Annotated in this window: 107 protein-coding genes and 1 tRNA gene (1 of these 108 running past the window's edge); 45 read left to right on the top strand and 63 right to left on the bottom strand. The window is 66.0% G+C overall.

From position 1 onward, the window contains the following. The 8 genes from ACERLL_RS10055 to ACERLL_RS10020 form a co-directional block, all read right to left on the bottom strand. Window positions 1–2473, bottom strand: the 5' portion of a protein-coding gene (locus tag ACERLL_RS10055; protein WP_373655954.1) for an efflux RND transporter permease subunit. Its footprint begins 611 nt before the window's first position; only the first 2473 of its 3084 coding nucleotides appear in the window; the start codon lies at window positions 2471–2473; its stop codon lies beyond the left edge, outside the window. Next, a complete protein-coding gene (locus ACERLL_RS10050) occupies window positions 2473–3570 on the bottom strand; it encodes an efflux RND transporter periplasmic adaptor subunit (protein ID WP_373655953.1) in 1098 nt (365 codons plus the stop codon). Before ACERLL_RS10050 ends, ACERLL_RS10055 begins: the two co-directional genes overlap by 1 nt. Further along, window positions 3546–4862, bottom strand: coding sequence for a TolC family protein (locus ACERLL_RS10045; protein WP_373655952.1), 1317 nt, complete (start codon window positions 4860–4862; stop codon window positions 3546–3548). Before ACERLL_RS10045 ends, ACERLL_RS10050 begins: the two co-directional genes overlap by 25 nt. 71 nt (window positions 4863–4933) lie before the next feature. Then, window positions 4934–6256 carry an ATP-binding protein gene (locus ACERLL_RS10040; protein ID WP_373655951.1) on the bottom strand — a complete coding sequence of 441 codons (1323 nt, stop codon included), beginning with the start codon at window positions 6254–6256 and terminating at the stop codon, window positions 4934–4936. Further along, entirely contained in the window at window positions 6253–6921 is a 669-nt protein-coding gene (locus ACERLL_RS10035) for a response regulator transcription factor (protein ID WP_373655950.1), read from the bottom strand. The genes ACERLL_RS10040 and ACERLL_RS10035 overlap by 4 nt, the downstream gene beginning before the upstream one ends. Beyond that, complete coding sequence (locus ACERLL_RS10030; RefSeq protein WP_373655949.1) at window positions 6922–7242, bottom strand: PepSY domain-containing protein; 321 nt, start codon at window positions 7240–7242, stop codon at window positions 6922–6924. An 11-nt stretch (window positions 7243–7253) separates the two neighbouring features. After that, the gene (locus ACERLL_RS10025) at window positions 7254–7901 is read right to left on the bottom strand and encodes a cytochrome b/b6 domain-containing protein (RefSeq protein WP_373655948.1); all 648 of its coding nucleotides are present in this window, start codon (window positions 7899–7901) and stop codon (window positions 7254–7256) included. A gap of 102 nt (window positions 7902–8003) precedes the next feature. Continuing rightward, entirely contained in the window at window positions 8004–9224 is a 1221-nt protein-coding gene (locus tag ACERLL_RS10020) for a D-alanyl-D-alanine carboxypeptidase family protein (RefSeq protein ID WP_373655947.1), read from the bottom strand. 325 nt (window positions 9225–9549) lie between these two features. On the opposite strand from ACERLL_RS10020, the gene ACERLL_RS10015 reads away from it, so the two are divergent. Then, window positions 9550–10140, top strand: a complete 591-nt coding sequence (locus ACERLL_RS10015) for a DUF502 domain-containing protein (protein WP_373655946.1) — start codon at window positions 9550–9552, stop codon at window positions 10138–10140. Window positions 10141–10152: 12 nt separating this feature from the next. Here the strand turns inward: ACERLL_RS10015 and ACERLL_RS10010 are convergent, their stop codons facing one another. From ACERLL_RS10010 to ACERLL_RS09985, 6 genes are all read right to left on the bottom strand, one after another. Next, on the bottom strand, window positions 10153–11349 hold the full coding sequence (locus tag ACERLL_RS10010; protein WP_373655945.1) for a diguanylate cyclase: 1197 nt from the start codon (window positions 11347–11349) through the stop codon (window positions 10153–10155). A gap of 10 nt (window positions 11350–11359) precedes the next feature. Further along, a complete protein-coding gene (locus tag ACERLL_RS10005; protein ID WP_373655944.1) occupies window positions 11360–12226 on the bottom strand; it encodes an HDOD domain-containing protein in 867 nt (288 codons plus the stop codon). A 287-nt stretch (window positions 12227–12513) separates the two neighbouring features. Continuing rightward, complete coding sequence (locus ACERLL_RS10000) at window positions 12514–13467, bottom strand: 2-hydroxyacid dehydrogenase (RefSeq protein WP_373655943.1); 954 nt, start codon at window positions 13465–13467, stop codon at window positions 12514–12516. A gap of 100 nt (window positions 13468–13567) precedes the next feature. Beyond that, window positions 13568–14317, bottom strand: a complete 750-nt coding sequence (locus ACERLL_RS09995) for a DNA-binding transcriptional response regulator (protein ID WP_373655942.1) — start codon at window positions 14315–14317, stop codon at window positions 13568–13570. Window positions 14318–14430: 113 nt separating this feature from the next. Continuing rightward, on the bottom strand, window positions 14431–15093 hold the full coding sequence (locus tag ACERLL_RS09990; RefSeq protein WP_373655941.1) for a DUF1614 domain-containing protein: 663 nt from the start codon (window positions 15091–15093) through the stop codon (window positions 14431–14433). A 5-nt stretch (window positions 15094–15098) separates the two neighbouring features. Continuing rightward, window positions 15099–15749: a 7-cyano-7-deazaguanine synthase gene (locus ACERLL_RS09985; RefSeq protein WP_373655940.1), complete on the bottom strand. Its 651-nt coding sequence runs from the start codon at window positions 15747–15749 to the stop codon at window positions 15099–15101. Window positions 15750–15936: 187 nt separating this feature from the next. On the opposite strand from ACERLL_RS09985, the gene ACERLL_RS09980 reads away from it, so the two are divergent. Next, a complete protein-coding gene (locus ACERLL_RS09980) occupies window positions 15937–16323 on the top strand; it encodes a hypothetical protein (RefSeq protein WP_373655939.1) in 387 nt (128 codons plus the stop codon). An 11-nt stretch (window positions 16324–16334) separates the two neighbouring features. Here the strand turns inward: ACERLL_RS09980 and ACERLL_RS09975 are convergent, their stop codons facing one another. From ACERLL_RS09975 to amrB, 4 genes are all read right to left on the bottom strand, one after another. Further along, complete coding sequence (locus ACERLL_RS09975) at window positions 16335–17693, bottom strand: nicotinate phosphoribosyltransferase (protein ID WP_373655938.1); 1359 nt, start codon at window positions 17691–17693, stop codon at window positions 16335–16337. Continuing rightward, window positions 17690–18274 carry a nicotinamidase gene (locus ACERLL_RS09970; protein WP_373655937.1) on the bottom strand — a complete coding sequence of 195 codons (585 nt, stop codon included), beginning with the start codon at window positions 18272–18274 and terminating at the stop codon, window positions 17690–17692. The genes ACERLL_RS09975 and ACERLL_RS09970 overlap by 4 nt, the downstream gene beginning before the upstream one ends. A gap of 157 nt (window positions 18275–18431) precedes the next feature. Continuing rightward, window positions 18432–19022 carry an AmmeMemoRadiSam system protein A gene (gene amrA, locus ACERLL_RS09965; RefSeq protein ID WP_373655936.1) on the bottom strand — a complete coding sequence of 197 codons (591 nt, stop codon included), beginning with the start codon at window positions 19020–19022 and terminating at the stop codon, window positions 18432–18434. Then, complete coding sequence (gene amrB, locus ACERLL_RS09960) at window positions 19019–19825, bottom strand: AmmeMemoRadiSam system protein B (protein ID WP_373655935.1); 807 nt, start codon at window positions 19823–19825, stop codon at window positions 19019–19021. The genes amrA and amrB overlap by 4 nt, the downstream gene beginning before the upstream one ends. A 203-nt stretch (window positions 19826–20028) precedes the next feature. Between amrB and amrS the strand changes: the two genes are divergently transcribed. The 4 genes from amrS (at window position 20029) to ACERLL_RS09940 (ending at window position 22918) form a co-directional block, all read left to right on the top strand. Further along, window positions 20029–21144 (top strand): AmmeMemoRadiSam system radical SAM enzyme, encoded by a 1116-nt coding sequence (gene amrS / locus ACERLL_RS09955; protein ID WP_373655934.1) that lies wholly within the window; start codon window positions 20029–20031, stop codon window positions 21142–21144. Between the two features lie 40 nt (window positions 21145–21184). Further along, a complete protein-coding gene (locus ACERLL_RS09950) occupies window positions 21185–21559 on the top strand; it encodes a YbhB/YbcL family Raf kinase inhibitor-like protein (protein ID WP_373655933.1) in 375 nt (124 codons plus the stop codon). Window positions 21560–21599: 40 nt separating this feature from the next. After that, window positions 21600–22070: a YbhB/YbcL family Raf kinase inhibitor-like protein gene (locus ACERLL_RS09945; protein ID WP_373655932.1), complete on the top strand. Its 471-nt coding sequence runs from the start codon at window positions 21600–21602 to the stop codon at window positions 22068–22070. 335 nt (window positions 22071–22405) lie between these two features. Next, entirely contained in the window at window positions 22406–22918 is a 513-nt protein-coding gene (locus ACERLL_RS09940) for a C40 family peptidase (RefSeq protein WP_373655931.1), read from the top strand. Window positions 22919–22942: 24 nt separating this feature from the next. On the opposite strand, the gene ACERLL_RS09935 is transcribed toward ACERLL_RS09940, so the two are convergent. The 4 genes from ACERLL_RS09935 to ACERLL_RS09920 all read right to left on the bottom strand — a co-directional run bounded on the left by ACERLL_RS09935 (window position 22943) and on the right by ACERLL_RS09920 (window position 25968). Further along, the gene (locus tag ACERLL_RS09935; protein WP_373655930.1) at window positions 22943–24025 is read right to left on the bottom strand and encodes a PA0069 family radical SAM protein; all 1083 of its coding nucleotides are present in this window, start codon (window positions 24023–24025) and stop codon (window positions 22943–22945) included. Between the two features lie 50 nt (window positions 24026–24075). After that, window positions 24076–24399, bottom strand: coding sequence for a chaperone modulator CbpM (locus ACERLL_RS09930; protein WP_373655929.1), 324 nt, complete (start codon window positions 24397–24399; stop codon window positions 24076–24078). 3 nt (window positions 24400–24402) lie between these two features. Next, the gene (locus tag ACERLL_RS09925) at window positions 24403–25380 is read right to left on the bottom strand and encodes a DnaJ C-terminal domain-containing protein (RefSeq protein ID WP_373655928.1); all 978 of its coding nucleotides are present in this window, start codon (window positions 25378–25380) and stop codon (window positions 24403–24405) included. 141 nt (window positions 25381–25521) lie between these two features. After that, window positions 25522–25968, bottom strand: coding sequence for an Hsp20/alpha crystallin family protein (locus ACERLL_RS09920; RefSeq protein ID WP_373655927.1), 447 nt, complete (start codon window positions 25966–25968; stop codon window positions 25522–25524). A 193-nt stretch (window positions 25969–26161) separates the two neighbouring features. On the opposite strand from ACERLL_RS09920, the gene mltF reads away from it, so the two are divergent. Beyond that, window positions 26162–27607 (top strand): membrane-bound lytic murein transglycosylase MltF, encoded by a 1446-nt coding sequence (mltF, locus tag ACERLL_RS09915; protein WP_373655926.1) that lies wholly within the window; start codon window positions 26162–26164, stop codon window positions 27605–27607. 17 nt (window positions 27608–27624) lie between these two features. Here the strand turns inward: mltF and ACERLL_RS09910 are convergent, their stop codons facing one another. Then, a complete protein-coding gene (locus tag ACERLL_RS09910; protein WP_373655925.1) occupies window positions 27625–28956 on the bottom strand; it encodes a TolC family outer membrane protein in 1332 nt (443 codons plus the stop codon). Between the two features lie 455 nt (window positions 28957–29411). On the opposite strand from ACERLL_RS09910, the gene ACERLL_RS09905 reads away from it, so the two are divergent. Both ACERLL_RS09905 and ACERLL_RS09900 read left to right on the top strand, forming a co-directional pair. After that, window positions 29412–30026 (top strand): TetR/AcrR family transcriptional regulator, encoded by a 615-nt coding sequence (locus ACERLL_RS09905; RefSeq protein WP_373655924.1) that lies wholly within the window; start codon window positions 29412–29414, stop codon window positions 30024–30026. A gap of 234 nt (window positions 30027–30260) precedes the next feature. Beyond that, entirely contained in the window at window positions 30261–30680 is a 420-nt protein-coding gene (locus tag ACERLL_RS09900) for a VanZ family protein (RefSeq protein WP_373655923.1), read from the top strand. Window position 30681: 1 nt separating this feature from the next. Here ACERLL_RS09900 and ACERLL_RS09895 read toward each other — a convergent pair whose 3' ends face one another. Continuing rightward, window positions 30682–31092 (bottom strand): hypothetical protein, encoded by a 411-nt coding sequence (locus ACERLL_RS09895; RefSeq protein ID WP_373655922.1) that lies wholly within the window; start codon window positions 31090–31092, stop codon window positions 30682–30684. Window positions 31093–31306: 214 nt separating this feature from the next. Here ACERLL_RS09895 and lgt point away from each other — a divergent pair, with 214 nt between their 5' ends. Continuing rightward, complete coding sequence (lgt, locus tag ACERLL_RS09890) at window positions 31307–32107, top strand: prolipoprotein diacylglyceryl transferase (RefSeq protein WP_373655921.1); 801 nt, start codon at window positions 31307–31309, stop codon at window positions 32105–32107. A gap of 61 nt (window positions 32108–32168) precedes the next feature. Here lgt and ACERLL_RS09885 read toward each other — a convergent pair whose 3' ends face one another. From ACERLL_RS09885 to ACERLL_RS09870, 4 genes are all read right to left on the bottom strand, one after another. Continuing rightward, on the bottom strand, window positions 32169–33038 hold the full coding sequence (locus ACERLL_RS09885) for a lysylphosphatidylglycerol synthase transmembrane domain-containing protein (protein ID WP_373655920.1): 870 nt from the start codon (window positions 33036–33038) through the stop codon (window positions 32169–32171). After that, window positions 33022–33957 carry a glycosyltransferase family 2 protein gene (locus tag ACERLL_RS09880; RefSeq protein WP_373655919.1) on the bottom strand — a complete coding sequence of 312 codons (936 nt, stop codon included), beginning with the start codon at window positions 33955–33957 and terminating at the stop codon, window positions 33022–33024. Before ACERLL_RS09880 ends, ACERLL_RS09885 begins: the two co-directional genes overlap by 17 nt. Further along, entirely contained in the window at window positions 33957–35477 is a 1521-nt protein-coding gene (locus ACERLL_RS09875; RefSeq protein WP_373655918.1) for a glycosyltransferase family 39 protein, read from the bottom strand. Before ACERLL_RS09875 ends, ACERLL_RS09880 begins: the two co-directional genes overlap by 1 nt. A gap of 414 nt (window positions 35478–35891) precedes the next feature. Beyond that, window positions 35892–37277, bottom strand: a complete 1386-nt coding sequence (locus ACERLL_RS09870; RefSeq protein ID WP_373655917.1) for a PHP domain-containing protein — start codon at window positions 37275–37277, stop codon at window positions 35892–35894. Between the two features lie 258 nt (window positions 37278–37535). On the opposite strand from ACERLL_RS09870, the gene ACERLL_RS09865 reads away from it, so the two are divergent. From ACERLL_RS09865 to mdoH, 6 genes are all read left to right on the top strand, one after another. Next, window positions 37536–38900, top strand: a complete 1365-nt coding sequence (locus ACERLL_RS09865) for an arylsulfotransferase family protein (RefSeq protein WP_373655916.1) — start codon at window positions 37536–37538, stop codon at window positions 38898–38900. After that, window positions 38897–39205: a hypothetical protein gene (locus ACERLL_RS09860; RefSeq protein WP_373655915.1), complete on the top strand. Its 309-nt coding sequence runs from the start codon at window positions 38897–38899 to the stop codon at window positions 39203–39205. Before ACERLL_RS09865 ends, ACERLL_RS09860 begins: the two co-directional genes overlap by 4 nt. Window positions 39206–39262: 57 nt before the next feature. Then, window positions 39263–40003, top strand: a complete 741-nt coding sequence (locus ACERLL_RS09855) for a hypothetical protein (RefSeq protein ID WP_373655914.1) — start codon at window positions 39263–39265, stop codon at window positions 40001–40003. Between the two features lie 14 nt (window positions 40004–40017). After that, window positions 40018–41154 carry a sulfotransferase family protein gene (locus ACERLL_RS09850; RefSeq protein WP_373655913.1) on the top strand — a complete coding sequence of 379 codons (1137 nt, stop codon included), beginning with the start codon at window positions 40018–40020 and terminating at the stop codon, window positions 41152–41154. A gap of 211 nt (window positions 41155–41365) precedes the next feature. Beyond that, complete coding sequence (locus ACERLL_RS09845; RefSeq protein WP_373655912.1) at window positions 41366–41854, top strand: hypothetical protein; 489 nt, start codon at window positions 41366–41368, stop codon at window positions 41852–41854. 7 nt (window positions 41855–41861) lie between these two features. Continuing rightward, window positions 41862–43937, top strand: a complete 2076-nt coding sequence (gene mdoH / locus ACERLL_RS09840; RefSeq protein ID WP_373655911.1) for a glucans biosynthesis glucosyltransferase MdoH — start codon at window positions 41862–41864, stop codon at window positions 43935–43937. An 87-nt stretch (window positions 43938–44024) separates the two neighbouring features. Here the strand turns inward: mdoH and ACERLL_RS09835 are convergent, their stop codons facing one another. Further along, the gene (locus ACERLL_RS09835; RefSeq protein ID WP_373655910.1) at window positions 44025–45593 is read right to left on the bottom strand and encodes an OpgD/OpgG family glucan biosynthesis protein; all 1569 of its coding nucleotides are present in this window, start codon (window positions 45591–45593) and stop codon (window positions 44025–44027) included. Between the two features lie 302 nt (window positions 45594–45895). Beyond that, window positions 45896–47293, bottom strand: a complete 1398-nt coding sequence (locus tag ACERLL_RS09830) for an aspartate ammonia-lyase (RefSeq protein ID WP_373655909.1) — start codon at window positions 47291–47293, stop codon at window positions 45896–45898. Window positions 47294–47471: 178 nt separating this feature from the next. On the opposite strand from ACERLL_RS09830, the gene ACERLL_RS09825 reads away from it, so the two are divergent. The 4 genes from ACERLL_RS09825 (at window position 47472) to ACERLL_RS09810 (ending at window position 50433) form a co-directional block, all read left to right on the top strand. Then, complete coding sequence (locus tag ACERLL_RS09825; RefSeq protein ID WP_373655908.1) at window positions 47472–47756, top strand: c-type cytochrome; 285 nt, start codon at window positions 47472–47474, stop codon at window positions 47754–47756. Further along, window positions 47746–48261, top strand: coding sequence for a TlpA family protein disulfide reductase (locus tag ACERLL_RS09820; RefSeq protein WP_373655907.1), 516 nt, complete (start codon window positions 47746–47748; stop codon window positions 48259–48261). Before ACERLL_RS09825 ends, ACERLL_RS09820 begins: the two co-directional genes overlap by 11 nt. A gap of 64 nt (window positions 48262–48325) precedes the next feature. Beyond that, the gene (locus tag ACERLL_RS09815; RefSeq protein ID WP_373655906.1) at window positions 48326–49642 is read left to right on the top strand and encodes a TolC family protein; all 1317 of its coding nucleotides are present in this window, start codon (window positions 48326–48328) and stop codon (window positions 49640–49642) included. Further along, window positions 49639–50433: an efflux RND transporter periplasmic adaptor subunit gene (locus ACERLL_RS09810; RefSeq protein WP_373655905.1), complete on the top strand. Its 795-nt coding sequence runs from the start codon at window positions 49639–49641 to the stop codon at window positions 50431–50433. The genes ACERLL_RS09815 and ACERLL_RS09810 overlap by 4 nt, the downstream gene beginning before the upstream one ends. A gap of 56 nt (window positions 50434–50489) precedes the next feature. Here ACERLL_RS09810 and ACERLL_RS09805 read toward each other — a convergent pair whose 3' ends face one another. The 3 genes from ACERLL_RS09805 to ACERLL_RS09795 are packed head-to-tail and all read right to left on the bottom strand — an operon-like array spanning window position 50490 to window position 52895. Further along, window positions 50490–51644: an NAD(P)/FAD-dependent oxidoreductase gene (locus ACERLL_RS09805; protein WP_373655904.1), complete on the bottom strand. Its 1155-nt coding sequence runs from the start codon at window positions 51642–51644 to the stop codon at window positions 50490–50492. Continuing rightward, entirely contained in the window at window positions 51637–52527 is an 891-nt protein-coding gene (locus ACERLL_RS09800) for a class I SAM-dependent methyltransferase (protein ID WP_373655903.1), read from the bottom strand. The genes ACERLL_RS09805 and ACERLL_RS09800 overlap by 8 nt, the downstream gene beginning before the upstream one ends. A gap of 5 nt (window positions 52528–52532) precedes the next feature. Further along, window positions 52533–52895, bottom strand: a complete 363-nt coding sequence (locus ACERLL_RS09795) for a hypothetical protein (protein WP_373655902.1) — start codon at window positions 52893–52895, stop codon at window positions 52533–52535. A gap of 103 nt (window positions 52896–52998) precedes the next feature. Between ACERLL_RS09795 and ACERLL_RS09790 the strand changes: the two genes are divergently transcribed. After that, window positions 52999–53265, top strand: coding sequence for an acylphosphatase (locus ACERLL_RS09790; protein WP_373655901.1), 267 nt, complete (start codon window positions 52999–53001; stop codon window positions 53263–53265). A gap of 42 nt (window positions 53266–53307) precedes the next feature. Here ACERLL_RS09790 and ACERLL_RS09785 read toward each other — a convergent pair whose 3' ends face one another. The 14 genes from ACERLL_RS09785 to shc all read right to left on the bottom strand — a co-directional run bounded on the left by ACERLL_RS09785 (window position 53308) and on the right by shc (window position 68244). Further along, on the bottom strand, window positions 53308–54303 hold the full coding sequence (locus ACERLL_RS09785) for a hypothetical protein (protein ID WP_373655900.1): 996 nt from the start codon (window positions 54301–54303) through the stop codon (window positions 53308–53310). Between the two features lie 69 nt (window positions 54304–54372). Further along, window positions 54373–54939, bottom strand: coding sequence for a lytic transglycosylase domain-containing protein (locus ACERLL_RS09780; protein ID WP_373655899.1), 567 nt, complete (start codon window positions 54937–54939; stop codon window positions 54373–54375). Window positions 54940–54943: 4 nt separating this feature from the next. Then, a complete protein-coding gene (locus ACERLL_RS09775) occupies window positions 54944–55429 on the bottom strand; it encodes a universal stress protein (protein ID WP_373655898.1) in 486 nt (161 codons plus the stop codon). Between the two features lie 101 nt (window positions 55430–55530). Continuing rightward, entirely contained in the window at window positions 55531–57249 is a 1719-nt protein-coding gene (locus ACERLL_RS09770) for a proline--tRNA ligase (RefSeq protein ID WP_373655897.1), read from the bottom strand. Between the two features lie 155 nt (window positions 57250–57404). Beyond that, window positions 57405–58256: a GTP cyclohydrolase FolE2 gene (folE2, locus tag ACERLL_RS09765; RefSeq protein ID WP_373655896.1), complete on the bottom strand. Its 852-nt coding sequence runs from the start codon at window positions 58254–58256 to the stop codon at window positions 57405–57407. 74 nt (window positions 58257–58330) lie between these two features. After that, the gene (dxs, locus tag ACERLL_RS09760; RefSeq protein WP_373655895.1) at window positions 58331–60211 is read right to left on the bottom strand and encodes a 1-deoxy-D-xylulose-5-phosphate synthase; all 1881 of its coding nucleotides are present in this window, start codon (window positions 60209–60211) and stop codon (window positions 58331–58333) included. A gap of 3 nt (window positions 60212–60214) precedes the next feature. After that, window positions 60215–61105, bottom strand: a complete 891-nt coding sequence (locus ACERLL_RS09755) for a polyprenyl synthetase family protein (RefSeq protein ID WP_373655894.1) — start codon at window positions 61103–61105, stop codon at window positions 60215–60217. A gap of 6 nt (window positions 61106–61111) precedes the next feature. Continuing rightward, entirely contained in the window at window positions 61112–61399 is a 288-nt protein-coding gene (gene xseB / locus ACERLL_RS09750) for an exodeoxyribonuclease VII small subunit (protein ID WP_373655893.1), read from the bottom strand. A gap of 87 nt (window positions 61400–61486) precedes the next feature. Continuing rightward, a complete protein-coding gene (locus tag ACERLL_RS09745; RefSeq protein ID WP_373655892.1) occupies window positions 61487–62287 on the bottom strand; it encodes a TlyA family RNA methyltransferase in 801 nt (266 codons plus the stop codon). Next, on the bottom strand, window positions 62280–63341 hold the full coding sequence (gene hpnA, locus ACERLL_RS09740) for a hopanoid-associated sugar epimerase (RefSeq protein ID WP_373655891.1): 1062 nt from the start codon (window positions 63339–63341) through the stop codon (window positions 62280–62282). The genes ACERLL_RS09745 and hpnA overlap by 8 nt, the downstream gene beginning before the upstream one ends. A 67-nt stretch (window positions 63342–63408) precedes the next feature. After that, window positions 63409–64530, bottom strand: a complete 1122-nt coding sequence (gene hpnH, locus ACERLL_RS09735; protein ID WP_373655890.1) for an adenosyl-hopene transferase HpnH — start codon at window positions 64528–64530, stop codon at window positions 63409–63411. 11 nt (window positions 64531–64541) lie between these two features. Continuing rightward, on the bottom strand, window positions 64542–65489 hold the full coding sequence (ispH, locus tag ACERLL_RS09730; RefSeq protein WP_373655889.1) for a 4-hydroxy-3-methylbut-2-enyl diphosphate reductase: 948 nt from the start codon (window positions 65487–65489) through the stop codon (window positions 64542–64544). Between the two features lie 41 nt (window positions 65490–65530). Beyond that, window positions 65531–66277: a phosphorylase family protein gene (locus ACERLL_RS09725; RefSeq protein WP_373655888.1), complete on the bottom strand. Its 747-nt coding sequence runs from the start codon at window positions 66275–66277 to the stop codon at window positions 65531–65533. Then, complete coding sequence (gene shc / locus ACERLL_RS09720; RefSeq protein ID WP_373655887.1) at window positions 66277–68244, bottom strand: squalene--hopene cyclase; 1968 nt, start codon at window positions 68242–68244, stop codon at window positions 66277–66279. The genes ACERLL_RS09725 and shc overlap by 1 nt, the downstream gene beginning before the upstream one ends. A gap of 638 nt (window positions 68245–68882) precedes the next feature. On the opposite strand from shc, the gene ACERLL_RS09715 reads away from it, so the two are divergent. Continuing rightward, window positions 68883–70145 carry a hypothetical protein gene (locus ACERLL_RS09715; protein ID WP_373655886.1) on the top strand — a complete coding sequence of 421 codons (1263 nt, stop codon included), beginning with the start codon at window positions 68883–68885 and terminating at the stop codon, window positions 70143–70145. Further along, window positions 70121–71119: a lysylphosphatidylglycerol synthase domain-containing protein gene (locus ACERLL_RS09710; protein ID WP_373655885.1), complete on the top strand. Its 999-nt coding sequence runs from the start codon at window positions 70121–70123 to the stop codon at window positions 71117–71119. The genes ACERLL_RS09715 and ACERLL_RS09710 overlap by 25 nt, the downstream gene beginning before the upstream one ends. On the opposite strand, the gene ACERLL_RS09705 is transcribed toward ACERLL_RS09710, so the two are convergent. Together ACERLL_RS09705 and ACERLL_RS09700 are read right to left on the bottom strand one after the other, a co-directional pair. Continuing rightward, on the bottom strand, window positions 71084–72166 hold the full coding sequence (locus ACERLL_RS09705) for a glycosyltransferase (RefSeq protein WP_373655884.1): 1083 nt from the start codon (window positions 72164–72166) through the stop codon (window positions 71084–71086). The genes ACERLL_RS09710 and ACERLL_RS09705 overlap by 36 nt on opposite strands. A gap of 233 nt (window positions 72167–72399) precedes the next feature. After that, window positions 72400–73002, bottom strand: coding sequence for a peroxiredoxin (locus ACERLL_RS09700; protein WP_373655883.1), 603 nt, complete (start codon window positions 73000–73002; stop codon window positions 72400–72402). 138 nt (window positions 73003–73140) lie between these two features. On the opposite strand from ACERLL_RS09700, the gene aroC reads away from it, so the two are divergent. Together aroC and ACERLL_RS09690 are read left to right on the top strand one after the other, a co-directional pair. Further along, a complete protein-coding gene (gene aroC, locus ACERLL_RS09695) occupies window positions 73141–74217 on the top strand; it encodes a chorismate synthase (protein WP_373655882.1) in 1077 nt (358 codons plus the stop codon). A gap of 137 nt (window positions 74218–74354) precedes the next feature. Then, the gene (locus ACERLL_RS09690) at window positions 74355–75548 is read left to right on the top strand and encodes an MFS transporter (RefSeq protein WP_373655881.1); all 1194 of its coding nucleotides are present in this window, start codon (window positions 74355–74357) and stop codon (window positions 75546–75548) included. A gap of 7 nt (window positions 75549–75555) precedes the next feature. Here the strand turns inward: ACERLL_RS09690 and ACERLL_RS09685 are convergent, their stop codons facing one another. Beyond that, window positions 75556–76080, bottom strand: coding sequence for a DUF2452 domain-containing protein (locus ACERLL_RS09685; protein ID WP_373655880.1), 525 nt, complete (start codon window positions 76078–76080; stop codon window positions 75556–75558). A 129-nt stretch (window positions 76081–76209) separates the two neighbouring features. Between ACERLL_RS09685 and ACERLL_RS09680 the strand changes: the two genes are divergently transcribed. Further along, window positions 76210–76623 (top strand): c-type cytochrome, encoded by a 414-nt coding sequence (locus tag ACERLL_RS09680; RefSeq protein ID WP_373655879.1) that lies wholly within the window; start codon window positions 76210–76212, stop codon window positions 76621–76623. 17 nt (window positions 76624–76640) lie between these two features. On the opposite strand, the gene asd is transcribed toward ACERLL_RS09680, so the two are convergent. Continuing rightward, window positions 76641–77525: an archaetidylserine decarboxylase gene (asd, locus tag ACERLL_RS09675; RefSeq protein WP_373655878.1), complete on the bottom strand. Its 885-nt coding sequence runs from the start codon at window positions 77523–77525 to the stop codon at window positions 76641–76643. A 124-nt stretch (window positions 77526–77649) separates the two neighbouring features. On the opposite strand from asd, the gene ACERLL_RS09670 reads away from it, so the two are divergent. The 3 genes from ACERLL_RS09670 (at window position 77650) to ACERLL_RS09660 (ending at window position 79341) form a co-directional block, all read left to right on the top strand. Further along, window positions 77650–77725 (top strand) — tRNA-Glu (locus tag ACERLL_RS09670). A gap of 500 nt (window positions 77726–78225) precedes the next feature. Continuing rightward, window positions 78226–79026 (top strand): pentapeptide repeat-containing protein, encoded by an 801-nt coding sequence (locus ACERLL_RS09665; RefSeq protein ID WP_373655877.1) that lies wholly within the window; start codon window positions 78226–78228, stop codon window positions 79024–79026. Between the two features lie 33 nt (window positions 79027–79059). Continuing rightward, window positions 79060–79341 (top strand): hypothetical protein, encoded by a 282-nt coding sequence (locus ACERLL_RS09660; RefSeq protein ID WP_373655876.1) that lies wholly within the window; start codon window positions 79060–79062, stop codon window positions 79339–79341. Here the strand turns inward: ACERLL_RS09660 and ACERLL_RS09655 are convergent. Beyond that, complete coding sequence (locus ACERLL_RS09655) at window positions 79338–81239, bottom strand: S9 family peptidase (RefSeq protein WP_373655875.1); 1902 nt, start codon at window positions 81237–81239, stop codon at window positions 79338–79340. The two genes, ACERLL_RS09660 and ACERLL_RS09655, sit on opposite strands and share 4 nt — an antisense overlap. Before the next feature lie 221 nt (window positions 81240–81460). Between ACERLL_RS09655 and ACERLL_RS09650 the strand changes: the two genes are divergently transcribed. The 7 genes from ACERLL_RS09650 to ACERLL_RS09620 all read left to right on the top strand — a co-directional run bounded on the left by ACERLL_RS09650 (window position 81461) and on the right by ACERLL_RS09620 (window position 93851). Further along, window positions 81461–82918, top strand: a complete 1458-nt coding sequence (locus ACERLL_RS09650; RefSeq protein WP_373655874.1) for a sensor histidine kinase — start codon at window positions 81461–81463, stop codon at window positions 82916–82918. Between the two features lie 21 nt (window positions 82919–82939). Continuing rightward, window positions 82940–84358, top strand: coding sequence for a sigma-54-dependent transcriptional regulator (locus ACERLL_RS09645; protein ID WP_373655873.1), 1419 nt, complete (start codon window positions 82940–82942; stop codon window positions 84356–84358). Window positions 84359–85033: 675 nt separating this feature from the next. Next, entirely contained in the window at window positions 85034–86434 is a 1401-nt protein-coding gene (locus ACERLL_RS09640; RefSeq protein ID WP_373655872.1) for a methyl-accepting chemotaxis protein, read from the top strand. Window positions 86435–87123: 689 nt separating this feature from the next. Further along, window positions 87124–87636 (top strand): formaldehyde-activating enzyme, encoded by a 513-nt coding sequence (gene fae / locus ACERLL_RS09635; RefSeq protein WP_373655871.1) that lies wholly within the window; start codon window positions 87124–87126, stop codon window positions 87634–87636. A gap of 330 nt (window positions 87637–87966) precedes the next feature. Continuing rightward, window positions 87967–88482: an amino acid kinase family protein gene (locus ACERLL_RS09630; RefSeq protein ID WP_373655870.1), complete on the top strand. Its 516-nt coding sequence runs from the start codon at window positions 87967–87969 to the stop codon at window positions 88480–88482. 270 nt (window positions 88483–88752) lie between these two features. Continuing rightward, a complete protein-coding gene (locus tag ACERLL_RS09625; RefSeq protein WP_373655869.1) occupies window positions 88753–90624 on the top strand; it encodes a sigma-54-dependent Fis family transcriptional regulator in 1872 nt (623 codons plus the stop codon). 971 nt (window positions 90625–91595) lie between these two features. Further along, window positions 91596–93851 (top strand): TonB-dependent receptor, encoded by a 2256-nt coding sequence (locus tag ACERLL_RS09620; RefSeq protein ID WP_373655868.1) that lies wholly within the window; start codon window positions 91596–91598, stop codon window positions 93849–93851. A gap of 112 nt (window positions 93852–93963) precedes the next feature. On the opposite strand, the gene ACERLL_RS09615 is transcribed toward ACERLL_RS09620, so the two are convergent. The 8 genes from ACERLL_RS09615 to pqqA (ACERLL_RS09580) all read right to left on the bottom strand — a co-directional run bounded on the left by ACERLL_RS09615 (window position 93964) and on the right by pqqA (ACERLL_RS09580) (window position 99718). Continuing rightward, entirely contained in the window at window positions 93964–94497 is a 534-nt protein-coding gene (locus ACERLL_RS09615; protein ID WP_373655867.1) for a DUF3280 domain-containing protein, read from the bottom strand. A 46-nt stretch (window positions 94498–94543) separates the two neighbouring features. Then, window positions 94544–95353, bottom strand: coding sequence for an ABC transporter permease (locus tag ACERLL_RS09610; protein WP_373655866.1), 810 nt, complete (start codon window positions 95351–95353; stop codon window positions 94544–94546). Further along, window positions 95350–96339, bottom strand: a complete 990-nt coding sequence (locus ACERLL_RS09605) for an ABC transporter ATP-binding protein (RefSeq protein WP_373655865.1) — start codon at window positions 96337–96339, stop codon at window positions 95350–95352. Before ACERLL_RS09605 ends, ACERLL_RS09610 begins: the two co-directional genes overlap by 4 nt. Further along, window positions 96327–97469: a pyrroloquinoline quinone biosynthesis protein PqqE gene (pqqE, locus tag ACERLL_RS09600; RefSeq protein ID WP_373655864.1), complete on the bottom strand. Its 1143-nt coding sequence runs from the start codon at window positions 97467–97469 to the stop codon at window positions 96327–96329. Before pqqE ends, ACERLL_RS09605 begins: the two co-directional genes overlap by 13 nt. After that, window positions 97432–97725 carry a pyrroloquinoline quinone biosynthesis peptide chaperone PqqD gene (gene pqqD, locus ACERLL_RS09595; protein ID WP_373655863.1) on the bottom strand — a complete coding sequence of 98 codons (294 nt, stop codon included), beginning with the start codon at window positions 97723–97725 and terminating at the stop codon, window positions 97432–97434. The genes pqqE and pqqD overlap by 38 nt, the downstream gene beginning before the upstream one ends. Then, the gene (gene pqqC, locus ACERLL_RS09590; protein WP_373655862.1) at window positions 97718–98470 is read right to left on the bottom strand and encodes a pyrroloquinoline-quinone synthase PqqC; all 753 of its coding nucleotides are present in this window, start codon (window positions 98468–98470) and stop codon (window positions 97718–97720) included. The genes pqqD and pqqC overlap by 8 nt, the downstream gene beginning before the upstream one ends. An 11-nt stretch (window positions 98471–98481) precedes the next feature. Next, window positions 98482–99396 carry a pyrroloquinoline quinone biosynthesis protein PqqB gene (gene pqqB / locus ACERLL_RS09585; RefSeq protein WP_373655861.1) on the bottom strand — a complete coding sequence of 305 codons (915 nt, stop codon included), beginning with the start codon at window positions 99394–99396 and terminating at the stop codon, window positions 98482–98484. A 250-nt stretch (window positions 99397–99646) separates the two neighbouring features. Next, window positions 99647–99718 carry a pyrroloquinoline quinone precursor peptide PqqA gene (gene pqqA / locus ACERLL_RS09580; protein WP_373656067.1) on the bottom strand — a complete coding sequence of 24 codons (72 nt, stop codon included), beginning with the start codon at window positions 99716–99718 and terminating at the stop codon, window positions 99647–99649. 640 nt (window positions 99719–100358) lie between these two features. On the opposite strand from pqqA (ACERLL_RS09580), the gene ACERLL_RS09575 reads away from it, so the two are divergent. From ACERLL_RS09575 to ACERLL_RS09560, 4 genes are read left to right on the top strand one after another with little or no spacing between them, the layout of a single operon-like run. After that, window positions 100359–100814: a DUF302 domain-containing protein gene (locus tag ACERLL_RS09575; protein WP_373655860.1), complete on the top strand. Its 456-nt coding sequence runs from the start codon at window positions 100359–100361 to the stop codon at window positions 100812–100814. After that, the gene (locus ACERLL_RS09570; RefSeq protein WP_373655859.1) at window positions 100811–101752 is read left to right on the top strand and encodes a quinoprotein relay system zinc metallohydrolase 2; all 942 of its coding nucleotides are present in this window, start codon (window positions 100811–100813) and stop codon (window positions 101750–101752) included. Before ACERLL_RS09575 ends, ACERLL_RS09570 begins: the two co-directional genes overlap by 4 nt. Further along, window positions 101749–102597, top strand: coding sequence for a quinoprotein dehydrogenase-associated SoxYZ-like carrier (locus ACERLL_RS09565; RefSeq protein WP_373655858.1), 849 nt, complete (start codon window positions 101749–101751; stop codon window positions 102595–102597). The genes ACERLL_RS09570 and ACERLL_RS09565 overlap by 4 nt, the downstream gene beginning before the upstream one ends. Beyond that, window positions 102594–103274 carry a thiol:disulfide interchange protein DsbA/DsbL gene (locus ACERLL_RS09560; protein ID WP_373655857.1) on the top strand — a complete coding sequence of 227 codons (681 nt, stop codon included), beginning with the start codon at window positions 102594–102596 and terminating at the stop codon, window positions 103272–103274. The genes ACERLL_RS09565 and ACERLL_RS09560 overlap by 4 nt, the downstream gene beginning before the upstream one ends. Before the next feature lie 292 nt (window positions 103275–103566). On the opposite strand, the gene pqqA (ACERLL_RS09555) is transcribed toward ACERLL_RS09560, so the two are convergent. Continuing rightward, window positions 103567–103638 (bottom strand): pyrroloquinoline quinone precursor peptide PqqA, encoded by a 72-nt coding sequence (gene pqqA / locus ACERLL_RS09555; protein WP_373656066.1) that lies wholly within the window; start codon window positions 103636–103638, stop codon window positions 103567–103569. A 1085-nt stretch (window positions 103639–104723) separates the two neighbouring features. Here pqqA (ACERLL_RS09555) and ACERLL_RS09550 point away from each other — a divergent pair. The 5 genes from ACERLL_RS09550 (at window position 104724) to ACERLL_RS09530 (ending at window position 109299) form a co-directional block, all read left to right on the top strand. After that, the gene (locus tag ACERLL_RS09550) at window positions 104724–106550 is read left to right on the top strand and encodes a methanol/ethanol family PQQ-dependent dehydrogenase (RefSeq protein ID WP_373655856.1); all 1827 of its coding nucleotides are present in this window, start codon (window positions 104724–104726) and stop codon (window positions 106548–106550) included. A 205-nt stretch (window positions 106551–106755) separates the two neighbouring features. Further along, window positions 106756–107103 (top strand): c-type cytochrome, encoded by a 348-nt coding sequence (locus tag ACERLL_RS09545; protein WP_373655855.1) that lies wholly within the window; start codon window positions 106756–106758, stop codon window positions 107101–107103. Window positions 107104–107147: 44 nt separating this feature from the next. After that, the gene (locus tag ACERLL_RS09540) at window positions 107148–108074 is read left to right on the top strand and encodes a quinoprotein dehydrogenase-associated putative ABC transporter substrate-binding protein (protein ID WP_373655854.1); all 927 of its coding nucleotides are present in this window, start codon (window positions 107148–107150) and stop codon (window positions 108072–108074) included. Between the two features lie 49 nt (window positions 108075–108123). Beyond that, on the top strand, window positions 108124–108810 hold the full coding sequence (locus ACERLL_RS09535) for a hypothetical protein (RefSeq protein WP_373655853.1): 687 nt from the start codon (window positions 108124–108126) through the stop codon (window positions 108808–108810). 99 nt (window positions 108811–108909) lie between these two features. Further along, window positions 108910–109299: a hypothetical protein gene (locus tag ACERLL_RS09530; RefSeq protein ID WP_373655852.1), complete on the top strand. Its 390-nt coding sequence runs from the start codon at window positions 108910–108912 to the stop codon at window positions 109297–109299. Between the two features lie 599 nt (window positions 109300–109898). Here the strand turns inward: ACERLL_RS09530 and ACERLL_RS09525 are convergent. Continuing rightward, window positions 109899–110429 (bottom strand): cytochrome b, encoded by a 531-nt coding sequence (locus ACERLL_RS09525; RefSeq protein ID WP_373655851.1) that lies wholly within the window; start codon window positions 110427–110429, stop codon window positions 109899–109901. 129 nt (window positions 110430–110558) lie between these two features. After that, entirely contained in the window at window positions 110559–111131 is a 573-nt protein-coding gene (locus tag ACERLL_RS09520; RefSeq protein WP_373655850.1) for a hypothetical protein, read from the bottom strand. Window positions 111132–111360 lie beyond the last annotated feature (229 nt).

Here is a 111360-nt window from a genome sequence, read left to right as displayed (position 1 = left end):
CCAGGTCGCGGCCAGAGACGTTGGAGCGAACCACCGACAGGCGCGAGCCGGATTCCCGGTTCACCTTCACCGGCCCCTCGGAATTGCGCACCTCGGCCACGGCGGACAGGGGCACCAGCTCGCCGTCCGGCAGGGCGATGCGCAGGTTGGCGAAGTCGGCCGGAGACTTGCGGGTCTCCGGGCCGCCCCGGATCACCAGGGGGATGCGGCGCCGGCCCTGGTAGACCGTGCCCACCTCGGCGCCCTCCAGCTGCGCCTTGAGCAGGTCGGAGAGCGCCGCCACCGACAGGCCGAAGCGCCCGGCGGCCATGCGGTCCACGTCCACTTCCATGTACTGCAGGCCACTGTTGTCGGTGTAGTAGACGTCCTGGCTGCCGCGGATGCCCTTGAGCACGTCGGCGATGGCCGCCGATTTCTTATTCAGCACCTCCAGATCCGGGCCGAACAGCTTCACCGCCACGTCGCCGCGCACCCCGGTGAGCATCTCGGAGACCCGCATCTCGATGGGCTGGCTGAAGGAGAAGGCCACCCCGGGGAAGCCGCTCAGGACCTGGCGGAGGTGGTCGATGAGCGCGCCCTTGGTCTCCACGGTCCATTCCGAGCGCGGCTTGGTCTGCAGGAACATGTCCGTCTCGTTGAGCCCCATGGGGTCCATGCGCAGCTCGTCGGAGCCGGTGCGGGCCACCGCGCCGGTGACCTCGGGGACCTCCCGGATGAGGGCCTGCTCCACCCGCTGGTCAATGGCCAGGGAGTCCTCCAGGGAGATGGAGGGCAGCTTGGCCAGCTGTACCACCACCGTGCCCTCGTCCATGGTGGGCATGAAGGTCTTGCCCACCTGGGTGAAGGCCCCCAGGGTGGCCACCAGCAGCACCACCGCGCCGCCGGCCACCCAGCCGCCCCGGCGCAGGCTCCAGCGCAGGGCCGGGGCATAGCCGCGGTTGAGCTGGCGCACCAGCCATGGGTCTTGGTGGCTCACCTTGCCGATCAGGTAGCTGGCCAGCACCGGGATCACCGTCAGCGACAGCAGCAGAGAGCTGAGCAGGGCGAAGACGATGGTTGCCGCCACCGGGATGAACAGCTTGCCCTCCAGGCCCTGCAGGGTGAGCAGGGGCAGAAAGACGATGACGATTATGAGGATGCCGGAGGTCACCGGTACGGCCACCTCCTTCACCGCCCGGTACACCAGGTGCAGGCGCGGCAGTCGGCGGCGCCCGGAGCCGGCGCGCTCCAGATGGGCCACCACGTTCTCCACCACCACCACGGCGGCGTCCACCAGCATGCCGATGGCGATGGCCAGCCCGCCCAGGCTCATGAGGTTGGCGGAGAGGCCGAACCAGCCCATGAGGAGGAAAGTGGACAGGGCCGCCAGGGGCAGGATGAGGGCCACGGTCAGGGCTGCCCGGAGGTTGCCGAGCATGAGCACGAGCAGCACCAGCACCAGGATCACCGCCTCCTTCAGGGCGTCGGAGACCGTCTCCACCGCCCGGTCCACCAGGTGGCTGCGGTCATAGAATACATCCACCTGGACGCCTTCGGGGAGCTGGGGCTGGATCTCGGCCAGCTTCTCCTTCACCCCCGCCACCACCTTGCGGGCGTTGGCGCCGCGCAGGCCCAGCACCAGACCCTCCACGGCCTCGCCGGTGCCGTCGGCGGTGACCGCGCCGTAGCGGGTGAGGTTGCCGATGCGCACATCGGCCACGTCCTTGACCCGCACGGTTACGCCGTCTTTCCGGGTCACCACGATGTTGGCGAGGTCGGGCAGGTCGGCCACCTGGCCCTGGGTGCGCACCAGCAGGGTCTCCTCGCCGGCCACTAGGCGCCCGGCGCCGTCGTTGCGGTTGTTGGCCCGCAGGGCGGTGCGTAGCTGGGCCAGGGAGATGCCGCGGGCATTCATGCGGGCGTTGTCGGGGGTCACCTGGTAGGTGGCCGCCTTGCCGCCCAGGGCATTGACGTCGGCCACGCCGTCCACTGCGCGCAGGGCCGGGCGGATGGTCCAGTCCAGCAGGGTGCGCCGTTCGGTGAGCGACAGGTCGCCGCCGTGCACGGTGAACATGAACATCTCGCCGAGCGGCGTGGTGGCGGGGGCCATGCCGCCGCTGGCGTCGGGCGGCAGCCGGTCCCAGACCCCGGAAAGCCGCTCGGAGACCTGCTGGCGGGCCCAGTAGAGGTCGGTGCCCCCGGTGAAGTCCACGGTGATGACGGTGACCCCGTACTTGGCCACCGAGCGCAGCGTGTCCTGGTGGGGGATGCCGCGCATCTCCACGCTCACCGGCGCGGTGATGCGCTGGTCCACCTCCTCCGGGGTCATGCCCGGGGCCTTGATGATCACCTTCACCTGGGTGGTGGAGACGTCGGGGAAGGCGTCGATGGGCAGCGCCCGGAAGGCGGAAACGCCGGCCCCGGCGAGGACCACCACCGCCAGCAGGAGGAAGATGCGCTGGGTGAGGGCGAACTGGATCAGGCGGCCGAGCATTATTCACCCCCGCCGTAGCCGGACCAGGCGCCCTTGATGGCCGCCAGGCCGCTCACCGCGATCTCCTGACCCGCCCGGAGCGGCCCGCCCACCACCGCGTCGGCGCCGCGCTGGCCGTGCACAGTCACCGCCACGGGCAGGAAGCCCTGCGCGGCGCGCACGAACACCCACTGCTTACCCTGGTTGCGCACCACCGCGACCGTGGGCACGCGGAAGCGGGCCGTGCCGGCCCCCACCTCCAGGCGGGTCTCCACGAACTGCCCGGGCCGCAGGCAGTCCTCGCCGCCGGAGATGCGGGCGCGCACCGTCACCGTCTGGTTCTCCGCGGCGGCGGTGCGCCCCACCAGGGCCACGTGCGCCTTGCCGCTCGCGCAGGGCACGCTCACCGGCGCGCCTTTTTTCACGCCCTGGAGCCGGTCCACGGGCATGCGGATCTCCAGCCACAAAGGGTCGAGGCGCGCCACGCGGTAGAGGGGCTCGGCCTGCTTGAGGCGCTGGCCCACGCTGGCGGGCTTGTCCACCACCACGCCGTCCATGGGGGCGCGCACCTGCAGGTGGCCGGAGAGCTGCTGGGTCTGCTCCAGGCGTGCGATATCCGCCTGGGCCATGCCCGCGATCTGCAGGGCCTGGCGCTGGGCCTCCAGGTTGGCCTGGGCCTGCTGGAAGCGGCTGCTGGCCTCCTGGTAGCGGCGCTCGGGGATGATCCCCTCCTCGAAGAGCTGCTTGTCGCGGTCCCGCGCCGCCCATGCCAGCTCGCGGGCGGAATAAGCCTGGAGGAAGTCGCGCTGCATGCGCACCAGCTCGGGGCTGTGGATCTCCGCCAGCAGATCGCCGGCGGCCACCGCCTCCTCCTTGGCGGCGTGCAGGCCGGATACCAGGCCGCCCTGCGGGGCGCTCACCACCCGTTCCTGGCCGGGGGGGATGACCACGCGGGCGGGCAGGGAATCGGTCTGCACCTGGCTGCCCGCCACCACCTTGCCGGTGGCGATGCCGAGGCGCTGCATCTGTGCCTCGGTGAAGGCGATCTCGTGGGAGGCCTGGGCGGAGACCGACCAGGCTGCGATCAGGGCGATCAGGATTGGGCGGAACGGGGCCACGGGATTACTCCGGCTGCTTGGTTGAAACGGGCGATGGCGCGGTGCAGCTCCAGCTCGCGCCGGGCACGGTCACGGCGGGCGGCGGCGAACTTGTCCTGGACCTTGATGAGGTCGATGAGGTCGTACTCGCCGGCGTCGAAGGCCTTGCGGGCCAGCTTCAGGTTGTGGCGGGCCAGCCGCTCCCGCTTGCGGGCCTGGCGCAAGGTGCGCCGGGCGGTGACGATTCCCTGGCGGGCCTCCTCCCGGGTGCCGGTCACCTCGCGGCGCAGGCGGTCCAGCCGGCTCTGGGCCCGGGCCAGCTCCATGCGCACCGGGGCCTGCTTGGCCTCGCGCTGGGTGGACAAGCCGATGGGGATGTGCACCGCGGCCACCACGCCGTTGATGGCGGTGCCGTCGGCGGCCCGTTCCCGGCGCGCCCCCAGGGTCAGCGAGGGGTTGGCGGTGGCTTCCTTGCCGGCCCACCGCACCTTGGCACGCAGGCGGGCCACCTCCTGCTCGGCCCGGGCGAGGGTGGGATGCTCGGCGGGGAAGGGGGGCTCGTCGACGGGGGATTCCCGCCAGGTCTCGGGCACCCGGTCGAGCCCCGAGACGCGGCGATAATCCGCCCGTAGCACCCGCAGCCGGCCCTGCTGCTCTTCCAGCACGGTCTCTTTTTCCAGGACCCGCTCGCGGGCCAGCAGCAGGTCGGTACGGGCCAGGTCGCCGAGCTCCATTCGGCGGCGGACCTTCTCCGCGAGGGCCTTGGCCGTCTTCAGCTCGCGCCGGGCCAGTGCCACGCGGTTGCGCTGCAGTCCCAGGGCCCAAAGTCGGCTGCGCACGGCCCCGGCGGCCCGCAGACGGATGGAGCCCTGCGTGGCGTTGGCCAGTGCGCTGGTCCGCCGGGCGTATTCCCCCCGCGCCTCCCGTTGGCCAGGACGCCAGATGGGGATCTCCATTCCGGCCTCCCATTCCCGGTTGCCGTTGCCCGTCAGGAGCGTGTCGTTGTAGTGGGTCACGCCAATGGCCGGGTTGGCGGGCAGGAAGGCCGAGGAACGGCTCTTCAGGGCCTGGGCCTGGCTCTGCCGGGCCTGCGGCTGGTTGCCCTCCGGAAAGCGCTCCGTAGCGCGCTGTACCACCTCGCCCAGGCCCAGGCCGGGGTCGGTGGGCAGGGGCACGTAGGGGCCCTGACCGGGTGTGGATCCGTCACCGGAGGGGGCAGTGCCCCAAGCGGACCCCACGCCGAGCAGGAGAAGGGTAATGAAGGCGGTTCCGTTCCGTCGGACCGAGGGGGGTGACCAATGCGGTTTGGGCATGTGCTGCTCCGTCAGTCGGTTGCTGCGAAGCAGTCTAGGGGGTGCGGCTGAATCCTTCCTGAACGGACCGTTCAGGAAAGGGGCGGCAGGGTGACGCGGATGGCGAGGCCGCCGAGCTCCTCGGAGGCGGTAAAGGCCAGGGTGCCGTCGTAGGCGGTGACGATGTCCTGCACGATGGCGAGGCCGAGCCCGTGGCCGGTGGTGGACTCGTCGAGGCGGACTCCCCGCTCGGTGAGGCGGGGGCGGGCCTCCTCGGGGATACCGGGGCCGTCGTCCGCCACGGTGAAGTGCAGCCCCGGCTCCTCCTTGACCTGGAGCACGACCCGGCTTTGGGCCCACTTGCAGGCGTTGTCCAGCAGATTGCCGAACAGCTCCAGGAGATCCTCCCGGTCGCCGTGGTAGGACTTGCCCGGCGGGATTCGGGCCTCTATGGTCACCCCGCGCTCGGCGTGGATGCCCTCCAGGGCGCGGATTAAGCGGGGAATCTCGCGGTCGGCGACAAAGCGCTGGCCCGGGGAGCCTCCCGCCAGCCGGGCGCGCTTGAGCTCGCGGTCGATGAGCTCGCCGATAGTGCGGCTGGGCTCGAGGAGGTGCTCGTGCAAATCCGGGTCGGAGCGCACTTTGGGGTCATCTCCGAGCTGCGTCAGCCGGGTCAGGGGAGTCTTCAGGGCATGGGCGAGATTGCCCACCGCGTTCCGGGAGCGTTCCAGCCGGTTCCGCATGACCTCCACCAGTCGGTTGATCTCGGTTGCCAGGGGCCGGACCTCGGCGGGTACCTGCCTGCTCAACCTCTGCCGTTCGCCGGCCTCCATGGCCCGCAGCTCCCCTTGCAGGCGCCGTAGGGGCCGCATCCCCAGGGCGACGAGCACCCATTGGAGGGCCAGAAGGGCGGCGGCTATGCCCACGGAAACCAGGGTGTACCGCCATTGGAAGGCACGCAGGTCGGCGTTGAGGGAGGAAAGGTCTTCCGCCACCGTGAGCGTCAGGGACCGTCCCCCTTTGCGGAAGCCGGCGGAATAGACCAGCAGGGGCTGCCCGGCGGGGCCTTCCTTGTGCAGAAGGCGGCTTTCCCCGGGTGCTACCGGCTCGACGGGTAAGTCCGTATCCCACAGGGAACGAGAGGGCAGCCGCGCCCGGGAGGTCTGGATAGAGAAGTAATGGCCCGAAAAGGGCCGCAGGTAGACGGGGTCCAGGGTGCGCTCGGGAAGCTGGGGCCCTTGCTCCGTCCAGGTCAGATCGGCAAGCAGGGTCTCGGCATCGTGCTCCAGGCGCGAAGCCACGTAATCCTCGGCCGTGCTTCGGATGGCGCTGGTCACCAAGTAGTACTGCAGGCCGAGCAAAATGACCAGCGCCAGACTCAGGGAGAGGGTCAGCCGCGTCTTCAGGGAGATCATGGCTCGTTGGCCTGGAGCACATAGCCCTGGCCACGACGGGTCTGGATGCGCTCCTTGCCGATCTTGCCCCGCAAACGGCGCACATAGACCTCCAGCACGTTGCTGTCCTTGTCGGCGTCGTACTCGTAAGCGTGCTCGCTGAGGGTGCTTTTAGAGAGCACACGGCCCGGATTGAGCATGAAGTAGCGCAGCAGCCTGAATTCGGTGGCCGTAAGGCCGTGCACCGTGCCGTCGGGGGTACGCACGTTCTGTGCGTGCTCATCCAGAGTCAGGCCCGCTGCCCGGATCGGCCCCCCGGCCTGTCCGTGCCCGCGCCGTAGCAAAGCGCCGAGCCGGGCGAGCAGCTCCTCCATGTGGAAGGGCTTACCGAGGTAGTCGTCAGCACCGGCCTCGAAGCCTTCCACCCGTTCGAACCAGGCATTGCGCGCGGTGAGGATGAGCACCGGAACCCGGTTGGCCTGTGAGCGCCAGTTTTCGAGCACAGCCAGCCCGGAGCGCTCCGGTAGCCCCAGGTCCAGGATTACGGCATCGTAAGGCTCCTCACGACCCAGGTATTCCGCCTCTCCGCCATCGGAGGCGATGTCGGCGGCGTATCCGGATTTGCGCAAGGCGGTCTGAATCCGCTCCGCAAGCTCCGTATCATCCTCTACCACCAGGATCCGCATCTAATCCTCGGTCTCCGAAGAGCGCAGGGCTCCGGTTTCGGCGTTGAAGTAGAGCTCGCGAAAGGTCCCTCCGGAATCGATGAGCTCCACCTCGTACAGATGAAGTCCCTCCCGTTTTTGCAGCTCCACCTCCACCATCCGGGAATCGGGGAAGTGCTTCCTGGCCCTTGCCAGGATTTGCTCAAGCGGAAGAATCTTGCCCGCCTTCCGGAGCTCGCGGACGTGCCCGGTTTCCTCTCCCCCCGGCTCGGCCAGGGCTGCGGTGAGCAGCGCGCCACCCGTCAGCACGGCCAGCAGCAGATATATGGGAAATCTGGACACCGGTGCTCCTCCTATGGGACTCGTTTGCGGCCGCTGAACATGGCGCGCACCAAATTCTCCTTATGACGCCGGCTCGTGAATAAGACCCCGGCCACGTGCAGACCCACCAGGAACAGCGTCAGATCGGCGGCGAGATCGTGCCAAATCTCCAGCTGTTCGGCTTCCCCGCCGGGATGCTCGCTCTCGTGGCGCTCCCCGGCCTCGGTGGCCGCATAAGCGGGGGGCTGCGGAGCAACGGTTTGCTGCGCATACCAGCTACCCAGGGGGCCGCGATGGTCTTCGGCACCGTATAGCATTATCCCGGTAAGCGTGGTGAGGGCCAGGGCCGCCAGAAGCAGAACAACCATAATACCGCCCAGGGGGTTGTGCCCCAGGAATCGGGGCTCGTCGCCGCGGAATAGCCCCTGGATATAGCCCTTGAGAACGGCTGGAGCGGGGAGGAAGTCGGTGAATCGGGCGTGCCGGGTTCCGAAAAAGCCCCAGGCTATGCGGATCAGGACCAGGATCCCTACCAGGTAGCCGAGCCAGACATGAAGCTGCAAGGCTTCCTCGGCCAGAAAGTAGGCAAGCAGGAAAGCCGCGGCCACCATCCAATGGGACAGCCGGACCAAGGGGTCCCAGACGCGGACCGTTTCCTTCGGAAGTGCGTGGGTGCTCATGAACGGAGCCCTCCATGTTGGGTGTAGGAACATGGTAGGGCTCCGGACTGAAACGAAGCTGAATGAGGGAGGTTCGGGCGGGCCCGGCCGAACCGGAGGACCTCAGCCCGGCTGGGCGGAACCGGCCGCCGCGGCGCCGGAGGGCTCGCCCTCGTCCTGGGCCAGGAACCGCTGCTTCTGGCCCTGCCAGAACGCCCGCCACTGCAGACGAGCGGCATCCAGCAGATAGCGTACCCAGCCCGCCGAGGCCACCGTATCCTGGGCGAGGAGCGGGCGCCGGCTCAGCGATCGGCCTGCCAGGTCCACATGCAGCCATCCCACTTGCTCCTCCGCCTTCACCGGCGCGGTGAGCGGCGCGCGCAGCTCCGCCTTGAGCTGCACTTCCGAGGCGCTGTTGCGGGGTACGGTGACGTACAGGGAGTCGGCCAGGGTCAGGGCGAGGTTCTGCTTGGCGCCTTGCCAGATACGCGCCTGTTCAACGACTTCCCCCCGCGCGTACAGCTTCTTGGTCTCGTAGAACCGGAAGCCGTAGTTGATCAGCCCCTGCATGGCGTCGAAGCGCCGGTTGTCGGAGCGGGCGCCGAGGACCACCCCGATGAGCCGCATGCCGTCCCGCTTGGCGGTGCCGATCAGGTTGTAGCCGGCCTCTTTCGTGTGGCCCGTCTTGAGCCCGTCGGCGCCTTCCAAGCGCCAGAGGAGCCGGTTCCGGTTGCTCTGCTTGATGCCGTTGTGCGTGAGGGCGCGCTGACTGAACATCTTCAGGTACTGCGGAAAATCGTTCAGTACGGCCTGGGCGAGCAGGGCCAGATCCTGAGCGGTGGCATGCATTTCCGGGTCGGGCATGCCCGCCGGTCCGGTATAGTGGGTATTCTCCATGCCCAGCTCCCGGGCCTTCCGGTTCATCATGCGCACAAAGGTGTCCTTGCCCCCGCCGACGAATTCGGCAAGGGCCAGGGCGGCGTCATTGCCGCTCTGGACCACCAGGCCGTGCAGCAGCTTCTCCACCGCCACCCGCTCGCCCACCTTGAGGAACATCTGCGAGCCCTTTACCTCCCAGACCTCCTTGCTGATTCGGACCTTCTCGTCCAGGCGCACCTGGCCGTCTTTCACCGCCTGAAAGGTGAGATAGGCCGTCATGAGCTTGGCCAGGCTGGCGGGAGGGTGCTTCCTGTCGGGGTTCTGGCTGGCCAGGATCCGGCCCGATTGGGCGTCCATGAGAAAAGCCGCCTTGGCTCCCACGTTCGGGGGGGCGGGAACGGAAGCCGCGTGGCTCCAGGCGGAAAGCAAGAAGAACAAGAGCAGCGCGATGGAAAGTCGGCTCATGGGTGTATCGGATAGGAAATTTGATGCCGGATCCTGCATGGTTCCCCCCATTTGGCGGTCCGTTTGCAACAAAAGGTTGCCCCATGGGAAGGCGAAGGGCAAGGCCGATCTGCGTGCTTTCCCTATCTGGAGTACGGGATGTTCCTGTCTGGGGGGCAGGGAGCTCGGGGAATAGGTTTTTTGCGAGAAGGAGTTACCGGCTTTTCTTCCTTCTCGGCCGTGCCCGGTTATCCTTGTCGAAGGGAGCGGTGCCGCATCCACGGATGGAGGCGCGCATGCCCCTCGTGCTCGTTTCCCATGTAGCCCAACAACTCCGGAGTAGCTCATGCGTGGCCTGATGCGCACCCTCATTACCGGACTGGTTACTTTGATTCCCGCCGCGGCGACCATCTATCTCCTCTACTGGCTGGGCGCGGCGGCCGAGACCATGCTGGCCGGCCTGGTGCAGGCGAGCCCGCTAACGGGCGTCTATTTCCCCGGTCTCGGGGTGGCGGCAGGGCTGGTAATCGCCCTGCTGGTGGGCGCCATGATGCAGAACGTCCTGGCTCGACAGGTCATCGCCGGCGTGGAGGGCGTATTCGTCCGCATCCCCGTGGTGAAATCCATATACGGGAGCCTGCGAGACTTCATGGGCTACTTTTCCGGAAGCCAGAGGGAGGAGCTTGGACAGGTGGTGGCGGTAACCCTGGGGGAGAGCGGTATCCGCGCGGTGGGCTTTCTGACGCGGGAGGCGCCGCCACGGGCCCTGGTCGGCGCGGATGGGGAAGCACAGGTGGTGGTTTATGTCCCGCTGGGCTTCCAGATCGGCGGACACACGCTTGTCCTGCCCAGACAGTACGTGGAGCCGCTGGCCATGTCCTTCGAGGACGCCATGCGCTTCTCGCTGACGGCGGGAATCGGGAAGCCCGGTAAATGAGGGCCCCGGACGCTAACCCGGATCGTTGTCCAGGTCCTGGGTGTCCATCTGATCACGTCCGGCCGCCTTGCACCGGTAAACGGCCTTGTCCGCCTCGGCCAGCATGCGCTCCAGGAGGTAATGGGAATCCAGGTCCGGCAGGTCTCCCGGGGACAGGACGGTAAGCCCCACGCTCACGCTTATGGAGAATTCCCGGCCGTCCTCGGACTGCCACTGAAAGCTTCGGATGTCCCGCCGGATGCGCTCTCCCAGGCATTGCGCTCCTTCCGTGCCGGTACCCGGCAGGACGAGCACGAATTCCTCGCCGCCCATGCGGGCGAGTATGTCGCCCTCCCGGGTCTGTTCGCGGAAATAGGCGGCGATTTCCTTCAGCACGCGGTCGCCGGCGGCGTGCCCGTACTGGTCGTTGACCGTCTTGAAATGGTCCAGGTCAAGCAGCATCAGGGACAGCGGGATCCGGTAGCGCTGCGCCTTGGCGATCTCGGCGGCCGCGGCGGAGAACAGGAAGCGGCGGTTATGGATCCGGGTCAGGTCGTCGATGATGGCCAACTGCTCGAAGCGGCGCTTGAGCCGCTCGGCCTCTCCGAGGGCCTCCTCGAGCTCCATGGTCCGCTCCTGGACATGGGCTTCCATGGCGTGCACCAGACGGTGGTTGGCCAGCATATAGCCCAGCATGGTGGAGAATACCTGCAGCAGGTGCTCGTGCCAGGGAGCGAAAGCCTCGGGAGCGGGATGGGAGACATTCAGCACCCCCAGGGGCTGGCCGAGGTGGAAGATGGGGGTGCAGATCAGGGAGCCTACGCTGTTATCACCGTCCCAGGACCGGAAACGGGTATCCTCGGCGCAGTTCGAGCAATGCTGGAGCTGTCCCGTTTGCACGGCCAGACCCATGAGTCCCGAATCGGCGGAGTAGGCGGTGGTCCCCCGGGACGGAGATCCCTCCGGGAAACCCGGATTGTCCGGTGCGGTCTCTTCCCGGGACAGTCCGGAGTAATTGATGAGCTCGCGGCCCTGCAGGAGGAAAACCGAGGACCGTTCCAGGTCCTGATACTCGGCTAGGGTATGGAGAGCCTGGTCCAGCAGGGTCTCCTCGTCATTGGCCTGGGGGTCCAGGTCGATGAGGGAGCGCAGCGCCGAAAGAGACTCCAGCAGATTGGTGAATTGATGGCGCAGTTCCGAGGCGGCTTCGGCGAAAGGGGCTGAATCCACGAGCCATCCATTAACTGAGGGATTGGGCCTGCTCCCGGAGCTTGTCCCGGTGCTCCAGAAGCTCCACTACGACTTCGCGCCATTCCTCCCGGGGAACGCAGAGCCAGTCGGGAACCGTCAGGGTGACCCGTTCGGCGCGCTTCGCCCGGGAGGCGAGCAGGCGATCCACCTGGTTCCGGGAAAAGCCCACGAGGCCGACCACGCTGCTCGAATTCGTCGGTGGGCTCTGCGGATAGCCTGAGATGGTATCCACCACCAGCGCGGGCAAGTGCCACCGCTGGGCCAGCCAGGCTCCCGCCTGGGCGTGATCGATCCCGAGACGCTCCTGCTCCGCTGCGCGCAGGACGGCATCGTCGGGGGCATTGGCCTCTTTCAGGACGGCATCCATGTCTCCGGGGAACAGGTGCACCAGGAGAAGCAGACCCAGGTTGTGCAAGAGCCCAGCTAGGAAGGCGTCCTCCGGGTCCACCTGCTCCCCCCCTGCGCGCGCTCCGCCGGATCGGGCGCAATGGGCGGTAAGCAGGGCCCGGAACCAGTAGTCTTCCAGCTGGAAGGACGGACAGGCCTGCGTGTTGAACGCCCGGTTGAGTATGATGGAAAGGATGAGGCTGGTAACCGTGCGCAGGCCGAGCACGCCGAAAATGGCCCGGTCGAGGGTCCGGACATTGCCTCGCGTGCCGAAGTAGGCGGAGTTCGCCCACCCCATCACCCGCGCGGTAAGACCCGGATCCTGCTCGACGATGACGCGGAGGCGCTCCACCTCGTTGTCGTCGTCGGCCTGCAGGACCATAAGCAGCTCCGCGGCTACATTCGGAAGAGGAGGAAGCTCCTGGGTTTCCAGGATCTTCTGCCTCGCAGAAGCTGACCTTGCTTCCATGCACTCCTCCACGGGTATTATCCCGCAATCCACGAAAATGGCTGCGGATACCGGATTCCGGGCCGCAAACCGTTTTCAGCCAAAAAACCGGCACATTCTGATTCGTGCCCGGGTCTGGTTCAAGGGGTTTAGTGTGCTCTCCACACTCTTGCTTCCCGGGATTTGGCCAAACAAAACCCTAACCCAGAAAGGGGATACGGTAAATGGAATACCTCACAAACGTGCCGATTCCCCGGGGGACGGGGATAGTCAGCATGTAGAAGGGTGGCGAGGGCGCCGGGGCGCCCTCAAGCTACACGGTTGCGGCTTTCTCCCCGCCCGAAGGCCTCGATGTTGGCGGCTAGCTCTTCCACCATCCGCTGTCGAGCCTCCCGGCTTGCCCAGGCGACATGGGGCGTCAGGATCAAATTGGGGATATCCGGAGCCAGCAGGGGGTGATCGGGGGGCGGCGGCTCCCGGGTAAGCACGTCCACCCCGGCACCGCCGAGGCGCCCCGCGCGGAGCGCCTCGGCCAGGGCCGGTTCGTCCACGATACCGCCCCGCGCTGTATTGATAAGCAGGGCGTGGTCGGGCAGCCGCTCCAGCTCGCCGGCCCCCAGCAGCCCCTCGGTCTCCGGGGTCAGCGGGCAGTGAAGCGTGAGCACGTCGACTTCGGGAAGCAGGCGACCGAGCGCCACCCGTTCAGGACGGTCCGGTCGACCGGGGATTTGCGCCACGCGCACCCGCATGCCGAAGGCCTCGGCAACATGGGCCACGTTGCTTCCCAGCTCTCCGTGGCCGACCACCCCCAGGGTGCGGCCGGCCAGCTCCCGGATGGGGAAATCGAGCAGACAGAAATGGGGGCTTTCCGCCCACCGCCCGGATCGCACGGACTGTTCGTAATCGGAAAGCCGGGTGGTCAGGGCCAGCATAAGACTGAATACATGCTGCACCACGGACGGGGTGGCGTAGCGAACCACGTTGGCGACGGCCACATCCCGTTCCCGGGCGGCCGCCAGGTCCACGTTGTTGGTGCCCGTGGCGGCGATGCAGACCAGCCTGAGCCCCCCGGCATTCCGGAGCACTCTCGCGTCCAGGGGCACTTTGTTGGTGACCACGACCTCCGCCCCGGCGATCCGCTCGGGGACCTGATCGGGTCTGGTTTCGCCGAAGAAGGTCCAGTCCGCCGAGCAGGCCTCCAGGGCCCGACGGTCCAGGTCTCCCGGATCGAGGGAATCGGTGTCCAGGAATACTGCCCGCATGACAAGTCGCTCCTTCCCGGGGGAACGGGGATTCGTCCGGATGGGGGCCCGCAAGCCCGGGCGATAGGGACCCAACGGCCCCCGCGCGGGGCCGCGGTCTTTAGTCCAGTAGTCCGTCCAGGGCCCGGTTAAGCTGGCTACCGGAGCAGGTGGGGGAGAGCACCCGGTTGGCTCCGGAGGCGATCATCCGCCGCCGGCTATGGGCATCGGTGTGCTCGGAGAAGACCAGCACGGGCGTCCAGAGGTCGCCCTCCCGGAATTCGGACAGGAAGGAGTCGCCAGTGCCGCTACCTGGCAAGGGGGCATGGGTCAGTATCAATTGCGGGGAACCGTCGCGGGCCTGCTCGAAGGAATCCGCGTCGAGGAAAACCGGGGCACCCTTGGCGTTACGGGATATGGCCTCCTCCAGCTCCTGCCGGCGATTGGTGTCCTCCGCGACGAACAGTACCACCGGATCCCGGTCTCCCGCTCCCTGAATGGTGCTCTCGAGCTTTTCCCGGGGGGGATCGGGGTTCAGCTCCTCGGCGATGGCCTCGGCGCCCTCTTTCATGTGGCTGGAAACGGCTTCCGTCCAGGCCAGTGATCCCGCCGCGTAGCCCCCGAGTACCTCCTGCATGGCCCCCACCAGGCGCATCGTCTCCTCGCTCTCGAGGAATTCCGTGAGGTCGCTCAGCTCCTCGTTCAGCTGCTCCATAGGCGAGGTATCGGGATCGGGCTCGGCCCAGAGCGTCTCGATAAGGTCCCGGAGGGCTCCCTCCACCGTTTCCGCATCCAGGCCGCCCGCTTCCGGGTGCTCGCCGGCGAACACGTCCAGCAGCTCGGTATCCGTAATGTGGCCGTTTCGGGTCACTCCGCTGCTTCCCTCCTCCGTCCGGGAAAGCCTTCGGCCTTCCCATCCATGGCCCTGGTGAACATTACCGGCAGCCTACCTGCGATAGCCCGGGCTTTCCAGTTAGTTGCCGCTTACGCAAGAAGGACGGCGACGATTCCCGTGAGGTAGATGCCGTCGAAGGTTCCGGCGCCGCCAATGGAGGCCAGCGGGGATCCCATTTTGCGGATGTCGCCGATGCGGAGCAGGTCCGCGCCGGTGAGGACACCCAGGGTGCCGGCGATATAGGCCACGGAAGGCTTTTCCGGACCGCCCAGGAGCCAGGCCACAAGAGCCGCGGCGATGGGCGCCACGAAGAGCGGCATGCCGATGCCGAGCCCCGGGATGGGCCGGCTGGCGAAATAGCTCACCATCGTGACCAGGCTCACGGCCACCACGATCTGGGCTAGCGGCAGGGCATGGAGATTCCACAAATAGATGGAAAAGGCCACGGGGATCAGACAGCCCCCCAGGTTGACGGCCACCTGGGTGCGTCCCCGGAAGGGCTGCCGGGGACGCAGCAGTCCGAGGTAATAGGCGGGGTGGGAAGGGAGCTCGGGCGGGGCCTCCGCGCGCATGGTGAAGAGAGGAAGATTGATCCCGCTCCCCAGCAAGGAGCCGAAAAGCAGCAGGAGCAGGGCTTCCGTGGACAGCCCCAGCTTGCCCACGGCGATGGCCAGCACGCCCACTTGGAGGAAGGCCAGGACGAAGGCGGCGAGAATCAGAAACAGGAACAGAAAGAAGGGGGAAAATCGCACTGGGCTTATCCTTCCGGACGGGCCAGGAAGAATTGTGGCTCGGCGCGGCCCGCCCGGGCAAAGGCGGTCCGGCGGTTCCGGCATTGGGGACAGCGGCCGCAGGGCTCCGGGTAGCCCAGCAGGCAGCTATAGGTTTTCGCGAAATCCACGCCCAGCCGGACCCCCGTTCCGATCACCTCCGCCTTGCTCAGCTCCCGGAAGGGTGCTGCCACCGCCACATCTCCCAGTGTACGGGCAGTCTCCTGGAAGGCGTCCAGGAAGGCGGGCGAGGCGCTTGCGGAATGCTCCCCGTCCTCCCGCGTGATCCCCGTAAGCACCCGGTCCAGCGTCCGTTTCTCGGCCAGGCTGAGTGCCAGAGAGAGGGCAACCAGGTTCCGGTGGGGCAGGGGAATGTGGTACTGCCGTTCCTGTCCCGTATGAAAGGTTTGTACGGCGGTCGAAATGTCCAGCGTCTCCGGCGCCAGCCCCAGCTCCGCGCACTGTGCGCTTGCCGCCTGATACTCCCGCGTAGCTGGACGCTGACCGTAATGGAGGAATAGCGCGGTGACGCTTTCCCCCTGCCGGATTGCCCAATGGAGCAGAACCGTGCTCTCGATTCCACCGCTCATCAGGACCAGGCAGCCGGGGCGGCTTCCCGGATCAAGCCCAATAGGCATAACCGTTCCCCTAATTTGCCGAATCTTGTCCCGATCCCCTTGACGCATATGACAAGAGGCACAATATCGACATTATGGACATGGGAATCCGGTTCGCCTCCGACGGAGTAAACCGGCCGTTTTGTTTGTCTTAATGGGAAAGAATCGGGTCCCCGATTGAGCCCGCATGGACGAGGATATAAGAATTATGCAGGAACGACTCGAAACCATCATCCGTGAAGGACGCCTGCTCGCCCAGGAAACCGGAACCCGGGTGGCTTCCCTGGCGCGGTCCGCATATCGGGATGTCATGTACCGTCTCGGGTGGACGCCCGAGGAGGAGCGCGAGGAGGAAGGCTCCGCCCTGGAGGCGGGTGTCGGCGAGCCGGGTCCGGCCAGTCCGGAAGGTTACGCCGCGGGACAGCTGTGGCGGCCCAAGGATCCCTCCAAGAAGGCTCGGAAGATCCTGGAGGTGAATCGGGAAGGGGAGGACTATTACGTGATCTGGCAAGCCCCGGAGGGCGGTCCGCGTAACAAGATCAAGGAGTCCAGCTTCACGCGCTGGGTGCGCCGGGAAAACTCCTATACCAAATAGCGTCTTCCAGGCTAGCCCCCGAGTGCCGCGCGGAGATCTTCCATAGCGCCGCGCAGGTCCTCGCTGACGGTGACCGGGTACGGAGTGGAGGCCGCCTGGACGCCGCGAAGCGTTGCGGGCAGGTGGCTGCGCTCCCGGTCGGCATGGCCGCGTATTGCGTCTAGGTCCCGTCTTTCGCCGACCCGTTTCCCCGCCCGCATCACCGTTTCCAGCAGGGGCGCCCCCGCAATGTCCTGCGTATCGGCGGCGGCGATGGTATCGCCTTCGTAGCGTCCGTCCTTGCTGGTCCGGCGGTAGATCTGCTTGCGGAAGGGCAGGGTCGTCTTGTGCGTCGCGAGCTTCATGCGGGGCTTTCCCGCGTACTCCACCAGCTTGTAGGCGCTGTCGAGGTAAGGGCTGTCTTCCGAAACGCCTAGGTGCGTCCCCACGCCGAAGCCGTCTATGGGGGCACCCCCTTCCAGAAGCCCGTCGATGGAATACTCGTCGAGGCTCCCGCTGGCGAAGATGCCCACCCCGGTCAGTCCGTCCGCATCCAGCAGGTCCCGGCTTTTTCGCGCCAGCTCGCCCAGGTCGCCTGAATCCAGCCGGATTCCCCGGATCCGGAAGCGATTTCCCCAGCTTCGGGCCATATTTGCCACGCTTCTTACCCCCTCCAGGGTGTCGTAGGTATCCACGAGCAGGATGGTATCCGGGTAGAGCTCGGCGAACGCCTCGAAGGCGGAGGCCTCGTCGGGATGGGCTTCGATGTAACTGTGGGCCATGGTCCCCGCCACCGGAATGCCGTAGACCTGGCCCGCCAGGACGTTGGACGTGGAATCCACGCCGGCGATGTAAAAGGCCCGGGCTGCTTTCAGAGTGGCGTCGGCCCCGTGCATGCGCCGGGCCCCGAAATCCACCACCGTCTTCCCGCGGGCGGCGTCCACCACCCGGCTCGCCTTGCTGGCCATCAGCGTCTGGAAATGTATCTGGTTGAGCAGGAAGGTCTCCGCCAGCTGCGCTTCGGGAAGGGGGGCGATTATCTCGATGAGCGGTTCGTCGGGGAATACCGGGGTGCCCTCGGGCAAGGCCCGAACCTCCCCGCTGAATCGGAAATTGGCCAGATAATCGATGAACTCCCCGGAGAACCGGTCCAGGGAAGCCAGATATTCGAGGGATTCCGCGGGGAAGCGCAGGTTCTCCAGGTAGTCCAGTGCCGTCTCCAGGCCTGCCGCCAGAAGGAAATTGCGGTTTTCCGGGAGCTTTCGGAAGAAAAGATCGAAGACGGCCGTTTCCCGCAGGTTCTCGCGGTGGTAGGCCTGCAGCATGGTGAGCTCGTATAGGTCCGTGAGCAGCGCGGCATTGCGGGGGGAGACCCAGTCCGACTGACTCATTTCCCGGGCCCCGCCGACCGCTCGATCACCGCTCCGGCCGCCTGCATCTCTTCCAGCGCCCGGTCTCCGTCGCCCGGGCTGGCTTCCACCGGGCGAGTGGCGGGCAGGATCAGGTGGACCTCGAAGCCCTCCCGGGCGCCGTCCATGACGCTGGCCCGGACGCAAACATCCTGGGCGAGGCCGCCGACCCAGAGGCGGGAAACGTCCTCCTCGCGGAGGCGCTTGGCCAGCTCGGTGTCGTCGAAGGCGGAATACTGGTCCCGATCGGGATCCGCGCCCTTGCTGATTATGGTGGATTGCTCGGGGAGCTCGAGATCGGGATGAAAGGCCGCGCCCTGGGTGTCCTGGATGCAGTGGGGAGGCCAGGGCCCGCCCCGCTCGCGGAAGCTTACGTGGTTCTCCGGGTGCCAGTCCCGCGAGGCGAAAATGGGCAGATTCGCTTCCCGGGCCAGGGCGAGCCAGCGGTTCAGGATGGGGATGATCTCGTCGCCTTCCGGTACAGCCAGGGAGCCACCGGGACAGAAGTCGTTCTGCACATCGACGATCAGCAGCCCGTCTCCGCTTCCGAACTCTTCCACCATGGCCGCCGTCCTCTCCGAGTGAGAAGGTATCTTTACTCCCTTTGACCGTTATGCAGCCGCAGGTCTCCTGAGATCAACCCCACCGGTCCTGGGGGCAACCCCTCCCCGCAAGTCGCTCGTTCCGGAGGATGGCGGGCCTCGCTCCCCCCCGCAACGCTCAGGGCAGGATCTCCGTCCGGTAGCGGTAAACGGTTATGGCCGTTGAAAAACGATCCGACGGCAGGCCGGCCTTGCGCTTGAGCTGCTTCCAGAATTCCTCCGGGTCGGGCAGGGAGCTCCACACGGTGGGGAGGAAGGTGCCGCGGCAATGGCCCGCTTCGAGGAGCAGGCCGTCGCGGCCGGGCTCCAGCCGGGCGAGCAGCTCCGCTTCGGTCCGGAAGTTCAGGCACTCCATGGGGGAGAGGATTTCGAGCTTGAGTGACAGCTCCTTGCGTTCGGCCGCGGTCAAACCGGGGAAGCGGGGGTCCCCGAAGGCCGCCGTGTAGGCGTTCTCCGCGATGTCGCTGACCAGCGGCCGCCTGGGCTCCACGGATCCCACGCAGCCCCGCAGCTCGCCGCCCAAGCGCAGGGTGACGAAGCAGGCCCGCCAATCCAGCAGCGGGGCGGGGTGGCATCCAAGGTCCACCTCCATGCGCGATCCCCGGTTCAGGCCGTGATCAATGGCAGCCGAAGCCAATCGCAAAAGCCGTTCGGAGTAGGGCCGGAGGGAGCGGGGCTCCCCCTGGGATCCTTCGGCTGCCCCGCTCATGCGCCGGATTCCTCCAGGGCGAAGGCTCCGTAGCCCACCACCCGGTCCAGGGGTGCTCCGGCATCCCCGGAGCTGCGCAGATCCAGGGTTTGCAGTCGGCTCCGCCGGCGGGCCGCGATGCGCAGAAGGCCTCGTACGGGCTGATAGCCGCATGCATGCTCGTGGGTTATCCCCGCTCCGTCCAGGGCCTCAATGGCCCGGGCGGTGGTCGCATCCAGCGTCCCGGCGGTGGCGTAATCGAGGAAATGGGAAAGGTCCGAGCTGATGACAATCAGGGTCTCCGGACCGCCCCAGAGGGCCTCCAGGACCCGTCCCACCTGTCCGGGTTCGGCGGCGCCCACCACCAGGGGTAGCAGGGAGAAGTCCGCAAGCATCCGCTGCAGAAAGGGGAGCTGGGCCTCCAGACTGTGCTCCCGCCCATGGGCCGCGTCCAGGGTCTGCACGCCGGACTGCCGCAAGGCGGCTCGCACCCCTTCCGTGTCCAGCGGAATGCGGCCCAGAGGCGTCCGGAAAGCATCGGCGCTGCTCGCGGCCAGCCCCCGGAAGGGCACGTGGTGCGAGGGGCCGAGCAGAACCACGCGGCGTATCCTGTCTCGGGCCGGAGCCAGGCGCGCGTAGGCGGTTGCGGCTACGGGCCCGGAGTACATGTATCCCGCATGCGGCACGATCAGGCCCTTGGGGGCGGCGGGGCGCGCGGCGGGGTCCGGGTTGCCGGCCACCAGGTCGTCCACCTGTTTTCGCAGTTGCTCGGGCTCTGCGGGATAGAAGGTCCCGGCGATCGCCGGGTCGCGCACATCGGGCATTCGGAGGCCCCCTGGGGTGTACGGCATGGAAGATGGGGGTGCACTGGTCGGAGCGCAACCGGCCGGGAACTACCGTAGTCCGGAAATCGCGCCTGCCGCAACGGCACCGCGTGCGGTTCTTGAAATTCCCCGCCACCGAGCAGATCTAAGCAGAAAGCATCCTGTGCCTGTGGGGCGTAATCCAGAGAAGGAGGTGATCCACCGTGCCCGACCACGATCCCGTTTCCGGCCTGCCCACCGAATACTGGCACCGCCTGGAAGACGGCCGGGTCCAATGCGATCTGTGCCCCCGCTTCTGCCGCCTGCATGAGGGCCAGCGCGGCCTCTGCTTCGTGCGCGGGCGGCGGGACGACCGCATCGTTCTCACCACCTACGGGCGCTCCTCCGGGTTCTGCGTAGACCCCGTCGAAAAGAAACCGTTGAATCACTTCCTGCCGGGTACCCCCGTGCTTTCCTTCGGCACCGCAGGATGCAATCTGGCCTGCAAGTTCTGCCAGAACTGGGACATGAGCAAATCCCGGGAGATGGATACGCTCGCCGACCGGGCCTCGCCGGAGCTGGTGGCCTACATGGCCGGGCGGCTCGGCGCCCGGAGCGTGGCGTTCACCTATAACGATCCCATCATTTTCCACGAATACGCCATCGATATCGCCCGGGCCTGCCGGGAGCACGGTATCAAGTCGGTGGCGGTCTCCAGCGGGTACGTTGCCCCCAGTCCCCGGGCGGCGTTCTATGCGGAAATGGACGCGGTGAATCTCGACCTGAAAGCCTTCTCGGAGCGTTTCTACAAGAAGCTGACCGGGTCGTCCCTGGGGCCGGTGCTGGATACCGCGCGTTACATCCACGCGGAAACCGGGGTATGGATGGAGCTGACCACGCTCCTCATCCCCGGCGAGAACGATTCGGAGGCGGAGATCGAGGGGATGACCCGCTGGGTGCGGGAGGAGCTCGGATCGGAGGTGCCCATGCATTTCACGGCCTTCCATCCGGACTACAAGATGCGGCAATACCCGCCCACTCCGCCCGAAACCTTAGCGCGGGCACGGGAGATCGCCCTGCACAACGGTATCCGCTACGTATACACCGGTAATGTCCACGACAAGGCGGGGCAGAGCACGTATTGCTCCGAGTGCGGCACGCTGCTCATCGGCCGGGACTGGTACCGGCTGAGTGAATGGGAGCTGGACGCGGGCGGCTGCTGTACCGCCTGCGGAACGCCGTGCGCGGGGGTCCTGGAGGCCGAGCCGGGGGCGTGGGGTGCCAGGCGGCTTCCGGTCCGGCCGGCGGCCTTTGCCCGGGAGCTGGAGGCGGCCGGTTGAACCGGAGGCGGTTACCCGAATCGATGGAGAGGAGGACGCCATGGCCATGCAATTGTGCAGCGAGGCATTCGGCACCCGCGATTCCATCCCGGTGGTTAACGCCTGTGCGGGGGCGGATCAATCGCCGCCACTGCGCTGGGAGGGGGCCCCGGAGGGTACCCACAGCTTCGGCGTGATCTGCCACGACCCGGATGCGCCGGAGGGAGCCTTCACGCACTGGGCAGTGTTCGATATTCCCGCCGATACTGGCTACCTGGAGGAGGGCCACGGTACCCATCGCTATCATCTCCGGATATTCGCCCTCGCGGTGCCGCATCTTGAAGTGGAGGACGGCGCCGGGGTCCCGGAGGTGGAGCGGGCCGCGCAGGCCCATGTGCTGGGCGAAGCCCGGTTGATCGCCACTTTTGAGCGATGATCCGTACGTCCCGACCACTCGAGCAAAGGGAGGGAAGGCAATGAGCCTGACGCTTATGAGCGGCGTGTTCGCCCATGACCATCAGATACCGGTGAAGTACACCTGCGACGGCGAGGACGTATCACCGCCCCTGGAATGGGCCGGGATCCCGGACAACACCCGCAGCTTCGCCCTGGTGTGCGACGATCCGGATGCCCCCGGCGGGACGTTCCAGCATTGGGCGGTGTACGACATCCCGCCCGAGACCACCTTTCTGGAGGAAGGGTTCTCCAGTGCCGGCACCCCCGGGCGTTTCCCGGAGGGAGCCAATGACTTCGGCAAGACGGCCTACGGCGGTCCCTGTCCGCCCGCCGGGCACGGCGCCCACCACTACCGATTTCGCCTGCTCGCTCTGGATGTGGACCACCTGGACCTGCCCGGGAAGGCCACGATGGAGGAAGTGGAAAAGACCGCCAGAGCCCATATGCTGGCCGAAACCGAGCTGGTGGGGCATTACGAACGGGAGGGCTGACATCCTCCGTGTATCCAAGTCGCCGCGCTCTTCCCGTAGCGGCGGGGCCTTTCTAACTGTTAGACGCCGCGCGTGGAATTTCGAACCGGATCGAAGGGGATCCGAGGGGCGGGGACAAGGCCTCCGGGCTCCAAGGGGCTCTGCCCTGCGGGTGCCTCCCTTCCAGTGGCCTTGCGCCCTTGCCGCCGCCCCAAGGCCCTTACCACCTGTGGCCAATCCATGCGTGGCCTCGAATAGTCTCTTTCCCGAGGGGTTGGCCGGTCCGGGTGGGCGGTCGCCGCCGCGGCGGGATTTTGGTACAAGTACCGGGAAGAAGCCGTTTCCACGGGGGAAGCATGATTGCCTGCAGCCTGCACTGGTCGGTCCCGAGATGGATAGGGAGGGGCGTTCTCCTGCTGGCCGCGCTGGAGCTGGCCGGCTGTGCCCCGCATCCCGCCCGGCCGGGGCCCGAGGGGGTTTCGGGGCCCGCGCCCAGCTTGGAGCTGGCGCGCGCCCGGGTGGTGGAGGCTGCCCGCACGGGAATGGGCGCACCGTATAAATGGGGCGGCGACGGTGGCCCGGGATTCGATTGCAGCGGGCTGATCCAGTATGCCTATGCAAAGGTCGGCATTTCCGTGCCGCGCACCGTGGACCGTTTGCGGGAGGCGGCCTCCCTGGTGCGGACCGACCGCGTGCGTCCGGGGGACCTGCTGTTTTTCCGGATCGGCGGGGACGTCTCCCACGTGGGCATGTACGTGGGCCGCGACCGTTTCATCCATGCGCCGTCCCGAGGGAGGCGGGTAACCTTCGCCAGCCTCGAGAACCCCTATTGGGAGCGGCATCTGGCCGCCGCCGGGAATTTTTTCTGAGAACCTCGCCTGTTTCGCAGCGCTTCAGAACAGGCTCATCTGCGTCCCAGAAGGAGGCGGAGGCGGGGTGAACAGCCCGGTTTCCAGCGCGTTGTCGTGGCCGGATAGCCTCAGCCGCTGGCAGGCAAGGTTGAAGCGCCGGCCGATGAGCTCCGCGTATGCCCCTGTGCCGGTCATGCGGCTGCCGAACTCGGGATCGTTGGCGGCTCCGCCCCGCGCTTCCTCCAGGCGGCTCATGACGTGGTCCGCCTTCTGGGGATAGTGGGTGGCCAGCCATTCGCGGAACAGGCCCTCCACCTCGTGCGGTAGCCGGAGCAGCACATAGCCCGCGCTGCCGGCGCCGGCCTCGGCGCAGGCCTCCAGGATGCGCTCCAGCTCGCCGTCGGTGAGCACCGGAATCACCGGTGCCACCAGCACGCCGACCGGAATGCCCGCCGAGGTTAGGTTCTTTATGATGCGCAGCCGTCGGTTGGGGGCCGCCGCCCGGGGCTCCATACGGCGCGACAGCTCCCGGTTGAAGGTGGTGAGGGAAACCGTGACCGTGGCCAGGTTGCGCGCCGCCATGGGGGCCAGGACATCGAGGTCCCGCTCCACCAGGGTGGACTTGGTAACGACGGAGACCGGATGGCTGGTGCGCTCCAGGGTTTCCAGGAGGGCGCGAGTGATGCCGTACTTTTTCTCGATGGGCTGGTACGGGTCCGTATTGGTGCCCAGTGCCATGGGTGCGCACCGGTAATCCGGAGCGGCCAGCTCCTCCTCCAGCAGGCGGGCCGCTTCGGGCTTTACCAGTAGACGGCTTTCGAAATCGAGCCCGGGTGAGAGGTCCCAATAGGCGTGGGTGGGGCGGGCATAGCAGTAGACGCAGCCGTGCTCGCAGCCGCGGTACGGATTGACGGAACGGTCGAAGGGCAGGTCGGGGGAGTCGTTCCAGGTAATGGCGCTCCGGGCGGCATCGACGGCGACTTCCGTTCGGAGGGAAGGAGGGGCGGGATCCTTGTCACCCCAGCCGTCGTCCACCGGTTCGTGGGTGACCGATTCGAAGCGGCCCTCCGGGTTGCTCGTCGCGCCGCGCCCTTTGGGAGGGTCGGTGCGATTACCGCCAGCCATGGCCCCTCATCCTGATCGGGAGAATACCGGACAGTATAGGGCGGCTAGGGTCAGCCGAAAAGCTGTCTTTCCATTCTGTCCGTGCGCTGTCTCAAGGCTGTCAGCTCGTCGAGCAGGTCCAGGGCGAGGGCGGCCCCCTCCGGATTGACTCCGAGATCCCGTTGGAGGCGCAGGGCCGTCTGCAGGCGCAGAACCGAATGCCCGGAGAAGCACCACCGCTCCCGGTGCCATTCCAGGGGCTCGAGGACGCCCAGGTGTACGAGCTGGACCAACCGCTCCGCGTCCAGGCCGCTGGCCTGGCCGAGCTCGCCCAGGGTGTACACGGTGGTCTCGTCCAGAATCACGCCGGTAATCGGTTCCGGAGCTTCCGCCATGGACTACACTCCAAGATCGGCGCGCGGGGTGAAGGGCAGCTTGCGCGCCATCTCCCGATAGAGCTCCTTTTGCTCCTCGGTTTCGGGCTTGGGGACTTTGATCTGCACGATTACATATTGGTCTCCCGGATGGCTGCCTGGCAACCCCCGGCCCTTGAGGCGCAGCTTCTGTCCCGATTGTGCCCCGGGCGGAATGGCCAGGGTCACCGTGCCGCCCAGGGTGGGCACCTGGATACGCTCCCCGAGCGCCGCTTCCCAGGGGGTGATGGGGAGGTTCAGGTAGACGTCCCGATCCTCCAGACGGAAGTGTCGGTGCGGCTGGATCCGCAGCTCGAGATAGAGGTCGCCACGCGCTCCGCCGCCCGGGGCCGGGCTGCCCTGGCCCGACAGCCGGATCTGTTGTCCGTCCCGCACACCGGACGGGATGCGGACATCCAGGCTGCGCGGCTTGTTCACCATGCGTCCTTTCCCGTCGGGCTCGGGGGTGGTCATCTGGATTCGGCGGCTGCCGCCTTGGAAGGCCTCCTCCAGGGTGATCTCCAGGTGCCCGTGCTGGTCCTCGCCGCGGCCGGCGAAGCCGCCGGCACCCCCCCAGGTCCCGCCGCGGGCCCGAGAGAACGGATCCTGCTGACGGAAGCCGCCGGCGCCGAACAGCGATTCGAAGAAGTCACTGAACTCCTCGGCGCCGAAGGCCGAGAAGCCCCCGCCCCGGAAATCGAAATTGCCTTCCCATCCCGGCGGCGGCTCGAAGCTCTGGCCCGCCTGCCAGCCGGATCCGAGCTGGTCGTAGGCCTGCCGTTTCTCCGGGTCGGACAGGACCTCGTAGGCCTCCTTGACCTCCTTGAAGCGCTTCTCCGCGTCCGGCTCCTTGCTGACATCGGGATGGTACTTGTGGGCAAGTTTGCGGTACGCCCGCTTTATCTCGTCCCTGTCGGCGTCCCGGGAAACGCCCAGGATCCCGTAATAATCCTTGTATTCCATACCGTTCCCCTTGCCCGGGAAGAAATTGGCGATCCACCGAGAAGCTCCGGCCGTTTCGGCGGGTGCCGGTCCCGCTTGAAGGCAAAAAAGGCGGGGCGGGCCCCGCCGTGACAGCCGGTACGGACCGGACGGCGCTCAGCGTCAGGACTCCACCTGGATCTTGCGCGGCTGGATCTCTTTCTGCTTGGGAATGACGATCTCCAGGATGCCGTTGCGGCTTTTCGCCTTCACGTTCTCCGCGTCCGCGGTGTCGGGAAGCGTGAAGCGCCGGAAGAAGGTACCCCGGATACGCTCCACGCGCTTGTATTCGCCGCTTTCCGCTCTCCGGTCGTCCTGACGCTCTCCCCGGATGGTCAGTACCCCGTTTTCCAGGGAAACGTCGATGTTCTCGGGGTCCACGCCCGGAAGATCCGCGGTTATGGTGTAATTCGCGGAATCCTCCTGGACGTCCACTGCCGGCCTCCAATCGGCCGCCACGGTGCCGTTGTCCCCGGACTCTTCACTATCCAGTTGGCTCTCGAACAAACGATTCATTTCATTTTGTAGCTGGCTGATGGTCCGCCAGGGGTCATACCGCATTAATGCCATGGCCGCCTCCTGTTGCTTGGTGGAAATGTCGGGCGTGTCTCTAGAATCGCCTTTCTACCCTTTCAAATGGGGCCGTATCCTCCGTTTTCAAGTCCCCTAAGGGATATTATCCGTATCCTGTAGAATGGCGGGTCCATTAAACCGGATTTTCCATGGGATACGGACCGGCGGAGCCGGTCTCCGGAGGCGCGGAATGGGCCGAACGCTGAAGCGGGCCGCACGTTGGCTTGGCCGTCCATGTTTCGGCGGATTGTGGCTGCTGACCGGGAGCGCGGCGGTCCTGACGGGCTGTGGCGGCGGGGACGGAGGACCCCACGGCGAGGGAGCCCTGGAAAGGATCCGGGCCTCCGGAGAGCTGCGCGTGCTGACCCGCAACTCGCCCACCACCTACTACTATGGCCGTGAAGGCGAGACCGGTCTGGAGTACGACCTGGCCAGAAAGCTTGCGGAGGAGCTGGGCGTCGAGCTCCACATCACCGTGATCGATGACATGGTATCCCTGCTCGATGCGCTGGAAGCGGGGGAGGGACACATCGCCGCCGCGGGAATCACCAGGACGCGCAGCCGCGAGGCGCGGTTCGATTTCGGTCCCACCTACCAGAAGGTGCGCCAGCAGGTGGTGTGCAAGCGGGGCGGGGCTGTGCCCGATGCGTGGGAGGAGCTGCCGGAGGTGGACCTGCTGGTCCTGGCGGGTACTAGCTACGTGGAACGGCTGCGGGAGGTGAAGCAGGTGGTCCATGGGCTGGAGTGGCGGACCACGAGCGAGCTGTCCATGGAGCAGGTCCTGCTGCAGCTGCGAAAGGGCGAGGCGGACTGTACCGTGGCCGATTCCAACATCGTGGCGGTCAACCAGCGCTATTACCCCGATCTGACCGTCGCCTTTTCCCTGAGCGAGGACCAGGAGCTGGCCTGGGCGCTGCCCCGTGGCTCCACCGAGCTCCAGGCGCGGCTGCGCAGATGGTTCGCCTCCCTCAAGGAGGAGCACGAGCTGGCCGCCCTCCGGGAACGCTATTACGGACACATCAAGCTCTTCGATTACGTGGACATCGCCACGTTCCAGCAGCGCATCCGCAATCGGCTGCCCGAATACATGGGCCTGTTCAAGAAAGTGGCCGCCAAATATCCCTTCAATTGGAGACTCCTGGCCGCACAGGCCTACCAGGAGTCCCATTGGCGGCCCCGGGCGGAGAGCCCCACCGGTGTTCGGGGCATGATGATGCTGACCCTGACCACCGCCCGCTCGCTGGGCATAGAGGACCGCATCCATGTGGAAAACAGCATCCGGGGCGGCGCGGAGTATCTCCAGCGCATGTTCGAGCGGCTGCCCGACAGCATCCGGCAGCCGGACCGCACCTGGATCGCCCTGGCGGCCTACAATGTGGGCATGGGCCATGTCTGGGACGCCCGCCGGCTTGCTCGCCGGTTCGACCGGGATCCGGACAGCTGGAACGCCCTGAAGGAAATGCTGCCCCTGCTCTCGCAGCGCAAATACTACAAGGACCTGCCTTACGGCTATGCGCGGGGAATGGAGCCCGTTCAGTACGTGCAGCGGATCCGACAGTACCGGGCAATCCTGGCCAAACAGTTCCGGGAGGAAGACGCTAAAACGGCCCGGACGAAAGCGTCCGGGCCGTCCTAGAAGGCCTGGCGGGGCCCCTAGTTCAGCTGGCGGTTCACCGTCTGCAGATCCGCCATGGTCAGGACCCCGGCGGCGGATTTCAGCTGCAGCCGGGAGAGCAGGTACTGATTACGGGCCTGCGAGAGGTTGCGCAGGGCATCGAAATATTCCTGCTGGGCGTCCAGCACGTCGATGCTGGTACGGCGTCCCACCTCGAACCCGGTCTGGATGGCCTCCAGCTGCGTCTTGGCGGAGCGCACCTGGGCCCGGAGACTGCGTACCTCCTGCATGGCCGACTCCCAATCGTAGAAGGCCTGGGTGGTCTGCACCCGGACCTGCTCCTGCTGGTCGTCAAGCTGCAGGCGGGTCTGCGAGGCCTGCTCCTGGCGGATATTGGTGGTGGCCGATACCCGGCCGCCCTGGTAGATGGGCCAGTCCATTTGCAGGGTGGCGCTGTGCACCTCGTCGGAGGTGAAGAAGCTTCCGCCCTCCACCTTGCTGTACTGGGCCTGGGCGGAGATCTCGGGCCACCGCTGGCGCCGCGCTAGATCCACGTTCTTGCGGTCGATGTTGAGCTGCTTGCGGAGCCGGACCAGCTCGGGATGCTCGCCGAGCGCCCGATCCACCCAGGCCTCGGGGCTGGAGGGATCGGGGGCGCCCAGCTCGACCTCTTCCACTTCTTCGAGGGCGGGGGGCCGCTTCCGGATGAGGCGGCGCAGCCGCTGCCGGGCGGTTTGCAGGGTGTTGCGGGCCCGGATTAGGCGCGTCTGTGCCTGGTCCCTGCGCGCCTGCGCCTCGCGCACGCCGGTGATATCCCCGGTCCCCACATCGAATTGGGCCTGGGCCCGCTCCAGGTGCTCCTTGACGCGCCGCACCTCCCGTTGGGCCAGGTTCACGTCGTCTTGGGCATTGAGCACGGCGAAATAGGCCTCGGCCACCTGCACCATCAGGTCCTGGCGGGTGGCCGAAAGCTGCGCTTCCGCCTGCCGCTGGCCGAGCTGGGCGATGTCCACGCTGAGCCAGGTGCGTCCCCCCATGAACAGAGGCTGACTCAGCGTCAGGCTGTACTGATCCTGGGTGTAATCGGTGGTGCCGGAGCTTTGCGGCGATCCGGCGATGACTTGGGTTTCCTCGTTCCAGCTGCGGGAGGCCTGGCCGGTCAGGGAGGGGAAGAACCCGGCCTGCGCCTGATCCTCCTGGTAATTGGCGATCAGGCGCTGCCTCTGTGCCTGCTCCAGATTGGGGCTCACCTGCTCCGCGGTCCGGTACAGATCGAGCAGGTCGGCTGCCTGGACAGGAGGGGCGGCGAGGACGGCGGCCATTCCGAGCAGGAGGCCCCGTGTCCGGGCTTTACCGCTGACATTACCCATAGAAGGTATTCCTCTTGGCCCGTCCATGGAAGGCACGGACGGGCTCCGAGTGACGAAGAGAGTGGTAGAGCTTCCGGCGGAGGAAGGACGGACAGACGTTCCGGAATCCCCCGGCGTGCTGGAGCAGTAGTTTGCTGACCGACCGGTCAGGAAGTCAAGAACCCCTTGCAGACTGTCTTCTTCCCGATTGTCGACGGGATATTGCGGCGGTCGCGCCAGACATCGGTCTTCTCCCCATTTGTGCCATGTTAACAGCGCCGAGTCATGGGGTTTCGCGGCTCCGGTCTTTTGCACGGGCCGCTCGGGAGGTGCCGGGTGACACGGACCCGGCCATTGTCCGCCTTTAAGTCCCGGACCCATAGGGTCCCGAATCTTGACATTCCTTCCGGATCGGGAGAGGGTTCACGCCCTGACCGTTCGGTCAGTAAATTGCGGCCCAACAGGTTGGAAGCGGGATGACCGAGGTTCGGGAAAGCGCGGATGGGTGTCGGCGGATCACCGAGGTGGCGGCCCGCCTGTTCGCCCGGCACGGGTTCAAGGGGGTCTCCATGGCGGCTCTGGCCCGGGAGGCCGGGCTGAGCAAGGCGGCCATCTTCCACCACTTCCCCAGCAAGGAGGCCCTGTACTATCACGTCATACTCCAGGCGTGCCAGGAAACCACAGCCTTCCTGCAGGGTGTCCTCGGTGAGGATGAGCAGGCCGAGAAGGCCCTGGCGGAGTTCGCCCGCTATCACATCCACCACCTGTTCAATCACGCCCAGGTCGGGCAGCTCATATTCCGAGAGCTGCTGGACGGGGAATCGGAGCGGATTCGGACCCTGGCCCAGGAAGTCTACGGGGACAACTTCCAGCGCATGGTGGAGCTCGTCCAGCGCGGTCAGGAGGCCGGGCTGTTCGGCCGGGAGCACGATCCGGCCCTGGTGACCACCGTTCTGGTGGGCTCCCAGATATTCTTTTTCCAGGCCCGGGAAATGCTGTCGCATACGCCGGGGATCGCTTTCGCCGACGATCCCGACCAGTTCGCCGAAGGCATGCTGCACCTGCTCATGGAAGGCTTGAAGCCCCGGTAGGCAGGCTTGGGGCTGGGGCTCCGATCCAAATCCGTTTCCCGGGCGGCGGCCTTGACCCCGCCCACTTTCCTGGCCAACCTGTGCGGGCGCTTACGGCCTGCGAACGTTCTCCCCCGTGCCCGCTTGCGCCGATGACGTAGCAGCGAACCGGCGGGCTGGGCGGGTCGTGCTATCCTTTCCCGCTCTCGGCGCGTGAACCGGGCGGGGGCGGGCCTTTGAGAGAGGGAAGACCCCATGGACAGGGCGCTCCGGCCGCGGACCGCCACCGTGCTCTGGATTTCCGCTTGGCTGTTGTGGGCGGCCTTGATTACCATTTCCAGCCACTTCCCCGGCACGCTCCTTCCGGTCTATCCGTTCCAGGGGGCCGACAAGGCGCTGCACACGGGAGTCTACTTCGTGCTGGGGGTGCTCGGGGTCGGAGCGGCTGCCCGCATGCGGCCCCGATGGCCCCGGCCCACGTGGGGAAGCATGGGGCTTTTGGCGGGGGCCCTGTTCGGCGGCCTGGACGAGTACCATCAATCCTTCGTGGCCGGAAGACGCATGTCCATGGAGGATTGGGTCGCCGACCTTCTGGGGCTGGCAATCGCGGTAATCGTCGCCCGGGCAGCTCGGGGCGCCCTGGCGCGGGTCTGGCTCGGCCTGGAAAGGCCGTAAGTCAGGTAATGCCCACCCGCAGGTTGATCCGGCCGTCCTGGGTGGACACGTCAGCGATGCGCAGGCGGTCCCTCAGGGCCTTGGGAACTCGCCGGCCCCAATCGTTCTGCTCGATGAGGCTTCCCAGATCCACCAGAACCCGCTCTTCCTGAACTTGTACGCCGTCCACGTCGGCCAGGGTGTCCAGGAGGGCGTTGCGGGCAAAAAAGGGGTCGGCTTTCTCCAGCGTAAGGGCCAGGCTCTGGCCGTGCTCCTGGGCGTGGGGCGGGGCCATCTGGAAGGTGGCCTGGAAGCCCACCCAGACGCCTTTCTTCTTCTTTCCCGAGAGCTCGAGCCGGTTATCCGGGGTCGCCTTAAGCTGAAGATCCCGGACGGAGGGGTCATCCACCCGACGCATCAGATTGTCCAGCATGGATTGCGGAATGGGAACCTGGAATCCTTCTCGGGCAGCCTTGACGGCCCATTGGGAGGCCTTTAGAAGACCCTTTTGGATAAGGCGCCGTTGCAAGGGAAGTACCTCGCTTGGTACGGAGGGTGAACGAAAACGTCCGGAGCCGCTTGGATCCGGCCACTGAAAATCATTTTGCCATCCCCTTTGGGAATCGCCTAGCTGAAGGAGCATGCCAGTGCTGGTCTATCCGCGAATCGATCCGGTTGCCATCGAGATCGGCCCTGTGGCCGTGCACTGGTACGGACTCATGTACGCGGTTGCCTTTATCCTCGGCTGGGTGATCCTGCAGCGTCGCCGGGACCGCATCGGGGTGGGCGCCCAGGAGGTGGACGATCTGGCCTTCGCCTGCATCCTGGGGGTGGTGCTGGGAGGGCGGCTGGGCTATGTGCTGTTCTACAACCTGGATTTCTACCTGAGCCATCCCCTGGCCATGCTCGCCGTCTGGGACGGCGGAATGTCCTTCCATGGCGGTCTGATCGGTGTGGTGCTCGCGGTCATTTGGTTCGCCCGCCGGCATAACCGGCCCATCCTAGCGGTGGGGGACTTCCTCACGCCGGTGGTCCCCATCGGGCTCGGTCTTGGCCGCCTCGGCAATTTCATCAACGGCGAGCTGTGGGGCCGGCCCGCCGATCCCGCCTTGCCCTGGGCCATGATTTTCCCGCACGTGGACCGGATTCCCCGCCATCCTTCCCAGATCTACGAAGTGCTCCTGGAGGGCCTCGTGCTATTCGTGGTCGTCTGGGTATATGCCCGCCGCCCCCGGCGCAACGGTCGGGTATTCGGGCTGTTCCTGCTGCTGTACGGGGTGTTCCGGTTCGGCGTGGAATACTTCCGGGCCCCCGACCCGCAGCTTGGAACACTCGCCCTGGGCTTTTCCATGGGCCAGTGGCTGTCGCTGCCCATGGTCCTCGCGGGCGCCTGGCTTCTGGTGGCCCCTCCGGGCTCGGCGGAGGCGAAGGCCTACGGTAGCGATTGAGCTCCCGTCGCGCGGGCCGTGCCTGCATGGGGGAGTCCGGGGGCATGTCGGATCAACCGGCCTAGGGCGTGCCGCCGCGGGCCGCCGCATCGCTCTCCCCGGCCTTGTGGGTGCGCAGAAACCTGCCGGTTTGCGGCCACCCGGCCAGGGAGGAGAGTCCGGTTATGGCGAAGAAGAACAGGCCAAGGGCGATCCCGCCGCCGGGCGGGTGGCCCGTCCAGGAGAGGCCGTAGAGGTAGATCAGCTCCCGCGCGCCCAGTCCCCCGACGGTGACCGGAGCGAGGGCGGCAATACCCGACAGGAAGAACAGAAGCAGGTAGATGACGCCATCCAGATCCAGGGCCTGCATGAGTGCCCACGCCGACCCCCCCTGCAGCCCCTGAATGCCCAGCGACAGGGCCAGTGCCCGGGGGGCCGTCCCCCGGAATCGCGGGAACAGCCGGTCGGCCAGGGCGGGGTAGACCAGCAAGCCCCCCAGGCCCAAGAGCAGCCAGTACCATGCTCCACTCCATACCGTCCCGAGCAGGCAGGCCAGGGCCAGCAGCGCGGCCAGCCCCGAGGCCCGGTCCAGGAGCAGGGCCCGAATCAGGCTCCCCAGGCCCACGCCGAACCGCCGCTTCAGCCAGTATGCTTTGAGGCCGTCACCACCGATCCCGCCGGGCAGGTACAGATTGCAGAACATCCCGGCGTAGTAGAGGCGCAGCTGCTCCAAATACCGAGGAACGGCCCCGACCGGATGTAGCAGGACCTGCAGACGGCCGGCACTGAGGACCTGGGAGGCATTGAACAGAATCAGGGCCACCCCGAGCCAGAGCGGGCTGGCGCGCGAGAGGGCCTGTTTCAGCGCGGGCAGGTCGACGGCGTTCAGAAGCAGGTAGAGGGCGCCGGCGAGGAAGGCGAGCCGGGCGAGCAGCTTAGCCGCCGCCGACATACTCTTCCTTGATCCGGTAGGGGCGCTTGTTCTGGGACTCATAATAGGTCCGCATCATGAGCTCGGCGATGAAGCCGGTGGTGATCAGCTGGAAGCCCACCACGGTCAGCAGAATCCCCAGGAACAACAGGGGCCGGGTGCCGATGTCCTGGCCCAGCAGCTTCAGGTAGACCATGTAGAGGTCCACCAGCATACCGGCGGTGAGCACCAGGATTCCCGAGCTTCCGAACAGGTGCATGGGCCGTGAGGAGTATTTTTGCAGGAACACCATGAGGGTGAGATCCGAGAGGACTCGCATGGTGCGGCCCAGGCCGTATTTGGAGCGTCCGCTGACGCGCGGGTGGTGCTGCACGTCCATTTCCGTTATCCGGGCCCCCTGCAGGGTGGCCAGGACCGGGATGAAGCGGTGTAGCTCGCCGTAAAGTCCGAGATTCTTGGCGGTTTCCGCCCGGAACACCTTGAGCGTGCAGCCGTAATCCGATAGCTGGACCCCCGTCAGGCGGCCGATAAGCAGGTTGGCCGCCTTGCTGGGCAGCTTGCGGAACAGCCAGCCGTCCTTGCGCCCCTTGCGGTTGCCGGCCACCACGTCCCAGCCTTCCCGCTCCATCCGTTCCACCATATTGAGGATGTCGCCCGCATCGTTCTGCAGGTCCCCGTCCAGGGTGGCGATGTAGTCGCCCCGGGCGGCGTCGATACCCGCGGCCATGGCAGTGGTCTGCCCGTAGTTGCGGGAGAGCACTAGCACCCGGGTATGCCTGTAGGATTCGGCCTTGAGGGCCGCTACCGTATTGTCCCGGGAGCCGTCGTCCACGAAGATCACTTCGTGGTCCACCCCCGCCAGGGCTTCCCGCAGGCTTTCCATCATGGGCTGGATATTGCCCTCTTCGTCCATGACCGGAATAACGACGGATAACTTCATCAGTCTTCCTCGCGAATTTCGGCGAGCAGGATGCCGTTACGGTTCCGGACCACGCGATGGGGAGGCAGCTCGTGCGCTTGGTGTGCCTCGATCAGGACCCAGTCGCCGGGGCGCATTGGGCGACCCACGGAGGTCGACCGAGCGTAGAACAGAAAGCTGGGGGCGCGCATTTCCAGATGGATCGGAACGTCCATCCGGCGTGCCAGCTCGCCGGCCTCCCGAATCGGCCCCTGCTTGACCGCCGCCGCCTGGGGCAGGAGGGCACCGTGGAAGACCACGGCCATGCCGATGCCCATGCCCAGCAGGATCCCGCGGCGGCTCCCCCAGTAAAGCAGGACGAGCAGCGCTACGCCCAGAAGCAGCATGGCCGAGGACCAGGCCCAGCCGAGCCGCGCCTGGAGTCCCTCGATCATCGCCAGGGCGAGGGGAGCGGAAACGGTGTCCGCGAAGTGGGCCGCGATCAGGGGAAGCGCCGCCAGAACCCCCAGGAAGCCCAGCGGCCACAGGCCGATCATCCAGGGGCTCCAGGCCCGGGTGGCGGCGCGGCCGGCCAGCAGGAACAGCGGCGTATAGCCGTAAATCACGTAGTGCGGAAGCTTGGTTCCCGAAATGGAGAAGAAGACGAAGACGAAGGTGAACCACAGCAGCAGGAAACGGCTCAGGGAATCCGCCCAGAGGGCCCGCAGCGGCCGGAGGCCGCGCAGTATCAGACCGGTGAAGGGCAGTACTCCGAGCAGGACCACGGGCACGTAGTACAGCAGGCTGCCCGTGTGGCCCTCCATGGGCCCCTGAAAGCGGTCGACGTTGTGCTTCAGGAAGAAGCCGTCGATGAAGGCCTGGCCCTGGGCGGCATATTCCAGGGCGAACCAGGGTCCGGCTATGACGAGGAACAGGAGCAGTCCCGGGACGTCGGTCACCCCGCGTAGCCAGTCCCGCCAGCGACCCAGCGACAGATAGTACAGGAAGGTGGTGGCGAAGGGGATCAGCACCGCCACCGGCCCCTTGGTCAGCATGCCGAGCGCCATGGCCGCGTAGGCGGAAAGCAGGTAGGGGCGCCGTCCGGATGCGTGGTAGCGGAATATGGCGAACAGGGCGGTGGCGACCCAGAGGTTCAGCAGGGCGTCGGCGATGGCCGCCTTGGCGATCAGGCTGACCTGCAGGGCGAGGGCTAGGAAAAAGGCTGCCCAGAAACCGGCTTCCGTACCGAAATAGCGGCGGCCGAAGAAAAAGGTGAGCCCCGCCCAGGCCAGGCTGGCGAGCACGGACGGCAGCCGCACGGCGCCTTCGGTCAGCCCCAGCACGCTAACGGAGAGCGCCTGCAGCCAGTAGATGAGGATCGGTTTGTCGAAGCGGAGCGCGCCGTCGAGGTACGTGGTGAGGAAATCGCCCCGAGCCAGCATCTCCCGGGTGGCTTCGGCGAAGGCCCCCTCGTCCACGTCGAACAGGGGAATGGTGCTCAGATTGAGGAACAGGGAAATGAGGATGCCGAAGATCCCCCAGAACCAATGGGCTCGGGTCATGGTAGTGCGCGCTTTGTCTTGAATGAACGGGGCCTACGCGTCGTGTCCGTTCCCGCCGGGTACGGTGGCGGGAAGCCCGCCTTCCCGGCTCGCCAAATGGCGATGAGCTTTTGAGACAAGACGCTAGCCGTTCGTCGAATGGCTTAAGAAATTCTGCACGTTGCAGGCCCTCCCCCAGCGCTGTCCGCAGGAGGGCGACGTATCGGCTGTCCGAACGTCGCGCTCGGGAGAATAGCTGCCCACGTCCCGGCGTGGAAGGTTTGATTCTAAGGAGAAAATTCTTCTTCCACGAGCGATATTCGGGTTAACCGACCGGTCGGTTGGGTGGCAGGAAGTTCGCCCAAATCTGCGGGGATGTCAAGCGCTCGCGGACTGGAGCGGGGGTGTCCCGTCGGGGCTGCGGAAGGGTTCGGATCACCGGGTCGCTGGCCGGGGGAGGCGGCGTAACGCTGCCGCCCCGGCCACGATGGCGAGGACCCCCAGGCCGATCCCCGCGCCTCCCACCCGGCGGTGGAATTCCGGGCTAACCGCCTGCGGTGCGGGGAAGAGGGCGAGGGGTCCCGCGGCACCGATCAGGGCGAGGCCCACCGCCACCAGCCCCGAGGCGGTCAGCACTGGTCCCGGAGCGTGGCCGAGGATCCGCAGGCCTCGGGCCGCCGGGAGCGCGAGCAGCATCCACAGCCACCAGCCCAGCACACGCTCCGGGGAAAGTGCTCCGGCGTAGCGCGTTAGCTCGCACACCGGGGCCAGCGCCGCCCGGGCCCATGAGGGCGGGCCCAGGTACCCCGCCACGACGGGAATAACCCGGTCTGGCTCCGGTGCACGCAAGGCGCGCAGCACCTGCTCCCGAAGCGGCCGGGCACCGGGAGACTCCGGACGGATCAGGGTCCAGGTCCGCCAGGCGCCCGTCCAGCCGTGCCAGTCGCTGTCTGCTACCAGGGCCAGGTCGCGCCGTCGGGCTTCACGCAGTATGGCACGGCGGGTATCCGAAGGGACGCCGGGATGACCCAGATTGGCGATCTCGAACCCGTCCACGCCGGCGGCGGCCAGCCTGCGGACGTCCTCGGGGTCCAGGAGCCATCCCAGGGCGAGAACCACGCCCCCGTGCCTCCGGTGCAGGTCGCGGCCGAACCGCGACACCTCCGGATAGGAGCGCAGGCGGCGCGGCAGGTCATCGCGCCCCCGGATTCCCAGGCCGAGCACCTGGCCCTCGGGGGCTCCGAGCTCCATGCCGGGCAGCACGGCGGGAAGCTTGTCGTCCGCCCGTCCCGCCTTCCGCACCATCAGCGCGCCCGCGGGATTCCGATGCTCGGTGATGCCCGCCACCTCCACCCCTCGGGCGTGCAGTAGCGCCAAGGCCGCACGCGGCGTGTAAAGCCCGTCGTAGGAATGATGGGTATGGACCTGGAGGTCGGTGACGATGGTATCCGGCTCGGCGGCCTCCAGCCGCCAACCGGGAAAGGGGACCAGGAGATAGAGCGCCGCGTAGGCGAGGAAGGCCAGGAGCACGAGCAGCCCCCGGGCCATGGCGGGGGGCACCACCCGGCGCCGGCGCTTCCGTGCCTCCAGCGCGCCCCATATGGCACCCCCAAGCAGCGCCCACAGGGCGGTGGAGATCGCCGCGGTTCTGGGATCGGGCGCCCCCGCCAGTGCATGTCCCAGCGATGCGGCGGGCTCCACCAGCGCACCCCGGCCGGGGTAGCTTAGGGTCGTCCCGGACAGAGGCTCGTAGGTGCGCGCATCGAATGGACCCTGCGGACTCCAGGGCAGCAGGGCCAGAAGCGTGATGGCCATGGCCATCAGGAGCAGTACCGCTTCCGTTCGTCCCCAAATAGGCGCCAGCCGCAATTTCCCCGCCCCCCCGTGCCTGTCCTGCGTCCACCTTGGCCCGTGCCGGACCGCCGGATAAGTGGGGCCATCCCGCCCGTCGCGCGGGTATGCGGCTGACACCCGCCCGGGGACCGCTTGGTAATGACCCTGATTGTGGGCCCGGGAGGCAGGGAGCAACGTGAAAGGTGGCACTAAGAACCGGCGGGGTGGCAAGGAAGGCGGCGAATATTGGACGGAAACAAGATCTTTTTCGGCCTTTTTCTATTTTCCTTGGTCTTTCTAGCGTTTGTAGGCGGTTCCATCGCCACCCTGGGTGAAGTGTTTCCCGCCAGCTACATCCGGGATGCATATCGCGGCGCCAATGCGCTCATGCTCAAGCTCTCCAGCCAGGACCACCCCTACTGGTCCGATCTCTGGGCGCCGACCCGGACGTCCGAGCAGGGCGTGACCGTCCATGATGAGCAGCGCGCCCTCGAGGGACTGACACTGTTCACATCCGGGCAGGGCCCCAAGGCCTATCTGCTGACCATGGACGGACAGGTGGCCCATTCCTGGAGCCGGCCGTACAGCACCGTCTGGGACGAATCGGCGGCGGTCCGGAATCCGGTCCCGGACGACCAGACTTATCTCCGCAAGGCCCATGTCTTTCCCGACGGCGACCTGCTTGCGATCTATATCGGCGTGGGGGATACGCCCTGGGGCTACGGGATGGTGCGGCTGGACCAGGATTCCGGCGTGGAGTGGAAGAACCTGGATCAGTTCCACCACGATTTCGTCGTCGCCGGGGATGGGCGCATCTTCGGTCTCACCCACTCGTTCCGGAATAAGCGTCTGGAGGACGTGGAGCACCTGAAGCCGCCCTTCCTGGAAGACTTCCTGGTGGTGGTCAGCCCGGACGGCGAGACGGTCAAGAAGATCTCCCTGCCCGAGGCGATCAACGACTCCGAGTTCCGCCGCCTGCTATGGCGGATCCCCTATTACAGCCTGGAGGATCCGCTGCATACCAATAGCGTGGAGTATATCGACGGAGAGGCGGCGAGCCGGTTGGCGAAGAAGATCCCACAGGTGGAGGAAGGGCAGGTGCTGCTGTCCTTTCGGGAGCTGGCCGGCGGCGCAATCGCCCTTCTGGATTTGGAGACGGAGAAGATCGTCTGGGCGCTGCGGGGCGCGTGGCTCTCCCAGCACGACCCCGACATTCTCGCCAACGGCAACATCCTGCTCTTCGATAACCGCGGCCACTTCGGGACCGGTCACCGCTCCCGGGTGGTGGAGGTGGACCCATCCACCGGCGGCATCGTATGGAGCTATTCCGGAAGCGAGAAGCGTCCCATGGAAAGCCGTTTGCGCGGGGCCCAGCAACGGCTCTCCAACGGCAACACGCTGATCACGGAATCCAACGGCGGCCGGCTGCTCGAAGTCACGCCCGAAGGGGACCTCGTCTGGGAATACATCATCCCGGTTCGGGCCTTCGACCAAAAGAGCTTCACCCCGGTGGTGAGCTGGGGTGAACGGATCGCGCCCGAAGCCTTCACCGCCGAGTTCCGAAAGCAATTCCAGAAACGAAGGCTAGTCAAGGGACAGGTCCAGGAATGAAAAAGCTCCTTCGCAATATGCTGTTGATCGTCGGCGCCGTGAGCTTCAGTGAGGCGGCGCTCGCCTACGTGGGGCCCGGGGCGGGGCTGAGCCTGCTTGGGGCCCTCTGGGGGCTCCTGATCGCCGTCGGCGCCGCGCTGCTGTTTCTCGTCATGTGGCCCATCCGGCGGATGCGCAAGCGCAAGCGGGAGCAGACGCAGGCCTATTCGGGAAACGATCCGGGAGACTCCGGGGGGGCCGGATCCGGAAACGACACGGATGCCGCCGATCGGGAGACCGCCCGCTGGGAGTCCCCGGGAAAATAGCCGCCGGGCCGCGAACCGGGACCGCCCGTCCCGGGGTGCGGCACGAGGACGGGAATAATGGGAGCACTGGAGATACCCGCCCCCCTGTTTCAGTGGCTGGATGCGCAGATGGAGACCGCGGTCCCGCCGGTGGGGCGGGTGGTGATCTGGGGCATCGTCGGTGCCCTGGTATCCATGGGCCTGTATAGAGCGCTCTCCGCGCAGGGCCGCATCGCCCGGGGCAAGCTGGAGCTCGCCCAGGCTCAGCGGGATCTGGATGGGTATGACGGTGATCTGCGCGGCGCTTGGCCGCTGATCGGGCGGCTGCTGAAGGTGGCCTTCCGGCAGGTGGGCCGGGTCGGCTGGCCGGCGGTCGTGGCGTCCCTGCCGCTTCTGTGTCTGCTGGTCTGGATGAGCACCGCATATGGGTACGCCTTCCCGCCCGCGGGGGCCGAGCCGGTGATCCGGACCGAGCCTCCCCGGATGGAGGCCCGATGGCAGGCGTCGGATGGTTCGGGGACGGGAGGGCAAGCCCGTCCCAGAGTAGTGGTGGCGGGCGCGGACGGCCGGGTGGTGGCCGATGTCCTGGTTCAGGCACCGGTTCCCGTGCTGCACAAATGGCGCTGGTGGAATGCGCTGATCGGCAATCCCGCTGGTTATCTGCCCGCGGGGGCCGCGGTGGAGCGCATTGCCCTGGAGCTTCCGCGCAAGGAATTCCTGCCGGCGGGACCGCATTGGGTACGGGGCTGGGAATTCAGCTTCTTCCTGTCGCTGATCCTGGCGTCGGTGGCCCTGAAGCTCCTGTTCCGAATCGAATGAGGGGCGGAGGAGAAGTGGGAAAGCACGAGGGTGAGAAAACCGGCTTCCACGTGGACACGTGGGTCCATGTGCTGAGCGGCTGGATCAGCCGCCACCCCGGCCTCTGGACCCGGCTGGGCAACCTGGAAACCCGGCTGCTGGCGGATCCGCTGGCCGGGGTGGCCGTACAGCAGCCTGTCTACATCGCCGGTCTGGCGCGGGCGGGGAGCACCCTGCTCCTAGAGCTGCTGAATGCCCACCCGGAGGTGGCCACCCACCGCTACCGGGATTTTCCGTTCCTGTTCACACCCTACATGTGGAACCGCTTCCTTGATCGCGTCCCCCGACGGGAAGGTCCGCCCACGGAGCGGACGCACGGGGATGGGATCCGCATCACGCCGGAAAGCCCGGAAGCCTTCGAAGAGATGCTGTGGATGGCCTTTTTCCCGGATCTCCATGCGCCGTCCAACAGCAATGTCCTGAACCAGGAGACGAGCCGGCCCGAATTCGAGCGCTTCTATCGCGACCACATCCGCAAGCTTTTGCTCGTGCGCGACGGGAGCCGGTACGTCTCCAAAGGCAACTACAACGCCACGCGCCTGGAGTACCTGCAAAAGCTGTACGGGGATGCGCGGTTCCTCATCCCGGTTCGGGATCCCGTCTGGCACATCGCCTCGCTGATGAAGCAGCAGCGTCTGTTCTGCGCGGGACAGCGGGGCAATCCCCGGGCGCTCGCCCACCTCCAGCGGGTCGGACATTTCGAGTTCGGCGAGGACCGGCGGCCCGTGAATGCCGGAGACTCCTCCGCTGTCGAGGCCATTCGGGCCCTGTGGGCGCAGGGCGCGGAGGTGGAGGGGTGGGCCCGTTACTGGGCGCATATCCACAGCTTTCTGGCCGATCGCCTGGAATCCAGCCCGCAGCTCGCCGAAGCGGCCCTGATCGTCCGGTACGAGGAGCTTTGCGACGCTCCGGACCAACAGCTCCAGACCATCCTGGAGCACTGCCGACTGTCCCAACCGGACGCCGTGCTCGACTTGGCGCGACGGCGGGTGCGCTTCCCCACCTATTACGAGCCGAGCTTCAGCCCCGAGGAGCTGGAGACCATCAGACAGTGGACGGAGCCGACAGCGCACCGTCTGGGGCTCAGCCTCCAGCAGCGCGTGCCCGCCTGATGTCCCCGGGAGCCCGCTATCTCTCTGGCATTTCTCGATTTTACGGCGCCGTCGATTACAGGCTCTTCGCAGGGCACTAGTGGATTCTCCCCATTTATGCCTGCCCCCATGCATGGCCATCTTTCTAGAAAGGGATCGAATCGAGCTCCTGCGGCCGTGCCGGATATGGCTCGGAAGGAGCAGTGCGGAATCATCCAGGGGGTGTTCGAGGATGTCCTGTGACCCTGCTGAGGTTGTGATTGCGAGCGACGCGGTTACCCGCCGGGTCTGCGAGTATTTGCGTGCCTGCGGAGTGACCGATCCGAAACGCCAGATCGCCCTGTGCCGACGGGTCCGCTCCCAGATGGAGGCCCGAACGCCCTACAGTGGGGACATGGCGGGGGAGGTCCCGTTCCGTAGCATCCAGCCCCTTATAGACGAGGCCCTGGCCGACGAGGCCGGCCTGTCCGAGACGGGCGGCGGTAGGGGGCTCGACGGCTGTCAGCCGCGCCTCCTGCGCGGAGGACGGCGAATGCGGCCGGCCTTCCGAAATTCCTTTACATGGGAGGGGCCGACCCCGGTACCGGTAAAGATGCATCCGCAGGATCTGAGTGCGTTTCCTTCCCTGCGCCGGATCGGGATCTTCATCCCGCGGCCCGCCACATCCTGGTCCTGGGTAACCATGGGCAGCTTGGCCTTTATCATCATGGCGCTCTGGTAGGACACACATGCAAACTGGGACTGCCTGTCTACAACGCCTTAGGCGTTGGCTCCTCCTTCTGCTCATCGTAACCACCACCGCAGCCGGAACCTGGGTACTGGCAGCCATTCTCCAGGTTCAGGGGCTCCACCCCTTCGAAATGGGGCTCCTGATACTCTTCCCCATCCTGTTCGCCTGGATCGCAACCGCCTTCTGGACCGCAATGGCGGGATTGTGGGTGCTCGTGCGCGGCCGGGACCCCTGCTGGCTGTCCGCTTCCAGGAAGTCCCCGGAAGGGGAGCGGGAAGCGGAGTCCCGCATCGCCTTGGCCATGCCCATCTTCGAAGAGGATCCGCACCAGGTGCTCGCCGGTCTGCGCGCTACCTACGAGTCCTTGCGGCAAACCGGGCAGGCCCACCGTTTCGATGTTTACATCCTCAGCGACTCCAAGGACCCGGAAACCTGGATTGCCGAGGAGCTGGCCTGGAACGCCCTGTGCGAGGCGGTGGACGGCTATGGGCAGATCTTCTACCACAGGCGTCAGAACAACTGGGGCAGGAAAAGCGGCAATATAGCGGAGTTCTGCCAGACCTGGGGCCTGAATTACGACTACATGGTGGTGCTGGACGCGGACAGCGTGATGGCCGGCGATACGCTGGTGGAGATGGCCGAGCTGATGGACGCCAATCCGGGCACGGCGCTGATCCAGGTGCCGCCGGCACCGGTTCATCAGGAAACCCTGTTCGCCCGCATCCAGCAATTCGCCGGCGCGGCCTACGGACCCTTGTTCGCCCATGGCCTGAGCTTCTGGCAATTGGGGGAGGGCAATTACTGGGGGCACAACGCCATCATCCGGGTGGCGCCGTTCGTGAAGCATTGCGGGCTGCCCGAGCTGCCCGGAAAGCCGCCTCTGGGCGGCGAGATCCTGAGCCACGATTTCGTCGAGGCCGCCCTGCTGCGCCGGGCGGGCTGGCAGGTCTGGATGGCCCCCTGGCTGGGTGGAAGCTTCGAGGAAACGCCGCCGAGTCTGGTGGAGCACCTGAAACGGGACCGGCGGTGGTGCCAGGGCAACCTGCAGCATGCGCGCCTGCTCCTGGCCCAGGGCTTTCGCCTGCCCAACCGGGTTCATCTGGGCATGGGGGTCCTGACCTATCTGAGCTCCCCCCTGTGGCTGATCTTCCTCGTGCTCTCCGGTATGGAGGCACTGCGACGCAAGCATACCGATCCGGTCTATTTTCTGGACAACAGCCTGTTCCCGGTATGGCCCCCGACTTTTTTCATGGAGGCGGCCACGCTGCTGGTGATTACCCTGGGCTTTTTATATCTGCCCAAGCTGTTCGGCTACCTGCTGTTGTTCCGGGACAGTCGGATGCGGGCGAGATTCGGCGGCGGTCCCGCCGCGGGCCTGAGCATGGTCCTGGAAAGCCTGTTCTCCGCGCTTCTGGCCCCCATCCTCATGCTGTTCCAGACCCGTTTCGTGGTGGCCAATCTGCTGGGCCGAGCCGTGGGCTGGACGCCGCAGAAGCGGGGGCCCGGCGCGGCGGCCAACGTGGGTCCGCTAGTGACCGCGGTCGGCTGGCAGACGCCCATTGCCCTGGTGGTGGGGGCTTGGGCCTACTTTAACCTCTCCGAGTTTTTCCTCTGGCTGATACCGGTACTGATCGGTCCCCTGCTCGTGGTGCCCATCACTCTGTTCTCCGGGCTGGTATCCCTGGGGCGGGCGGCCGCCCGGTTGGGCCTGTTCGTCATCCCCGCCGAAAGCGCCCCGCCGGAAGTCCTGCGGCGGCTGGACGAGCTGACCCGCCATCCCACACCCGTTCCCGGGACGCCGGGCTCCGGGGAAAGCTACACGCGCCAGGCGGTGATGGACCCCTTCGTCAATGCACTGCACGTTTCCCTCACGGGCTCCCGGGCCAAGCTGCTGAGCCAGCAGTATTACCTCGACTCCATGCTTACCCGGGTCCAGGAGCGGGGCCTGGAGGACCTCGCTCCCGCCGAGATGCGGGTTCTCCTTGGCGACGGCGACACCATGCTCCGCCTGCACGCCATTGCCTGGGAGACGGAAACCGGGGCCGGAGCGTTGTCACCGGCGGTGCAGGACTGAACAGGGGAGTGCCGTCAGGAGCGGTGCAGAAAATAAACAGGGCCCCATTGTGGGGCCCCAACTACCGGGTTCGGCGCTATCCGGTGGCTAGACCTGCCGGGGATTCCACTGATAGAGCCAGGTCTCGGTAAGGGCGTTCTTGCCGAGGCGCAGAAAGCAGCGCAGATCGATGGATTGATTGCCGTCCCACTCCAGATCGAATTTCACCCGCCAGGCATTGATCTCATCCACCGGCCAGACCGCGGGCTTGATCACCTTGCCCCGGGTGGTGGAAACCACCGGCTCCACGGGCGCATCATTAGTGAGCAGGGGCAGGTCGCCCCCCCGGAAATCGATGACGAACTTCTGTACCTTCCCGGAGGGACGGTCCCCCGGAATGCCGCCTTGCCCGAGCCGGGTGGCGGTGACGTGGCCCGTCCCCATGCGCTTCACCGGCGCTTCCGGCCCCCAAAGCAGGCGATAGGAGAATTCCATTTCCTTGCCGGGCTTCACGGGCTCCTTGGGGTTCCAGAAGGCCACGATGTTGTCGTGGATCTCCTCCTGGATGGGGATCTCCACCAAGTGGATATGGCCCTCCCCCCAGTCGTTCATGGGCTCCACCCAGAGGTTCGGCCGCTGGTTGTAATATACCCCGTCATCCTGATAATGCCCGAACTTCCGGTCGCGCTGGAGCAGTCCGTAGCCCCGCGGGCTCTTGTCCATGAAGCTGTTGAGCGCCAGCTCCTTGGGGTTGACCAGGGGTCGCCAGACCCATTCCCAGTTCCCCCGCCACATGGATAGCCCGTCCGAGTCGTGCACCTCCGGCCGGAAATCCGGGTTTTCGGGGTCGTCGTTCTCGCCGTGCAGATACATGCTCGTGGCCGGGGCCACACCCAGGAGCTCGATGGCGTTCCGGGGATACAGCACCGATTCCACGTTCATGATGGTGGTGGCCCCGGGCATGATCTGGAAGCGGAAAGCCCCCGCGATGCTCTTGCTGTCCAGCAGGGCGTAAACGTTCATGTGGGTCTGTCCCGGCTCCGGCTTCTCCAGCCAGAAAGCGCGGAAAAAGGGGAATTCCTCGCCCTTGGGTAGGCCCGTGTCGATGGCCAGCCCCCGCGCGGATAGCCCGTACTGCTGGTTTTCGCCCACGGCGCGGAAGTAGCTGGCCCCGAGGAAGGAGACCATGTCCGGGGCGAAATTCAGGAAGTAATGGAGCCGGAAGCCGGCGAGCCCGATATCCCCGAGGTTCCGGTGCTTGAAGGTGGCATTGTCGTAATTGAACATTTCCGGGTAGAAGCGGATAGGCTGGACTTCGCCCTTCTCCACTTCGTAGATGTCCACCGGATGCTTGTAGTAGTGGCCCAGGTGGAAGAATTGTGCTCGGAAGGCCAGGTCGGAGTCGTGCCAGAGCGCCTCTTCGGGGCGGTAGCGGATGGAGGTGTACCCTTCGTAGCCCAGGTCGGAGAGCTCCTGTGGCAGATCCTGCGGGCGAGGCTGGAAGGGGCGATTGGCGAGGTCTCGCGCCTGCCGTTTGACCTGCTCGAAGTCGAAGGACTTCCTGTCTGCTGCGCCGCCCGGCTCCTTGTCCTGGGCATGGGGCTTGCGGATCGGGATGCCGAGCAGGCCCAGGGAGGATAGGAGAACGCTGCGGGCAAAGAATTGACGTCGGTCCATGCCGGACTGCCTTTATGGAGTAATGGGTCGGGTCCGGAAGGGTGACCCGCGGAATTGAAAAAAAGAATCGACACTGAATATCCAGCGTATGTCCGGGGGGTGATCCGGTAAATAAACCGGTTTGTCCCCGGTCAAGTCCGCGGTAAGCCCTTGGCGGGGAGGACGCTGGGGAAGGGAAGGGCCTGCAAAAACGTTGCCCCCCGGGGTGGGGACGCGGGGCGGAGCGGCGGGCGCTCACGCCGCCCCGACGTGGGGTAGGAATGCAGTTCGGTGGTGTACGGCCGCTCCCGGGTTGGGCCGGCTCAGAAATCCACCCGGCCGTTTTTCGCGGCCTCTTCCACCATGCGCTCGAACTGTTCCCGGGATAGGAGTCCGTGCTCGGCAACCAGCTCACCCACCGGTATGCCGGTGCGCTCGGACTCCTTGGCGACCTCGGCGGCCTTTTCGTATCCGATGGCCCGGTTGAGCAGGGTGGCCAAGCCCACGCTGGCCAGCGCGTATTCCCGGTTCCGCTCCCGGTTGGCCGTCATTCCCCGCACACCGCGCTCCGTGGCGGCGGAAACCGAGGCGGTCAGCCACTCCATGGCGTCGAACAGGGCGGAGCCCAGGGCCGGCATCATGACGTTCAGCTCCATCTGTCCGGCCCGGTTCATGGCCTGGATGGCGTGGTCCTGGCCCAGAACCTGGTACAGGGTCTGGTTCAGCATCTCGAACATCACCGGGTTCACCTTGCCCGGCATGATGGAGGAGCCGGGCTGAACGGCGGGAAGCTGCACCTCCGCCAGCCCGGTGCGCGGGCCGCTGGAGAGGAGCCGGATGTCGTTGCTGATCCGGGTCAGCTCGCCCGCCAGCGCGGCGATCTGTCCGGAGAACTGGGCCAGGTCGGCCATGGACTGCATGGCCGCGGCCATGTCCGGGTGGGGGGTAATGGGTCTCCCCATGAGTCGGGACAGCTCCTCGGCGGCCCGCTCCCGGTACCCTGGCGGCGCGTTGAGGCCCGTGCCGGCGGCCGTGCCCCCCAGGCCGATCCGATGCAGGGACTTGGCGGCCTCTTCCAGCCGCTCCACCTGCTCGCGCAGAGTCCATGCATAGGCGGCGAGCTCACGGCCCAGGGTGGTGGGCACCGCATCCTGGAGATGCGTGCGCCCGCTCTTGATGGTTTCCCGCTCCCGGTCGGCGAACGCCTCCAGGGCCCCGGCCATCTCACGGACGGCCTCCGCCAGTCGCGGCAGCTTCGCCAGGGCGGCCAGTCGGATGGCCGTGGGGATTGTGTCGTTGGTGCTCTGGGACTGGTTGACGTGGTCATTGGGGTGCACCGGATCGTAGACTCCGCACTCCCCGCCCAGGCCCAGGTTGGCCAGATTGGCGAGCACCTCGTTGGCGTTCATGTTGTGGCTGGTGCCCGCGCCGGCCTGGAAACGGTCCACCACGAACTGGTCGGTGTACGCCCCGCCGAGGACCTGGTCGCAGGCCTCCCGGATGGCGTCGGCCCGCCGGTCATCCAGGCTGCCGCAGGCGTGATTGGCCGCCGCCGCGGCCCGTTTCACGCGGACCGTGGCCGCAACGAAGTCGGGGTCGGGCCTCCGGCCCGATATGGGGAAATTGGCCAGGGCACGCGCGGTCTGGACGCCGTACAGGGCATCGGCGGGTACCTGGAAGGTCCCGAGGCTATCTTTTTCGGTCCGGGTGGGTGTGCTCAAGCCGTCCTCCCTTCGGGGCGATGGGCGTGGAAAAGGGGTATTTTAGGCAGGAGGCGGATGGGCGCAAAGGAGGAACGGTTGTCGGGCTGCGGGGGGCGGACTAGAATGACCGTTCTAGTTATTGTAAATAGTACCGACAATCCCGGTTAGCCGGGCAAGCTCCGGAGGTGAGGCCGCCATGTGGAAATGGCTCCCGGCGTTGCTGTTCCTGGCGGCTCCCGCGCAGGCCGCCCTGGACGGCGATGCGCAGAATGGCAAGAAGCTTTACAAACAGTACTGCGCGGGACAGTGCCACACGGCCAGCGTCCACAAGCGTGAAGACGTCCGGGCCACCAACCAGGCGGAAGTGGTGGCGTGGATCCAGCGTCAATGCACCCAGGCCATGGCGCAGAACCTCTCCATTCAGGAGATCGAGGATCTGGCCACCTACCTGAACGAAGCCTACTACCACTATGACAAGTAACCGTGCCGGCGGGGTCGGCACGCTCCTGCTGCTGGCGGTCCTGATCGTCGGGTTTGCCGGTTACGGGGCCTGGGCGGGACCCGGGGAGAAGACCCCCGAAACCGCCCTTGAGACCCTGGAGGGCGGAAAGCTCCGCCTCGCGGAGTACCGCGGGAAGCTGGTCCTGGTGAACTTCTGGGCGCCCTGGTGCCCGCCCTGCCGCCAGGAAATGCCCGACCTGCAGGCCTTTCACGACGCCCACGCGGACACGGTGGTGGTCGGCTTGGCCGTGGACTACCGGTCCCGGGGGAATGTCGCGAATATGGCCGATATGATGAACATCACCTACCCGGTGGCCTACGCCAGTCGGAAGACGGCGCAGCGGTTCGGCGATTTCCGGGGCCTTCCCACCACCTTTCTGATCTCTCCCGACGGCCGGATCGTCGGCCGGCATTCCGGTGTTCTCAAGCGGGGGCAGATGGAACGGTTCCGGGAGGAGCACCTCCCTTCGGCAGACAGTCCCTGAGCCCCGCCTCATGCGCAGAGCCCCCGCTTCCAGTACCACTCATCCGAACGGCGGTTACGTGCCCATGAAGCGAGGCAACCCCCTACGGGGCGTTCTCCCGGCGCTCGGCCTGCTACTTCTCCTCGCCGACCCGGTGCGCGCGGACGGCCGCTCGGCCCTTCCTGATGGGCCCCTGGAAATACGCCAGGCCGTCCGGTTGGGCCTTCAGCACCATCCGGACCTTCTGGCCGCCCAGGGCCGGGTTCGGGAGCGCGAGGCGCGCTTGCGCTCGGCCACCGCCGGGTACCGTCCCCGGCTCTACGCGGAGGGCATCTACCGGCAGGGCCGGCAGATCGGGGGGCGGGATGAGGGAAAGTTCACCGACGATAGCGAGGCCCGGGTCGTGCTTGAGCAGCGGCTGTACGATTTCGGTGCCCGGGCGGCCGCTGGCCGTGCCGCGCGGGCTCGGCGTGAAGCCTCCGAGGTTGCCCTGTTCGATGCGCGGCAGAGCCGGATCCTGGCCATCCGGCGGCAGTTCTATGATGTCCTCCTGGCCGACCGCCAGGTACAGGTCTGGAACGAAGCCATGGCGGTGGCCTTCGTCCGCTGGGATTATGGCAAGGGCCGGCGGGAGCTCGGGGATATCTCGCCCGTGGAGCTGGCCCGGCTGGAGAGCCGCTTCCGCCGGTTCCGGAGCAACTACCGATCGGCCCAGTACGACGCCCGGCTGGCGCGGGTACGGCTGGCCCACGCCATGGGGCTCGAGGACGCCGTTCCCCGGGATCTGGTCCGGCCCGATCCGGACCTGGACCGGGAGCTTCCCTCGGTTCAGGAGCTGCGCGACCGGGCCTGGCGCACCAATCCCCGGCTGATCGCGGCCCGCCAGCGCCTGGAGGCGGCCCGTGCGGATGCCGACCGACGCGAGGCCCAGCGCCTGCCCCGGTTCGTGGGCGAGGTGGTAACCCAGCGCTATGCGCGCCAGTTTGATTTCCGCAACGAGGTGGAGGCCGCCATCCGGCTGGAGGCGCCGCTGTACGAGGGCGGGCGCCTTGGCGCCCGGGCGGAGGCGGCCCGCGCCGAGGCGCAGCAGAGACGGGCGGACTGGCTGCGGCTCCGCGCCCGGGTGGAGGAGAATATCTACGATGCCCATCTGGATGTGCAGAGCTGGCGGGAGAAGCGGGCCTATGCCCGGGCCCTCCTCCAATACCGGAAGCTCAAGACCGATCTGGCGCGGACCGAATACGTGCTGGAGCTGGAAACGGATCTGGGCGATTCCCTGACCGAGCAGACCCGGGCGGAACTGAAGCTGGCCAGGGCCGAATTCGGTCTGGCCATGGCCTATGACCGACTGGACGCCCTGGTTGGCGAGCCGCTGGGGCCGAATACGGAGAAAGCGCGATGAGGCGGGTTGTACTTGCGGGGATGGTGCTGCTGTTGCTGGGCGCGACGGGCGCGGCCGCGCAGGAAGCGGACCGCACGCCCATGGAGGGCCGGCTCGAGGCTCGCCGCATCGTAACCCTGGGTGCCCAGGTCAGCGGACCCATGGCCGAGGTGCTGGTGGATTCGGGAGAACGGGTGGAGAAGGGAGAGCTGCTTGCCCGTATCGACCCCGCCCGCTACCGGGCCGCGCTGCAGAAAGCCGAGGCCCGCCTGAAGAAGGCCAAGGCCGTTGCCAAGGAGAGCAGCCGAGAGCTGGAGCGCCAGGAGAAGATCTACAACCGGGGGCTTTCCGCTCGGCATGACCTGCAGATCGCCCGGCGGGACGCGGCCCGGGACCAAGCCGCCGTGGAAGCGGCGCAGGCGGAAGTCCGGCAGGCGCAGGTGGATCTGAAGCATACGGAGATCCGGGCGCCGCTCGACGGCGTCATATTGAAGCGCAACATCAATGTCGGGGAGGCGGTGATCGCCAATCTGCGGCCGCCCATGCTGTTCCGGGTGGCGAGCTCCCTGGACGCCCTCGATGTGGTGGTGCCCATCACGGAGAGCCAAGTGGCCCGGGTGGCCGAGGGGGACCACCTGGAGGTGACCTTCCCGGCCTACACGGAGAAGCGGGTCCGGGGGGAGATCATCAACATCGCCCGGGCGCCCTCGGAGAAGAAGGACGCGGGAGCACGCTATCCCGTTCGGGTACGGGTCCCGAATGCCGGGGGGGGACTGCGAATCGGCATGCGGGCGCGGGTGTTCTTCCCGTAGCGGATCCGGATTGCGAGGTCGCGCAGGCCGCCGGTAAGGTGGGGTCGCGAAGGGTCCTAGGAGGCCGCCGCCTCCGGGTCGAACAGGAATACCTTGCCGAAGACCCAGTCCCGCCGCAGCCGGTCGTTCCGGCATATGCCCTGCACGATCCGGCTCTGCCAGGAATGGGGAATCCAGCGGGTGGGATCGAAGCGCGGCGCCTTCTGCGGGCCGTAGCGCTCGGTTAGCTTGCTTGCGTATCCTTCCAGATCCGCTCCCGCGAATCGGCCCCGCTCCAGCGCCGTCCGGGCCACCTCCGCGGCATCGCGGGCGCTTTCCACCGCCGGACGGATCCCCTCCCCCGAGTAGTGCCGGGCCAGTCCCGCCGCGTCGCCCACCAGCAGGAACCGCTCCCCATGGGCCTGGTTGGGCACGGAATCGTAGATCTTGTAGGGATGACCGCGGAACTTGGTCAGGTCCGCCTCCAGCTCCGGAGTAAGCCGGCCCAGGTCGCGAAGCTGCTGCATGAAGCGCGGGTGGGCATCCCGGATCCGGGGATCGCCGAGCCGGCCGATGCCGATGTTCAGGTAGTCCCCCTTGGTGAAATACCAGGCGTAGCCGTTGAAATCCGGCTCCAGGAAAAGCTCCGGGACCTCGTAGTAGGGGGTGTGCTCGCGGATGCGATCCGCGCCGACACGGGTCTCGCTTTCCAGGGTGACCACCATGCGCTCCTCGGCGGCATGGGTGGTGAGCTTGCGGCGAATGGGGTCCTTGGAGCCGCCCGCGCCGATGGCCAGGGGCGCGCGGTAGGTGCTTCCTTCGCGGGTGGTCACCACGAAGGCATCCGCATTGCTCTCCACGGACCCCACGTTCTCGTTGAGGAAGCGCGCCCCCGCATCCAATGCCCGCTGCAGCAGGAAATTGTCGAACTGGGCCCGGATGATCCCGTAGCTCACCGGACGCCGGTAATCGGTGCGGCATGGCGTATCGCCCACCCACAGGACAGCCGAGGAGAACGGGCTGATGGTGTGGGGATACTGCTCGGGGTCCAGCTCCAGCGCGTCGAGAATCTGCGGCGTGATCCAGCCCGCGCAGAGCTTGACCCGGGGGAATTCCGCACCGTCCACGACCAGAACGTCCACCCCGTTGCGGGCGAGATCCCAGGCGACGGTGGACCCCCCCGGCCCTCCGCCGATTACCAGCACGTCGGCATCGAATTGGCTGTTACTCATAGATGTCCTCCCTAGTCAGAGGCACGGAGGCGAAACGGGGCATGCGCTTGGAGGACAGTACCTGGTAGAGGAAGATCTGGCCCTCCTCGAAATAGATGCTGCTCATGGCCAGGTAGAGTACCCAGGTGCGGTAACTGCGCTCGTCAACGTGCTGAAGGCACTGATCGCGGTTGCGCCGCAGGCGATCCACCCAGTCCGCGCAGGTCTTGGCGTAGTGCCGGCGCAGGTTTTCCACATCCTGGACCTCGAAGGCATTGTCCTCAAGCTGGGTGATCACCGTGGACAGAGAGGGTGGCTCCCCCTCGGGAAAGACGTGATCGCTGATCCAGTCGCTGCCGGGATTGGGCCGCCATTCCCGGCAGCGCGAGATACCGTGGTTGAGGAACAGGCCGTTCTCCTTGAGGAGCCGGTGGATGCCGTTGAAATACTGGGCGAGATTGCGGTGACCAACGTGCTCCACGATGCCGATGGCGCTAATGCGGTCGTACTGGGTGGTGCCCACCAGGTCCCGGTAGTCCCGGTATTCCACGAACGCCTGGTCCTCCAGTCCTTCGCGGCGGATCCATTCCTGAGCGTAGTCCGCCTGCTGCTGGCTGAGCGTGACGCCGTGGGCGGTCACGCCGAAATGCTTGCAGGCGTGCACCACGAAGGAGCCCCAGCCGCAGCCGATGTCCAGAAGGGTCTGGTAGGGCTTCAGCCGGAGCTTGCGGGCGATGTGGTCGAATTTGGCCCGCTGGGCCTGCTCGAGATCCGCCTCCTCGTCCGGGTAATAGGCGCAGGTATAGGCCATCTGCGGATCGAGGAAGAGCCCATAGAAGTCGTTGGAAAGGTCATAATGGAAGGCGATGGACCGCCGGTCCTTGGTGCGGGTATGACGAAGCATGGCACTCAGAGTCGCAGAAGGATGAAAAGGATCTTCAGCTTTTCGCCCAGGCGGAGGGTGCGGGCCCGCTCGATGAGCGTGTTCTTGGCCTTCAGGCCGGCGATGAGGTCGCCTTCGATGTCCATTTGCTGGTTCACAAAGGCCTCCGCCGCGAGGTATTCATTGTGGCGAAGGAGAAGCCGTCGCACGGATCCGGGACTGTCGAAGATGATAACGAACTGCGGACGGTCCGTGTAGCGTAGCTCCCGGTCACCGACCCGGATATTGAAGTCCTTGCGGCTGTGCCGGAACAGAATGTCGGCGATGGCGCCGAGCCGCCGGGCAATCTTGTCCTCCTGCGGGAATACATCCGCGGCGGTGTAAAACATGTGCTCCTCTCGTAACCCTGCGAAAAACCGTGGAGAAATGAAGCGCCCCGCCGCCGGACAGAATCGCCCTGCGGCGCGGCGAGCCATGATTGGAGGTCCGTTTATGCAGCGACACTATATCATTCACGGCCGGGTGCAAGGCGTCTTTTTCCGCGATTCCACCCGACAGAAGGCCCGGGAGCTGGGTGTCCGCGGCTGGGTGCGCAATCGCCCGGACGGGGCGGTGGAGGCCATGGCAGCGGGGGAGGAGTCGGCCATAACCGCCCTGGAGCAGTGGTTCCGGGATGGCGGCCCGCCGGCGGCGCGGGTGGAGCGGCTGGAGCGCGAAGAGGTGCCCGAGGAGCATTTCGACGGCTTCGCGGTCCGGTAACCGGAATCCGGGGGAACGGGGCGGACTCCCCGGAGGGACCGTTCAGGCCATGAGCTCGTCCATGCTGTCGAGCAGGCGCCGGGTATACTCCAGATCGGTCCGGTCCCGTTTCGCCAGGGTGGTCACCGAGACGTAGTCGTCGGGCTTGATGAAGCCGTGGATCGACGGTTTCGCCAGATAGAGCTTGTCGTGACGCAGCGCCAGGAAAACGAAGGCGGGTCCGTGCCCCAGGGGCAGGTTCTGCCCGGTCAGGGCCATGAGCGGCGTCAGCACTCCGTGGACCAAGGCCTCGGCCGCCTCGGGCCGGTCCGTGAAGATGCGGAAATTGGTGTCGATGGCCTCGTCTCCGGCGTTCCAGGTCCGCAGGTCGCCGTCCTCCCTATCGGGACGCCAGTGACGGATCTTGTTCGCGGCCAGGGCGGAGGAAAAGGCCGGCGCTCCTTCCCGGGGTACCGCGACGACCCGGGCGCCCAGACTCCGGTTCAGCTTGCCGTGCAGGAACAGGCCCTGAAAGACGATGCGGCGCCCCGTACCGGCATCGGCGGTATTGTCCCGGGATCGTGCGGCCACCTCGGCGAGGCGGAATCGGCCCGCCGCCTTATCCACCAGCAGGGAGCGCCGACTCTCGTAGTGGCTCCATCCGGATTGGAACAGGCCGCTGGCGCGGAGCACTTCCGCCCCGATCCCTTCCTCCGGCAGGAATCGGGCCTGGGGCAGCAGCTCCTCCAGCAGGGGCCGGGTGACGTCGCGATGGTAGGCGGTCTCGAAGGTCCGGCGCTGCTTGCGGTTGCGCAGGAGGGTGTAGGCGATCAGTCCGCTGAACGGGGCCGCGAACAGCCCGGCGATGATTCCCGCGTATGCGGGAATCCCCTGCTGCCCGAGCCCCCAATAGACGGCGAAAAAGGTGAGCCCGGCGGGAAGGAACAGCTTCAGGCGCTTCTCGTTCCGCAGCCGGATCCGTAAGGAATCCAGCCTTTCGAGGACCGCATCCGTGGCGCCCGACGCTTTCCCGCTGGCCCCTTCGCAAGTCGTGCTCAAAGGTTCCTCCCTTGCTTTGAGGGAACTCCGGGGTTCCGTCGGCCTGGCTACGGTCCCGATTGCCCGTGCTCAGTGCTCCGCCCACCGCCGCCGATAGGCGCGGTAGATCTTCTCCGGATAGATGGTGCGGCCGCTGCTGCCGTTATAGGCGGCGAGGGCCTTGAGGATGTCCCCGCCCTCGCGGCGCAGGTAATGGCGGAGGATGGTGCAGCCGTAGCGCAGGTTGGTGCGGGGCTGGAACAGGTTGTCCCGGGGGCGTCCGATCTCCTCGCGCCAGAAGGGCATGACCTGCATCAGTCCTCGGGCGCCGGCGGAGGACAGGGCGAAGCGCTTGAAGGCGCTCTCCACGTGAATGACCGCGAAGACCAGGCCGGGCGGGATGTCGGCCCGTCGGGCCTCCCTGAAGATCAGGCCCGTGAGCCGCCGGCGCCGCTCGGAGTCGTCAACGAAGGGCCGCAACCGGCGCATGTAATCCTTGCGCCAGACCTGGCGGGCGAAGCGGTCCTCGGCGGGGTGGGGCTGGTCGAGGGCGGCGCCGAGCTCCTGACGAAGGCGCGGATCCACGGGGCCGGCGGTGGCCGGCGGGGCCGTCGTAATCAGCAGGCCCATGGCAAGGCCCAGCAGCCACCTGGACAAGCGGCTATTCCCCAGCGGGTGGCTCGGGCAGCTCCGCGGCAACCTCCCCGCTTTTCACCACCAGCACCGGGCTGGCCGCCTTGCGTACCACCTTCTCGGCGGTGGAGCCGATCAAGGCGTGGCGAAGCCCTGTACGGCCGTGGGAGCCGATGACGATCATGTCGGCCGGCAGGTCCCGGGCGAACTGGTTGATGGCGGCGAAGGGCCGCATGGCGGATTCCTCGCAATGCACGATCACGGAAGCTCCCTGCGCCGTCAGCTCCTCCTCGAGCTGGTCCAGGTAGCGCCGGCACTGCTCCAGCATTTCCTCGGTGAGGTCTTCGGGGGGCATGACCAGCTCGGGCCATTCGGCATAGATGAGCTGCGGCGTGACCACGTGCAGCAGGTGGAGCTCGGCCTGGAAGCGGATGGCCAGTTCCGCGGCGGAGCGGGCGGCGTAGTGGGCGGGCTCCGATTGGTCCACCGGTGCCAGGATGCGGCGGAGTTGCATGACAGTCCCCCTTGAGCAGCGTCCCGCCCGGGCCTTGCCGGGGGACGCCCAGTACTCCTTGTAAAGCTTACCCCCATTGAAAACAGGGATAAAGAGGGCCGTCAGGAGTCCGCGGACCGGCTCCGCAGAAAGTCTAGTATGCCGTCCACCGGGGCGTCCTGCGCGTCCTGTTCCGCCCGAGACTTGTACTCGTACATCCCCCGGTCCAGCCCCTTCTCGCCGACCACCAGACGGTGGGGGATGCCGATCAGGTCGGCGTCGTTGAACTGGATACCGGGGCGCTCGTCGCGGTCGTCGTAGAGCACCTCGTAGCCGGCCTGCCGCAGCTCCCCGTAGAGGGCTTCGGCGGCGTCCGCGACACGCTGGGACTTCTTCTTGTTGATGGCGATCAGGGCGATGTCGAAGGGTGCGATGGCCTGCGGCCAGCGGATGCCCCCTTGGTCGTGGTTCTGCTCGATGGCCGCGGCAACGATGCGCGAGATGCCGATACCGTAGCAGCCCATGAGCATGGGCTGCTCGCGGCCGTCCGCGTCCAGGTAGGTGGCACCGAGGCTTTCCGAGTACTTGGCGCCCAGCTTGAAGATATGGCCCACCTCGATGCCGCGGGTGGTGTCCATGGGAGTCCGGCATTGGGGACAGGGATCGCCCTTCACCACCATGCGCAGGTCCGCCGCCTGGGGCTCGGGCAGGTTTACGTCCCAATTGACGCCCATGAGGTGCTGGTCGGGCCGGTTGGCCCCGCAGACGAAGTCGGCGAGCACGGCCGCCTCGCGGTCGGCCAGCACCGCCACCTTTTCCGCGTCGAGGCCCACCGGGCCCACCGAGCCCGGTTCGGCGCCGGCAAGCTGCCTGATCCGGTGGCTGTCGAGGAAATGGCATTCCCCGCCGAGAGCGGGGTGGGCGGCGGCCTTGTCCTCGTTTAGCTCGTGGTCGCCGCGCAGGATCAGGGCTACCGGGCCGTGGCGTCCCTCGGCGAACAGGGTCTTCACCGTGCGATCGGCGGGCACGTCCAGCATGGCGGAGACGGCGGCGATGGTGTAGGCGCCGGGGGTATCCACCGTCCGCAGGTCCTCGGCCGGTGCCGGACGCTCCGTTTCCGGGGCGGCCGCTTCGGCCAGCTCCACGTTGGCCGCATAGCCACAGGAGGTACAGAAGGCGATCTCGTCCTCGCCGGAGTCCGCCAGGACGTGGAACTCGTGGGAGACGCTGCCGCCGATGGCGCCGGTCCGGGCCCGTACGGGCCGGAAATCGAGCCCGAGCCGGAGGAAGATCCGCCGGTAGGCCTCGAACATGGCCTCGTAGGTCCGGTCCAGGCTGGCCTCGTCGGCCTCGAAGGAGTAGCCGTCCTTCATGACGAACTCCCGGGCCCGCATGACCCCGAAGCGCGGCCGGATCTCGTCCCGGAACTTGGTCTGGATCTGGTAGAGATTGAGCGGGAGCTGGCGGTAGGAGCGCACCTCGCCCCGGATCAGATCCGTAATCACCTCCTCATGGGTGGGACCCAGGGCGAAGTCACGCTCGTGACGATCCTTGATGCGCAGCAGCTCGGGGCCGAAATTGTCCCAGCGCCCCGATTCCTCCCAGAGCTCCGCCGGCTGTACCACCGGCATGAGCACTTCCTGGGCGCCGGCCGCGTTCATCTCCTCGCGCACGATCTGCTCCACCCGCTGCACCACGCGCAGCCCGAGCGGCAGCCACGAGTAAAGGCCGGCGGCGAGCCGGCGGATCATGCCGGCGCGCAGCATGAGCTGATGGCTGATGATCTCGGCGTCGGCGGGGGTCTCGCGCAGGGTGGGCAGAAGGTACTGAGAAAGGCGCATGCGGCGCGCTCCGGGTGGTTGCAACGGGAACAGGGGCATGCCGAGTGCTCGGCATGCCGACTCTAGGCGATCCGAATGCGGGGAAGGGCGGCTGGGCCCGTCCGGCTGCCCGGATAAGGTACCACGCAGCCGGTGCCGGGCACTACGAGGGCGGGTCAGCCGCCGTCCGGCAGGGGCTCGCGCTTGTCGCGCTCGATCTGTGCGTAGGCGGAGTGGTTGTGGATGGACTCGAAGTTCTCGGCGCCCACCGTGTACCAGATGATCTGGTCGTCGTCCTCGAGCTGGCGCGCGATATCGCGGACTAGGTCCTCCACGAACTTGGGGTTCTCGTAGGCGTGCTCGGTGACGTATTTCTCGTCCGGCCGCTTCAGCACCCCGTAGAGGTCGCAGGACGCCTGCTCCTCCGCCAGCTCCACCAGGTCCTCCACCCAGACGAAATCCCGTCCCCGAACCTGCAGGTCCACGTGGGAGCGCTGGTTGTGCGCGCCGTATTCGGAGATGGACTTGCTGCAGGGGCAGAGGCTGGTGACGGGCACCCGGACACCCACGGTGATCTCGTAGTCCTCGGGGCTCATGTGGCCGCGGAGGGTGACTTCGTAGTCCATGAGGCTCTCCGCCCCCGATACCGGGGCCTGCTTCATGATGAAGTAGGGGAAGGTCATCTCGAGGTGGGCCTGCTCCGCCTCCAGCCGGGCGCGCATCTCCTCGAGGATGGACCGGAAAGACATCACCGAGATCTCCCGTTCGTGCTCGTTGAGGATCTCCACGAAGCGGGACATGTGGGTGCCCTTGAAGTGCTGGGGCAGGTCCACATAGGCATTGAAATGGGCCAGGGTGTGCTGCTCGCCCTGCGTGCGGTCCTTGACGCGCACCGGATGACGGATGTCCTTTATGCCCACCTTGTTGATGGGGAGCCGGCGCTGATCCGGAAGACCCTGCGTGTCCTGGATCCCGCTGGCGCAGTCGGGGAGATGCTGCTCGGTGACCGAGCGCTCGTATACGGTCATGAACCAAACCCTTGATTGGCGGAAGGGGGAGCCCGCGTAATGATTGAGTGCACTGCTAAGGAACGGCCCCTAGCTTACTTTTGGGAGCATTCCCGTGCAACTTGACGGGGTTGGGCGAGCTCCTGGAGGCAGGCGGTCATTCCCCGGGCGTCCAGGCCGTATTCGGTGAGCAGGGCACCGCGCTCCCCCTGCGGCACGAAGGCATCCGGCAGGCCCAGGCAGCGCACTTCCACCTCGGCGTCCAGCGTGCCGATGAAAGCCTGCACGGCCTCGCCCGCCCCTCCGGCAAGGGCGTTCTCCTCCACCGTGACGAGGTGGCTGTGGGACACCGCCAGCTCGGCCAGGAGCGCGGTATCCAGGGGCTTCACGAAGCGCATGTTGACCACGGTGGCGTCCGTCGCTTCCGCGGCCTCCAGGGCGGCGCCCATGAAGGGCCCGAAGACTAGCAGGGCCTGATCTCCGTTACCTTCCCGGACCACCTCGGCCTTCCCCACTTCGAGCGGCTCGGGCGGTCCGCTCATGGCCAGGCCCACGGCCTTGTCCTTGGGATAGCGCAGGGCCGACGGGCCGTCCAGGGCCAGGCCGGTGGCCAGCATGTTGCGCAGGTCCAGCTCGTTGGCCGGGGTCATGATCGTCATGTTGGGTATCGGACGGAGGAAGCTGAGGTCGAAGTTGCCCCCGTGGGTGGGGCCGTCCGGCCCGACGATCCCGGCCCGGTCGATGGCGAAGACCACGGGCAGGTTCTGGATGGCGATATCGTGTATCAGCTGGTCGTAGGCGCGCTGCAGGAAGGTGGAATAGATGGCCACCACCGGGCGCAGCCCCTCGCAGGCCTGTCCGGCGGCGAAGGTCAGGGCGTGCTGCTCGGCGATTCCCACGTCGAAGAAGCGCTCCGGGAACTGCTGCTCGAACTCCACGAGGCCGGAGCCCTCCCGCATGGCCGGGGTGATGCCCGTGACCCGGGCGTCGGCGGCCGCCACCTCGCATAGGGCGTCGCCGAAGACCTTGGTGTACGCCTGGGCCCCGCCGCCGGATTTGCGCGGCGCGCCGGTCACCGGATCGAAGGGGGTCACGCCGTGATACTTGGTGGGCTCGTTCTCCGCGGGCTCGTAGCCCTTGCCCTTGCGGGTGACCACATGGAGGAGCCGCGGGCCGTCCATGCCGCGCAGATTGGTCAGAATCGGGAGAAGCTCTTCCAGATTGTGGCCGTCCACGGGACCGATGTAGTTGAAGCCCAGCTCCTCGAACAGGGTTCCGGGGGTGATCAGGCCCTTGAAGTGCTCCTCCGCGCGCTTGGCGAAATCCCGGGCGGGCGGAATGCGGGCCAGGGCGCGGTCGGCGTTGTCGCGCATGCGGTTGTACCAGCGTCCGGCGATAAGGCGGGAGAAGCGCTTGGACAGGGCCCCGACGTTCGGCGAGATGGACATCTCGTTGTCGTTGAGGATCACCAGCAGGTTGGCGTTCAGATGGCCGGCGTGGTTCAGCGCCTCGAAAGCCATGCCCGCGGTCATGGCGCCGTCGCCGATGATCGCCGTCACGGCGCGGTCCTCGCCCTGCTCGGCGGCCGCCTGGGCCATGCCCAGGGCGGCCGAGATGGAGGTGGAGGCGTGGCCCACGCCGAAGGTGTCGTAGGGACTCTCCTTGCGCTTGGGGAAGCCGGAGAGGCCGCCGGCCTGGCGGATGGTGCCGAAGGCGCCACGCCGGCCGGTGAGCAGCTTGTGCACATAGGCCTGATGGCCCACGTCCCAGACGAGGCGGTCCCGGGGCGTGCTGAAGGCGTAGTGGAGGGCGAGGGTCAGCTCAACGGTACCCAGATTGGCCCCCAGATGGCCGCCCGTCTCGCTCAGGGACTCCAGGAGGAAGGCGCGGAGCTCGGCGGCGAGCTCGGGTAGCTGGGATTCCTCGAGGCTCCGCAGGTCCTCGGGATAGTTGATGGTGTCGAGCAGTTGCGACATGGCTCAATGGTCCCGGTCGATGATGTAGCGGGCCAGGGCCCGCAGGGGTTCCGCGGCTTCCCCGAAGGGGGTGAGCCATTCCAGGGCCTGGTCGACTTCCTGGCGGGCCAGGCGTTTGGACTCCTCGAGCCCGAGCAGGGCGGGGTAGGTGGCCTTGTGGTGCTCGGCGTCGGCGCCCGCCGTCTTGCCGAGGGCCTCCGTATCTCCCTCTACGTCCAGGACATCATCCGTGATCTGGAAAGCCAAGCCGATATGCCGCCCGTAGGCGCCCAGGCGATCTACCGATTCCGTATCCGCGGTGCCGGCCAGGGCGCCCAGCTCCACGGAAGTCCGCAGGAGGGCACCGGTCTTCAGCCTGTGAATGCGCTGCAGGGCCTCCATGCCGATCTCCCGGTCTTCCTGGGCCAGGTCGAGGGCTTGGCCCCCCACCATGCCGGCATGTCCCGCCGCATGGGCGAGCCGCCGGGTCATGGCCAGACGCACGGGGACCGGAAGGGTGTCGGCGTCGGCGATGGCCTGGAAGGCCAGCGTCTGCAGGGCGTCCCCCACGAGCACGGCAGTGGCCTCGTCGTAGGCCTTGTGGGTGGTGGGCTGGCCGCGGCGGAGGTCGTCGTTGTCCAGTGCGGGCAGGTCGTCGTGGACCAGAGAGTAGGCGTGGATGCATTCCACCGCCGCAGCAGGGGCGAGGGCCCCGTCCGGGTCGCCGCCCACGGCCTCGCAGCCGGCCAGCACCAGGATCGGCCGCATGCGCTTGCCCGAGCCGAGCACGGCATAGCGCAGGGCCGCGCCCAGCGGGGCGGGGCTCAGGGCATCCGCTTCGGGGAGGAGGACTTCGAGGGTCTGCTCGACACGGCTACGACGGTCCTTGATGAAGCTTTCCAGGCGGGGCTCCAAGGGACCTTACTCGCCGTCTTGGTCGCCGGGCGCACCGTCACCCGCGAAGGGCTGGAGGTGCTCGCCTTCTTCGCCGTCGCCCACCAGCTTGTAGACCACCTGCTCCGCCTCCTGGAGCTGTTTCTCGCACTGGCGGGAGAGGTTGATGCCCCGTTCGAAATCCGCGAGGTCCCGTTCCAGGCCCTGCTCGCCGGATTCGAGGCGTTCCACCAGGCCCTCGAGCTCGGCGAGGGCCTGCTCGAAGGACAGTGTCTGCTCCCCGCTGTCCGGGGTGGAGTCGGATTGATTGCTCAAGGTCGCGCTGCGAGCTCTGCGGTTGGAAAGTGAGACATGCCGGCGGGGGCACGAACGCTAGTAAGTTACCCCAGCTCCGGGGGGTGGTCAATTTCCTTCCCGCCTGGGCGTCTTCGCCTCCGGGGCAGCAACGGGATGGAGGCGTAGGAAATACTCCCGGTTTCCGGATTCCCCGGGTAGGGGAACCTCGAAGGCCGCGCCGGACCGGAAGCCGGAGCGCGCGGCCTCACCGCGCACCCGCTCAAGCGCGCCTTCCCGGAGCGAGGAATCCCGGACCACGCCGCCCCGGCTCACCTTGCCGCGCCCCACCTCGAACTGCGGCTTGACCAAGACCGCTACGACGGCGTCCATCTCCACTAGTCCCCGAAGTGCGGGCAGGACGGCCCCCAGGGACAGGAAGCTCAGGTCGGCCACGAGCCAGGAGAAGGGCGCGTCCAGGAGCGCCCGATCGGCCTCCCGGATATCGGTGCCTTCCAGGCAGCGGACCCGCGGATCGCTGCGCAGGCGGGGGTGGAGCTGGTCGGTGCCCACGTCCACGGTAACCGCCTCCCGGGCGCCGCGCTGCAGGAGGAGGTCGGTGAAGCCGCCGGTGGAGGCCCCTACATCCAGGACCCGCGCTCCTGCCGGATCGAGCTCGAAGCGGTCGAGGGCGGCCTCCAGCTTGAGTCCGGCGCGAGACACGTAGGGGATATCCGGCTCGGTGACCATCAGCTCCGCGCCGTCCCGAACGGTGCGGCCGGCCTTGGTGGCCTGGCGGCCGTCCACATGCACGGCGCCGGCCTCCACCAGCCGTCTGGCGCGGGCCCGGCTGGCCGCGAAACCGCGGCGCACCAACAGGGTATCCAGGCGGGTCCGCGCAGTCTCCAGGGGCTCTGTTTCCTCACTCACTCGCGCCCCGTGCCTCCTCGTACGATGGGTGATCGGCCGAAGCCGGGGGCACCAGGGGGCGGTTAAGCCTGCCCTCGGCCCGGAACCATTGCAGGGCCTCCAGCAGAGCCTCGCCTACCGGACGGGCCCGGTAGCCGAGGTCGCGCTCGGCCTTGGCACTGCTGAAGAACATCCGTTTCCCGGCCAGCTTCACACCGGTCACCGTGGCCAGGGGCTCCCGCCCGGTCAGGCCGGCCCAGGCCTCTGCGGCGTGGGCCACCGGCAGGACCAGGCGCCGGGGAAGCCGGACCCGGGGCGGAGGGCCACCCACCAGGGCCGCTACCCGGGCCAGAAGCTCCCGCAGGGTCAGGTTCTCCCCGCCCAGGATGTACCGCTCGCCGATGCGGCCGTTCCGCAGGGCCGCCAGGTGGCCGGCGGCCACGTCCTCCACATGGACCAGATTGAGGCCGGTTTCCACGTAGGCCGGCATGCGCCCGGAGGCGGCATCGAGGATCATGCGCCCCGTGGGGGTGGGGCGGATGTCCCGAGGCCCTACCGGCGTGGAGGGATTGACCACCACCGCCGGGAGCCCCTCCGCCCGGACCATCCGAAGCACTTCGGCCTCAGCCAGGGATTTGGAGCGCTTGTAAGGGCCGATCTGGTCCGCCTCCGGGGCGGAGCGGCGCTCGTCCCCCGGCCGGCCGTCGGTGTCCACGTCCAGGGTGGCCACGCTGCTGGTGTAGACGACCCGCTCGACTCCGGTCCGGAGCGCGGCCCGCATCAGGGTGCGCGTGCCTTCCACGTTGGTCCGGTACATCGGTTCCGGATCGGGAACCCACAGCCGGTAATCGGCCGCCGCGTGGAACAGGGTGCGACAGCCCTCCAGGGCCCGGGTCAGGGAATCGGCGTCGGTGAGGTCCCCGTAAACCAGCTCCACCGGCAGGCCGGAAAGGGTCTCGGGGGTCCGGTTGCCGCTCCCCCGGACCAGCACCCGTACCTCGTGCCCCGCGGCCAGCAGCTCCCGGACCAGGGCGGAGCCGATGAAGCCGGTCCCTCCGGTAACCAGCGTGGTCATGCCGCGGACCTCTTCCCGTTGACGTCCCGTCCGGAAAATATTCTAAACCAACCGTCCGCCCCCGCCATCAGGATTCCTGACGGGAGACCCTGCCGATGGCGCTTACCGGAACCGTGGCAACGGTTCCGGGTGCCTCCCTGGGCTCCGCAGACGGCGGATCGGGGACCATGGGCCCCTCGGTGCGCGGGCCCCGTAGGGCGGTCTTCAGGGCCTTCAGCGGGTGACGCACGGTATCCTCCACCGCCGAGGCCTCGAAGCCGCAATGGGCCATGCAGTTCTCGCATTTGGGGTGGCGCCCCACGCCGTATTGCTCCCAGTCGGTCTCGTCCATCAGCTCCCGGAAGGTGGCGGCGTAGCCGCCGTCAGCATGGAGGTAGCAGGGGCGCTGCCAGCCGAATAGGTTGCGGGTGGGGTTGCCCCAGGGCATGCACTCGTAGCTCTGGTTGCCGGCCAGGAAATCCAGATACAGGCCGGAATGGCTGAGCGGCCACTTGTGGCCCCTGCCTTCGCGGAAGATGTCCCGGAAGAGCTCCTTGATGGTGCGGATGCCCATGAAGATGTCATGGCGCTTGGCGCCCTCGTAGTCGAAGGCGGGCGAGACGGTAATGCCCTCCACACCCAGCCGCGTGGCCTCGTCGAAGAAGTCGCGGGCCCGCTGCGGGTCCTCGCCCTGGAACAGGGTGCAGTTGATGTTGACCCGAAAGCCCTGCTCGCGGAGCTGGCGAATGGCGTGCGTGGCCCGGTCGTACACCCCTTCCTGGCACACCGAGGCGTCGTGCCGCTCCCGGTCGCCGTCCAGGTGAATGGAAAAGGTGAGGTACGGGGACGGCGTGTAGTCCTTCATCCGCTTGGTGGCCAGCAGCGCGTTGGTGCACAGGTAGACGAACTTCCTGCGCCGGATGATGCCGTCGACGATCTCGGGCATCTCCTTGTGCAGGAGGGGCTCGCCGCCGGCCACGGAGACCACCGGCGCGCCGCACTCGTCCACGGCGTCCAGGCACTCCCCGGCGCTCATGCGTTGGGCCAGGATGTCGTCGGGATGGGCGATCTTTCCGCAGCCCTCGCAGGCCAGGTTGCACTGGAACAGGGGCTCCAGCATGAGGACCAGGGGGTAGCGTCGGTTGCGGCGCAGCTTCTGGCCGAGGATGTATTTTCCGACTCTATATTGTTGCAGCAGGGGAATACCCATGATTGCCTCGCTTATTTCCTTGCAGGCGAGTGCGCTTCGCGGATCTCGGCGATGGGGATGCGAAAGGAGGTGGTTTCGGGCTCTCCCGCCAGCTCGCGCACCCGGGCAGCACCCAGCCCCCGCAGACGGTGCAGCACCCGGTCCACCAGGACCTCCGGGGTGGAGGCACCCGAGGTAACCCCGATCCGCTCCGCGCCACGCAGCCAGGGTGGCCGGACCTCCGCGGGGCTTTCCACGAGATGAGCCGCCAGGCCGTGGCGCTCGCCCACCTCCCGGAGCCGGGTGCAGTTGGAGCTGTTGCGAGCGCCCACCACCAGCAGCAGGTCCACCTCCCCGGCCAGCTGCCGCACGGCGTTCTGCCGGTTCTGGGTGGCGTAGCAGATGCCGGACAGGTCCGGTCCCCGGATGGTGGGGAATCGGCGCTTCAGGGCCGCCACCACCTCCCGCGTATCGTCCAGGCTCAGAGTGGTCTGGGTGACGTAGGCCAAGCGGTCGGGGGCGGCAACTTCCAGGGCATCCACCTCCTCCGGGGTGGCAACCACCCGGGCGGGCCCTTCCAGCTGGCCCAGGGTTCCCTGTACCTCCACGTGCCGCCGATGACCGATCAGGATCAGCTCCCGGCCCTCCCGGCTGTATTTGCGGGCCTGCAGATGGACCTTGGAAACCAGCGGGCAGGTGGCATCGACGGTGTCCAGGCCGCGCTCCCGCGCGGCCCGCGCCACCCGGCGCCCGACCCCGTGGGCGCTGAATATGGTCAGCGCCCCCGTAGGAATGGTGTCCAGATCCTCCATGAACACCACGCCCCGTTGCTCCAGATCCCGCACCACCTTTGGGTTGTGTACGATCTGATGCAGCACGTACACGGGCGGTCCGTAGAGCTCCAGCGCCTGCTCGACGATTTCCACGGCACGGACCACGCCGGCGCAGAATCCTCGGGGGTTGGCGAGCAGAACCTCCATGGCACCCTCCGGCGGCCTGAGAGCAACTGGTCCCTTCCCGGTCAGTGGCCTATCCGAAACCGCGCAAGGGCGGGGGACACCGCCTCGCTCCCTTGCCATCCCGGCTCTTCGGCGAGGAAACCGGAACCGAGCGCCTGTCCCGCGACGCGGAGGCTTTTCCGAGCCCGGTAGACGTCCATCCCGAGGCCGGGAAGGGCGGTCGCCGCCGCCGGTCGGCGCAGCAGGCCCCGCAGCAGCTCCTCCATCCGCAAGGTGCCGTCCGCATGGAGCGCGGAGATGGCCTCCTGCGGCAGGGTCCGTATGCCCGGGTCAGCCACCGCCCGCAGGGCGACGAAAGGCACGCCCGCCCGCCGGGCCACGGCGGCGACGATCGAGCTTTCCTGGTCCACGGCCCCGGCGCCGTGCGCGTGGTACAAATCCCGCTTGGCGGCCGGGGAGGCGATGGTGTGATCACTGTGGAGCAGGGAGCCTTCGGAGACACGGAGGCGGGGCCGCAATGCCTCCACCAGACGGTCCCGCCAGCTCCCGCCAACGGGCAGCCAGACGCCGTTGCCGAGCCGCTTGGGAACCAGAAGCGTGCCCGGGGGCAGGGAAGGGTCCAGTCCCCCGGCGATTCCCCAGCTCATGAGGGCGTTGGCCCCGCAATCCAGGAGCCGGCGTGCCGCCCGCTCCGCCCGCTCCGGGCCGATCCCGCCGCGGCAAACCAGGGTCCGCTCGGCGCCGCCGGAAAGCCCCGACGGCAGGCATCCCGCTTCCAAGGGGAGACCGGTCACCACGCCAATGGGCATCAGGCGCCCCTGCCCGTGTGGCTGCGGTACCGGGCCAGGGCCAGCAGGGGGAAATAGTGGGTGTATCCGTGGTATTTCAGATGGAACACCCGCGGAAATCCGGGAGCCGTGAACCAGGGGTCCCGCCAAGTGCCGTCGGGCTCCTGGGTGGCCAGCAGGTAATCCACCCCTGCCCGCACCGCGGTGCTGTGGCCCCGTCCGGCGGCCAGCAGCCCTAGCAGGGCCCAGGCGGTCTGGAAGGAAGTGCTGCGCCTGGCGTGCCGGGAGCGTTCGGGCCGGAAATAGGAGTCGTTTTCCTCACCCCAGCCGCCGTCGGGTCGCTGCACCGTCTTCAGCCACCGCACGGCGCGCTGGATCCAATCCTGATTCATGTCCACGCCGGCCTCGGCGAGGGCCTCCAGCACGGACCAAGTGCCGTAGATATAGTTGGTGCCCCAGCGCCCGAACCAGGGCCCCTCGGGCTCCTGGGCGTCCTTCAGAAATGCCAGGGACCTGCGCAGGGCGTCATCGCAGCCCGGGTGGCTCACCTGGGCCAGAAGGCCGAGACAGCGGGCAGTGACGTCGCTGGTGGGCGGATCGAGCAGCGCCCCGTGGTCGGCAAAGGGGATCTCATTCAGGTAGTACCGGGTGTTGTCGGCATTGAAGGCGCCGAAACCGCCGTTGCTCGACTGCATTCCCACCACCCACTGCACGGCGTGCTCGACCTGGGCCTCGTGGCGGTCCGAATCCCCGCTCCTGTTCAGCAGGCCCGCTACCATGGCCGTATCGTCCAGGTCCGGATAGTGGGCATTGTCGTACTGGAAGAACCAGCCGCCGCCAGTGAGCCGCGGATTGTCCGCCCGCCAATCCCCTTCGGTCCCCACCACCTGGCGAGCCTTGAGCCAGTCCATGCCTCGGACCGCGGCGGCCGGGGGGCGTCCACCGGCCGATTCGGTCAGGGCATGGCAGGCAAGCGCCGTATCCCAGACGGGCGAGAGGCAGGGCTGGCAGTAGGCCTCCTCGCCCCGATCCACAACCAGGTGCCGCAGAGCGCGACCGGCCTGGATCCGATAGGGGTGGGCACGGTCGTAGCCCAGGTGACTCAGGGCCTCATAGGCATAGACCATGGCCGGGAAGATCCCGCCGAGACCGTTCTCGCCGTTCAAACGCTCAATGAACCAGTGAGCGGCCCGGTGTACGGCCCGCTCCCGCACGCGTTTCGGGATCAGGGGCTCCGCGAGGGCACCGGTGCGCTCCAGAGTCAGGAAGACCCGGTTCCGCCAGGACCAGACCGGAAAGTAATCGCGCTCCCGTTCCGGGGGCGTGGTGAACAGCTCCCGAATACCGATCCGCTTCGGATTCCGGGCGCGGGCGCGCAGGGTGTATAGGATAGAGAGCGGCACCATCACCGTGCGCGACCAGTAGGACACCTTGCTCAGGTGGAAGGGGAACCAGGTGGGAAGGAGCACGATCTCCGCCGGGACCATGGGCACTCCGCGCCAGGGAATCTGGCCGTACTGCGCCAGCAGAAAGCGGGTGAAAACGTTGGTTTTCGCCGCCCCGCCGTGCGCCAGGATGGCCTCCCGGGCAGCAACCATGGCCGGCTCCCCCGGATCGGCCCCCGCCAGCTTCAGGGCGAAATAGGCCTTCACGGAGCAGCTCAGGTCGAAGTGGCCGCCGAAATACAGCGGCCATCCGCCGTGCTCGGGGTCCTGCCGGGCCCGCAGATAGCGGACCATTTTCCCTTCCAGCTCGGCGTCGAGCTCCCCCATGAAATGCAGCATCAGAATGTATTCGGCGGTGATGGTGCAATCGCCTTCCAGCTCGAAGCACCAGTGCCCGTCGGGGAATTGCCGTCCGATCAGGGTTTCCTCCGCCGCCGTAATGGCCCGGTTCAAGGATTGTCCAGAGGCTTGGCGGATTGCGCCTCCCTGTTCGGGGCTTCCGAGCTGTTCATCTTTATAAGCGGTCAATCGTGCCAAGGTCATCCCTTCTCGGTTGGTTTTCCCAACACAACCTGCACGTTAGGCATGGCCGGACAGGAGGTGAGATGGCCTCCGGGCGTGTCCCCGGCTCCGCCCCGCAACGAGCTCGTCGGAACCGGTCGTCCGTGGGGCCTCCGCGCTGGCCGCTGAAGCCCCTGAAACTGCCGCTCTTTCCCAGGGCATGGCGGGTCCGGCCCGGCTTTCCGCAGAAGCACCGAAACCGGTTCGTGTCCGCCGGCGAGGCGGCCCCGTGGCAGCATCCGTTCCATCGTTCATTGCCGGCATTCCCGGCAATCCGCGCCGGAAAGCCAGAGTATGCAGATGGTTATAGATTCATTGTTCGGGCTTTCGCGCTGAGCTTGTCAATGCTTTGGGGGAGGACCCCAATAATCGGGGATGTTTCCTGGGATGGGCCCCATGTCCGCGGTATACGGTTGCGGTTGCGGGCGCATTCCGCCAATTATGGAACTGGGGGGTGTCCGCGGCCCCTTGCGGGGTCCCGGCGGCGTCGCGCCCGATCTCTGGCTCACGGGTGAGGAGGGAGCTTGGTCCGGAAGCGGGAGGAACCGAAGTGGACTGGCGATAGGCCGGGCGGCGGACGGTGGGGCCGTAATCGGCTCTTGCGAGGATGCACGGCCCGCTTGGTTCGCATGCATCTGCGATCCCGGTTCACGGTGCAGGCCGCCGGACTCGCGAACGGGGACGCGTCCGGCCCGGTGCTGGTGGTTTCCAATCATCGGCGGGACACCGATGGTCCCCTGGTTGGGGATCTGATGATGGGGCTGCGCAACGCCCCTTTCGGCGAAGGACTGCCCCATTTCGTGGCCCGCGAGGATCTCTTCCGGAGGGATTTCTTCCGGGAATATTTGGTCGGCTGGCCCGGTTGGACGCGCGAAGCGCTCAGTCGCCTGCGCATGCAGCGCCTCCTGCGACTTCTCAATGTGCATCCCATGCGGCGGATTCCCGAGCGTACCCTGGGGGAGGTTTTGGAGGAGGTCCGGGAGGCGTGTGGCAATCTTCCCCTGGAACGGGTGCTGCGCGTCCCATGGGTTCGCTGCTTCGAGTCGCTGGGGCCGGCTCCGGGCAGTCCGGCCCGGATCGACGAGGCCCTTGGGAACCGGTACTTGCCGCTGCTGCGGATGCAGAACGGGCTCCGGCGGTTGACCCTGGAGCGGTTCCGGGCGGTGAAGGGCCTGGAGCGCTCCGTCATAAGCAGGCACCTGGAGGAGATCCGCAGGGTGCTGGACCGGGGGGGAACCGTCCACATGGTTCCGGAGGGGGCGGTCTCCCCGCATGGCGGGCCTTGCCGGGTGCGCGACGGACTGCATGTATTGCTGCAAGGCTGCCGGTGCCGGCCCCGGGTCGTCCCCCTCGGCATCACCTACGACGACGTGACCGCTGGACGCCCCCGGGTATTCATGAACCTGGGTCCGGGATGGCGGGACGGAGGGGGCGGGGACCGCCGGGAGCGCAATCAGTCCGTGATGCGGGCCATTCTGCTGCAGACCACGCTGACCCTTACCCAGGCCGGAAGCGCCTATGTGATGGCCGCCGCCCGCAAGCGGGACAAGGTGGCACCCGACCAGCTGGAAGCGCACGTGGAGGAGGAGGCGGAAGCGTATCGGCGGGCGGGTGCCCGGGTGGATGAGGCGCTTCTGGATCCCGGGCGCCGGCGCCGCCGGGTGCACGACTTCCTCCGCTTCGGGGTGAAGCACGGCGTGCTGGAGCGCGGCAGGGGCGACAGCCTGCATGTCCGTGAAAGCGCGCTCGGACCGCCCGATCCCTGGCTGCCCGCCGGCAAGATCCCCTACAGCGCCAACGAGCACGCGACCTTCGCCCGCTACTGGGCGTGCCCCGAATGGTCCCTGGCACGGGAAGCATGGGCGCTCAAGATCGGTGGGTAGGCCGCGTCCGGGTCCTGTTACGCCCCCATATCTTCCTGCCGGTGCTTCTGGCCGCCGCGCTGCTGTTCTTCCTGCTCAGTATTTCCAACCTGCCGGAGGTCTTCGGTCGCATACGGGGAATCCCTTTTTCGGCGGTGGCCGCCTGCTTCGCGGCGGCGCTTTGGTACCTGACCGTGAAAGGAGCGGTGTTTCGGGCGCTTCTGCGTGGCCTCGGTTATTCCATGGGCTGGCGTCCCTTCACCCTGGCCTACGCCATCGGCGAGCTGGCGGTCACGGTTCCCTCGGGCGTTTATGCCCAGAATTACGTCCTGAGCCGGTTGCGGGTCGCTCCCCCCGGCCATTCCTCCGCCGCCACCACCGTGATGATCCTGCTGGAGACCATGGTGGTGATGACGGTACTGGCCATACTGGGTATACCGGGTTGGGACTGGTTGCGCTCGTTGATGGTGCTGCTGATCCTGGCGCACCTCGCGGCTATCGGCCTGGTGGTCAATTCGGCGAGCGTGCGCAAATGGCTGGGCGCGGTCCGGGGAAGGCTGCTGGGCGCTGCGGCGGGCGGGCTGTTGCGGATGATCGAGGGTGTCCGGCAGTTGGGACGTCCGGGGACGATGGCCGTATCCACCCTATTGACCCTGGCCTACCTGCTCGGGCTGGGTGTGGGGATGCTGATCATCGGCCATGCGGCGGGTCTCTCGGGACTGACGCTGCCCGAGTCCCTGAGCATCTATTTTGTCGCCCTCTGGGTAACGCTGCTGGTGGGCAGCATCCTCACCCAGCTGGGGGTTATCGAGGCCGTGGCGCTTGGGGCGGCCCAGGCTTACGGGTATGGTATTGACGAGGCACTGGCGGTGATTCTGGGCTTCCGGGTCACCTGGATCGGCTCCGTCTGGCTCCTATGCGCGCCCCTCGCCCTGTATCTCCGTGGAGAGCTGCGGAAATCAGGGAATAACCACCTCCAGGAAACGGCGGACTGATTCCGCGGCCGGAGGCATCCGCGGCAGGCCATGGTAGGTTTCGGCCAGGGCCGCATCCCGGGCAAGGTCCAGGTGGTTCTGGGGGACGGTGTAGGTGTGGCCCCGCTCCATGTGGTACCGCGCCAGGTATTCCTGTTCACTTTGGCCGATGGTGGGAATGAACAGGGCTTTCTTGCCCAGCTGGGCGAGCTCCATGAGGGTGGTATAGCCGGAACGGCAGACCACGACCCGGGCCCGGTTCATCATGTCCTGCTGGTCATGACGGCCGAGGTAGTTGTACACGTCGATTCTTCCCCGGCTGAGGCTGCGAGTCTCGGCTTCAGGCTTGCCGAGGGTGACCACCACCCGGCCCGGGAGCCCTTCCACCTGATCCAGGACCCGCCTCTCCAGCATGCTGCGCTGGGGCTCCTCCCCGGAAATGGAAATGAAGTAATCCAGATCCTGATCCCCCGATTGGGGGGAAATGGTGGAAAGCGGGCCGATATAGGCCAGACGGCCTTTCCAGTCGCAGGACAGGTTGTGGCTCAGGTCGCCGGATAGACCACCGTCTTCCGCCTCATCCGGCACCAGGATCCGCTGCGCGTTGGCGAACATCCGCATCTGGCTGCCCTCGACCATCTTCTCCAGCCAGTAGGGACGGCCCGGAATGATCTGGCGCATGGAGTGGAAGAGGAAGTAGCTCGGTACCTCCGGAATGCAAACGCCGATGCGGCTGTCGGAAACGATCCGGTCGATGCCCTCCCGCCGGCAAAGGCTCCGCGTGAACCGGCGCTCCCGCTGAAAGGTGCGGAACATCATGGGAAGGGAGAGGCTCATCTTGACGTAGAATGCGGCGGCGGTGCGGCTGAAGGGCTTGGGAATGTCCTTCAGCTCGATGAAATTGCAGCGGTCGTCCAGCTCGCCGCGAAGGAGCTCCAGGGCCCGGCCGGTGGACAGGATGATTACCGAGTGTCCCGCATCGAGGAGCCCCCGTATGAGGGGAAGGACCCGGGTGGCATGTCCGAGTCCCCAGTCGTGAACCGCGAAAAGGATCTTTTGTCCGTGCATGTACTGCCTGTCGAGCTGGCAATGCGAGTGGTTGGGGAGATGGCCGGTCGGCGCCGCGGCCTCAGTCCATACAGACAGGTTTTCGCGGGAGGCTCAAGGCCTGGGCCGCTCCGGGAGCCATTCGATCGGTGGGGGCTTGATCAAAGCGGATCCGAGGGGGCTGGCGCGCTGGAAAAGCGGACAAAAAAAGACCGGGCCGTGCGGCCCGGTCTTCGGGGAGAACGAAGTCGCTCTTACAGCTGCTCGGCGTTCTCCGACAGGTAGGAAGCGACACCCTCGGGGGTATCCTTCATACCGGTGCTGCCTTCCTGCCAGCCGGCCGGGCAGACCTCGCCGTTCTCTTCGTGGAACTGCAGGGCGTCCAGCATGCGGATGGCTTCATCGATGTTGCGGCCGAGAGGCAGGTTGTTCACAACCTGATGCTGCACCACGCCGTCACGGTCGATGAGGAAGGTGCCGCGCAGGGCCACGGACTCGTCCACGAGCACATCGTAATCGCGGGCGATGCTCTTGGTCAGGTCGGCCACCATGGGGAAGTTCACCTGGCCGATGCCGCCGTCGTTGACGGAGGTGTTCTTCCAGGCCAGATGGGTGAAATGGGAGTCGATGGAGCAGGCCACGACGGCGCAATTGCGCTTCTCGAACTCTTTAACCCGATTATCGAAAGCGATGATCTCGGAGGGGCAAACGAAGGTGAAGTCGAGCGGGTAGAAGAACAGGACCCGATACTTGCCTTCGGTTTCCTTGAGAAAGCTCCAATCTTCCCGGATCTCGTTGTTCGGCATCACCGTGGGTGCGGTGAAATCGGGGGCCTGCTTGTTAACCAGCACACTCATTGGTGGGTCTCTCCTCGTTGTGATGGCAGCACAGAATATTCCGAATGGAATTTAGACTCATTCTAAAAAAGCGGGTGTATGGTAGCATGGCCGTTTTTTCCGGCCAAATCACCGGGAACAGCAATCAGGGACGCCACGATGTCAGGAAATACCTTCGGAATGATGTTCCGTGTCTCCACTTTCGGGGAAAGCCATGGTCCGGCCCTCGGGGCCACCGTGGAGGGCTGCCCGCCCGGCCTCGCCCTCGAGACTTCGGACATCCAGAACGACCTGGACCGGCGGCGTCCCGGACAGTCCCGTTATACCACCCAGCGCCGGGAGGCGGACGAGGTGGAGATCCTGTCCGGGGTCTTCGAAGGGGAGACCACCGGTACGCCCATCGGCCTACTGATACGGAATACGGACCAGAGAAGCAAGGACTATTCCGAGATCAAGGACAAGTTCCGTCCCGGCCACGCCGATTATACCTATTGGAAGAAATATGGGCGACGGGACTATCGGGGGGGTGGCCGGGCCTCGGCGCGGGAAACCGCCATGCGCGTGGCGGCGGGCGCCATCGCCCGGAAATTCCTGGCGGACAGGCTGGGCGTTACGGTCCGCGCCTGTCTGGAGGCCATGGGGGAGGTGTGTCTCGAGCGGCGCGATTGGTCCGCAGTCGCGGAGAACCCGTTCTTCAGCCCGGATCCCGAACGACTTCCGGAGCTGGAAGACACCCTCAACGGGGTACGGAAAGCGGGGGATTCCATCGGCGCCCAGATCTACGTGGAGGCCCTGGGAGCTCCCGCCGGTCTGGGCGACCCGGTCTTCGATCGTCTGGAGGCCGATTGGGCGAAGGCCCTGATGAGCATCAACGCCGTAAAGGGCGTTTCCGTGGGCGATGGGTTCGACGTGGTGCGCCAGCGGGGATCCGAGCACGGCGACGAGATGGACGCCTCCGGCTTCCTGTCCAACCACGCCGGGGGGGTACTCGGCGGCATATCCACCGGCCAGCCCCTCACTGCGCGGGTGGCCATCAAGCCCACCTCCAGCATCCAGGTGCCCCGTAAGAGCCTCGACCTCCACGGTAACGAGGTGGAGGTGGTCACGAAGGGGCGCCACGATCCCTGCGTAGGCATCCGGGCGGTGCCCATCGTGGAGGCCATGACCGCCCTCACGTTGATGGATCACTTCCTCATCGACCGGGCCCAGAACGGCGAGCGCGGTCCGGAGGAGTAGCCCGAGCCCATCGGCGCTTCGGGGGCGGGCCAAAAGCTCCGGCTGCCTCCAGCGCCCCCGTACCGCATTCCGGATCCCCATCCCGTTCGCGGGCCCGCCGTGGCGGGCCATGAACCCCGAGCCTGAAGGAGTATCCCGTGGACGCCGAGCACGGCGCCGACGGATCCGGCGGCGTGGGCCGCGGCCTCGCCTTTCGCTTCGCCGGGTTCTATTTCGTCTACTTCGCGACCCTGGGGGCCATCCTTCCCTACTGGAGCCTCTACCTGCAGTCCCTCGGCATGGCCGCCCTCCAGATCGGCGTGCTGGTGGGGGCCATCCAGATCACCAAGATATTCGCGCCCAATGTATGGGGACCGCTGGCGGACAGGACCGGACGCCGACTTTCCGTGGCCCGGTTCACGGCCCTGGGAACCATCCTGGCCTTCCTGCCGCTGTACGGGCTGGATACCTTCTGGGCGATGCTTCCGGTGGTGGCGGTCTTCGCCTTCTTCCATGCCGGTCCGCTGCCGCTGGTGGAGGGCGCCGTATGGGACGTGGTTCGCAGCCGGGGTGCGCACTACGGGCGCCTGCGTCTGTGGGGATCGGTTGGCTTCATCCTGACTGCGGTGGCCCTGGGGCCCCTGCTGGATTACCTGGGATACGTCCGGCTGCTGGATTTCCTGAGCGCCCTGCTGGTGGGCATCCTCCTGTTCACGCTGCTGGTCCCCGAGCCGGGCTCCGCGGAAAACGATGCCTCCGGTTCCGGCTCCCTGCTCGACACCCTGCGCCGCAGGCGGGTCTGGGGGTTTTTCGCCACCACCTTCCTGATGCAGGCCAGTCACGGCGCCTATTACGGATTCTTCTCCATCTACATGAGCGGCCACGGGTATTCCGGGCTCGCCATCGGGCTGCTCTGGGGGCTCGGCGTGGCGGCGGAAGTGGGGGTATTCCTCTATACCGACCAGCTGGTCCGGCGCTTCGGCGTGCGCTTCATCCTGGCGGGAAGCCTGGTGCTGGCGACGGTGCGGTGGGCGCTGATCGGCAGCACCAATGCGCTCGCCTGGCTGCTGGCGGCGCAGACCCTGCACGCGGCCACCTTTGCCACGTTCCACGCGGCGGCGGCGCACCATACCCACGAGCTGTTTCCCGGCAATCAGCGGTCCTCGGGGTTCGCCCTGTACTCGAGCCTGGCTTTCGGTTTCGGCGGGGGCGTGGGCTCCCTGCTTTCGGGAGGCCTGTGGGACGAGATCGGAGGCGGCGCCACGTTCTGGGTGGCCAGCGGCATGGCGGCGGCTGGAGTCGCGGTAATGTTCCTGACGAGGGTGGCCGCCCCGCGCCGAGAGGCGGCCTAGTCCGGGATCAGTCCAGCCCGCGGCTTTCCAGGAGCTTGTTGACCAGGGCCTGGGTGTCGTCGGGCTCGTCCATTTCCTCCGCGGGCGTCCAGGAATAGTCCGGTTCCAGGCGATAGGAGCCGCGGAAGGTATCCGGGGGATTGCCGTTCCAGTCGTCCGCGGACAGCATGGAGAAGTAGAGGGTGCCGTCCTCTTTTTCGTACAGGTGGTACACCTTGCCCGGCTGCCGCTTGAAGTTGCACTTGGCCTTGTGCAGCTCCATGTCCTCCTGCGCGCTGTTCAGGATGCCTTCGGCCTCCTCCTGCAGCGCCTTGATCTGGTCGGCAATAACTTTTAGCTTCCCGCTGACGCGGGTGTTTACCATCTGGTCGGCCTTCTCGATCTCCTGGGCGGTGTCCACGAGATTGAACGCCGGCGCGCCGCGCTCCACGGGGTAGGGCGAGCTGTGGTCGGGGCCCTGATGGATCTCCCCTTTGTCCTTGGGAGACTGCTGGGCATTGTCCTGGGAATGCTTCTGCTCGTCGTCGGCCATTTGATCCTCGATAGAACGCATCTTACAGTTAATAGGGTAGCCTTTCGCGCAATGGCCCTTCAACCTCGGGGCCGCGGCCGCCACCGGGGCGGCCTGCTGGTGGCTGGCCTTCACTCAGGAGCCGAACCTATGCATGAGCGGTCCCGTCGTGTCCGGAAGGCCCTGGGCGCGTTCCTGCTTCCGGCCGCTTTCGTGCTCGCTGCGGCCAGTGCCCCGGATGCCCGGGCCCAATCCACGGCGGAGGTCGCCAAAGGCCAGAAGATATTCTTCAAAGTGTGCGTGCAATGCCATACCCTTCAGGAAAAGGGGCAGGCCACCGGTCCGGGCCTCGCCGGGGTGCTCGACCGCGTCCCCTCCGAGCGCTGGCTCATGAAGTGGCTCAAGGATCCCAAGGCCCTGGTGGAGAGCGGGGATTCCTATGCCCGCTCCATCGCCGATGATTTTCCCCTGGACATGCCCAAGCTCAAGGTCATGCAGCAGAAGGCGAACCGGCGGGCGGTGCTCACCTTCCTCAAGCAGATCCGCCAGGATCCCATCCAGTAACGTTTCCGCGGGTCCGATCAGGGCGTCGTCGACAGCCGGCCCACGCAATCCCCGGTAAGAACGCGCTGTCCGGCGGACAGGCCGTCCGACCAGCGGGCTTTCCCGGGTCCGAACAGGACGATCACCGTGGACCCCAGGTTGAACCAGCCCAATTCCTCTCCCTTGCGCAGGCTGACCGGCCTCTTCCCGTTTTCAGCGTAGTGCCAGTGGCGGATGCGCCGCCGGGTGGGCGGCGTGATGGTCCCGGCCCATACCGTGCCGATGGTCGCCACCAGCATGGCACCCACCAGAACCACCGCCATGGGACCCGCCGCTGTATCAAACAGCGCCACGACCCGCTCGTTCCGGGCAAAGAGGTTGGGCACATGCGCCGTGGTTACGGGGCTCACGCTGAAAGCGCGGCCGGGGATGTGCACCATCTCCCGGAGCCGTCCGTCCACGGGCATGTGGACCCGGTGGTAATCACGGGGCGCCAGATACACGGTGAAAAAGCTGCCGTCCGCGAACGGGTCGGCCAGTGCGTCCGAGCCGCCCAGGAGCTCCCGAGCCCGGAACGCGGTATCCTTGGCGTGTACGGTTCGACCATCCTGGAGCGCGCCCGTTTCGCTGACCGCGCCGTCGGCAGGACTGGCGATGCCGTCCGGATGCTCGCAGATGGGCCGCGCGTCCGGTTTCAGGGCCCGGGTGAAAAAGGCTTGGAAGTCCGGGTAGGCGCTGGGCTCGGGCTCCACGGCCTCGCTCAGGTCCACCCGGTAACGGTTCATGAACCAGCGGATCAGGGGACGGCGTATCCAGGGGTGGCGTCGCCGGGTAATTTGCCCCATCAATCGGGACAGCCCATGATGGGGAAGCGGGTATTGCGCCCAGGCGCCCAGTCGGGCCAGGCTTTTCCGAACGGTCATGGGGTGCTGCACTCCACGGGAAAAACGGGCCCAAAGGATAGCCCGAAAGGCGCATCCAGGATACCCGCACCGGGCATTGACCCCGCATGGGGGATTTGGTTAAATACTGCCTTCGTTTCGCCGCGTCCCCATCGTCTAGCGGTCCAGGACATCGGCCTTTCACGCCGAAGACGGGGGTTCGAGTCCCCCTGGGGACGCCATACGAGAAGCCCCTGATGCCCGCAAGGGCATCAGGGGCTTTTTTGTGTCCATGTCCCCGTCGGGCGGCACGAAAAGGCGCCCACGGACTGCTGAACAGTGTAGGGTGAGCGGGAATCGTCCGGGGGAAGGGGGGGAAGAAAAACCCCGCCGAGGCAAAGGAGGAGAAAGCTCGGCGGGGTATGGAGCGGAGGCATGCACTGCACGTTGTGCAAAAGACAGCCCCGCCAATATCGAGGAGGAAGAACCCGGCGGGGCTATGACCGATCCATCAGCACTATAAATTGCCACATTAAGATTATCAATGGTTGATTGCCTAGCCTAATATTGCATACGGGGTGGGGCGGGGGATGCGGAAAAGGCCCGGTTCTGTGGTATAGACGGGGAATGGGGACGATGAAAACCACGGGGTCCCAGGCGGGCTGCCACCGAAAGCTTTTCTCCGGTCGTTGAGCTCCCGGCCGGAATGGCGGAATGCCCGCGGGGCCCGAAGGATCTGGCCATGGGTGTTGCAGGGAAGTGGCGGAATGGAGCGCGCTGGCTGTTGGTGCTGGCCGCGCTCTTCTTAGGGATAGGGCCGCAGGCCGTACGGTTATCCGGGGCGGCCGAAGCGGGAAAATGGACACGGGAAGCGGTGGTCGAGGCGCTGGCGGAATCCGGATCCTCGAAGGCTTTCGTGGATTCGGATCTCTCCGGCCTGGATCTCTCCGGCGTGGATTTCCGGGGAGCCAATCTGCGGAGCGTGAACCTGGAAGGGGCGAACCTCTCCGGGGCGGATCTCTCCGGAGCCAACCTGGATATTTCCGCGCTGTACGGAGCGGATTTCTCGGGCGCCGATCTCTCCGAGGCCAGCCTGTTCAGCGCCCAGGCCCCGGAGGCGAGCTTCCGCAATGCCGATCTCCGGAAGGCCCGGGTCATCGGTGATTTCTCGGATGCCGATTTCTCCAACGCCAACCTGGCCGGTGTCCGGGCCGGCGCGGATATGAAGAACCAGTCCATGGGAATGATGAACGCGATTTTCTATGATGCGAACCTTAGCGGAGCCAACATGGAGAATGCGGAGCTCCGGCACGCGGATCTGCGGTTCGCCAATCTGGCCGGGGTGAACGCCCGGGGGGCCGATCTGTCCTGGGCAGACCTTTCGGGAGCCAGCTTCCAGGATGCCGTGGTCAGCCGCGCCAACGTCACCAAGGCCCGGTTGGGCGGCACGGATTTTCGCGAGTCCCGCGACTGGTCCAGCCTACGCGGCGTTGATCAGGCCCGCGAGCGCGAACGTGCGCATTTCCCGGAAAGTGGGGAATGAGGCCGGTATCGGCGCAATAGACAGGAGCTTCCATTGCGCATTTCAGGCGGCGAGCTGGGACGGGCCCGGGCGGTCACCGAAGACCTGCTCGAAGAGCTGGGGATCGCGGTCTACCTGTATCAGGTGGAGCCGCGTGACGGGATCTGGGAGGTCCGCGTGGAATGCGCGCTCCATGCCGATGGCTGGCAGCGGAGCCTAATCCAGGTGGAGCGCGAGCGGCTTCTGGCGGTGCCGCACGATTCCGGAATTCGTCGGGAGCTGCTGGCGGAGTGGGGGGCCGAGCTGGTGGATTGCCGCCGGGAGGCGGAAGGCTAGGCCGGGTTTTCCGCCGCCAGCCCGAATACGCGCGCGTAGAAGGCGAGCTCCGCCAACAGGCAGGCCTTCATATTCCCGGCCTTGTGGAAGCCGTGCCCCTCGTCTTCGAAGGTATGGTACTCCGCGGTGATTCCCTTGTCCCGAAGGGCCCGCACCATGGTTTCGGCCTGGTTCGGGGGCACCACCTTGTCCTTGAGGCCCTGGAAGAAGATCACCGGACAGTCGAGACGCTCCGGGGCGTTGATGGGGGATCGCTCGCGGTAGCGGTGCCGCGCGTCCGGATACGAACCGATGAGCTGTTCCAGGTAGTGGGATTCGAATTTATGGGTCTCCGCCGCCAGACGCTCCAGGTCGCTGATGCCGTAATAGCTGGCTCCCGCGCGGAACGCCTCGCGGAAGGTCAGGGCGGAGAGCACCGTGTAGCCGCCCGCGCTCCGGCCCCGGATGGCCCTGCGCTCGCCGTTCGCCAACCCCTTGTCCGCTAGCCACCGGGCGCCGTCCACGCAGTCGTCCACATCCAGCACCCCCCAGCTCTCCAGAAGCTGCTCCCGGTAGGCGCGTCCGTACCCGGAGCTTCCCCGGTAGTTCACGTCCAGGACGGCGAAGCCCCGACTGGTCCAGAATTGGGTGTCCCAGTCGAAGGCGGGGGTGGCCGCGTTGGTGGGTCCCCCGTGGCATTTGACGAGCAGTGGCGGCAGGTCGCCCGATGGTGCTTCGTAGTCCGCATTCCCGGGCGCGTAGAAAAAACCGTAGGCGGTCTGCCCGTCCCGCGTGGGGAAGGCCACATGGATCGGCTCGGAAAGATACGCGGGGTCCAGGGGCTCGGACAGGGAGCGGGCCAGGGTCTCTCGGCCGCCGGTTTCCAGGTCCACCCGGGCCAGCTCCGGAGGGGCGGCGGTGGAGGCGGCGATGACCAGGGCCTCCCCGTCGCCGGCCGTGAGCGCGGTGTAGGCCGCGTAGCCGGTATCCAGCTCGTGAAGAGCCCGGGATCCCGGCTCCAGGGTGGCCAAATGCCAGCGCCCCTCCTCGACATAGGTGAATACGATGCGCTCGGCGGAATCGATAGCATAGGTGCGCGTGCCGAGCTGGATAAGGGGCTTCCCGATTTCCGCGCGCATGTCGGTGAGCGGTTCCGGGCCCTCCCGGCCGAGCCGGTAGAGGTTCCACCAGCCGCTGCGGTCGGAAACGAAGTACAGGTTGCCTTCCGGGGACCATTCGGGCTGGAATACGGATTCGTCGGGCCCACCGGCGACTCGGGTGGGCGCGCCTGCGGAGCCGCCCGGGAGGAGATCGGCCACCCAGAGCTCGGATCCGTTCCAGGGCATTCGGGGATGGTCCCAGGTGACCCAGGCCAGGCGGCGGCCGTCCGGGCTGATGCGCGGAAAGGCGAAGAAATCCCGCCCCGATACGAGCACCTCCGGGTGGCCGCCGGACAGCGGTACGGCGGCGAGCGCATTCCGGGGCTCGCCTTCCGGCGCGTGGTCCTCAAGGACCCAGATGCTCCGCTCCCGGACCGGGTCCAGCACGCCGTCGGCGAACCGGTGGCTTCCCGCCGGGGTCAATGGCTCGGGGGCTCCCTCCGGGGCCTTGCGGTAGATGCGCTGGTCCGTGCCATTGACGAAATAGATGTATCGATCATGTACCAGTGCAGCGGCGCCACCGTATTCGTGCACCCGGCTGCGGGCTTCGAAGGGCTCGGGTAGCACGTCCCGGGGAGTGCCGTCCTCGCCGAGACGGACAAGGGCATTCCGCCCGCCTTCCTCCGGACGCCGTTCCAGCCAGTATATGGAGCCCCGGTCCCTGAAGACCTCCAACAGGGTTCGGCTGGAGGCTGCGACTCGATCCGGGGTTACGGGAGAGGTCCAGGTCCCGTAGGGGGCCGTGGTTCTGGCGGACATGGAGGCTACCTGCATTGGGCTTTGAAGGGGAAAATGGTACGGGCCGGATGCGGAAAAACCAACAGTGGGTGCGTCGCACGGCGGGCAGGTTCTTCGCTTGTGGCCTGGATCTTGCTTGAAGCCAGTGGCCGGATAGGGCATGCAATGGGAATCAGTGGAGAAACGAATATCATTCGGGCCGAGGAGTGGAAATGCGTTGGGCCCTGTTCAGGACCCGGCCGATGAGGAGGGAGGGCAAGGCGGTTTCCCTGCGCCGAAGGCTCCTTATCCACGAGATGACCCTGCTATTCCTGCTCCTGGTTACAGCGGGCCTCGGAGGCGCCTGGCTATACTTGTGGCAGGGGTTCTCCGTCGAGAACTGGCGGCTGAACGCGCTGGTCAACGAGCTTCACCAGGCTCGGAGCGGGCTCTACCGGCAGATCCAGGCGGTCATGGCCACCCGGTTCTCCCCCGAGGAGGAATCCGCCGAGCGGCTTGCCCTGGCCAACCGCCAGATCGAACAGTGGGTGGATGAGATCCGCGGCAAGGCGCGGGGGCCACGCGAGCTTGATGCGGTGCGCTCCCTGGATAGCGCCTGGGCGGCTATTCACCGCGACCTCCGGGAGGTGGTCTCCAACCCCTACGCCATCGGTCCGCCGGGCCGGCTGGTCCTGATGAACACCGAGCGGGCGGAGCGGCTGCTGGGCGCTTTCGAGTCCGCCGTGGCGCGCTTCAATCGCGTTTTGGAGGAGAAAAAGACCGCCCTGGAATCGCGGATGCGCTCCTACAATTTGTGGATCGCCTGGGGCACGCCCTTGCCGTTGCTGCTGGCGGTGGGGCTGGTGGTCCGGTCGCGGAGTCGGGTGAAAGCGGAGTTCCTGCAGCCGGTGGCGAGCATCCGCCAGGGAACCCGGAAGTTCAGCGAGGGGGAGCTCGAGCATCGCATACCCGTCCGCGGCGTGGAGGAAATGGCCGATCTGGCCAATGCCTTCAATATCATGGCGGAGGAGCTCCTGGAGAGCCGGCGGGCCCTCCTGGAGCAGGAGCGGGCAGCGGCCCTGGGGGGACTGGTCCCCGTGATCGGGCACAATATCCGCAACCCGCTGGCCTCCATACGGGCCACCGCCCAGACCTTGGACCCCGAGGATGAGCCCAGGGATCTGGAGGAATCGCGCCAGGCCATTCTGGATACCGTGGACAGGCTCGAGCAGTGGCTGCATTCGCTGGTGGCCTACCTGCACCCCTCCGAGCCGGATCTGGAGGTGCGTCCGCTGGCGGAAGTGATCGGGCACGCCGTGGAAGTCTGTCAATCCAAGGCCCGGGAGCAGGGCGTTTCCCTCCAAACCCATACCGTGCCGGAGAACCTGACGGTGAAGGTGGACACGGGACTCATGGAGCAGGCGCTGTACGGCCTCTTGGTGAATGCGGTGGAGGCATCGCCCAGGGGAGGGACCGTATCCGTGCAGGCCTCCAGGGCCGGGGGCAGCTTCGCCATTCGCATCGAGGACCAGGGACCGGGTCTGTCCTTTCTGCCCGAGCCCTCCGAAACGGGCCCCGGCCCTTCGACAAAGCCCTCCGGAACCGGTCTCGGCATTCCGTTTGCTTTCAAGGTATGCGAGGCCCACGGATGGGCGCTTCATTTCCAGAACATCGAGAATGGGGGTGCCCGGGCGGTTATTACCGGGCCCCGAGCCGGATAAGTGGCAAGCAGGTAATTGCACATGAACGTAGCGCAGGAGCTGGAGCCGGAAGGCGGCGGTCCGAGACCGGCGCGCCCCATACTGGTGGTGGACGATGAAGCCCATTTCGCCCGGGCGATCTGCAAGCATCTCGGCAAGCATGGCTTCGAATGCCGGGAGGCGAATCGGGTGGAAACCGCCAAGAGCCTGCTCGGGGAGGGGCGCCCCGCCGCCGTGCTTCTGGACATGCGGCTGCCGGACGGCTCCGGTCTGGATCTACTACGGGAGATCCGGGAGCGCTGGAACGCGCCCCAGGTTCCGGTGGTGGTGATGACCGCCTACAGCGAGGTGGATGATGCGGTGGAGGCCATGAAGCTGCAGGCCACCGATTACCTGCGCAAGCCCCTGGACCTGGAGCAGATCCAGGACGCCCTGAAGGACCTGGTGGGCGGCCCCCCCAAGCCCTCCAAGAAGGGGAGAAGCGCCGACTCCTCCCCGGTTCCCGATGACGGGATGATCGGACAGAGCCCGGCCATGAAAGGGGTCCGGGAGCGGATCGAGCGCCTTGCCCGGGTGGTGGCCAGCGCCAAGGACATTCCGCCCACCATACTGATCCACGGTGAAACCGGTACCGGCAAGGAGGTGGCGGCTCAGGCCCTCCACGAGCGCAGTGCCCGCCACGATCAGCCCTTCGTTCCCGTGGATTGCGGTGCCCTGCCCAATGATCTGGTGGAGGCGGAGCTGTTCGGCCACGAAAAGGGCGCCTATACCCATGCCCAGGAGCGGCGTGCCGGCCTGATCGAGTCCGCCGGAGCGGGTACGGTGCTACTCGACGAGGTGGGGGAGCTGCCGCTCGAAACGCAGACCAAGCTCCTCGCGATGCTCGGGCGCCGAACCATGCGCCGCCTCGGGAGCAACCAGCAGGTCCCCATTCGCTGCTGGGTGTTGGCGGCCACCAATCGGGATCTCCGCGAGGAAGTGGAGGCGGGACGCTTCCGTTCGGACCTCTACTACCGGCTCTCCGAGCTGCAGCTTCAGTTACCGCCCCTCCGCGAGCGGATGACGGACATCCCCTTGCTGGCGCAGGCTTTCGCCGCCGAGACCGCCGCCGATTTCGATCTCCCCGAACCGCGCATGGACCCGGAGACCCTGGAGATCCTCCAGGGCTACCAGTGGCCGGGGAACATCCGGGAGCTTCGCCACGTGATCCGTCAGGCCGTGCTCCTCGGAACGGAGGGCGTGCTCCGTCCGGGGGATCTGGAGCTCGACGGCGGCGGCGAGGAAGACAGCGCGGCGATCCCGGAAACCGGTGAGACGCTCCGCCTTCGGGATGTTGAAATGAATCTGGTGCGGCGAGCCCTGGAGCGCGCCGGGGGAAACGTGTCGCAGGCCGCCCGTCTGCTCGGCATCAGCCGCACCTCCCTGCGGTACCGCCTGGAGAAATACCACATCAAACCCTAGTGCCCCCGCTTCTATCCTCGGAGCGGTGGCCCGCTCCTTCCAGCGCCCGGTCCGGGGCGCTGTGAAACAAATTGCACAGTGGCTGTATCGCCTCCCCGGCTTGCTATCACGCCTCGCCCCGCTGTTCCCGTACGCGGGTCCATACAGGCTTGTCCGGAACCCCGGTGACTGCCGGCTTGCCGCTGCTCCGGATGATACCGTTCTCGATTCCCCCGCCGCTATATTTTCTCTGTGGCACAGGCCGTGTGCCGAGTTAATATCCCGTGTGAAGCTCCGGTGTCGCGACTCCTGTCCATTTGGCGCAGAATCACCAGATAAGGAGTTTTTCCAGCCGCTTGGGCTCGATGCGGGCTTGCGCATGGACAGTGGCTCCGGGTATGGCATGGGGTTTGCTCCGGTGCCCCGGCTACCATGTCCATTGAATTGAAATGAAGCATCGGATTTTCGTCCTATTGGCATAAAATGGAGCTGGCACCGGCCGTATTCTAGAAGCTGCCTTTTACAGGACCTTTACGTTTAAACAGAAGGAGGGATCCCGTCGTGCGTATTCCTTGCTCTTTACGGCCATGCGCCCAGGTAATGGGCCCTGCGGCGATAGTTCTGGCTCTCGCAGCCTATGGGTCCGGGGGGGTCCCGTCCATTCACGCCTTCCTGCAGGGGACGGAAGGGGAAACCGTGCTCTCCATCCGGAGCGGCGCCTTGCAGGGTGCTCCGCAAGCTCCGGCCATGGCCAGCATGCTGCCGGGCATCCTCGTGGGCCTCGTTCTGGGCTGGCTCATGGCCGGCGTCCTCTGGGGCGTCCGGCGCTGGCGCGGCGACAATCTGAGCGTCCTGCGCGAAAGGGTGGAAACGGCCGGGGAGGGCGACCTCACGGTACAGATCCCGGAGGACGGCCGCGGCGAGCAGGGGAAGCTGGCCGGGGCCTTCAGGGACATGCTTGCCTCCTTGCGGAGCGTTTTCCACGACTGGCGCAGCCAGACCGCCACCCTGATCAATACCGGTGAGCAGCTTTCCGCCTCTGCCTGGGAGATCGGCAAGAGCGCGCAGAATTCCTCCAGCCGCGTGGAAGAGGTCGGCCACTCGGCCAAGGAGGTAAACCAGGTGGTACAGGATGTCGCCAACAACATCAACGAGGTATCCAAATCCGCCTCGGAAGCGACTTCCTCCATGCAGAGCGGTATCGAGTCGGTGGAAAAGGCCTCCCAGCAGATCAACCAGCTCAAGACGGCGGGAGAGCGGGTCGACGAGATCATGGGGCTGATTCAGAGCATCGCCAAAAAGACGGACCTTCTGGCGCTGAATGCGGCCATCGAGGCGGCCAATGCCGGAGAAGCGGGTCATGGCTTCGCGGTGGTCGCCGACGAGGTCCGCAAGCTCGCCGAGCAGACCTCCGAGGCGACCCAGAGCGTCAATGAGGTGGTGGAAGAGGTGCGCACCCGCTCCAACGAGTCCGTGCAGGCCATGAAGGAAGTGCAGGACCAGATGGGGCAGGTCCTGACCACTATCGAGCACACCGACCAGTCGGCCAACCAGATCGCCTCGGCGGCCGAAGAGCTTTCCGCCACCATGAGCGAGACCACCGAGAATATCGGGGAGGTGCAAAGCAATGTCGAGGTGGTGGCCGACAAGGTGACCTTCATCGAGGATGCCGCCCAACAGCTAAACGAAATGGCCTTCGGCCTGCAGAACGGACTGGCCAAGTTCATGCTGGAAGAGGGCGAGTCCGACGAGAACGTGACCTGGGTGGACTTCGAGCTGGAGAAGAGCAGCCATCACGCCTGGAAGACCCGGCTGCGCAACCTCCTGCAGGCTCGCAATTCCCTTTCGGAGCAGGAAGCGCCGGATACCCACGAGTGCAGGCTCGGTATCTGGCTGGCCAACGAGGGTATGCCCAACTATGGCAGCGATGCCACCATCCAGCAGTTCAACCGCGACCATAAGGCCCTGCACGACGAGATCAAGCAGGTGATCCGGCTCAATAACTCCGGCCGCTCCCAGGAAGCCTGGCAGCACTACAACCAGTTCGAGGACACCTGCGACCGGATGCTGAAGACCATGGAGAGCCTGACGGGCTGAATCGCGGGTAGGATCCCGCCCGCACCGGGCAGCGGACGGAACAGGGGCGTGCCGGGCACCATGCCGAGCCGCCTTTCGGACACGTGGACAGCCTGTCCGGATCCCGAAACGCCCGACGGTGGGCGGGCCCGGCGTTTGGGCTCCCGGATTCTCGCCATCTGCGCCGTAGGATCTCTCCCGCATTGCACACGCGCGACGGGCGGTTTACAGGGTGGGACAGCTCCGGGGCCCGATTGCGGGAACAGGCGTCGGAGCGCCGGGTAACGGATTCGCGGCCCCTTCCGGGCGATCGGCGCCGACGCTCGCCGCGTGCGGAGCGTGGCGTTCCCTCCACCCGGGCCGCCGGCCGTGCGGCTCCCTCCAGCCCCTGCCGGACCCCTCCGGCGATATCCGAAAGAGGTATTTTCTTCGGGGGGTATCTGTAACTTTCAACGTACTATTTTTGTTACATGGACAAAGGGGGAGTGTTCCTGATCGGGAACGCGGGCTCCGGGAAAAGCGGGCTCACCCATGGGGTGGCGGTTGGCATACGGATTGCGTTAGTAGGGGGTAAACCCTAACGGCCCAAATCTTAGGAGCTAGCCATGAGCGGTTTTCAAGCCTTGAAAGACTGGGTTGGAAAGAAGCTGGGCCGACGGGACTTAGGATCTGTTTCTGGAAACCCAGCAACCTCAGAGAGGAGTGCAAGAATGGCCGAGATTAAAAAGACGATGGTGGGTGAAGCCCTGGTAGGCGACACCAACGAGCTGGCGCACATCGACCTGATCATGGGCCCGGCCGGCACCGCCGCCGAGACCATGTTCTGCCAGACCCTGACCAACCAGAAGGAAGGGCACAACGGCCTGCTGGCCATCGTGGCCCCGAACCTGATGGTCAAGCCGGCCACCGCCATGTTCAACAAGGTGACCATCAAGGGCGAGAAGCAGGCGGCCCAGATGTTCGGCCCCGCCCAGCGCGGCGTCGCCATGGCCGTGGCGGATTGCGTGGAAGACGGCACCATTCCCCAGGACCAGGCCGACGACCTGTTCCTGAGCGTGGGTGTGTTCATCCACTGGGAGGCCGAGGACGACAACAAGATCCAGGACTGGAACTACGAGGCCACCAAGCAGTCCATCAAGAACGCGATGGCCGGCGAGCCCAAGGTCCAGGACGTGCTCTCCTCCCGCAAGGGCAGCGACCATCCCTTCGCCGCGCACTCCTAATCACGGCGTAGGTCGCTTGTAACAAGATCAGTTCCCCGGTAGTGGGTCTTTCAATGGGCCCGAGGGAAGCTTTCCTCCCTGATCCGGCAGAATGGCTGGCCGATTTTGGCCGGCTGCTTTCGCTAAGTGCCGAATCCAGGAGAGCGGGAGGGATCATAGCTCGATGAGAGCGCTTCCCCGTGCTCCGGGGGATGGATCTTGGGGGCCACCATGTGGATTATCAAATTCGATGGTTCCTTGTGGAATAGCAGGCGATTACCGGATTGGCTGGATCAAATCGCCTGCTTCGGCCCCGGTGAGGTAGTAATCGTTCCCGGAGCTGGTCCCCTGGTGGATCAGATCAGCCAGTCAGGCTGGGACCTCAGGGAAACGACCACCTTCCCCATGGTTCTGCACGGCATGAACCAGTTCGCCCACATGATGATGGGTCTGCGGCCGGATTTGGCGCCTGCCGAATCAGCCGAGCAGATTCATGCCATCCTCGGCCAGGGTCGTGCGGCAGTTTGGCTGCCCGCCCGCGATCCCGACGTGGTGAGGCACCGGGAACAGAAGGGGGTTTCCTGCGACAGCTTGAGCGCCTCTCTAGCCCGACGCCTGCCCGCCGATTGTCTCTTCCTCGTCAAAAAGCACGCCCTGGAATCCGGGCCCGTCTCTAGCGAATGGCTTGCCCGCAAGCTGATGGTAGACGAGGCCTTTCCCAAGATGCTTTCCGAAATTCCTTGCACCACGTGGGTTGGCTCCGTCGCCGACCATCGAACCATTCGCCAAATGCTCTATTCTAGGGTGGTTTCCGGGACGCCGGTGATCGCCGGGCCCGGGGCGGATAAGGGAACCCCGGAGGGTTGAGAATGGGATCCCCACTTTACCTATTAATAGTTAATAGATAATGTTTAGAGGAGTGATAAGGGGGTGAGAGGATATCTATTTTGCCCTTCCCCGAGATAAGCAGACATAAGGCTCCCCCGGAGTCGCCAATCCGGCCGGGTTACGGGAATGGATTGCGAGGTGGAGGTTGCCCCTATGAGCATTGAGGTTAAAGGCAGAACCCACAAGGACTTGGTCCGTTCCGTAGTTCATTCCAATACCTCAGAGCAGTCGCCGGTCAGTCATGAGATATTGCGATCCTGGGCACGGTGCCTCGATGACTACGGCCTGGACCCCGCGAATCAGCGGGGCGTGGACACCATCACCCCGGCCGAGCTGGAAGAGCGGCAGAGTCGGCTTGGGGATCTACTGGAAATCAGCAAGGTAGAGATGAACAATCTCTACCAGCAGGTCGCCTCCACCGGATACGCGATTCTGCTGACCGACCCGGAAGGGGTCATCCTCCATCAGGTCAGTGATCCGAACCTGACACAGGAGGTCAAGGAACGGGGCCTCCGGCCCGGCGCCATCTGGACCGAATCCGCCGAGGGCACCAACGGAATCGGTACCTGCCTCGTCGAAAAGAAGCCCGTGGTCATTCACCGTGACGAGCACTTCTTCGCCCGCAACTCCGAGCTAACCTGCTCCGCCGCGCCCATCTTCAATCCCCAGGGCGAACTGTGGGCGGTCCTCGACATCTCCGGCTGCTCCAAGCTGGCCCAGCAGCATTCCCGGGTCCTTGTCCACATGGGGGCCCAGATGATCGAGAACCGGGCCTTCCTGACTTCTTTCCCGAACCATTTCCTGGTGCGCTTCCACAGCCGTCCGGAGTTCGTCAGTACGCTGGGGGAGGGGGTCCTCGCTTTCGACGAGCAGGGACTGTGCGTTGCCGCCAATCCCAGTGGAACGTTCCAGCTCGGGTATGAAAGCAGTAACGATCTGGTGGGCAAGAAGGTCGGCGAGATCTTCAACACCTCCCTGGAAGACTTGGTGGATCGGGCCAGCCGCAGCTTTTTCCAGGTTCTTCCGCTTCACGAGCCCCTGCACAACCGGCGCTTCTTCGCCGTTGTCCAGGCCCCGGAAGGCTTCCTCAAGAGCCAGAGCGCGGCCCGGCCCAAATCCACCTCGGGCAAGGCGGTGGCCCCGGATCCCGTGGAGGAGGACGGCGACCTCGCGGCGCCGGAGTTCGGTGATCCGCAGATGGTCCGGAACCTGGCCCTGCTCCGGAAGGTTGCGGATCGCGGGATCCCCATTCTCCTGGGCGGCGAGACCGGCACCGGCAAGGGTGTGCTGGCGGAATACTTCCACCAGTTCGGCAAGCGTTCCGATCAGCCTTTCGTAACCGTTTGCTGCGCTGCTATCCCCGAAACCCTGATCGAGAGCGAGCTCTTCGGCTACAAGCCCGGGGCGTTCACCGGCGCGAGCAAGGAAGGGCGGCAGGGCAAGGTGGCGCAGGCCAATGGGGGCACCCTGTTCCTCGACGAGATCGGGGACATGCCCCTGAATCTTCAGGTCCGCCTCTTGCGGGTCCTGGAGGAGCGGGAAGTGGTTCCCCTGGGCAGCGAGCGGCCGATTACCGTGGATATCCAGGTGGTCAGCGCCACCCACCAGAACCTGGAGGAGCTGGTCGCCCAGGGCCAGTTCCGGGAGGACCTCTATTATCGTCTCAAGGGTCTGGAGATCCGGCTTCCCTCCCTGCGGGAGCGGTGCGACAAGCGGCGTCTGATCCAGCGGCTGGTGGCCAAGGAGAATCCGGACGGCGATCCGGTGGAGATCGACGAGGAAGTCATGGAGGTTCTCAAGAACCATCGATGGCCCGGAAATATCCGTCAGCTCCGCAACGTGCTGCGCAGCATGCTGGCCCTCCGGGAATCCAGCCGGCTTACCATCGACGAGCTACCTCCCGGCTTCCTCGAGGAGAGTCCGGCCCCCAGCGGCGACGTTGAATACACCAACGAGGATGATCACTGCGGGGTCCTGAAACGGGCGGAAGGCGAGGCCCTGTTCCAGATCCTGGAAGAGAATCAGTGGAATATCAGTGTCACGGCGCAGAAGCTGGGCTGCAGCCGAAATACCCTCTACCGGAAGATGCGCCGCCTCGATATTCGCAGGCCTTCGGGATAAGCGCCCCCGCCCGGGGCGCGTTCGGGCTCGAGGTTGGCAAAGCCCCCACTCCTTCACCCGCCCACTTTCCGCTCTGAAAATCGGCTTGATCTCTCCACGGGGAGCCCCGCAGGACGGCTCCCTCTCGGAGGAGTGTGTCCCTGCTCGGGAAGATATCTTTTCGGCATCCCTTGACGGGTCACCACTCGGGAGGACCTGTCGACAAACCCCCGTGGGGCCCCTCCCGTCCCCTCTTTCCCGATGCCGGCGGGACCCCGCTCACGCAGCGCGGTTGACTGAGGATCCTCTCCGATCCGATTCGGGGACGCGACCTCCCAAGTAAACGGGCTTCTCGTCGTCACCAATGGAATTTGGAAGCACTACGCCGGCCGGCCGAGTGGCGGGGGCAAGGCCTCCAGGCCCCAGGGGGCCCCGCCCTACGGGTGCCTCCCTTCCAGTCGCCTTGCGACCTTCCCCCCGCTGCTCGGCCTTCATCCCTATGACGGCAATTCCATTGGTGACGTCGAAGAGCCAAAGACCCCTTTGCCAGGTACGGACACTAGGCCGATCTGTCCCGGGGGATTTTGGCCTTAAAAAACATATGGATGTTTTTAGCCGACTAATCCGGCTAATTCTTGCCAGAACCGGGGAGCCAGCAGCCGGCCGGACGGCTGTCCTGTTGCTTTGTCTGAGGCGCGACGCTCCCGCTTAAGCAGAAATGGGTAGTACGAAAAATATAATTATTTCAGAGATCTGAAAATCCGAAGTATTTCCGCTCCGCTTCTCCCGGATTCGCTGGCCGTTTCGGTGCGGAGACAAGGTTTTTTGGGTATGGGTCTTGCTTATGGGGACAGGACTTTTCCTGATCCCGAGGTTCGTCAGGCCAACGGCCGGAAGGGATCATCCCACACCCATAGGGAGGAATGATGAAAACAGCCGAGAAGAAGATCCCGCGCGTTAGCCCGGGCTCTTTAGGAGCCCTGGGGGCTTTAATGCTCTGCTCCCCGCCGCTTCTAGCCCAGAACGCCGGCGAAGGCGACGTTCCGGAGCTGCCGCAGGTGGAGGTGATCGGCATCACGCCCCAGCACGGCACGGGCCTGCCGGTCAGCAAGGTGCCTGCCAACGTCCAGACCGTTTCCGAGGACGAGATCGAACAGGCCCAGGCCCTGGATGTAACCCACCTCATGGAACGGCGGGTCGGCAGCGTCAATCTCAACCTCCTGGGCGGCAACCCCTTGCAGCCCGACGTGAACTTCCGGGGCTTCCGCGGCTCGCCGCTCCTGGGTCTGCCCCAGGGCGTTTCCGTCTATCAGGACGGGGTGCGCATAAACGAATCCTTCGGGGACGTGGTCAACTGGGACCTGGTCCCGGAGACGGCCATCGCCAGCATGGAGGTTATGAGCGGCTCCAACCCGCTGTTCGGCCTGAACACCCTGGGCGGAGCCATTTCCATGCAGACCAAGTCCGGGTTCACCCATACGGAAGAGCGGGTGAAGGCCTACGGCGGCTCCTTCGGCCGCTACGAGGTCACCGCCGAGGCCGGTGGTAATACCGGGGAGACCGGCTTCTACATCGCCGGCAACCGCTTCGAGGAGGACGGCTGGCGGGACCATTCCGACTCCGAAGCCAACACGGTCTTCGGCAAGGCCAGCTGGCGCGGTGAGGACTCCACGGCCGACATCATCTTCAACATGGCCGACACCGAGCTGCGCGGCAACGGCGCGGTGCCCGTGGAGCTCATGAATCAGGACCGTGACGCGGTGTTCACCCACCCGGACCTCACCGAGAACCGGATGGAAATGATCACCTTCAAGGGCTCCCACTTCTTCACCGACAATATCGCCCTGGATGGGGACCTCTTCGTGCGGCGCACGGATACGGAGACCTTCAACGGCGACGATAGCGACTATGAGGAATGCGAGGACCCTGGTGACGCCGGGAGCCTTTGTTCGGATGACGGTGAAGGGGACGTGGTCCTGAACCAGGAGGGGAATGAGGTCGCGGAATCCGAGGACGTGGAATCGGCCACGCTGAACACCTCGGATACCCGGCAGCGGACCTACGGCGGCTCCCTGCAGTCCACGTTCACCCAGTCCCTGTGGGATATGGAGAACCAGTTCGTGGTCGGCGCGTCGGCCTCCCTGGCGAACATCCGCTTCCATTCCCAGACCGAGCTGGGCCGTCTGACCGACAACCGGGGTACCGAGGGCAGCAACGAGATCGTGCTGGACTCGCTGACCACGGTGGAGGCGGACCGCGAAGATCTCGGTGTCTACCTCACCGATACCCTTTCGGTGACGGACAGTCTTTCCCTGACCCTGTCCGGCCGCTACAACAACAGCCACATCAAGCTGGACGACCAGCTCGGTACGGCGTTGAACGGCGACCACACCTATACCCGGTTCAACCCGGCCGGCGGGCTGACCTACGAGTTTTCGCCCCTGCTGAGCACCTTCGTCAGCTACTCCGAGTCCAACCGGGCGCCCACCCCCGTGGAGCTCACCTGCGCGGATCCGGACGATCCCTGCCGACTCCCCAACGGCTTCCAGGCCGATCCGCCGCTGGATCAGGTGGTGGCGAAAACCTGGGAAGCGGGCTTCCGGGGCAGCGCCAAGGCCTTCCAGTGGTCGCTGGGTGCCTTCCGGACGCAGGCCGAGGATGACATCTACTTCATCAGTGCGGGTCCTGCGCGTAACAGTGGTTACTTCGACAACATCGGCACGACCCAACGTCAGGGCCTAGAGGCCGCCGCTTCGGGCCGGGCGGGTCCGGTGAGCTGGTTCCTCAACTACACCTACCTGGAGGCCACCTTCCAGGAGGACTTCGCGGTGAACAGCCCCGACCACCCGGATGCGGTGAATGACGAGATCCAGGTGGAAGAGGGCGACCGCATCCCGCTGAATCCGGAGCATATCGTGAAGGCGGGCGCCGACTGGCGGATCACCCCGACCCTGGCCGTGGGCGTGGACGGCATCTACAACGGCGAGCAGTACATCCGGGGCGACGAGTCCAACCAGCTCGAGCCCATCGATGCCTTCACCGTGGTGAACCTGCGTGCCCGGTACCAGGTGCTGGAGGACCTGCAGCTATTCGCCCGCGTGGACAACGTGTTCGACACGGAGTACGAGACGGCGGGACTCCTGGGCGAGCCGGATGAAGTGGAAGGGTTCGATAACTTTGAGAACCCCCGCTTCTATACGCCCGGCGCGCCGCGTGGTGCCTGGGCGGGTGTGGAATACACCTTCTAGGCCGTTCGCACCGGCTGTTGCAATTGTGGCACAGCCAGGAAAGAAAGGCGCCCATCCCGAGAGGGATGGGCGCCTTTTTCATCTTGGAACGATATAAAGGCCAATGCGGTGATTACCGGCTGGTGAGGACGGAATTGCTCCGGACGTGCTTCTCGAATACGCGATAAGCGGAGCGCTCCAGCATCTTCTCCGTGTTCCCCCGCAGGCTGGTCCAGCCGCCGGCCAGGACCTTGCCCGTTTGGCCGTCCTGGACGCGAATGGTCAGGTTGCGGATGAGGTTGCTGACCTTCTGTACCCAGCCGGAGACCACCAGATCGGCGTCGGCCTTGCGGGCGGCCTCCAGCGCACAGGGCTTGCAGCGGAAGGTGTAGGCATAGGTCTGATCGAATTCCTCGAGGAGCCCCTCAACCGGGCCCCGGTCCTTGATCCGGAACCGACCGGTTTCCGTAAAGAGCTGCTCCACATAGGCCGTGACGGTCTTCAAGCGCTTCATGTCGACCTTGGAAGCGCCTTCCAGGTCTCCCTGCAGGCTCGTGTCCACCAGCTCGAAAGGCAGAACGAGGACGGACTTGCGGGCGTCGTCGGCAACCGCCGGTCCGCCTAGCAGGAACGTGGCAAGCAGTATCCCGAGTATCCGGTAAGCCATGCGGCTTCCTCCGTTAATGGGTAAGGTGAAAGGGGAGCCATCCTCCCTACCGTTGCTTCGAAGTGCTTACGACGGCCGCAAGTGCTTCCAGGAACGGTCCCCGGGAGAAACGGAATCCGGCCGCCACCATGGCAAGCAGCACGAATCCGCCCGTGACGGCGATATTCACCGCAACGGGGAAATCCGGCCCGAAGGGTGGGGCCATGTCCGGTGTTAGACCATGCTTCAATAGATCCACACCGTAGCTGAAGGGATTGATGCGGGCCACCAGCTGGAGTAGCGGCGGCAGATTGGCGATGGGGTAGAGGGCTCCGGACAGGAAGAACAGCGGAAAGATCACGAAGTTCATGACCACCGCGAAGTTGTCCAAAGACTTGGCGCCTACCGCGATCAGCATGCCGATGCTGGCGCAGGTGAGGGCGGTGAGGAGCAGGCCCAGGGCAAGCAAACCGAAGGAGAGGGGCCAGAGAATGAAGCCCAGGGCCGCGAATACCGCCAGCAGCAGGAGTGCCTGTATGAGCGCGGCGACCGCCGCGCTGAGGGTCCGCGCCACCACGATCCAGCTGCGCGCGAAGGGAGCGATCAGCAGCATGCGCATTACCCCGGATTCCTTGTCGTAGACAAGGGACAGGGCGGCCAGCATGGCGCCGAACAGCAGGGTCATGCCCGTCAGGCCCGGCACCATGAAGGCCTGGTAGCTGCCCGAGCCCAGCCGCGACAGTAGGGCCTCGAAGCCGCTGCCGATCACCGCCAGCCAGATGAGCGGCCGGATCACGGCGCTGGCCAGCCGGCCCCGCTGGCGGAACATGCGTACGATCTCCCTGCGCATGATGGCCCGGAAAGCGCGCGCGTTCATGGGGCTTCTCCGCCGGTGGGGTCCTGGTTGAGCCAGATGTAGACGTCGTTCAGGTCGGGCCGGCGTACCAGGAGGGACTGCACGTGGGGACGGGCCCATTCCTCCAGGTCGCCGATGGATTGGTGGGGATCCATAAGGCGGAACAGGTGCCGGTCGCCCTCGATTATTGGGTTGCCGAGCCGCTCCGTGATCGCGGCGGTGGCTTCGGGATCCCCGCCCCGGACCTCCATCACGAAGGCCCCGAACCGCTCCAGCATCTCCTCCGGGGATCCGGCGCCGATGGTCCGGCCATCGCGGATGAAGGTGACATGGTCACAGTCCTCCGCCTCCTCCAGGTAATGGGTGGTGAGGAGGACGGTCATCCCTTCCTCCCGGCGCAGCCGGTCCAGGTAGCGCCAGATGAAACGGCGGTTGAGCACATCCAGGCCTATGGTGGGCTCGTCGAGCAGGAGAATCCCGGGCCGGTGCAGGATGCCGCGAATGATGTCCAGGGCGCGCCGCATGCCGCCGGAAAGGGCCCCCACCTGAACATCCCGCTTCCCCTCCAGGCCGAACAGGGTCAGGAGCTCCTCGATGCGCGGGTTGGCCTGATCGGGGGCGAGATCGTAGAGGGCGGCGGAGAAGTCCAGGTTCTCGCGGATGGTCAGGTTGCGGTCGAGGGCCGATTCCTGAAAGACCAGCCCGATATTCCTGCGGACACCCACGGGATCCCGCAGGACGTCGCGTCCACCCACCGCCACATGCCCGGAGGTGGGCCGGACCAGGGTGGCCAGGGCGTGCATGGTTGTGGTCTTGCCGGAGCCGTTGGGACCGAGTAGCCCCACGAACTGCCCGTAGGGGATGACCAGATCCAGGCCCGATACCGCCTCGGCGTCGCCGTAGCGCTTGCGCAGGCCCTCGATGCGGATGGCCGATTCACCGGTCGGGGCCGCCTTCATGGCGGCCCCCGGTGGGTGCTCCTCGGTGCCCTGATTCAGGCCGACCATACTTTGGAATTCTTCATGTTCCGGAAGACCATAGGCTTCGCTTCGCTTTCCGTGGCGTCCGGACTGCCCTTGGCGGCCTCCCCGGCGGCGACGATCTTGTCGTGGTGGGGGGAGAATTCGCACACCGGGTCCGTGTTGGCCGGATCGCCCGTCAGCATGTAGGCCTGGCAGCGGCAGCCGCCAAAGTCGTCGAAGCGCTCGGAACAGCTCCGGCAAGGCTCCTTCATCCAGTCAAAGCCCCGGAAGTGGTTGAAGGCCTCGGATTCGAACCATGCCTCGCGCACGCTCACGTCGTGGAGGTTGGGGAACTCCAGCCCTGGGAGCTGCCGGGCGATGTGGCAGGGCAGGGCCGCGCCGTCGGGAGCGACGCCCAGGAAGACATTGCCCCAGCCGTTCATGCAGGGCTTCGGCCGCTTCTCGAAGTAGTCGGGGATGACATAGTAGATCTGCATCCGGTCCTTGAGGCGCTCCTTGTAGCGATTGGCCACGGCCTCGGCGTCGCGGACCTGCTGCAGCGAGGGCATGAGCTCCTTCTGGTTGAGCCACGCCCAGCCGTAGTACTGGGTATTGGCCAGCTCCACGTAATCGGCCTCCAGGGCCTCGGCCATGTCCAGGATCTCGGCGGTCTGGTCGAGGTTGTGGCGGTGGAGCACCACGTTGAGCACCATGGGATAGCCGTGGCGCTTGATGGCGTGGGCCATCTCCATCTTGTGCTGGAAGCTCTTGTTGCCGCCGAGGTAGTCGTTCAGGACCTCATTGCTCGCCTGGAAGCTGATCTGGATGTGGTCCAGTCCTGCTTCCTTCAGGGCGGCCACGCGGTCCTCGCTCATGCCGACCCCGGAGGTGATCAGGTTGGTGTAATAGCCGAGCCGGGAGGATTCGGCCACCAGGTCCTCGAGGTCCTTTCGGAGCAGGGGCTCGCCGCCGGAGAAGCCCAGCTGCACGGCTCCCAGCTCCCGGGCCTCGCGGAAGATCCGGAACCAGTCCTCGGTGTCCAGCTCGTTCCGGTAGTTGGCCATTTCCACCGGGTTGGAACAGTACACGCACTGCAGAGGACAGCGATAGGTGACCTCGGCCAGCAGCCAGCGCGGGCTAGGAAGAGCTTCGGTTTTGTATCCATCCGTGCGCATGACCCGCCTCCAAGAATTCGTATACGTCGGGTTCTACATCGTTGTCCGGGAAGGCTTCCTGAAGTTCCTGGACCAGCTGTCCGGCGGTGCGCGAACCGTCGCAGCGCTGGAGGATCTCCGCGGCGCTCGGGTTCAGGGTCACCATGCCCTCGGGATAGAGGAGCACGTAGCCTTCCTGGGCAGGCTCCCACTGCAGGCGGTAACCGGAGCGGAGCACGGGAACGGAGTCCGCGGAGAAGGTGGCGTCGCTACCCATCGGTGCTTCCTTCCGGTTCGGTGGCCGCGTAGGGAGGCATGTCCATCACATAGGCCAGATGCATGCAGTCCATCATGGTCCACAGCACATCCAGCTTGAACTGGAGGATCTCCAGGGCGCGCTCCTGCTCCTCGCGGGATTGGAAGGAGCTCAGGGTGACCTCCAGTCCGTAGGCCACGTCGCGGCGCGCCTGGGTGAGGCGGTTGCGGAAGTAGTCCAGCCCCGCCGAGTCGATCCAGCCGTAGTATTTCGGCCAGTCGTCCAGCCGCGCCTGGTGGATGGACGGGGCGAAGAGCTCGGTCAGGGAGGAGCAGACCGCGTCCCGCCAGTGGGCGGAGCGGGCGAAGTTCACATAGGCGTCCACCGCGAAGCGAACCCCCGGAAGCACATACTGCTGGGACCACAGATCCTCCCGGTCCAGCCCGCAGGCCTCGCCCAACCGCAGCCACGCCTCGATGCCGCCTTCCTCGCCCTCCATCTGCCCGTCGTGGTCCTCGATCCGCTGGATCCAGGAGCGCCGTACCTCCCGGTCCGGGCAGTTGGCCATGATGGCGGCGTCCTTGATGGGAATGCTCACCTGGTAGTAGAAGCGGTTGGCTACCCATCCCCGGATCTGCTCGGGCGTCAGCTCCCCCCTGTGCATGCGCTGATGGAACGGGTGGTGGATATGGTAGTAGACCTGCTTGGACCGGAGCCGTTCCTCGAATTCTTCCCGGCTCCAGGGGGGATTGCGGTCTTCAGCCATGGCTTGCCTCGCTATAAGTGGATATCCATGCCGTCATGCGCCACCTCGATCCCGGCGGCGTTCAGTTCGCCGCGCTCGGGCGAATCGGCGTCGAGTATGGGGTTCGTATTGTTGATATGGATGAGGATCTTGCGTGGCCGCTCCAGACCGTTGAGCACCTCCACCATGCCGCCGGGGCCCGATTGTGGAAGGTGGCCCATATCCGTAGCCAGCTTGGACCCCACGCCGGCGCGCGCCATCTCGTCGTTGGTCCAGGCGGTGCCGTCCACCAGCAGGCAATCCGCCTGCTCCATGAAGGGGCCCACATGGTCCTCGATCTTGCCCAGCCCCGGGGCGTAGAAGAGGTTCCTGCCGCTCTCGGGATCCTCTATCCGCAGGCCGATATTGTCGCCCCAGCGGGGATGGCCGCGGTGCGGCGAGAAGGGCGGTGCTTCGCTGCTCAGGGGCACCGAGGTGAATTGCAGCGGCTCGGTTCCCGGGATGGTGAAGGATTCCGCGGGGTCGGTGGGGACCTGGTGCCAGTGGACGCCCCCGTAGTGGCCCAGAATATTGACCAGGGGGAAGGCCGTGGTGAGGTCCTGATAGACCGGCTCCGTGCAGTAGAGCTCCAGGGGGTCCCCTTCGCGGAGGGTCAGCAGGCCCGTGGTATGGTCGATCTGGGCGTCCACCAGAAGGACGGCCGCGATTCCCGTGCCCCGAGGGCCCTGCTTGGGGTGAATGTCCGGGAACGCATTGAGCTGATCCCGCACGTCCGGGGAGCAGTTGATCAATGCCCAGCGCTCACCGTCGGCGCTTACCGCGATGGAGGACTGACTGCGGGGGGTGGCGGAAATGGTGCCCTGCCGTACACCCTGGCAGTTGTGACAGTTGCAGTTCCACTGCGGGAAGCCGCCGCCCGCGCCGGATCCTAGGATGTGTACGTACAAGTGCCTCTCGCTCCTGGAGGAAGTCGGTGGGGGACCGACCGGTAGAGGGGGCGCTGATGGCTGAAGGGGGCTGGGCAGCCGTTAGAGGGTTTCGGGGGATGACTGCCGGATGCGGAATGAGGGAGGAAGCCTCCCGGAACCATGGGTGCGCTCTGTGCAGCTTCCACGGCGAGAGCGCTACTGCCCGAGCCCGCCCACCAACCAAAAAGGCGGGGGTGAGCACCCCCGCCTGGAACAGCGCAGCAGAGGTTTACCGGTTGCCGATATAGAGGTTGATCTCAAAACCGAACCGGTGATCCTGGAAAGTCGGCTTGCTCCACATAGCTGCCTCCTTGGGCTTCCGTGGGTTACTTGGGAACTGAAGGCCTTTCGCTTGAAACCGAAGTCAAGGCTAGGGCCTTGCACTTCGTAAGAAGCAAATAATATGCCGAATATATGTTCCACACGTTTTTGGGCTCCCGGCCTCCGACAGGTATTCCGCTGCCTGGGAATGGCCAATCGAGTTGGCTACAAGTAGCCAGTCTGGCTAATATTGTTCACCGGGACTGGCTGATAGCGCAACGTGAGCCCCTGTTTACGCCCCAAGATACTGAAATTGGGCGTAAATATCATCGGCCTGCGGACTGTTTCAGAGCGGTAAGTCCCGAGCGCCCCTTGGGAGGCTGTCCAGGGGATGGCACAGCTTCTGTTTCGAAAAGGGAGCATCCGGAGGGTGCAGGGTGGGCCCCCGGGTCCGGTAGGTTTGACTCCGCGGGCCCCGATTTCGGGCCTGCCCGGAACGGTGGCCCGAATGGGCATTCTAATTGCTACTCTGGGTAGGTGAAATCAGGCTGTAACAGCGGGCCCTGACGGGCCGGGAGCCAACGGAAGCCCCATGGTACGACCGGTGATAGGTGGCGCATCCGCCATCCCCCGGGCCCCCCGCCGCAACGGCGGGGGGCCCGGGCCGCTGGCATACGCTCATGCTGCTGTTCTGCATGATCCTCCTGCCGGATCCCGTGACAGCGGGGTCCGAGGTCTATCAGGCCTACGCCCCGGACAAGACCTATCGGGGGGTGATGCTGGATCTCCGCCTGGCCATTTCCGAGCGCAATTTCGCCCTGGTGGGCCGGAATACCATCGGCCGCGCCATCGATCGGCAGCGCCAAGAGGATTTCCCGCGGGCCACCGTGCTCCAGATCTGCAACCTTGACCTCGGGCGGGCCGCCCTGCGCGCCGATCCGGGCCTGCTCCCTTATCTCCCCTGCCGTATCGCCGTTTACGAGGAGCCGAAGGGCGGCATCCGCCTTTCCACCCAGCTTCTTCCTCATGCGCCGGGGGCGGAGCGCCGCAACGAGATCGCCGACCGCATCAACGACCATCTTCGCGCCATTGTCGATTTCGGCGCGAAGCCCCTGCCAGACACGGAGGCCCCATGAGCTTGCGCCGGTTTCCGATACGTTTGCTCGTCGCGGTGGTCTCCCTGCTGACCCTGGGGGCCGCCGGAGCCGACACGGAATCGCCCCGGATCGAGGTGCGCCGGGTGGCGCCCGGTGTCTATGTCCACAGTGGAGCGTACGAGCAGTCCAGTCCCGCGAACGGCGGGGACATCGCCAATATCGGCTTCGTGGTCGGCCAGCGGTGCGTGGCGGTGATCGACACCGGCGGGAGCCGGGCGGTGGGTCGGGGCCTCCGGGAGGCGGTCCGCCGGAAAACCGAGAAGCCCGTCTGTTACGTCATCAATACCCACATGCATCCGGATCACGTCCTGGGGAACGCCGCCTTCCTGGAGGATGATCCGGTGTTCATCGCGCACCACCGTCTGTCCCGCGCGCTGGCCGCCCGGCAATCCTCCTATCGCCAGAGCCAGGGAGACGCCCTCGGGCGAGCCGTCGCCGAGGATTGGTTCGTGTATCCGGAGGAGACCGTCTCGGATCGGCGCAGGCTGCGGCTCGGTGGCCGTTCCCTGCTCCTGGAGGCGCGCCCCACCGCGCACACCAGCAACGACCTCACCGTTCTGGACGAGAGGACCGGCACCTGGTGGCTGGGCGACTTGCTTTTCGTGGAGCGCATGCCGACGCTGGACGGCAGCCTCACCGGATGGCTGGATCTCCTTGGCCGTTTGAAGGAGCGCCGTGTCGAGCGGGTGGTCCCGGGGCATGGCCCGGCATCGGTGGCCTGGCCGGAGGCGGGACGGCCGTTGGCGCGCTATCTGGAAAACCTGCGCCGCCGCACCCGCGCGGCTTTGGACCAGGGCAAGTCCCTGGCGGAAGCCCTGGCCGCCGCGGAGCGCCGAGCCAATGAGCAGTGGGTCCTGTTCCGGCAGGTACACCCGCGCAATGTCACCAAGGCCTATGCCGAACTGGAGTGGAAATGACCCCGATTCCGAGCAGATTCCGAGGCTTCCAGAAATCCGTTTCAGGGCTCGTGGCCGTCCTGGCGCTGGGGCTGTTGGCCGCTCCCGCCTTGGCCCAGGAGGCACCGGGGCAGGGGGAGGACGAGGAAGAGGTCTGGTCCTTCCTGCGCAAGGAGCTCTTCCAGGACCGCACGATTACCGAGGGCGAGTCGGTGGTGGACCTGACCGCGCCCTACCGGGCCCAGGACCCCGCCATGGTTCCCCTGAGCATCCAGGAGAAGCTCCCTGCGGATAGCGACCGCCGCATCGAGAAGATGTGGCTCATCATCGACGAGAACCCTTCGCCCATGACCGCCAAGCTCCATTTCGAGAGCCCCAGGGCGCGGGCGAATCTGTCCACCCGGGTGCGCGTCGCCACCTATTCCAATGTGCGGGTGATCGCCGAGACCGCCGACGGCGAGCTGTTCATGGACAAAGAGTTCGTCAAGGCCACCGGAGGCTGCTCCGCGCCGGTACCCGGCGATCTGAAGGAGGCCAAGCGCCACATGGGGCAGATGCGGATGCGGATCCGCGAGCGCAGCGAGGGCTGGCAAGCGCCCTGGACCCTGCAGGTCCAGATCCGGCACCCCAATATAACCGGCCTGCAGAAGGACCCCATTACCCATCTGCGCCCCCAGCCGCACTATGTCCGCAAGGTGCGCGTCTCCTACGGCGGGGAGACCATGCTGTGGGCGGAGACCACCTTCGGACTGAGCGAGAACCCCAGCATCCGCTTCGATCTGGTGCCCGGCGGTCCGGGTGATCTGCGGATTGTGGCCGAGGACACGGAGAACAATCGGTTCCACAAGACGCTGGCGCTGCAATGACGGCGCACCGGTCCGGATTCCGCACCGCCGCGAAGGCCGCGGTGCTGATGGTGGCGATGCTGCTGGGCGTCCCGGCGGCGGGTGCGGCGGACGTGGCCGAGGGAATCGATTACCGGGTCCTCGAGCACCCCGCTCCGGTGGGCAAAGGCGGGCCGGGCGTGGAGGTGGCGGAGTGGTTCTGGTACGGATGCCCCCATTGCTACCGGTTCGATCCGGAGCTCAGCGCCTGGGCCGAGCGCATGGGCGATCAAATCCACCTCGTCCGTTTACCGGCCCTGGCCCGTCCCACCTGGCAGCCCATGGCCGCGGCCTTCCTGATGGCCCGTCATACGGACCGGCTCGGCGATCTCCATTCCGGCTTTTTCGAGGCGGTCCACGAGGGCGGCCGGTCCCCCTATCAGCTGCAGTGGGTCCGTGCCCGGTTCGAAGAGGCGGGAGTTTCCGGAGAGCAATGGCGTGAAGGCATCCGCGCTTCCTGGATCCGCGAGGAAGTCCGTCGGATACGGAAGCTCGAGCGCGCGCATCAGCTGCAATCGGTCCCCACCCTGGTCATCGCTGGCCGTTACGTAACCAATTCCCGGATCGCCGGCTCCAGGGAGCGCATGCTGGAGGTGGCCGGAGTCCTCGTTCGGCGCCTTGGCAAGGAAGCCAACGGCGAGGGCGGATCGCAAGAATAAGCTGGGACTCCCTGCCAGGCCCGCTCGGGCCCGTCTTTCCCTTCCGGATTTCTGCACTGCCCCAAGGTTCCTCGCTATCGGGAGCGGCATTCCGAGCCGCCGCTTGCCGGGTGGCGCAGTGTGTCATGCCTGGAACGATAGGGCGCGAAGGGTCGAGCAAATTCGGGATGGAGGCGCCGGAGCGATTATCGGCAAGGGGGCAGGGGCAAGCCCGGTGGGAAGCGTAGGGAATGTCCATGGACAAAAAATCGGGGGCCGGAGCCCCCGATAGGAAAAGGGGAGGTGCTCTCCCTTACCGGTTCCCGATATACAGATTGATCTCGAAACCGAACCGGTAGTCATGAAACATCGGCTTGCTCCACATAATCACCTCCTGGGCTTGTAGTGGTGGGCTCATTCGGGTCTGGCTCCATTGGGAGCGACCGATAGTAGAGCCTTTTGCTCCTGATTAGGAAGCAAACAGCATACCAAGGGAGACCCCCGTGGCGGGCCCTCCGGCCGGACAAGCAGGTTGGTGACCGTACCTGCCCGATTCGCCGGGAGGGAAAACCGCCCGGTTGGTCTCACGTCGCACCGGACGAGGGGCTCCGGCGACCTCGGTGCATTCCGCCCGTTCGAGAAGTCTGAAACGGGATCGGCCGGTAGGCTCCGGAAACGGAACAACCGTTGTCACGGAAAAGGCGCACCCTGATCGGGTGGACTCGCCTATAAATCCCGGGCACTGCGAGGATTTTCCTCCACGGACGTATTGGCTACAAGACTTCGACCGGAGGGTGTCCGGTTGGTTCCCCGATCCGTTACACCAGTAGCGGAGCCGGGGGCGATGCCCGGAAAGCTTCTGCAGCAGCAAACGGCTGCACCAGAAAAGTTGTATCGGCCGTGACAGAGTCGGCGGATTTCCGAGTTGAGGTCATGACAGGATCGCCGGTATTTCCACGAGGCGAGCGCAAAACCGGAAAGTGGGGGCATGACCCGGAAGAAGGCGAATAAGAGTGGGCTCGGCGCATCCGGGGTGGTGCCCCATCCAGGCTCCTTGCCCGCGTAACGAGGGGGCCGGTTCCTTCCATATTTCGGGGGGGACCGGATTGGGGTGGGGGTGGACCGTCAGGGAAAAACCTGCTACGAGGAGGGGTCGGGAGTGTTTCCGTTGGGGATAAGCCCCTGGCGTTAACCAATTTTGGTAGGTGCGGAGCACTTTGACTTCGTCACATTGTAACACTTCCGGAACAGCGGACCCCCGCAGGGGGTCCCGGCAGCACCTAACCTTCTGAAATATTAGGGTAATTTTCATTAGGCATAGGGGTTGCTAGATGGGGGAGGGAGAAACCCCTTCTCCAGGGATGAGCACCCGGCCGTATTAGCTGGTGTGGTGGCCAGGAGGCTGGTGGCGATTCCCTGACCAACGAATCGAGGCCCTTCAGGGGCCCGGGTTTTCAAGGAGGTTTAACCATGAGGGGAAAAGCGCGGACGTATTGGCGCGGAACCGTGGTGTTAGGGACAGCGTTAGCCTTGGTGGCTGGCTGTGCCCATGCCAACAAGGACTTGGCTGAGCAGGACAACCCCAATGAATGGACGATGTGGGGTGGTGACTACGGTGGTCAGCGGTACAGCGAGCTGAACCAGATCAACGCCGAGAACGCGGACAAGCTGCAGCCGGCTTGGACCTTCTCCACCGGCGTCCTGCGGGGCCATGAGGGTGGTCCGTTGGTGGTGGACGACACCATGTACATCAACACCCCCTTCCCCAACAAGGTCATCGCTCTGAACCTGGATGACCGGTCCATCAAGTGGACCTACGAGCCCAACCAGAACCGTGACGTGATCGCCGTGATGTGCTGTGACACGGTGAACCGCGGCCTGGCCTACGCTGATGGCAAGATCTTCATGCAGCAGGCCGACACCACGCTGGTGGCGCTCGACGCTGATTCCGGCGATCTGGTCTGGGAGGCCAAGAACGGTGATCCCAGCAAGGGTGAAACCGCTACCAACGCCCCCATCGTCGTCAAGGACAAGGTCATCACCGGCATCAGCGGCGGTGAGTTCGGTGTCCGGGGTCACCTGACGGCCTACAACATCGAGACCGGCGAGCAAGAATGGCGCGCCTACAGCACCGGCCCCGATGATGAGATGCTGGTCGATCCCTCCGAGACCATCAACGCTGCCACCGGCAAGACCGTGGAGAAGAACTCCGGTCTGAAGTCCTGGGAAGGCGACGAATGGAAGCTCGGCGGCGGCACCACCTGGGGCTGGTACACCTACGACCCCGAGCTGGATCTGATCTACTACGGCACCGGTAACCCGGGCTCCTGGAACCCGAGCCAGCGGCCGGGTGACAACAAGTGGTCCATGACCACCTTCGCCCGCGACCCGGAAACTGGCGAGGCCAAGTGGGTCTACCAGATGACCCCCCACGACGAGTGGGACTACGACGGTGTGAACGAGAAGATCCTCGTTGATCAGAAGGTCGACGGTGAGATGCGCAAGCTGCTGGTCAACTTCGACCGGAACGGCTTCGCCTACACCCATGACCGGACCGACGGCGAGCTTCTCAAGGCGGCCAAGTACGACCCCACGGTCAACTGGGCCGAGAAGATCGACATGGAGACCAACCGTCCCGTTCGCGTCGCGGAGTACAGCACGGAAGAGACGAACGTGAACGTGGAGGGGATCTGCCCCGCCGCTCTGGGCAGCAAGGACCAGCAGCCCGCTTCCTTCAACCCCAATACCGGTCTCTTCTACGTCCCCACCAACCATCTGTGCATGGACTACGAGCCGTTCAACGTGCAGTACGTTGCCGGCCAGCCCTACGTCGGCGCGACCGTGCTGATGTACCCCGCCGGTCAGCGTGAAGGCGGCGACGGCTCCAAGCACAGCGGCCGCTTCATCGCCTGGGATGCCACCGAGGCCGAGGCTGCCTGGACCGTGGATGAGCGCTTCGCCGTCTGGAGCGGCAGCCTGTCCACCTCCGGCAACATCGTTGCCTACGGCACCCTGGACGGCTACCTGAAGGTGCGGAACGCCAAGACCGGTGACCTGCTGTACGAGTTCAAGACGCCTTCCGGAATTATCGGCAACGTCAACACCTACAAGTATGACGGCAAGCAGTACATGGCGGTCTACTCCGGTGTTGGCGGCTGGGCCGGTATCGGCATGGCTGCCGGTCTGGAAGAGTCCACCGCCGGCCTCGGCGCCGTGGGTGCCTTCCGGGACCTGAACAAGTACACCAAGCTTGGTGGCGTGATGACGGTCTTCGCCCTTCCCGACAGCGCTATTTGACCCACGCGCTTAGGGTAGGTTTAGTCTGCGGAATAGGCCCCCGGTTTCGGGGGCCTTCCATTACCAACCAGCAGGTTTATTGTTCTAGAAAGGATGAGGACTTACGATGACGAAGAAAGGTCGGCTGGCTTCGGCCGCTTTGGCTTTCGGATTTCTCGCTGTCGCGGCTCCCGCGACGAATGCGGCTGAGGAAAAGCCTTATAAGGTGAATGAGGCATGCCGTGAAGGGGATCCCCGGAACTGCAAGGTGGATCTGGATACCTATATCGGATGGCGAACCTTCAACGCCTTCTGTTCCCGCTGCCACGGCGAGGGCGCCGTCGGCTCCAGCGTTGCGCCCAACGTGATGACCCGCATCGAGAACAAGAACATAACCTACGCCGATTTCGTCCAGGTGGTCTCCACCGGGACCGAAGGAAGCGTCGGCGTGATGCCCGCCTTCGGCCAGAACCCCAACGTCAATGATAAGTTCGGCAAAATCTGGTCCTACCTGCAAGCCCGGAAGGACGGCGTTCTCCCCATGGGCCGCCCCGGTAAGCTCCGGAACCAATAATCAGGTGGGCTCTCCCATATTCCAGCTATAAGAAGAGCTTGCTCATGAAACCGCACTCGTACGGCGAATACGTAAGCGGACGTTTTTGCAGGCTTGGTATGCTGGTTCTCGGCGCCCTGGTGCTCGCGGGCGTCGGGAGCCCTGCCGCAGCCCAGGAAGCACCGGAAGTGCAGGAGCGCGAAGCCTTCCGGGTGTGCGCCCCGCCGAACAACCTGCCCTTCTCCAGCCGCGAGGAGCGGGGATTCGAGAACAAGGTGGCGCAGCTGTTCGCGGAGGACCTGGGGCTCTCCATCGAATATACCTGGCTTCCGCAGAAAATGGGCTTCGGCCGCAACACCTTGACCAAGTACCTTCCCGAGAAGGGGCGGTACCGCTGTGACGTGGTCATGAGCGCCACGGAAGGGTTCGAGGTGGGGCAGACCACGGAGCCCTGGTACCGGTCCACCTATGTGATCGTCTACCGCAAGGGGATCTCCGACGAGCCCCTGAAAACTCCGCAGGACTTCTTGAACCTCCCCGAAGAGACCCTTTCGAGCCTGCAGATCGGGGTATTCACGAAGAGCCCCGGAGCTACCTGGCTGGTGGACAATCAGCTCATGCAGCAGTCTACCTCGTACAAGATCGATAGCGGAAATTGGCAGGACTATCCCGGTCAAGTCATCGCCAAGGGGATGGCGCGGGGTGAGGTGGACGCGGCGATCGTATGGGGGCCCATCGGGGGCTACTACACCAAGCGCCTCGCGGACTGTAGCGACTGCAAGAATACGGATTTCGGGCTGATTCCCTTGAACGGGGAAAAGAAGTATCCCTTCGTGTTCCCCATCTCCATGGCGGTCCGCTACAGCGATGATGGCCTCAAGGACACGCTGAATCGCCTAATGCAAGAACATAAAGCGGAGATCGACCGGATTCTGGCCGAATACAATGTCCCCATCGTCTCCGATGACGGGGAAGTCCACTGGGGCGATTGAACGGCCGTCAGCCGTGGTCGATTTTCCATTCAGATAAGGGGATGCACGCATGCTGTCAGGCCATCGTACCGGCCGGTTATTCACGCATCTTGCCTGCTTGGTGCTCGGCCTTTTCCTAGTGGGGGCGGCGCAGGGTGCGGAGGAGTTCTCCCGGGCCAACCAGCTCCTCTTCAAGACCGCCCACCTGGATAATCTTGATACCCCGGAGACTATCGTCTACAGCTTCTCTCGGCAGGGGTCGCTGGAAGAGGACTTCTCCGACGAGGTGCGGCTGGATATCGCCGAAAGCTCCAAGGGAGACGGCAAGCGGGTGGAAATCCAGCTCTTCACCGGGGAGCGGGAGCGTCCTTTCCCCGCCAGTCCCAATTCCGACGGCAATCCCGCCCTGATGGCCTTCCTGCAGCGGGATGTGGTCGAGATGGAGGAGCAGACCGACGGCTCCTGGCGGCATTTCCAGAAGTACATCAAGCTGGCCTTTGCGAATTCCGCGGAAGTGAAAGAGACCCGTTTCGACTTCAACGGGCAGCAGGTGGAAGGCTGGCGGATCCGGATCCAGCCTTACATCGAGGATCCGCATCGGGACAAGTTCGAAGAGCTTGCCGAGAAGTCCTACGAGTTCCTCCTTTCTCCGTCGGTTCCCGGTTACATCTACAAGATGCGCGCCTTTGTTCCCGGAAAGGAGCAAGGCGGGGAGCCCCGGCTGGTGGAAACTATGCAGTTCCAGAGCCGTCAGTAGTTCCCGTTGATCGCGTCTTTACGCTCTCTAGAAGAGCAAGCCAGTACCTTGGAGGATAACGAAATGGCGCGCGCCTTTAGTTGGGGCTTAAGGGGGGTAGTGGTCGGCCTCGTCCTGGCGATTGCCTCACCGTCCGTTGCCTGGGCCGCGATTCAGGAAAAGGAAAACGACAGCCATGACTATCCCACCCAGATCCGGGTGCGGTATGTCATGGAGTGCATGAAGCGCAACGGCGGCATGAACTTCGGCAATCTCTACAAGTGCTCCTGCACCATCGACAAGATCGCCGAGCAGCTGACCGTTTCCGAGTTCACCTTCGCCGAGACTTATCTCCGCGGCGCGGAGGCCGGTGGAGAGCGCGGCGAGCTGTTGCGCGAGGGCCCGGGCTCCGAGGATGCCCGGAGTCAGCTCCTGCAGGCCGAAAGCAACGCGGTGAAGGAATGTTTCCCCGATGGCGGGAACATGGATAGGGGCTCCGGAGGCAAGTAGCTCCTCTGCCCCTTTGCACCGTTCGGGCAGCCGCCGTGACCCTCGCTGGGCGCGGCGGCTTTTTTTGCGGCGCATCGGGCGCGCGAATAGGGTTCCTCCCGTTCCGGAAAGACCGCGGAAACGTGGAGCGCAGGGAGAGGGGTGGGGGAGCACCACAAAGCGCATGGAACGTACGGAGCAATTCGCGCTGGGCGCTGGCCTCCGGCCCTGGGGGCCAGCATGCCCCTGCGCCAAGCCGTCCTTCCTGGTGCGTGCGCTCGTCCACAGGCGACACGAGGAGCCGGAATCTGGTCAGCCGGTTGGCGCAGCGGGTTGGATTTGGGGGCGGTGGGCAAGGGGCCCCGTGAGAGGGGCCTCCCGGCCCCGACAAATGCGGTGTAAGAGGCTCGATTCCTGGGTGAGCGGTCAGGACTGCCCACAGTTTCGGGGCCGCACCGAGCAGGGCGGGATTCGCGAGATGGGGAACCCCGGGGCGGGTGCCGATGGTGGGAACGAATTACCCCCGGATCCGGGAGGTCCGTGTAAGGGCTTTTCCAAGAAAAAGGGGGGCCGATGGCCCCCCGGAGATATCTCTAGGATCGTTCCGGCGCTTGTCGTTCTCAGAAGCGCAGCATGCGCCGCACCACGCCGTCATTGCGGAAGGCGTGGTAGAGGGCGCCGCCGATGTGGGTGGCCAGAACGGCGAACAGCGCCCAGCAGGCCCAGATGTGGATATCGGAGAAGAACTGATTCAGGGGTTCGTTCTCTTCGCCCCAATTGGGAAGGTCCACGGTCCACCAGAAGGTGATCCCCCAGCCGCTGTAAGCGGAGGAAAGGTAGCCGCTCAGGCAGGCCAGCAGGATCAGGAAGTACAGGGCCGCATGATCCACAATCGCCAGCTTGCGCATCCAGCCCGACATGGAGCGGGGTAGGGGGCCGGGGCGCCTGCGGAAGCGATCGAAGAGGATGATCACTACCAACAGGATCACGGTGAGGCCGACGTTCTTGTGCATCTGGTACGGGAACGGCCGGGCATCGCCCCAGGGAAGCGCGAGCATCCACCAGCTCAGGGCGAACAGGTAGAAGATGCCCACCGCCATCACCAGGTGAAGCGCGGCAGTCAGAGCGCTGTAACCACGTTTTTCCGCCATTGTTTCCTGCCTAGAAATTGCGTTGCATCGCCGGTTTTTTTGGAAGGGGCGAGGGCCCGGCCAGCGAGCGCGTTGCGTTGGTCGGACGTCCCGCCCCGAATGGCTCCGGTACGGCCTGCAGGGAACCGCTCAGGTTTCCCGGGAAAGGCCCTTCTGGCTCCCCGCGTAGGCGGCCACCGCCAGGGCGATATGGAGCATGAGCCATAGGGTCCACTGCCAGAGGTACATGTCCCGCAGCATGGGGTTGCCGTTGGCCACGGCGATCAGTCCCACCGCATCCAGCACCGCGAAGGCCGTGAAAACCGCCACGGTGGCCATGGGAGCCCAGGCGCGTCCGTTGAGCAGGCCCAATGCGGACACCATGGAGAGCAGGGCCAGGCCGGTACCCGCCAGCGCGACGCCCATCTGGAAGCCCCGGAACCAGTCGGGACGGGCCACCAGGAACGAGGACACCTGGGAGGCCATCTCATCGCACACCACCGGCGAGACGCCTTCCTCCTCGAGCTCGTCCGGCGGGCACTCCCAAGAGTCTGCCCAGGCCTCCTGGGAGGGGAAATCCAGAACGTATTGCCTGGAGGCCTCCACGCCGAAATCCGCGGCGAGGTAGAGGCCTAGGACCACGGCTATGGCGCCGAGCCAGCTGGCCCAGGCGGGGATGGCCGGTGCGTCGATACCAGATTCGTCCGGGTTCGTTCTTTCCATTGCAGGCTCTCGTGGTGGCTGGAGGAGGCACTTTTCGGTGCCTCGGCTTGAAGAGCTTCCATGCCGCCGTTCGCGGCTGCTCGTCCTTGAAATTCAGCATCCTAGTCCCCCGGCGCGGCCGGGGGCAAGTTTTCCCGAATGGTTCTCCGCTTCGCGCAGGAAGGCTGTCGAAGCAGGGCTTCCGGTGCCGGGCTCCCGTTGGGAAAGGCGTCGCGGCCGGAGGCCGCTC

The organism is Thiohalorhabdus sp. Cl-TMA (assembly GCF_041821045.1).
GTDB lineage: Bacteria > Pseudomonadota > Gammaproteobacteria > Thiohalorhabdales > Thiohalorhabdaceae > Thiohalorhabdus > Thiohalorhabdus methylotropha.
Note: the sequence above shows the minus strand (reverse complement) of the source record. Positions and strands in the feature narration are given on the sequence as shown.

Excerpts from the sequence above, each read along its gene's own strand:
- ACERLL_RS09820 (WP_373655907.1), top strand. The coding sequence starts at position 47,746 with ATGACAAGTAACCGTGCCGGCGGGGTCGGCACGCTCCTGCTGCTGGCG.
- ACERLL_RS09655 (WP_373655875.1), bottom strand. The coding sequence starts at position 81,239 with ATGTCCGCCAGAACCACGGCCCCCTACGGGACCTGGACCTCTCCCGTA.
- ACERLL_RS09770 (WP_373655897.1), bottom strand. The coding sequence starts at position 57,249 with ATGCGCCTTTCTCAGTACCTTCTGCCCACCCTGCGCGAGACCCCCGCC.
- ACERLL_RS09725 (WP_373655888.1), bottom strand. The coding sequence starts at position 66,277 with ATGCCCATTGGCGTGGTGACCGGTCTCCCCTTGGAAGCGGGATGCCTG.
- ACERLL_RS09535 (WP_373655853.1), top strand. The coding sequence starts at position 108,124 with ATGCTGTCAGGCCATCGTACCGGCCGGTTATTCACGCATCTTGCCTGC.
- ACERLL_RS09825 (WP_373655908.1), top strand. The coding sequence starts at position 47,472 with ATGTGGAAATGGCTCCCGGCGTTGCTGTTCCTGGCGGCTCCCGCGCAG.
- ACERLL_RS10035 (WP_373655950.1), bottom strand. The coding sequence starts at position 6,921 with ATGCGGATCCTGGTGGTAGAGGATGATACGGAGCTTGCGGAGCGGATT.
- ACERLL_RS09565 (WP_373655858.1), top strand. The coding sequence starts at position 101,749 with ATGACCCCGATTCCGAGCAGATTCCGAGGCTTCCAGAAATCCGTTTCA.
- ACERLL_RS09800 (WP_373655903.1), bottom strand. The coding sequence starts at position 52,527 with ATGCTTCGTCATACCCGCACCAAGGACCGGCGGTCCATCGCCTTCCAT.
- ACERLL_RS09605 (WP_373655865.1), bottom strand. The coding sequence starts at position 96,339 with ATGGTCGGCCTGAATCAGGGCACCGAGGAGCACCCACCGGGGGCCGCC.
- shc (WP_373655887.1), bottom strand. The coding sequence starts at position 68,244 with ATGACCTTGGCACGATTGACCGCTTATAAAGATGAACAGCTCGGAAGC.
- ACERLL_RS09975 (WP_373655938.1), bottom strand. The coding sequence starts at position 17,693 with ATGAGTCAGTCGGACTGGGTCTCCCCCCGCAATGCCGCGCTGCTCACG.
- ACERLL_RS09705 (WP_373655884.1), bottom strand. The coding sequence starts at position 72,166 with ATGCACGGACAAAAGATCCTTTTCGCGGTTCACGACTGGGGACTCGGA.
- ACERLL_RS09970 (WP_373655937.1), bottom strand. The coding sequence starts at position 18,274 with ATGGTGGAAGAGTTCGGAAGCGGAGACGGGCTGCTGATCGTCGATGTG.
- ACERLL_RS09920 (WP_373655927.1), bottom strand. The coding sequence starts at position 25,968 with ATGGCATTAATGCGGTATGACCCCTGGCGGACCATCAGCCAGCTACAA.
- ACERLL_RS09950 (WP_373655933.1), top strand. The coding sequence starts at position 21,185 with ATGGCCATGCAATTGTGCAGCGAGGCATTCGGCACCCGCGATTCCATC.
- ACERLL_RS09835 (WP_373655910.1), bottom strand. The coding sequence starts at position 45,593 with ATGGACCGACGTCAATTCTTTGCCCGCAGCGTTCTCCTATCCTCCCTG.
- ACERLL_RS09795 (WP_373655902.1), bottom strand. The coding sequence starts at position 52,895 with ATGTTTTACACCGCCGCGGATGTATTCCCGCAGGAGGACAAGATTGCC.
- ACERLL_RS09805 (WP_373655904.1), bottom strand. The coding sequence starts at position 51,644 with ATGAGTAACAGCCAATTCGATGCCGACGTGCTGGTAATCGGCGGAGGG.
- asd (WP_373655878.1), bottom strand. The coding sequence starts at position 77,525 with ATGACCGTTCGGAAAAGCCTGGCCCGACTGGGCGCCTGGGCGCAATAC.
- ACERLL_RS09550 (WP_373655856.1), top strand. The coding sequence starts at position 104,724 with ATGAGGGGAAAAGCGCGGACGTATTGGCGCGGAACCGTGGTGTTAGGG.
- ACERLL_RS10045 (WP_373655952.1), bottom strand. The coding sequence starts at position 4,862 with ATGCCCAAACCGCATTGGTCACCCCCCTCGGTCCGACGGAACGGAACC.
- amrB (WP_373655935.1), bottom strand. The coding sequence starts at position 19,825 with ATGCCCGATGTGCGCGACCCGGCGATCGCCGGGACCTTCTATCCCGCA.
- ACERLL_RS09520 (WP_373655850.1), bottom strand. The coding sequence starts at position 111,131 with ATGGAAAGAACGAACCCGGACGAATCTGGTATCGACGCACCGGCCATC.
- pqqD (WP_373655863.1), bottom strand. The coding sequence starts at position 97,725 with ATGGGTAGCGACGCCACCTTCTCCGCGGACTCCGTTCCCGTGCTCCGC.
- ACERLL_RS09650 (WP_373655874.1), top strand. The coding sequence starts at position 81,461 with ATGAGGAGGGAGGGCAAGGCGGTTTCCCTGCGCCGAAGGCTCCTTATC.
- ACERLL_RS09775 (WP_373655898.1), bottom strand. The coding sequence starts at position 55,429 with ATGCAACTCCGCCGCATCCTGGCACCGGTGGACCAATCGGAGCCCGCC.
- ACERLL_RS10020 (WP_373655947.1), bottom strand. The coding sequence starts at position 9,224 with ATGAGCCGACTTTCCATCGCGCTGCTCTTGTTCTTCTTGCTTTCCGCC.
- amrA (WP_373655936.1), bottom strand. The coding sequence starts at position 19,022 with ATGAGCGGGGCAGCCGAAGGATCCCAGGGGGAGCCCCGCTCCCTCCGG.
- ACERLL_RS09895 (WP_373655922.1), bottom strand. The coding sequence starts at position 31,092 with ATGCTGGACAATCTGATGCGTCGGGTGGATGACCCCTCCGTCCGGGAT.
- ACERLL_RS09885 (WP_373655920.1), bottom strand. The coding sequence starts at position 33,038 with ATGTCGGCGGCGGCTAAGCTGCTCGCCCGGCTCGCCTTCCTCGCCGGC.
- ACERLL_RS09710 (WP_373655885.1), top strand. The coding sequence starts at position 70,121 with ATGGGCGCTCAAGATCGGTGGGTAGGCCGCGTCCGGGTCCTGTTACGC.
- ACERLL_RS09985 (WP_373655940.1), bottom strand. The coding sequence starts at position 15,749 with ATGCCTATTGGGCTTGATCCGGGAAGCCGCCCCGGCTGCCTGGTCCTG.
- ACERLL_RS10005 (WP_373655944.1), bottom strand. The coding sequence starts at position 12,226 with ATGGAAGCAAGGTCAGCTTCTGCGAGGCAGAAGATCCTGGAAACCCAG.
- ACERLL_RS09790 (WP_373655901.1), top strand. The coding sequence starts at position 52,999 with ATGCAGCGACACTATATCATTCACGGCCGGGTGCAAGGCGTCTTTTTC.
- folE2 (WP_373655896.1), bottom strand. The coding sequence starts at position 58,256 with ATGACCGTATACGAGCGCTCGGTCACCGAGCAGCATCTCCCCGACTGC.
- mltF (WP_373655926.1), top strand. The coding sequence starts at position 26,162 with ATGGGCCGAACGCTGAAGCGGGCCGCACGTTGGCTTGGCCGTCCATGT.
- ACERLL_RS09860 (WP_373655915.1), top strand. The coding sequence starts at position 38,897 with ATGAAAAAGCTCCTTCGCAATATGCTGTTGATCGTCGGCGCCGTGAGC.
- ACERLL_RS09620 (WP_373655868.1), top strand. The coding sequence starts at position 91,596 with ATGCTCTGCTCCCCGCCGCTTCTAGCCCAGAACGCCGGCGAAGGCGAC.
- hpnH (WP_373655890.1), bottom strand. The coding sequence starts at position 64,530 with ATGGGTATTCCCCTGCTGCAACAATATAGAGTCGGAAAATACATCCTC.
- pqqC (WP_373655862.1), bottom strand. The coding sequence starts at position 98,470 with ATGGCTGAAGACCGCAATCCCCCCTGGAGCCGGGAAGAATTCGAGGAA.
- ACERLL_RS10015 (WP_373655946.1), top strand. The coding sequence starts at position 9,550 with ATGCGTGGCCTGATGCGCACCCTCATTACCGGACTGGTTACTTTGATT.
- ACERLL_RS09645 (WP_373655873.1), top strand. The coding sequence starts at position 82,940 with ATGAACGTAGCGCAGGAGCTGGAGCCGGAAGGCGGCGGTCCGAGACCG.
- hpnA (WP_373655891.1), bottom strand. The coding sequence starts at position 63,341 with ATGACCACGCTGGTTACCGGAGGGACCGGCTTCATCGGCTCCGCCCTG.
- dxs (WP_373655895.1), bottom strand. The coding sequence starts at position 60,211 with ATGTCGCAACTGCTCGACACCATCAACTATCCCGAGGACCTGCGGAGC.
- ACERLL_RS09610 (WP_373655866.1), bottom strand. The coding sequence starts at position 95,353 with ATGAACGCGCGCGCTTTCCGGGCCATCATGCGCAGGGAGATCGTACGC.
- ACERLL_RS10040 (WP_373655951.1), bottom strand. The coding sequence starts at position 6,256 with ATGATCTCCCTGAAGACGCGGCTGACCCTCTCCCTGAGTCTGGCGCTG.
- fae (WP_373655871.1), top strand. The coding sequence starts at position 87,124 with ATGGCCGAGATTAAAAAGACGATGGTGGGTGAAGCCCTGGTAGGCGAC.
- ACERLL_RS09700 (WP_373655883.1), bottom strand. The coding sequence starts at position 73,002 with ATGAGTGTGCTGGTTAACAAGCAGGCCCCCGATTTCACCGCACCCACG.
- pqqE (WP_373655864.1), bottom strand. The coding sequence starts at position 97,469 with ATGCGCACGGATGGATACAAAACCGAAGCTCTTCCTAGCCCGCGCTGG.
- ACERLL_RS09905 (WP_373655924.1), top strand. The coding sequence starts at position 29,412 with ATGACCGAGGTTCGGGAAAGCGCGGATGGGTGTCGGCGGATCACCGAG.
- ACERLL_RS09945 (WP_373655932.1), top strand. The coding sequence starts at position 21,600 with ATGAGCCTGACGCTTATGAGCGGCGTGTTCGCCCATGACCATCAGATA.
- ACERLL_RS09560 (WP_373655857.1), top strand. The coding sequence starts at position 102,594 with ATGACGGCGCACCGGTCCGGATTCCGCACCGCCGCGAAGGCCGCGGTG.
- ACERLL_RS09855 (WP_373655914.1), top strand. The coding sequence starts at position 39,263 with ATGGGAGCACTGGAGATACCCGCCCCCCTGTTTCAGTGGCTGGATGCG.
- ACERLL_RS09870 (WP_373655917.1), bottom strand. The coding sequence starts at position 37,277 with ATGGCCATGGCCATCACGCTTCTGGCCCTGCTGCCCTGGAGTCCGCAG.
- ACERLL_RS09570 (WP_373655859.1), top strand. The coding sequence starts at position 100,811 with ATGAGCTTGCGCCGGTTTCCGATACGTTTGCTCGTCGCGGTGGTCTCC.
- ACERLL_RS10025 (WP_373655948.1), bottom strand. The coding sequence starts at position 7,901 with ATGAGCACCCACGCACTTCCGAAGGAAACGGTCCGCGTCTGGGACCCC.
- ACERLL_RS09665 (WP_373655877.1), top strand. The coding sequence starts at position 78,226 with ATGGGTGTTGCAGGGAAGTGGCGGAATGGAGCGCGCTGGCTGTTGGTG.
- ACERLL_RS09935 (WP_373655930.1), bottom strand. The coding sequence starts at position 24,025 with ATGGCTGGCGGTAATCGCACCGACCCTCCCAAAGGGCGCGGCGCGACG.
- aroC (WP_373655882.1), top strand. The coding sequence starts at position 73,141 with ATGTCAGGAAATACCTTCGGAATGATGTTCCGTGTCTCCACTTTCGGG.
- ACERLL_RS09845 (WP_373655912.1), top strand. The coding sequence starts at position 41,366 with ATGTCCTGTGACCCTGCTGAGGTTGTGATTGCGAGCGACGCGGTTACC.
- ACERLL_RS09810 (WP_373655905.1), top strand. The coding sequence starts at position 49,639 with ATGAGGCGGGTTGTACTTGCGGGGATGGTGCTGCTGTTGCTGGGCGCG.
- ACERLL_RS09875 (WP_373655918.1), bottom strand. The coding sequence starts at position 35,477 with ATGACCCGAGCCCATTGGTTCTGGGGGATCTTCGGCATCCTCATTTCC.
- ACERLL_RS09680 (WP_373655879.1), top strand. The coding sequence starts at position 76,210 with ATGCATGAGCGGTCCCGTCGTGTCCGGAAGGCCCTGGGCGCGTTCCTG.
- ACERLL_RS09900 (WP_373655923.1), top strand. The coding sequence starts at position 30,261 with ATGGACAGGGCGCTCCGGCCGCGGACCGCCACCGTGCTCTGGATTTCC.
- ACERLL_RS09910 (WP_373655925.1), bottom strand. The coding sequence starts at position 28,956 with ATGGGTAATGTCAGCGGTAAAGCCCGGACACGGGGCCTCCTGCTCGGA.
- ACERLL_RS09880 (WP_373655919.1), bottom strand. The coding sequence starts at position 33,957 with ATGAAGTTATCCGTCGTTATTCCGGTCATGGACGAAGAGGGCAATATC.
- ACERLL_RS09540 (WP_373655854.1), top strand. The coding sequence starts at position 107,148 with ATGAAACCGCACTCGTACGGCGAATACGTAAGCGGACGTTTTTGCAGG.
- ACERLL_RS10000 (WP_373655943.1), bottom strand. The coding sequence starts at position 13,467 with ATGCGGGCAGTATTCCTGGACACCGATTCCCTCGATCCGGGAGACCTG.
- ACERLL_RS09685 (WP_373655880.1), bottom strand. The coding sequence starts at position 76,080 with ATGGCCGACGACGAGCAGAAGCATTCCCAGGACAATGCCCAGCAGTCT.
- ACERLL_RS09980 (WP_373655939.1), top strand. The coding sequence starts at position 15,937 with ATGCAGGAACGACTCGAAACCATCATCCGTGAAGGACGCCTGCTCGCC.
- ACERLL_RS09930 (WP_373655929.1), bottom strand. The coding sequence starts at position 24,399 with ATGGCGGAAGCTCCGGAACCGATTACCGGCGTGATTCTGGACGAGACC.
- ACERLL_RS09615 (WP_373655867.1), bottom strand. The coding sequence starts at position 94,497 with ATGGCTTACCGGATACTCGGGATACTGCTTGCCACGTTCCTGCTAGGC.
- ACERLL_RS09925 (WP_373655928.1), bottom strand. The coding sequence starts at position 25,380 with ATGGAATACAAGGATTATTACGGGATCCTGGGCGTTTCCCGGGACGCC.
- ACERLL_RS09815 (WP_373655906.1), top strand. The coding sequence starts at position 48,326 with ATGAAGCGAGGCAACCCCCTACGGGGCGTTCTCCCGGCGCTCGGCCTG.
- ACERLL_RS09525 (WP_373655851.1), bottom strand. The coding sequence starts at position 110,429 with ATGGCGGAAAAACGTGGTTACAGCGCTCTGACTGCCGCGCTTCACCTG.
- ispH (WP_373655889.1), bottom strand. The coding sequence starts at position 65,489 with ATGGAGGTTCTGCTCGCCAACCCCCGAGGATTCTGCGCCGGCGTGGTC.
- mdoH (WP_373655911.1), top strand. The coding sequence starts at position 41,862 with ATGCAAACTGGGACTGCCTGTCTACAACGCCTTAGGCGTTGGCTCCTC.
- ACERLL_RS09575 (WP_373655860.1), top strand. The coding sequence starts at position 100,359 with ATGCTGCTGTTCTGCATGATCCTCCTGCCGGATCCCGTGACAGCGGGG.
- ACERLL_RS09940 (WP_373655931.1), top strand. The coding sequence starts at position 22,406 with ATGATTGCCTGCAGCCTGCACTGGTCGGTCCCGAGATGGATAGGGAGG.